Below are 113,822 nucleotides of genomic sequence, written 5' to 3'. Positions count from 1 at the left end.
GCCGTTGGAGCGCAGCCACCAGGCCGCCGCGCCGTCAGGCTGCTCGTCGTTGCTCGCCACGCCCACGTAGACGCCCTGCTTCACGGCATAGTCGGTGGGATGGGCCACGCGAGCCGCGTTGTTGGCGAAGTACTGTTTCGCCTCGGCCAGGCTCAGCAGGAAGACCTGGTCAGTCGTCTCTTCGGCCGCATGCACCGAAGGGTCCGCCGCCGTGGCCGCCGTATGGGACACGTTGTTCTTCGTATCGGCGAGTGTCGTGGCGGCGATGGCGCCCTTCTCATCGGCGCTGAAGGCCGCATTCAAAAACTCGCCGTTCAGCCACGTGCGAATCGAGCTCGTCGCCCATTCCACGTCCTTCTGGGGGCGCGGCGACTGCACCGACCACTGGTACGCTTCGGTCGAATCGTCATAGGGCACGGCATCCAGCACCGACTCGCTGATGAGCAGCGTCTTGCCGTTCTCCTCGGCAAGCGCAAGCCACGTGATGTCCTGACCCTGGTAGCTGCCGAAAGTGACCGTATCGAAGCTCTGCTCGTCGGCGGACTCGGCACCGGTATAGGCCAGTTGGGTGTTGTCGCCCTTGGAAGGGTCGCTCACCGGCGCGCTTTCCGTAGCGCACCCGGCGAGGCCAAGTGCGAGCGCTCCGGCGGCAAGCGCCAAGCCGGCCCGCTTGTATATTCCTCGCATGAGAACCTCCTTGTCTCATTTCTCGAAGGGCGGGGAGGCGCACGCGCACGCGGCCTCCCCGAAGCCCGCTAGTACAGCATGAACAGGGTCTCGCCCATGGCGTACATCATGATGCGCAAAGCCACGGCACACACCAAACCGGCGATGGCGACCACCGCGCCCCACACCTTCCACGCGCCCTGCTTCTTGCCCAAAAGCGCGCCGACGAGGGCGACCACCAGGGCGATGACCGCCACCACAAGGGCCGCCAGCGAGTCGCCGGTGAACAGGGACACGTTGGCCGGATTGGCTATAGCCACGTTCGGGTGCGTCGGGTCGAAGTAGTACTGGAAGGACTGGAAGGTGGCGCTCGAGGCCTCCATGGCGAACATGTAGGCCGCCGAGAGCACGGCATTCACAGCCGCGCCGATGACCGTAAGAAGGCCGATGCCCTCGATCTCGACGCCCTTCGCGGCACCGATGAAGGCCACGGTGGCCGGGCCCATGACGCAGGCCGCGCCCAGAAGCGACAGCAGCTGCAGCACCGTGTCCCAGGCGGGCAGCGACGGCATCATGTAGCTGTGGCCCATGGCCACGATGAGCACGAGCACCACCACGATGCCCACCACGGCCAGCCACTGGGGCACCGTATCATCCTCGGAGCGGCGCAGCATCAGGAAGAACAGCACCATGACCACCGCCAGAAGCACAATGGCGATGAGCTCCTGGGTGATGCCCGAGGTGATGTGCCCGAACCCGTTGAACAGGTTGAACGGGTGGGTCAGATGGAACACGACGGCGATGCCGCCCACCACGAGCACCACAGCCGAGCAGATGAGCGCCGGCAGCTGCACCGCACCGCCGCGCTTCTGCAGCGCGAGGATGCACTGGGTGCCGAAGATGCCCGCGGCCCAGGCCAGAAAGCTCGTGAAGATGACGAGCGGGATTTGAATTTCCATGGGCTACTCGACCCCCTGCCACTTGATGTTGCGCATGATGTAGAACATGCTCGGTCCGTTGCCCACGTCGGTGAGCTTGTACACCTGATCCTCGGTGAAGTCGTTCACGAAGTCGCCCAACCGCTCGCCGCGCGGGCCCTCGAAGGACTCGATACCCTGCTCGGCATCGCCGTACCAGCGGGCCATGCCGCAGCACTGGCTCACGCACTGGGGCAGCTCGCCCTGAGCCGTGCGCTGCTGGCACAGCGTGCACTTCTCCACGACGCCCTCCTCCTCGTTGAGGTAGCGCACGCCGTAGGGGCAGCTCATGACGCAGAACTGGCAGCCGATGCACTTCGACTTGTCAATCTGAATGGTGCCGTCGGGCAGCTTGTGCGACGCCTCGGTGGGACACACCGACACGCACTGGGGGTTCTCGCAGTGCTGGCACTGCACGTTCAAAAAGTAGGTTTCGACATCCGGGTACTGACCGGAGCCGCCCTCCTGGGGGGTGGGGCCCACGCGCAGGGTCTTGTTCCAGAAGTTGCCGATGGGCACGCCGTTGACCACTTTGCAGGACACGCTGCAGGCAAGGCATCCCACACACCGGTCGAGGTCGGTGCAAATAGCAAGCTGTGTCATTTCTCCCACTCCTTTCTCTTACGCGTCGAACTTGTCGGGGTGAATGCCCTCGGCGCCGATGGCCCACAGCTTCAGGCGCGGATCGGACGAGTCGTGGACGATCTCGGTGCCGTCGTTGCCGCAGGGCACGGGGTTGCCGAAGGGGCTGTTCTCGGGCGTGGCCTTGTACACCTTCACCGGATAGCCGCGCACCGTGGACGAGCCGTTGTACTTGTCCTGGGCCGTGCGGTCGACGATGCAGTTGATGCAGGACAGTTTGAAGCCCTTGTCGGCCTGGGCCAGCTCCGGGTACCACCACTGGTGCTCGCAGTTAATGGTGCCGGGCGCGATGCCGTAGTAGAGGTCCACGGTCTGGCGCACCTTGCCCCAGGGGCTCTCGATCCAGGCCCAATCGCCCTGCTCCAGACCGAGCTCGGCGGCCGTCTCAGGGTTGATCTCCATGCGGGGCACCGGCCACAGCTCGCGGCACCACGGCAGCTGGCGATGCTCGCTGTGGAAGTACACGGGGATGCGACGGCCGGTGATGCAGAGGATCGGGTACTCCTCGTAGGTTTCCGCGTCGCGCACCCGGGAGTGGATGCCCTCCACGTAGTAGGGCAGAGCCTCGGTGTGGAAGCCCGGCGTCACCTCGGGGCCGTCGGAGCCCTCAGGGAAGTGGGACTCGATGGTGGTGGCCCACAGCTCGTGCTTCATGGTCGGCGTGGGGAAGCCGGGAATGTTGATGTCCAGCTTCGTCGGCTGCTGATGCGGCGCCTTGCGGTAGGCCTGGCCGATCTCGTAGCGGCGGTAGGAGCCCCAGTCGTCCGGGAACACTTCCTTCATGTTCCAGGTGCCGTGCTCCTGGTAGGCGGCCACGAAGTCGTCCCAGGAGTCATAGGGAGCGCAGCCGCCGCCGTGCTCGGCATCGAGGGCGAGGCTCCTGCCAGCTACAACAGCCTGAACGATACGAACTACCTGGAGCAATTGGTGGAAGGCGATGCCGACATCTTGCTGGCCTATGCCGAACTGGACAAGCTCGATAATTTGGGACTTGCCTACATTCCGCTCATTCGTTCGCCCTTCGTTGCCATGGTCTCTATGGACAGCCCCCTGGCCTCTATGAAGTCGGTGACCATGGACGATCTGCGCAGCTACCGCTTCGTGAAATTCGCCGACGGCTATTCCTTGTCGGGCTGGACCAACATCGAACGCGTCTGCCAAGAGCACGGCTACACGCCCCGCACCCGGGCGGTACTCGGGCGCACCTACATGAACTACTGCGCTATTCCGCTGGGCGTGGAAGACGTCATGATCCTGCAGGCATCCATGCCCCAGCTGCGCTACCTGTCGGATTTCTCCCGCATGACGGTGCTCCCCGTAACCGACGACGATGCGGCCTTCCGGCTGTACGCCATCTACAAGAAGGACAACTACGAACGCGTGCGGCCGGCCCTGGACGCTTACACCCGCGCCCGCAAGATCATCCTCAACCATGGCAAAGGCGGCACCCTGGTCGACAGCGAGTAGCCGCGCGCAAGGGAAAGCTGCGCTCAATGGCCAAATTCCGAATGCCAGCTGCAAGTTCGAAGAGCTTGAAGCGACGTTTTGGTCAATTATCGGTCGTTAGCTGCAAACCGAAAAGGCGGCTTGCTTTGTACCAATATTCGTCGACGCACTGACCTGGGAATATTTTCCGAGCAGCCAGCCTGATTTCGTCGCTATAGCCTCCATGGTCAAAAACAGGTACCTAGCTGCCAGCTGGCAGCTACTTTTTGGCCATTTGGCGCCCCGCGGGAACAGCAAACACAAAAAAGGGGCGGCCCGAAGGTCGCCCCAATAGAAAACTCCCGAGTTCGTCCAAGGAAGTCAGTGATGCTTCGCAAGGACAGGCGAAACCAATTTACTCCTCGCCGTCTTCCATGGCCTGGTTGGAAGCCGCTTCGTCCTCGGCACTGGTGAAGCCGAAGCCGAGGGAGCTCAAGCCGCCCATGTTACCGAGCAGCGCGTCCAGCTCTTCAAGGTTGCGCTGGTAGGAGCGCGGAGGCAGCGCCTCGCCGAGCATCTCCTCGCCGTCGGTGTTGAACGTCGGGGGCTCGTCGCCGCCGATGAGGATGGTGTCGTCAGGCGAGAACACCATGTCCAAGAGCTGGCTCATGTCGTCGGAGGAAGCCGCCAGGTCGTCCTCGATGACGTGCATGAGGTCGCGGGCCGCCAAGCCCTCCTTCAGCTCCTCGATGGCCTTCACGCCGATGCCCTCGATGCGCAGCAGATCCTCCTCGGTATGACCCAGAAGGTCGGCCACGGTCTCGATGCCCGCCTCGGAGAACTTGTTCGCCCAACGCTGGGACACGCCCAGATCGTCGTAGATGTACAGGCGCGCGTCCTCGTCGGACAGGTTGTGGCCGCGATGACCCGAAAGGGCGCTGTAGTAGCCGCCGAACGAGCCCGAAGAATTGAAGCAGCCGTCGCTGTCGAGCGACCAATCCTGGGGCTGGGGCAGCAATTCCTCGATCTCGCGCAGCGCGTCCGGCGCGAAGTCGGGCAGCGCATCTCCCGTGACCTTCTCCACCGGGCGGCCCTTGTAGGTGAGACCCACGTCGCGGTAGCGACGCAGACCCGTGCCGGCGGGAATGGGCTTGCCGATGATGACGTTCTCCTTCAGGCTGGCCAAGTGATCGGTCTTGCCCTCGATGGCGGCGTCGGTGAGCACCTTGGTGGTCTCCTGGAACGACGCGGCGGACAGCCACGAATCCGTTGCCAGCGACGCCTTGGTGATGCCGAGCAGCAGCGGCTGGCCCACCGGCGGCTCCTTACCCTCGGCGATCAGCTCGTTGGCCACCTTCTCGAACTCGAAGCGGTTCACCTGACGGCCCGGCAGGAAGTCGGAGTCGCCGGCATCGAGCACGGCCACCTTGCGCAGCATCTGGCGCGCGATGACCTCGATGTGCTTGTCGTTGATATCCACGCCCTGGGACACGTACACGTCCTGGACCTGGCCCACGATGTAGCGCAGCGTCGTGTTCGGATCGGTGAGGCGCAACAGGTCGTGGGGGTTCACGGAGCCCTTGGTCAGCTGCTGGCCCACGCGCACCTCGCACCCGTCGAACACGCCCGGCAGAAGCTGGGCGCGGGCGCTCACCACGTACTCGCGGTAGTTGCCCTCCTGGTCGTGGATGGTGATGGTCTTCGACATCTTGTCGCCGGTGACCTGCATGGTGCCGGAGATTTCCGCGAGCACCGCCTGGCCCTTGGGCTTGCGGGCCTCGAACAGCTCCTGAACACGGGGCAGACCATGGGTGATGTCCTCGCCGGCAACACCGCCGGTGTGGAACGTACGCATCGTCAGCTGGGTGCCGGGCTCGCCGATGGACTGGGCGGCGATGATGCCCACCGCCGTGCCGATGTTCACCGGACGGGCCGTGGCCAGATCCCACCCGTAGCACTTCTGGCAGACGCCGTGCTCGGCATGGCAGGTCATGATCGTACGGATCGTGACCTCCTCGATGCCGGCCGCATCAAGCTCGCGCAGCTGGGCCATGGAATGCAGGTAGGTGCCGGCCTCGGCGAGGATCTCGCCGGTCTCGGGAGAGACGGCATCCTCCAGAAGGCAGCGACCGATGAGGTTCTCGTCCACCTCGTTCTTCTCGTTGCGCACACGGTAGGGCACGCCCTCGGTGGTGCCGCAGTCGATCTCGCGGATGATGACGTCCTGGGCCACGTCCACCAGACGGCGGGTCAGATAACCCGAGTCAGCGGTACGCAGCGCCGTGTCGGCCAGACCCTTGCGGGCGCCGTGGGTGGAAATGAAGTACTCCAGAACGGACAGGCCCTCGCGGAAGTTCGCCTTAATCGGACGGTCGATGATCTCGCCCTTCGGGTCGGACATCAGGCCGCGCATACCGGCGAGCTGGCGAATCTGCTTGATGTTGCCTCGGGCACCGGAGAAGGCCATCATGTAGATGGGGTTGAACTTGTCGAAGTTCTCCGCCATGGCCTCGCCGACTTCCTCGTTGGCATCGTTCCAGATGTCGACGACCTGCTTGTGGCGCTCCTCGTTGGACATGAGGCCCATCTCGTAGTCCTCGTCGATGGCGGCGACGCGCTCATCGGCCTGGGCGAGAATCGCCGGCTTGGACGGCGGGATGGTGGCGTCGTACACCGACACGGTAACACCGGCGCGGGTGGCGTAGTGGAAACCGGCGTCCTTCAGACCGTCGAGAATCGGCGGCACCTCGGACAGGTCGTAGGTGTTGGTGACGTCCTCGACCAGGCGGCTGATCTCCTTCTTGTTCATCTCGTAGTTCAGGAAGGGATAGTCCGGCGGCAGCACATCGTTGAAGATGATGCGGCCGACGCTCGTCTCGATGCGCTCGCCCTCCTTGTGATCCTCGAACACGCCGAAGGCGGTGGCCACCTTCGTGTTGTAGGGCAGACGCACCTGGATCTTGGCCTGCAGGTCCAGATCGGCGCGGGCGTCGTAGGCGTTCAGGGCATCATCGAAATCGATGAACATGCGACCCTCGCCGGGGAAGCCGTCGCGCATGGCCGTGAGGTAGTACAGGCCGATGATCATGTCCTGGGTCGGCACGGTCAGCGGATGGCCGTGGGCCGGGGACTTGATGTTGTTGGAGGACAGCATCAGCACGCGGGCCTCGGCCTGAGCCTCGGCGCCCAGCGGCACGTGCACAGCCATCTGGTCGCCGTCGAAGTCGGCGTTGAAGGCGGTGCAGACGAGCGGATGCAGCTTGATGGCCTTGCCCTCGACGAGCACCGGCTCGAAGGCCTGAATGCCCAGACGGTGCAGGGTTGGTGCGCGGTTCAGCAGCACCGGATGGTCGACGATGACCTCTTCCAGCACGTCCCACACGTAGCTGGCACCGCGATCGACGGCGCGCTTGGCGGCCTTGATGTTGGCGGCGTACTCAAGCTCGACCAGGCGCTTCATGACGAAGGGCTTGAACAGCTCCAGCGCCATCTGCTGAGGCAGGCCGCACTGGTGCAGCTTCAGCGACGGGCCGACGACGATAACGGAACGGCCGGAGTAGTCGACGCGCTTGCCGAGCAGGTTCTGGCGGAAGCGGCCCTGCTTGCCCTTCAGCATATCGGAGATGGACTTCAGCGGACGGTTGCCGGGGCCGGTCACGGGGCGACCGCGACGGCCGTTGTCGAACAGCGAGTCCACGGCCTCCTGCAGCATGCGCTTCTCGTTGTTGATGATGATCTCGGGGGCACCGAGGTCGAGCAGGCGCTTCAGGCGGTTGTTGCGGTTGATGACGCGACGGTACAGATCGTTCAGATCCGACGTGGCGAAGCGGCCGCCGTCGAGCTGCACCATGGGGCGCAGATCGGGCGGAATGACCGGGATGACGTCCAGGATCATGTCGGAAGGCTTGTTGTCCGACTTGAGGAACGCATCCACCACCTTCAGGCGCTTCACGGCCTTGGCGCGCTTCTGGCCCTTGCCCGTGGCGATGACCTCGCGCAGCTCTTCAGAGGTCGCCTCCAGATCCATGGCGTCCAGAAGGTCGCGCACCGACTCGGCGCCCATGCCGCCGGTGAAGTAGTCGCGGTAGCTCGCGCGCATCTCGCGGTAGAGGGCCTCGTCGCCGATGAGCTGCTTCGGCTCGATCTTCAGGAAGGCGTCGAACGCGTCCTGGCGCAGGGCCTTGCGCTCGTTGAACTCCTCGTAGATGTCGGCGATCTCCTCTTCCACCTCTTCGGGGGTGAGGCGCTCGTCGTCATCGAGATCGTCGACGAAGTCGTCCTCCTCCGGCACGTAGTCGGTGGACAGCTTGCGAGTGGCCTCGATGAGGCGGTCGCGCTCGGCGTCCAGCTCTTCCATGTCGGCGGCAAGCTCGTCGCGCAAGTCGTCGATGTCCTCCTCGCGGGCCTCCTTGTCCACCGAGGTGATGATGGAGCTGGCGAAGTACAGAACCTTCTCAAGCTCCTTCGGCGGAATGTCCAAAAGGTAGCCCAGACGCGACGGGGAGCCCTTGAAATACCAGATGTGGCTCACGGGCGCGGCCAGCTCGATGTGGCCCATGCGCTCGCGGCGCACCTTGGAGCGGGTGACCTCCACGCCGCAGCGCTCGCAGACGATGCCCTTGAAGCGAACGCGCTTGTACTTGCCGCAGGCGCACTCCCAGTCCTTGGTGGGACCGAAGATCTTCTCGCAGTACAGGCCGTCCTTCTCGGGCTTCAAGGTACGGTAGTTGATGGTCTCGGGCTTCTTCACCTCGCCGCGAGACCAGCTGCGCACGTCCTCGGCGGAAGCGAGCGAAATGCGCAGGGCGTCGAAGTTGTTGACGTCGAATTCCGTCATGGGGTTAGGCCTCCTCTCCGCCACCGATGAGGTCGGTGTTCAGGTCGGACTCAAGACCGCTCATCAGGTCGCCCAGCTCGGCAGCCAGGGCATCGATGGCGTTGGCCTCTTCGTCTTCGGTCTTCTTGGCATCAGCGGCGAGCGCGGCGTAAAGCGCCTGGTCGGCACTGTAGTCATCGATCTCGTCCTCGCTGATGGGTTGCATGTCGTGGCCCTCGAGCTCGACGTTCAAGCACAGGGACTTCATTTCCTTCACGAGCACCTTGAAGGACTCGGGCACCTCCGGCGCCGGGATGTTCTCGCCCTTCACGATGGCCTCGTAGCTCTTCACGCGGCCCGACGTGTCGTCGGACTTCACCGTGAGGATCTCCTGCAGCACGTTGGAGGCGCCGTAGGCGTACAGCGCCCACACCTCCATCTCGCCGAAGCGCTGGCCGCCGAACTGGGCCTTGCCGCCGAGGGGCTGTTGGGTGATGAGGCTGTAGGGGCCGGTCGAGCGGGCGTGAATCTTGTCGTCCACCATGTGACCGAGCTTCAGGATGTAGGTCTGGCCGACGGTGATGGGCTCGCGGAACTTCTCGCCGGTGCGGCCGTCGTACAGCCACGTCTTGCCGGTGCGCGTCAGCTGGGGCACCAGCTCGTCGCGGGCCATGTCGCCGTACTTCGCATGGTTCATGTTGATGAGGTTGCGGTTCGCCTTCTCGATGGCGTCCGAGACCTCTTCCTCGGTGGCGCCGTCGAACACGGGCGTGGCCACGTACATCGGGCCCTCCACGACCTCGTCGGTCTCCTCGGCGTCCGACCAGCCCCACTTGGCGGCCCAGCCGAGGTGGTTCTCGAGCAGCTGGCCGACGTTCATACGGGACGGAACGCCCAGGGGGTTCAGGATGACGTCGATCGGGGTGCCGTCGGCGAGGTAGGGCATGTCCTCGACCGGCAGCACGCGGGAGATAACGCCCTTGTTGCCGTGACGACCGGACAGCTTGTCGCCCTGCTGCACCTTGCGCTTCTGAGCGACGTAGATGCGCACGAGCTCGTTCACGCCGGGGGCCAGATCATCGCCGGCCTCACGGGAGGAGCGGTAGATGCCGATGACGCGGCCGCCGGAGCCGTGGGGCACCTTCAGCGACGTATCGCGCACCTCGCGGGCCTTCTCGCCGAAGATGGCGCGAAGCAAGCGCTCCTCGGCGGTGAGCTCGGTCTCGCCCTTCGGGGTGACCTTGCCCACCAGCACGTCTCCCGGGAACACCTCGGCGCCCACGCGGATGATGCCGTCGGCATCCAAATCGGAAATCATGTCCTCGGAGATGTTGGGGATCTCGCGGGTGATCTCCTCGGGGCCCAGCTTCGTATCGCGGGCGTCCACCTCGTACTCGGAGATGTGGATGGAGGTCAGCAAGTCCTCGGCCACGACGCGCTCGGACACGATGATAGCGTCCTCGTAGTTGTAGCCTTCCCACGGCATGTAGGCGATCATGAGGTTCTGGCCGAGCGCCAGCTCGCCGCCGTCGCAGGAGGGGCCGTCGGCCAGCACGTCGCCGGCCTGAACCTCGTCGCCCTTGCGGACGATGGGACGGTGGTTGATGCAACCGGACTGGTTGGAGCGCTGGAACTTCGGAATGAGGTACTCGTCGTACTCGCCATCGTCGTTCAGGATGATGATGGTCTGTCCGTCCACATAGTCGACCACTCCGGGGCGCTGGGCCACGAGAATCTCGCCGGAGTCCACCGCGATGCGGTGCTCGATGCCGGTGCCCACGAGCGGGGCGCTCGGACGCAGCAGCGGCACAGCCTGGCGCTGCATGTTCGAGCCCATGAGGGCGCGGTTGGCGTCGTCGTGCTCGAGGAACGGAATGAGCGAGGTAGCCACGGAGGTCATCTGGCGCGGCGACACGTCCATGTAGTTGACCGTCTCCGGCGGCACGTCCATGGCCTCGCCGAACACGCCGTTGGTGTCGGTGGTGCGGGCGAGCACGCGGGCGGACTTGTGGAAGACGCCGTCCTCGTCGGTGTAGCCGAACTCGCGGGTTTCCAGATCGAACAAGTCGTTGGCCTGGGCGATGGTGAAGTTCTCTTCCTCATCGGCGGTCAGGTAGTCGATCTCGTCGGTCACCTTGCCGTCGATCACGCGACGGTAGGGCGTCTCGATGAAGCCGTAGGGGTTGATGCGACCATAGGTGGCCAGAGAGCCGATAAGGCCGATGTTCGGGCCTTCAGGCGTCTCGATGGGGCACATGCGGCCGTAGTGGGAGGTGTGGACGTCGCGCACCTCGAAGCCGGCGCGCTCGCGGGACAGACCGCCCGGGCCCAGAGCCGACAGACGGCGCTTGTGCGTAATGCCGGCGGCGGGGTTGGACTGGTCCATGAACTGCGAGAGCTGGGAGCTTCCGAAGAACTCCTTGATGGCGGCCACGATGGGGCGGATGTTCACGAGCGACTGCGGCGTGATCTCGTCGGGCTCCTGCATGGACATGCGCTCGCGCACCACGCGCTCCATACGCGACAGGCCGATGCGGAACTGGTTCTGGATCAGCTCGCCCACGCTGCGGATGCGACGGTTGCCGAAGTGGTCGATGTCGTCGGTGACGAAGCCCTCATCGCCGTTGTGCAGACCGATGATGTAGCGCATCGTGCGGATGATGTCCTCATTGGTCAGCGTGGAGGAATCGTTCTCCTCGGGGGTGAAGCCGAGCTTCTTGTCCATCTTGTAGCGACCGACCTTGGCCAGGTCATAGCGCTGCGGGTTGAAGAACAGGCCGTCGAGCAGCGTGCGGGCGGAATCGATCGTCGGCGGCTCGCCGGGACGGAAGCGCTTGTACAGCTCGATGAGCGACTCTTCCTTGGTGGTGGCGGGGTCGCGGTCGAGCGTGCGCAGCACCATCTCGGAGGAGCCCAAAAGCTCGATGATCTCCTCGCGGGTCTCGGCCAGGCCGAGGGCGCGCACGAGCAGGGTGGCCGGCTGCTTGCGCTTGCGGTCGATGCGCACGGAGAGCAGGTCGCGCTTGTCGGTTTCGAACTCGAGCCACGCACCGCGGGAAGGGATGACCTTCGCGTTGTAGATGGTCTTGTCGGAGGTCTTGTCGCGCTCAGAGGCGAAGTACACGCCCGGGGAGCGCACGAGCTGGGAGACGACCACGCGCTCGGTGCCGTTGATGATGAAGGTGCCGCGCGGCGTCATGAGCGGGAAGTCGCCCATGAACACCTCCTGCTCCTTGATCTCGCCGGTCTCACGGTTGATGAAGCGGATCTCCACAAAGAGCGGCGCCTGGTAGGTGACGTCCTTCTCCTTGCATTCGTCCACCGTGTACTTGGGCTCGCCGAACTCGTGCTTACCGAATTCGACGCACATGTCGCCGGTGTTGTTCTCAATCGGGCACACATCGGCGAACGCCTGGGCCAAGCCCTCGTTCTTGAACCAGTCGAAGCTTTCCGTCTGGATAGCGATCAGGTTCGGGACGTCCATGACGTCGGGAATCTTCGCGAAGCTTCGGCGATCCCTGTAAAGGCTGGTGGGAGCGGATTTCTTATCCATTGCCACGAGGCTGTTCCTCCTTCACGTCCATCGCAAATCTGCAAAAAAGTTGCAATTCGCTAAAATACTACGGCGTGAAGCCCGAGTCAAGAAAAATTTTTACGAGCCATGGAAATTTTCTGGAAAATAGGGCTCGGAGCTGGGCGTTGTTGCGTTCCGTCCTCCGTAGGGGGCGACCTTGGTCGCCCCTCCTCAGGTGAGGGCGCCGCGCTTGAGGAGGGCAGACCAAGGTCTGCCCCTACGGATTGGAGCGCCACGCTCTCGCGCAACGAAAAGGGCGGACCGAAGTCCGCCCTTGTGGGATGGGGCAGAGCGTTTTCGCTCCGTCCCATTCTGCTATGAGAATGCCGTTAGTTTCCGGCGGCGCGGGCGGCCTCGTAGGCTTCCACGAGCTTCTTCGTCACGTCGGCCGGCGCCTGCTCGTAGCCTTCCAAGGTGAGCGTGTAGGAGCCGGAGCCGCGGGTCATGGAGCGCAGATCCTTGGTGTAGTTGATGACCTCGGCATAGGGCGCGCGCATCTTGATGACGGTCTCGCCGGCCGCGAAGCCCGCGTCGGTGCCCACAATGCGGCCGCGGCGCGTGGAGATGTCGCCCATGATGGTGCCGGCGTACTCCTCGCCCACGGTCACTTCCATAGTGGCCCAGGGCTCCAAGATGATGGGGCCGGCGTTCTCGCAGCAGGCGCGGAAGCCGATGCGCGCCGCGGTCTTGAAGGCCATCTCGTTGGAGTCGACGGAATGATACGAGCCGTCGAACACCGTGCACTTGATGTCCACCATGGGGTACCCCGCGAGGAAGCCCTCTTCCATGGCCTCGCGCACGCCCTTATCCACCACCGGGATGAGGCCGTTGGGAATGGCGCCGCCCTTGATCTCGTCCACGAACTCGTAGCCCTCGCCGGGGATGGGGGCCAACCTCAGCCAGCAGTCGCCGAACTGGCCGGCGCCGCCGGTCTGCTTCTTGTGACGGCCCTGGGCCTCGGCCTGCTTGGTAATGGTCTCGCGGTAGGGGATGCGCACGGGCACGAGCTTCGCCTCCACGCCGGACTGCTCCTTCAAGCGCCCGATCAGCATGTCTACCTGGGTCTCGCCCATGGCGTGGATGATGGTCTGATGCGTGTCCTCGTCGCGCGTGATGCGGATAGTGGGGTCAGCCTCGGCGGCGCGGGCTAGGAAGGTGCCGAGCTTGTCCTCCTCCTTCTTCGACACAGCCTCGATGGCCACGGGGTACAAGGGCTCGGGCAACGGCAAAGGCTCGATGGCGATGGTGCCCTCGCAGGAGAGCGTGTCGCCCGCACGCACGTCGGAAAGCTTCGGCACCACGACGATGTCGCCGGCCTTGGCGCTCTTCACGTCGACGGCCTCTTTGCCCATCATGACCTGGATCTTGCCGAGGCGCTCCTTCTTGCCGGTGCGCCCGCAGACGAGCTCCAGCCCCGGCTCCAGGTAGCCGGAGATGACCTTCAGGAAGGTGAGGCGTCCGACGAACGGGTCAGACACCGTCTTGAAGGCGAAGGCGCAGGGGGGCTTCGTCTCGTCGATGCGCACCGTCACGTCGTCGGCCATGCGGAAGCGACCGTGGCTCTTCGGGTGCGGGAAATAGGTGCAGATGTCCTCCATGAGGCCCTGAACGCCTTGCATAATAATGGTGGATCCCACGAACACCGGAATGATGAGCTCCTGAGCGATGGCTTTGTCCAGCAGCCCCTCCAGCTCCTCTTGGGTGAGCTGCTCCTCGCCCTCGAGGTACTTCATCATAAGCTCGTCGTCGGCCTCGGCCACCAGATCGCACAGCTTGTCGCGGGCGTTGCGCGCCTCCTCCTGGTACTTCGCCGGCAGGGTTTCCACCGCTTCCACGCGCTCGCCGCCGTCCTCGAAATAGCGGGCCTCCATGCGGATGATGTCGATGACACCCTGGAAGTCCTCGGCCTGGCCGATGGGGATGGTCACCGCGCCGAGGCGACCGCCGAAGCGGGCGTGCAGCAACGCCATGGCGGCGTCGAAGTTGGCGTTCTCGCGATCGATGTGGTTGATGTACACCGCGCGCGACAGGCGCATGTCCTCCGCCTCGCGCCACAGCTTCGTCGTCATAACCTGGGGGCCGTCGACGGCGTCCACCACGAACAGGGCCATTTCGGCCGCCTGCATGGTGGCCAGCGTATCACCGATGAAGTCGGGATGGCCGGAGGTGTCCAGCACGTTGATCTTGTAGTCCTTGTAGGGGATGGGGGCAATGGAGGTGGAGATGGTGAACTTGCGCTTGATCTCCTCGGGGTCGTAATCGAGGTACGACTTGCCGTCGTGGGTCGTGCCCATGCGCGGCGTCTTGCCGGAGACGAAGAGCATGGCCTCGGCCAGCGAGGTCTTGCCGGCGCCATCCTGTCCTACAAGGACGATGTTTCTGACGTGTTCGGGAGCCGGAGCTGCCATGAGCGACCACCTGCCTTCCTGATAGAGGGCGCCCGCACCCCTTGCGCGGGTCTAACCCGGGCGCGCCGCCCATCGGTCGCGCGCCTTCTCGCCAAACGCTACGCTGAATTCCCGTTGCCGCGAACACCCGCTGCCGGGGCCGCGCCAACTGACAGATCCACGACCCGCGAGCTCTTGGCGCATCGCCAGCGAGCGGTCTTTCAGCGCCGACGAACGGCGTCTTTTCCGTGGCATCCATATTAGCAGAGGGCACCGCGTCCGCTGAGTACAGCGAAAAATTCGCGAGACGAAGTTCGTGCGCTTTTTCTCAGGGGGAGCTTCTCAGGGTTTGATCCGCGAGTTGGTCCGCGAATTGGTTTGCAGGTTGATCCGCGAGCTGGCCCGCAAGCTGGACCGCAAGTTGGCCCGCGAGTTGGCCCGTGCACCCCCCAACCGCCCATGCGACGCCACCACGGTTGGCGCGAGGAACCAACCGAGACATTCTCGCGTCATTAATACGGTTCGGAGAGAGTAGCCTGTTCGAACGCGCGCAGGGCGCAGGAGCCACACGCGCCATCCCTCACCGCCGCATGGCTTCATTATCGATTGGAAAGTGACGGTCAATGTCGAAACTAATACTATGGGGCTCGAGTGCCCTCGATTTCTACCAGCACGGCGATTTCACCTCTCTCCTCACTCTGTGGCTTGATATCGCCCACCAGGAGGACATCACCCCCAACGCTGCCGCCGTTCAGTATCTGGAGGATAGGCTCCCCTGGCTGAGCAAGCCTTTTCGCATCATCGTTCCTTCACGCCAGCAAAAGCGCAATCTCAAAGATGTGCGCTGCCATGTCGCAGAGGCGTCAATTCAGCAAGATCGCTATTTTCGCATTGCGCAAGGACTCTTTGCTCCTTCCCCCGAGGTCGCCTTTCTCCAAAGCAACTGGAGTCACGACCTTGCCGAAGTGATCTTCAAAGGAAGCACCCTTTGCGGCGCCTACGGTCTAACGCCTCCTTTCGACACCGTCTTCAATCGCCCCGTTCTTACTTCATCTGAGCGCATCCAAGAAGCTCTTTTGGCCCACCGGGACATACGAGGCTGCGCCATGACGAGACGCGCCGCTCCTTGGATTCTCGATAACGCCGCCTCGCCGAGAGAGGCAGCCCTCGCTCTTCTCATGACGCTCCCCAACCATCTCGGCGGCTATCACTTCGCCCGACCGAGGCTGAATCATTCCATCGAACTCACCGGTGCCGCTCGCCCGCTTTCGCGAAAAGAGTACTATGTTGCAGATGTTTGCTGGCCCGCGCAAAGACTCATTCTCGAGTACGACAGCGACGAACGCCACCTTACGTCCGAGCAGCTGCAGGAAGACGCTGTTAAACGCATGACGCTGCAAGCCATGAACTACCGGATCATCACCGTGGGACGATTGCAGCTCAACTCAACCAGCGAAACAAGGAAAATCGCGCTCTCTGTTGCCCGCGCACTTGGCAAACCGATCCGATTCCGCATAGGCGACTTCGATGCAAAGCACAAGCATCTGCGAGAGGTCCTGGGACTCCCCTCCTGGCAATAACGCACCCTGACAACCGCAGCCCAAAGATGATTTTTGTCAGGCGTCCTTCCTTGTTCTGACATTTTTGCTGGTCTGGCTGCGGGTTGCCGAGGAAGGATTTGGAGGCACGAAGCTGTGACCTGGTGCTTCTCTTGCTGCGACTTTGTTTTTCATGGTTAACACCGCAGCCCGAGAGCCTAAAATGTCGCACGTTTCAGAACCGAACGACAAAAAGATGCCTCGGGCTGCGGATCGAGGATCAAAATGCCGTTGGCCCCAAACCCAAATGACAAAATGAGGCCCCAAGGTGCGGCCGCGACGCGCGAGGCCACGGCAAGAACCGCGGCCTCGCGAAACTGGGAGCAGCTGGGCTGCTCGACGCATGGGATATGGCTAGAGCTCGCTGATGATGCGGGCGGTGCGGGCGACGCATTCGGCCTTGGCGCGCTCGACGTCGATGGTGGGCCATTCACCGGCGCGGTAGATCACCTCGCCATCGCACATTGTGAGCACCACGTCGGCACCATCGCCGGCATAGACCACGTTGTACACCGGGTCGGGCGCGGGGCACCAGGAGGGGCCCGTGGTATCCAGCACGCACAGGTCGGCACGGGCACCTGCGGCCACAATGCCGCAATCCTCGCGGCCCTGGGAAAGCGCGCCGGTGCGCGTCGCCGCCGCCAGCGCCTGCTGGGGCGTGACCGCCGTCGGATCAAGCGTCGCGCCCTTGTAGATAAGCGCCTGCAAGTACATGTCGTGGAACAGGTTGTGGTTGTTGTTCGACGCCATGCCATCGGAGCCCAGGCACACGGGAATGCCGCGGCGCAGCATCTCGGGAATGGGCGCGAAACCGCTGCCAAGCTTCATGTTGGAAGCCGGGTTGTTGGCGACGAACACCCCGTGCTGCTGCAAGATATCCAGGTCGGCGTCATCGACCCATACGCAATGGGCCGCCGTCACCGGCACGTCGAACAACCCGAGGCTTTCGAAATACTGCACCGGCGAGAGGCCGCCGTGGCGCTCGCGGCATTCGCGCACTTCCTTCTCGGTCTCGGACAGGTGGATGTGCAGGCGCAGGTCGGTGCCACGCACGATGTCCAGAATGTCGCGGCAAACCGTCTCGGTGGACAGGTACTCCGAATGGATGTTATAGTCGATGCGAATGCGTCCGTCGCCGGCCCCGTGCCAGTCGCGCACAAGGGCCTCCATCTGGGCGCAGATGGGATATTCCGCATAGGGCTTCTCCTCGAAGGCAACGAGTCCCTCGCACATGTTGGCCTTCATGCCGGCCTCGAGCACCGCACGGGCACGCTCCTCGGTCGCGTAGTACATGTCCGAAAAACTGACCACGCCGAAGCGCGCCATCTCGGCGCAGGCGAGCACCGTGCCCCAATAGCAATCCTCGGCGGTCATTTTGGCCTCGAAGGGGAAGCACTTCTCCTCGAGCCAACGCTGCAGCGGCAAGTTCTCGGCGTAACCGCGCAGAAGCGTCATGGGAGCATGGGCATGGGCGTTGTAGAGCGCGGGCATGAGCAGACGTCCCGTGCCATCGTAGGTCTCGCCGAAGGTGGCAGCCACATCGGGCGCAGGAGGCACCGAGCCGATATAGGCGATTCGGCCGTCGCGCACCCCCACCCATTGGTGGTGCTTGATAGCGAAGTCGGCGTCGAGAAGATTGATATCGGCAAAGAGCATGGAAGGCCTTTCGAAGAGAGCAGAACGGGGTTCTAGGGAAGAAGCATAACGCATTTCGCGGACGGAAACGGTTTTCGCGGCGACCTCTTCCACAAATGGACATGGTACCTTTGGCTACTTCCGAATGCCGCCGGCAGAGAGCGAACCCTTCGTCGGCAAAGCTCGCTGCTGGCTGCGTGGCCGAGAGTGCGTCCTCGGGGGGGATTCCCTCTTGAAGCATCATTCGCTGCCACAAAAAGGACCCGTGCCTGAGCGCGGGTCCTTGGGAAACGCCTGGGTTGTCGAGAGCAGCTTACTGCTGGGTACCCTCGGCGCCCTCGGCGGCCTGATCGGCAGCGGCCTGGTCGGCGGCAGCGTCAGCGCCAGCCTGGTCGGCGGCCGTCTGGTCGGCAGCGGCCTCATCGACTGCCTGGTCGGCAGCGGCAGCGTCGCCGGCCTGATCGTCGGCAGCGGCATCAGCACCAGCCTCGCCGGCAGCGGCCTCGTCGGCGGCCGCATCGGCAGCGGCGGCGTCGGCAGCGGCCTGATCCTCGGCGGACATGGTCTCGTCGGAAGGCTGCTCAGTGCCCTCGGTGGCGGCAGCGTCGCCCTCGGCATTCTGGGCAGCAGCCTCCTCGTAGGGAGCAAGGTCGATGGCGTAGGGCAGGCCCTCGGGCATCGGGTTAACGGTGATCTCGGCGTTGTTGCGATACTCCTCGAACCAGGTGGAGAAGTTCTGGGAGGCGTTGCTCTGCTCCATGTAGGTCAGATACTCCTGGAACTCGGTCGGCAGCTGGTCAACCGACGTGATACCGCCCTCGGGAACCTCGTAGACATCGGTCACCTTGATGATGTGGTAGCCGTACTCGCTCTTGACGGGAGCGGCGACGATCTGATCCTTCTCGAGGCCGGCCAGAGCGTCCTGGTACTCAGTGACGAAGGTGCTCAGCGCGTCCCAGCCCACATCGCCGCCGTTAGCAGCGGAGCCAGTGTCGGTGGAGTACTGGGAAGCGGCATCCTCGAAGGAGATCTCGCCGGCGTTGATCTGATCAAGCAGCTCCTGGGCGCGGGCGGCCAGAGCGGCGTCGTCCTCGCCTTCCTCGGCGGTCAGCAGGATGTGGCTCGAGCGCTTAGCGCCGTTGAACTGCTCGCTCATGGCCTGGGCCTGGGCCAGGGTCGCATCCTCGCCCTCGCCTTCAGTATCCTGGGCGGCCACGGCCTCGGCGAGCTTCGTCTGAAGCAGATTCGGACGAATGACGTCCTCGATGTAGGACTCCTCGGTCATGCTGGACGCCTCGAGAGCCTCCTGGAAGGCCTCATCAGACTCGAACATGGCCTTGGTCTCCTCCATGGCGGAATCGATGTCGGCCTGCTCCACGGTCACGTTGTACTCTTTGGCGGCCTGGTCGTAGAGATCCTGGTTGACGTAGTAGTCGATGACCTCTTCGCGCACGGACTCGGGGGTGTAGCCGTTGGCGACCATCCACTCGCCCCACGCCTCATCGGACTCCAGCGAGCTGGAGGTGCGGAAGTTGGCGATGTAATCGGTGACCGTCTGCTCCATGATGTCCTGGCCGTTGACCGTCGCGGCCACCGCGCCGCCGCCGGCACCGTTGCCGCCGCAGCCCACCAGCCCGGCACCGAGAGCGACGCAGAGCGAAACCGCTCCCACGCTCTTCAGAGCAGAGCTCTTGAACGAGGCAAATTTCATGTGTCCTCAACCTTTCATGACATTGCGTCAGCCCTATTGCCGGCGCAGGCTCATCGAGCGCACTCCCGCTCCCTCCGCGGGACTCCCGCCCTTCCTTCATGAGCGCTAACTGAATGTTGCAACCCTAGCGTAACGTTCTTTACCGTTTCGTAAGGTCAGAGAGCTATTATTTCGATGCGCGCGCACCGTATAAAGCGAATTACTTAGTCCACACACGGTGTCAACAATAATCGCACATACCTGTAAAGTTCCTGAAAGGATTCCTTAAAACCTGAGGTGAAGGGTCATTTTCCAGGTGCCTGTCGAAACCGCAGCATCAACAAAAAAGCCCGCCTAACGGCGGGCTTGAAAGGTTGGTGGAGCATGGTGCCACGTGGCAGAACACCGCCACCCTTGTCGTAAAGCTGCGCCCCGGGCGGTCCGTCGTTATCTTCGAAGTGCATCACGATGTGCAGATCGTCGTCCAGCAGGACCACGCGCGCCACGAATACGTCGATGAGCGTCTTGTCATCGGGCGCCGCGGCGATCTGCTCCAACCAGAACAGCACGCGGTCCCGGTCGAGCGCCACTGCCTCGATCGCCTGGGCAATCCGCAGCTCCTCGGCCAGCGTCTCCTCCTGCTCTTGAAGCTGGGCGATGCGCTCCTTGGCCCCGGGCGGTATGATGCCCTGCTCGATGGCCTTGAGGATGTTGGCGTAGGCGGCCTTGATCTCCTTGATCTCTGCGGCGATCACGTCGGACTGGGGCGTGGGGTCCTCGGTCTCGCTGTACTCGCAAACCAGGTCGGCGATCTTCTCGCGCGTGGCCTCCCTCGACAGCGCCGCCCTCACGGCATCGGCCACGTTCTCCTCGATCACGTCCTTGCGGACCTGGCGGCCGCAGCCCTTCTTGTCCTTATAGTAGTAGTACACGGTCCCGCTCTTGCCCGTGCCGCTGGTGCCGGTCATGGGCGTATCGCACTTGCCGCAGTACAGCTTGCCGGTGAGCAGGAAGTCGGCGCCCAGCGCCTTCCTGCGCGGCCTCGTCTCGTCGCCCAGCATCTTCCAGATCATGCGCTGCTCCTCCATGGTCCACAGGGCGGGCATGCCGCCCTCGGTCTCGTGCCCGGCATAAGAGTACACCCCGGCGTTCTGCTTGCGCTTGAGCATCTTGGTCAGGACGTTGTGGGTGATCGGCTTCCCGCGCTTGGTCTTGTGCCCCTCCAACGCTCTCACAATCTCCGCCACGGTCTTGCCGTTGGAGAGCATGGACCTCGCGCGCCGCAGCACCGCGGCCTCCACCTCGTTCACCACGTAGTAGCCGTTCACTATGTCCCACCCGTAGAGCGGCTGGCCGTTCGCCATGCACCGCTCCGCGTTCTTCTGGATGCCGTCCACGATGCGCTCGCCCAGCTGCGCGCTCTCCCACTCGGCCAGCACCTCCTTGATGCCCAGCTGCAGGATGCCGTCCGACCCCTTGCCTATGTCCTCGCCCGAGTAGAGTATCTCGACCCCGTACTTCCTGAGCGTGATGCGCAGCAATGCCATCTCGTCGCGGTTGCGCATGATGCGCGGCACCTTGTAGATCACCACGAAATCGAACAGGCCGGCCTTGGCGTCGGCCACCATGCGCTGGAAGTCGGCGCGCGAGGTGGTCTTGCCGGTCTTGGCCTCGTCGGAGTACATGGCCACCATGTCGAGGTCGTTGATGGCGCAGTACGCGAGGTTGTTGTCCTCTTGAATCTCGATGCTCTCGCTGCGCTGGTTGTGCGAGGAGAAGCGGGCGTAGGACGCCACGCGCCTGCCGGGTCTCGGGTTGTCGCAGGGTACTAGCTGCACGGCTACCCCTTACGCGGACGCTGCGATCTGATGATCTTCCAGCCCCGCCGCTCCAACTCGCGCGCCCTCGGATGCGCGGATGCCCCTCACTGCCCCGGCGGCCGCGTCCTTCCCGGCATCTGAGAGGCGGGCGTAGTCATCGTTCATGACGGCCTGCCGTGGGTCGGCATAACTGTCAGCCTTAAAATCTCGGCCGGCAAGTTCGTCTAGGGTACACCCCAGAACATCAGCAAACTCCCAAGCAAGTTCCAAAGTAATGGGTCTGGCCCCTTGCTCATAGTTTGTATAGGTGTCCTTACTCATGCCGATATGTTCGGCGAAAGCCTTGGCGCTCTTGAAGCCCCGGTCTTTTCTAATTCGTTGAAGCTGCGTTTTCATGCGGGACCTCCTCTCGCAGCGAGATATTACCCGCACTGAACAAAATTAGCAATCTTTTTTACAAAATCTTGTTGACACTTTGCTCGTTCTGAGTAAGATAGCTAATTAGTTAGTTCGCTCCGAACTAAAAACGAAGGAAGGAACAGCGCAATGAAGATCGACCGCAACGCATTTGACGCCCGCCGCAGCAACTGGGTGAGCGGCAGCCACGACGGGTACACCTTCGAGGCCAAGGTGTTCGCCGAGCCTAGCATGTTCGGCATCCCCACTCCACGATTCGAGGACGGCGGCAACGTCTCCAAGCTGGTCATCCGCGACGCCGAGGGGCGCGAGGTTTACGCCTACGACCGCGGGCCGTGCTACGGCGAGACGGTCCCCCACTACGCCGACGTCGCCAACGAGATCGTGGCCGCCCTAGAGGCCGAGTTCTGCGAGGAGGCGTAAGCGATGAGGAACGAGAAGCTGTACCGCCAGGCTATCGAGATCGCCTCCTATGCTGAGGAGCGGTTCTTGGAAGCGAGGGAAGCCAATCAGTCATTCAACGACAACCCCGAACTCAAGGAAAAGCACAGGCAGATGGAGGTGCAGCCGGCCGCTGCGGAAGCCTGCGCCCAACAGTCCCTCATCGCCGAGCTGTTCGGCGTGTCCGAGGAGAAGGTGCACGAGGACCTGGCCCGCGCCATCCTCGCGCGAGAGACGCCGGAGGAGGTGGGAGCGTGAGCAACAACGCCCTGGGGGCCGTGTTCCTGATCTGCGTCACCGCGCTGATCGCGCTGGGCATGGCCTGCTGCACCTTCGCGCGCTAGGCGCGTCCGTCAGGCCACCCGCGGCGACGTTAACAACGCGGGGCTCTTTGAGAAACGAAGAAGAAGGGCGGCTATCGAAAAGGATGCTTTCGGTTGCCTCCTTCCTGAAAGTCCCTCCTCTACTCGGCTATTCGCTCTGGTCTTCCCCCTGCTCAGGTTCTGGCCAGTCGAATGGAGCGTCGTAGTAGAGGCCCGCGAACTCGGCCTCCTCGGCGGCTTCGCCGTCGTAATAGGTTGAATCGCTCATAGGGCGACCTCCTAACTGCCGCCCTTCTTCTTCGGTTCTCAACCTTCCGCATTCTACACCCGCACTGAGTTGGCAGATGCAATCCCCGCCACGGCATTGCATCCCCCAGATCACTGCGAGAACACAGGAAGGAGGAAAACATGGCATGCACCAAGGAGCAAGTCGGAGAGTGCATCCGCGCGGAGCGTGCACGACGCAAGTGGAGCCGCGATGACCTTGCGGAAGAAACCGGCATCCCGGCAACCACCATCGGCTCGTACGAGAACGCTAAGAGCGGCATCACCCTCGACAACGCCTGGGCATTGGCCGATGCGTTCAAGATGCCCATCGGCTCTCTCTTCGGCCGCGACGAGAGCAAGTACGAGAAAGCAAGCTAACCGACCAAGGAAGGAGCACCCACATGGAAGAGACCACCACGCACCGCGTCAAGGAGGCGGTGGCCGGCGCCGTCGAGAAGGCGGCGGAGGACCCCGGCGGCGCGTACGCCGTTGCCGAACTCGGCAAGGCGTACGCCGCCATCCTGGACGCCGAGGCGAGGCGCGACGCCTCAAGCATCGGCTCCAAGCTGCTCGAAGAGATCAACAACCTGTAGAGGAGGAAAACCATGAAGGAACTCAACATCCGCGAGGTCATCGGCCTCATCGCCGACTCGCTCGCCGAGGGCGACCGCGCCACCGTCGCGATCGAGCGCAAGGAGGGCGGAGAGGGCTGCGGCCTGAACGTGCTCAAGTCCCCCAGCTACGTGCTGGACGCCGTTCAGGACAACGGCTACTACGCCGCCCCCGACTTCGGTGGCACCGTCATCGCTGCGGAGGAGGTGCGCTAGATGGAGAACCGCGTGAAAGTGCGCGCCTGTTTCCAGGGCTGCAACATCAAGACCGGCAAGACCGTCATGCAGTTCGAACTTGACCCAGAGCACAAGGGCGCGCTCCCCCAGCTGGCCATGATGACCGGCACCTTCGTCACCTTGGAGATCGCCAGCGACCAGCTGGTCATCCCGGTGGACATGGGCAGCGGCGAGGTCCTGGACGGCCAGGACGAGGCCTTCGCCGACGAGTTCGAGGCCGAGGGGGCCGGCGAGGAGCCGAGCGCCTTCGAGCTTCCGCCCGCCGACTTCGAGTATGAGGACGTTGAAGATGAGGCGGCATGACACCGGAGCAGCGGGGCATGTGCCACACGGTCAAGCTGCTGATGCGCCAGTTCTACGGGGACCCGGGGAACGAGGCCAGGTTCCGGGAATGGAAGGAGGAGCGCGAGGCAATCAACCCCGCCACGGACTTGCCGCCCCGCGCCCCTTCAAGATGCCCCGCAAAAGAGCGGCGCACCGCAAATCTTACCGCATCGGCGACGTGATGCTGGGCGCGATCACGGTGATCTGCGCGGCGGCGGTCCTGTGGGGCTACGCCGTAGCCTACCAGGTGGGCTACTCCGCGGCCGAGCACTACTTCGAGGAGGTGCGCCATGGCTGAGGTCTGCGGGCAGCTGTACGACGGGGTGGCCCGCACCCCGCTCATGCGCGTCGAGGAGGCGTGCGCCTGGATTGCCGAGGACTACCCGAAGAAGTGGCTGCGCCTGGTGAACCTGTGCGAGCGGGCCATGGCCGACGGCTGGCCGCGCATCCGCCGGGGCGATCTGTTCGTGCTGGCCACGCAGCAGGGCATGCCCATCACGCTGTGCAGCGAGTTCAGAATGGACAACAACCTGTGGAGCGTGCTCAGCCGCTACCTGCTCATGTTCCGCCCCGAGCTTGCCGCCGCGATCTTCCCGAAGACCACCGAGGCGCTCGACGGCGGGGCCATCGACTTCGAGGGCGTCTGGCACGACACGGTGGCGCGCAACACGTTCTTCCCGTGCAAGTGCTGGCAGGACGCCGCGAGGCTCTACAGGGAGGCGGCATGAACATCGTGGCCGTGGACCCCGGCACCTCCAACACCGGCATCGTGTACATGAACGAGCGCCGCATCATCTGCGCCAAGACCCTGCACTACAAGAGCACGGTGAAGGCCGACCAGTACGCCCTGCGAGATCGCGCCGACAACATCGCGCGGCAGCTGAGCGCGTGGGTGGCCGACAAGCCCCACGAGGTCATCGTCATGGAGGGCTTCCTGGGCTACTCGGGCAAGGGCGGCGGCTACGTCTTCCAGACCCCGTACCTGTGCGGCTACCTCCACGCGGCCCTGCGCGGCGAGAAGATCGCCATACAGACCAGCAGGCAGGTGCTCAACCCGAAGTCCCGGGGCAACACGGCCGACCTTCGCACCCTCATGGAGCGCGGCGCGAACCCCTACCCCGGGTGCGAGCACTGCACCAACGACCACCTGCGGGCGGCCGCGTGCCACGGGGCGTACTACCTCGCGCACCATCTGAGGCCGGCCCATGCGTAAGGGCAGCAGGCGGAACGACTGGACGGTATCCGAGGAGCAGTTCCTCATAGCCAACGCAGGGAAGCTGCCGAAGCGGGAGATATGCCAGATGCTCCGCCGCTCGTCCGAGTCGGTGAGGCAGAAGGCCAAGGCGCTGAGGCGGCAGGGCGTGGACGTGTGCCTGCGCCACTACAGCCCCACCCTTGAGCCGTGCCCCCACTGCGGCAGGCTCTCGGGGACCATCGACCGCAGCGGCAAGTGCGAGCCGTGCCGCAGGCGCGACCAGCTGGCGACCATCCAGATGAGGATCGCCGACCTGCTGCCGCTGCTGCCGCCCGATGAGCGCGCCACCTACGAGCGGACCGAGGCGCTCCTCGAATCGAAGAGCGATCCCCTGCCCGAGCCGCCCGACACCGGCGGCATGAGCGGCTACCGGCGGGCATACGCCGAGGAGGCGCATGCAAGAGCCGTCGAGGCGTGCGTCTCCCGAAACCTTCGCCGCGAGGTGAAGGCCGCGCAGAAGCGCAAGGAGCGCATCGAGAAAAAAACAATTCAATGACACTTTTCCAGATAGGAGCAACAAAATGAAAGACAAGACAGCCAAGATGAAGCGGTGCTCCGCAGGCGAGCACATCCCCGCCGAGCGCGCCGAGGAGCTGGCCGAGGCGGCGCTCGGCTTCGCCTCGTCCGTCGAGTTCGCCAGCGGCATATCGTTCGCCTGCGCGTTCCTCGCGTGCGAGAAGGGCGACCCCCGCTTCGGCATGACCCCCGCCGAGTTCTACGACCACGGCCCCCTCTCGGAGGAGCCTCCGGCCGAGGTCGTGGGCAAAGCCTACGAGATCATCGAGGAGCTTGAGCGCATGGGCGTGGAGGTTGTGAGCGCCTACATCGTAGAGGGCGGCCGCTAATGGGCGCCGTGATCGAGACCGTCAGCATCGAGGACGTGTACCCCCTGGTCGATGAGTTCGGCAACGACCTGGCCACGCGCGACTGCTCCACCAAGGCGAACCAGGCCTACGTGGAGGAGCTTGCCCGCTCGATGCGCGCCAAGGGCATCCCCGACGAAATGGTGACGCTCGTGCGCGATGGCGGCATCTACCGCATCAAGGCCGGCAACAGCCGCGTCATGGCCATGCGCAAGCTCGGCACCAAGGCGTTCCCCGCCATCGTGGAGGACGAGAGCACCGAGCAGGCGGTTCTTGAGACTGTTGTGCGCACCAACACCAAGAAGAAGTACGAGGCGGTCGAGGAGAGCCGCTTCATCAGGCAGCTGTCCATGTTCGGCGATGACGAGTACGTGTCCGAGGTATCGGGCATGGAGGCCGAGAATGTTGCCAAGGTGCGCCGCGCGGTCAAGGTGGTGCAGGACGCAGCCGACGATATGAGCCTGCTGCGCCTCATCGCCATCGGCGAGAACGCCGATGACCCGGAGGCCGTGGAAGCCCTCACCAACTGCGCAGAGCGCGAGTACCTGACCATCGCCAAGCGATTCGAGGAGCGCAGGAAGAAGGGCCGGAAGGCGAGCGCCCTGGCCAGCGAGCTTGAGGCCATGGGCATTCCCATCGCGGAGAGCGCCGACGGGTACGACCTGGTGGCCAACGTCAACAAGGCGGCCATGGTGCCGGGAAACCTGCCTGACGGCTGCGTGGCCATGCGCCACCACATCCCCGGCTTCTTCATGATCTTGAAGCCCGCCGCCTCCGAGGGGCAGACCGCCGAGCCTGGGCAGGCAGAGCAGCGCGAGGAGCGCGACGGCGCCCGCGCCGAGGCCGAGGCCATGGCCGTCCTCTACGCCGAGGGCACCGCGAACCGCCGCGCCTGGCTCTCCGAGCAACTACAAGCCCAGAGCCTGCTGCCCGCGCTATCGCGCCTCGTGGAGAAGAGCGAGAGCCGCCACGCCCCGCTCGTCAAGGCGTTCCTCGAAGCCACGGGGGCCAGCCGCCTGAACGTCGGCCAAAGCGAGATCGTGCTGCTCTTCGAGAGCATGAACGACGCATCCGGGCGCGGCATCCTCGACGCCGCGGGGCGCCCGCGCACCAAGGCCTGCAGCAACTACACCGACCTGCTCGACGCCATGGAGGCCGACGGATACGAGCCGAGCGAGGACGAGCAGGGCATCTACCAGAAAGCCAAGGACCACCTGGAGGCAGTCAATGAGTAACGAAGTCATCGAAGCCACCGCCGAGGTCATCGAGCCGAGCAACGCGCTTGAGGTCACCTACACCCCCGCCGTGCTCGCCGACAACCTCGAAGCCCTCAACGCCTTCGTTGAGCAGCAGATCGCGCCCTACGTCGGCGCGAAGATCGACCCGAACGACTACGAGCAGGTCAAGATGGCGCGCAAGTGCATGGCCGACCTCAACAAGCTGAAAGACCCGATCGACAAGGAGCGCAAGCGCGTCAAGCGCGAGTACGAGGCCCCGCTCAAGGAGTTCGAGGGCAGGGTCAAGGCCATCACGGCCAAGATCGACGGCGCCCGCGCCGCCCTCAAGGCCCAGGTCGATGAGGCCGACGAGCGATTCAGGGAAATGCGCCGCGCCCTTCTCATCGAGGAGTATGAGGGATGCGCCGGCCCGATCGCCGACGTCATCCCCTTCGCGGCCATCCTTGAGGATGCGTGGCTCAACCGCTCAACGCCCGAGACCAAGGCCGTCAACGAGCTGTACGAGAAGGTAGAGAAGGCGCTCAAGGGCTACAAGACGCTGCAGACCAAGGAACTCGCCCACAAGGACGAGGTGGTCAAGCACTACGCCGGCACCCTCGACCTCATCGCCGCGCTTGAGCTTGAGGACAGGCTGAACGAGCGCGACCGCGAAATGGCCGAGTTCAAGGCGGCCCAGGAAGCTGCCCGCCTCGTCGCCGAGGAGCGCAAGGCCCCCGAGCCTGAGCCCGAACCCGAGCCGCAGGCGGCCCCGGCCGTCCCCGAGCGTTTCAGCTGGGCGCTGTCCATGGAGTTCGAGGGCACCAAGGAGTTCGCCACCTCCGTGGCCCATGCCCTCAAGGGCCTGGGGCTGACCGGCGCCTCCATCGTCTGCACCGGGGTGATCGGCCATGACTAGCGAACTCGCCACCCGCGAAGCCGAGACACTTGCCACCTCGTGCGGCTATGACATGATTCCCGTGGAGCAGATTAAGCGCCAGACCGATCAGGTGAAGGCTCTCATGGCCTCGTGCATGAGCGACGGGATGCACTACGGCAAGATTCCCGGATGCGGCGACAAACCCACGCTGCTCCAACCCGGTGCCCAGAAGCTGACCATGATGTTCGGGCTTGCCGACACCTACGAGATCAGCCGCGAAGACCTGCCGAACGGCCACCGCGAGTACACCGTGAAGTGCCTCCTTGTGTCCAAGAGCACGGGTCTGGTGCAAGGCTCAGGGGTCGGCCTATGCTCCACCATGGAGAAGAAGTACCGCTATCGCAACGTGTCGGACTTCGAGATCACAGATCAGCCCATCCCGCAAGATGCACGCGAGCGCAAACAGGAGTACCGCAAGCAGGGCTACGGGATGAAGAAGGTGGACGGCCAGTGGTGCTGGGTCAAGTACATGGACTCAACCCAGCAGGAGAACCCGGACATTGCAGACACCTACAACACGGTGCTCAAGATGGCCTGCAAGCGCGCCCTCGTGGCCGCCGTTCTCAACACTCTGGCGGTTTCGGACCTCTTCACTCAAGATGTTGAAGACCTCGGCAGCTATGCCATCGACTTCAACCGACCACCGCAGCCGCCACATCAGCCAGCCGAACCGCAGCCGCAGGTCGACCCGCGAAAGCCGCTGTGGGCGGAGGTGGCAGAGCTGAAAGCCCGCGCCCTCGCGCTGGGCACCAACGAGGAGGGCATCTCCTCGTGGCTCGCCGCCAACATCACGAACCCGGACGGAAGCCCCAAGCAGACCAGGTTCTACACGGCCGAGGAGATCGTCAAGCTGCGCGACTTCCTCGCCATGAACATCGCCAACCACGAGCAGCTGGCCAGCGCGGAGCCGGAATACGAAGAGGCCGAGTACGTGGAACCCGTGCTCGCCGACAACGACATCGCGTTCTAAGGGGGCCGGCGCATGGGAATGGTCATACACGATGACTTCTGGGCGGCCACTCAGGCCATGCCCGAGAAGCAGCGCGCCCCGTTCCTCTACGCACTTGCCGAGTACCGCTTCGAGAAGAAGGAGCCGAAGGGCAGCCCACCGTGGCTGCCCACCTTCATCGCTCTCAAGCAGCGCATCGACATGGGCGACGAGGCGAGCGAGCGCGGGCGCAAGATGGCGCAAGCCAGGTGGGGCAAGCAGAAAGCGCAGGCATCCGACCAGCAGGCTGCGCAGGCACAAGCCCAGCAAGATGCTCAAGCATATGCACAGGCAGATGCCTACGCATATGCACAGGCATCGAATTACCCGGATGCTGAGGTTGAGGATGAGTTAGGAGTAGGAGAACCCCCCTATATTCCCCCCATGCCGGGCAACGAGGAAGGCGCACCCTACTGGCTGCAATGCCTCGCCGCCTTCAACGACCTGATGGGCACCGCCTACACCACGATGCCCTCGAAGTGCCGGCACATGCTCGACCGGTCCGCCGCGGCCTTCACGGTCGGGCAGGTGCGCTCCATGGTCGAGTTCAAGCGCGAGGAGTGGGCGGGCACCAAGTACCGCAAGGGGCTGACCCCGAACACGCTGTTCAGCCCCGACCACTTCGAGCAGTACATGCACCAGGCGATAGCCGAGGAGAAGGAGGCGGGCGACTATGCGGCCTACGACCAGATCTAAGCGAACACCTCCCGAGCCCATCGCCTGCGAGCACTGCGGGGCGATGCGCCGGCCCCGCATCGTGCTGCGGGATGACGGCACGCCGTACGAGATCGCCGGCATCCCCGCGTTCTTCGGCTGGGAGGAGTGCCCCTGCCCGCGGGCCGAGGAGGAGCGGAGGGCGAGGGCCGAGGCCGAGGCGCGGGAGAGGGCCGAGGCGCGGGAGAGCGCCATGAGGCAGGCCGTGGAGGCGTCTGGCATACCGCCGCGCTACCGCGGGGCCGCCCACCCCTGGGCGCAGAAGATGGCCGACGATGCCGCGAACGGCCAGGGGTTCTACATCACGGGGCCAAACGGCACCGGCAAGACCACGCTGGCCATGGCGGCGGGGCTTCGGCTCATCGAGGCGGGGCGCAAGGTGTTCGCCGTGGCCACATACGACCTCATGGACGCCATGCGCTCGCGCAAGGCGGAGGAGCGCGAGGTGTTCGACCGGGCGGCATCCTGCCACGTGCTCATCCTGGACGATCTGGGCAAGGAGGCGAGCAACACGGCCTACGCCTGCGAGCGCCTGTTCGCCATCATCGACAAGCGGGACAAGGCCATGCTGCCCACGATCATCACGTCCAACTACCGGCTCAGCGAGATCGCGAAGAACATAACCGAGGGGGCGGTGGGCGTGGCCATAGCCTCGCGCCTGGCCGCCTCGTGCAAGCAAGTCGCCCTTGAGGGCGAGGATAGGAGGCTCACCAGTGGCCAAGATTGACGTTATCGAGTGCAGGGACATGCTGCCCGCGCTCTCGGACATTCCCGACGGCATGGTGGGCATGCTGCTCACCGACCCGCCCTATTCGAGCGGCGGCATGTTCCGGGGCGACCGGTCGGGCGCAACGTCCGAGAAGTACCAGACCAACGACGCGGCCAAGAAGCCGGAGTTCTACGGCGACAGCCGGGACGAGCGCAGCTTCGTGCTGTGGTCCGTGCTGTGGCTCTCTGAGTGCTACCGCGCCATGGAGGACGGCGCCAGCGCCGTCGTGTTCTCCGACTGGAGGCAGCTTGCGAACGTGTGCGACGCGGTGCAGGCGGCGGGCTTCGTGTTTCGCGGCATCATACCGTGGCGCAAGACCGCGGCGCGCCCCCAGCCCAACAGCTTCCGCAACGAGTGCGAGTACGCCGTATGGGCGACCAAGGGCGCAATCGACCGCACTCCCGTTGCCGGGGCCAAGTACCTGCCGGGAGCCTACAAGTTCGCCGCGCCCTCGGGCGACGCGCGCATCCACTCCACCCAGAAGCCCCTGGAACTCGTCAAGGCGCTCATGGAGATCGCGCCCGACGGGTGCATAGTGCTGGACCCGTTCATGGGTTCGGGCACCACCGCCGTGGCCGCCGTCGAGACGGGGCGCCACTTCATCGGGTACGAGCTATCGCCCGAGTACTGCGCCCTGGCCAACGAGCGCGTTTCGCGCGCGAAATCTGCGGGGGGGGGGTGGCTTGAATGGCTAAGGTCGATACTCTGCCGCATCACCTGCGCCCTCTGATGGGCAAGCCGTCCGTCACCATGGGCCGCTGCGCGGTCTGCGGGCGCGCCCGCCCGTTGGAGCAGCACCACATCGTGCGCCGGGGCGCCGGCAAGCTGTTCGACGGCACCGGCCGCGAGATCGAGAAGCCCACCGTCACGCTCTGCGGATTCGGGAACAACCTGAAAGACGCCGACGGCCGCGAGTTCTGCCACGGCCTGGCCCACGCCAACCGCCTGCACTTCCGCTGGGTGGAGGCCGACCCCATCGCCTGCGGGGGGCACTGGGAGGTCATCGTCCTGGACGAGCCGACCCCCTACCTCAAGGCGCTCGGCCTCGAAGGGTGGCGGCGGCTATGAGCATGGCCGACTACGAGCCGGCATCCGGGTGGAACCTCCCTCCCGGTTGCTTCGAGGGCGACACGCGGGCGCCGTGGAACCAGCCAGACCCATGGGAGGGGCGCGAATGCGCGGAGTGCCGCTTCTTCTGCGTGCTGCCGGACGAGCCGAGGAGGACCGTGTGCCTGTTCCTTGCCATGGAGGAAGGCGAGGCGGCGGTCTGCGAGGTCGGAGACGGAGATGCGGCGTGCGAATCGTTCGAGGAGTGAGAGCAGTGAACTACATCAGCCTTTTCAGCGGCATAGAGGCAGCATCCGTGGCCTGGGGTCCGCTCGGCTGGACCCCCGTGGCCTTCGCCGAGATCGAGCCGTTCTGCTGCGATCTGCTTGCTAAGCGATTCCCCGAAGTGCCGAACCTCGGCGACGTCTCGGGGGTCGATTGGACCGAATACGAAGGGAGTGTCGATGTTGTCATCGGAGGAAGCCCCTGCCAAGCGTTCAGCCTCGCAGGGCGAAGACTTGGCCTCATGGACGAGAGGGGCCAGCTCATGCTTGAGTTCGTCCGCTGTGTTAGAGAAGCTAAGCCCCGCTGGGTCATCTGGGAGAACGTGCCCGGAGTTCTGTCGCAGGACAGGGGGAGAGCCTTTGGCACCCTCCTCGGGGAGCTGGAAGACTGCGGGTATGCTCTCGCGTGGCGAGTGCTGGACGCTCAGTTCTTCGGAGTACCCCAGAGGCGGAGGCGTGTGTTTCTTATCGGACATCCTGTGCCGGGATGCGCCGCGGGAGTACTTTTTGAGCCCGACTGCATGCGAGGGGATAATCCGCCGAGCCGAGAGAAGAGGGCGCAGCTTGCCGCCGACGCTCAGAGGCGCGCTGGATGCGGTCATAGGGTCCTCCCCTTCGACACCACGCAGATGACAAGCCCGCAGAACGGCAGCAACCCCCAGTGGGGCGACCCCTGCCACCCGCTCTGCGCGCAGGGCCACACGCCGACCGTGTGCATAGGCTTCGGCGCAGGGCAGTCCGCAACGGCCGGGAGCATCGCCGCGCAGCCCGAGATCGCCCCCACGCTTAAGGCCGGCGAATCGGGCACCAACCAGGTTCCGAGCGTCTGCTACGCGATAGCGGGCAACATCATCGGGCGGAACCCCGAGAACGGCGGCCATCACCTGGGCGTTGAGGATGACGGGGCTATGTTCACCCTCACGACCGCAGACCGCCACGCCGTTGCCTTCTCATGGAGCCAAGATGCGGACTTTTCCGCCGTGGACGAGTGCACCCCTACGCTTCGAGCAGCCCATAGCGGCGAGCCTGCGGTGTGCATGGCAGATGACACCGCGAGGGCGGCCGTGGACGAAGACCTCGCCGGGACGCTCAAATGCGGCGGGATGCCGCCCACCGTCGCCATCGACTACATCGTGCGCCGCCTCATGCCGGTGGAGTGCGAGCGCCTGCAAGGCTTCCCCGACGGATGGACCGACCTGGGGGGCACCCCGGACGCACCGCGATACAAGGCCTGCGGCAACTCCATGGCCGTGCCGGTAATCAGACACATAGGCCGCCGCATCGAAGCGGTGGACTCGATCTTCTAGGAGGAAAGACATGCAAGAGACGATTCTGCCCGTGGGCATCCAAAGCGATATAGACGAGGCCTTCTGCTACCGGGAGGACAAAAGCTACCAAGACCGCGCCCACGAGTACCTGGAACGCTACGAGGTGAGCCGGGGCTACCGCGACACCGCGGTGCAGGCGGTTGTGACCGATCTGGCCCGCCGAGCTTTCCAGGCCGGAGCAGAGGGCCGTACGGAGACCGAGGCCGTTGATGACCTGGGCGAGATTCAGGCCGAACTGCTCGAAACCGCCGCAAAGTGCACGCGCGCGGCAATGGCCATCGGGGGGGGGTTCCTCAATGAATAGCCTCTACATCATCGGACCCGTCGCGGGAAAGCCCAACGACAACAAGGAGGCCTTCGTCTCTGCGCGCCGCGCACTCAAGGCCGACGGCTTCGCCTGCGCCATCCCCCACGACTACATAGACGGGGGCACAGACTGGAACACGGCCATGCGCATCAGCATCACCGCTATGCTCTCCATGGAGTACGGCCACAAGAGCAAGCCCTCCTTCGACGGCATCGCACTGCTCGACGGATGGGAGGAGAGCGAGGGCGCCAAGATCGAGAAGCAGCTGGCCGAAGCCCTCGGCATCCCCTGCCGCCCGTGGCGCGACTACCTCAGCCCCGCGAAGGGCGCGGCGGCGCTCGCAGCGGAAAGCGCCCTGCAGCCGATCTTCGCGCCGGCCTGCTAGAGGAGTGAGAGCCATGCCCATGGAGAGACACCGCTACCCGGACAACTGGGACGAGATAGCCACCCAGGTCAAGGAGGAGGCTGGCTGGAAATGCGAGGAGTGCGGGAAGCAATGCCGCAGGCTGGGAGAGCCGTTCGACACGCACCGCCGCACCCTCACCGTCGCCCACCTCAACCACACCCCGGAGGACTGCCGACGCGAGAACCTGCGGGCGCTGTGCGCGCCGTGCCACCTGCGCTACGACGCACCGCACCACGCCGAGACGCGCAGGCGCAGAGCCGAGGAGCGGAAGCGACACAAGGCAGAACATGAACGCGCAGCAGCGGGGGCTTCCTGACTCCTTCACCCCGACCATGCTGCACACTCCTCTCTGAGCCGCCCTTCCCCCCAGGGGCGGCTCCTCTCTTTATGCGACAGATTCGCGACAATCCCTGCCCAAGTAAGGAGGTGCCCCATGCCACTCAGCCAGATGAAGTGCGAACGCTGCGGCGGGATGATGCCCGTGCGCCGCAGGCGCGGCCGCTTGAGGAAGCGCAACCACGTGAAGACCATGTGGTGCCCGTGGTGCAAGCGCGTGACCCAGCACAGGGAACGCTTCTGATGCTCACCGCGCCCCAGGAGAAATACTGCCAGGCCCGCGCCCGCGGGCTGTCCCAGCGCCAGGCGTACCGCGAGGCATACCCGAAGTCCGCCAAGTGGAAGGACTCGGCCGTGGATTCGCAGGCCTGCCGCCTTGAGGCGCTGCCCAAGGTTTCCGCAAGGCTCGCAGAGCTTCAGGAAGCGGCCGCTAAGGAGGCCGTCGCGTCGCGTGCGGCCGTCATCGACCGCATGGCGGCCCTGAACGCGCACTCGGCCAAGATCGCCGTGGAGAAGGCGCGACAGGGCGTGATCGACAAGGACGCCGTGAAGGCCATGGTGGACACCAGCGCCAAGCTGCTCGACGTTCTGCCGGAGGAGCGCGACAATCCGGGCGGCGCCCTCCGCGTGTACGACTTCGGCAGGCTCATCGGACGCGCCTTCATCGACGTGCACCGCGACATAGCCGAGCACGGCCACGAGGAGTACTGGTTCGAGGGCGGGCGCGGCTCCCTCAAGACCTCGACCATCGGCATGGAGATCGTGGGCGGCGTGACCTCCGAGCCTGGGCGCAACGCCCTGTGCCTTCGCAACCGAACGAACAAGCTGCGCACATCCGTGTACGCAGAGATCAAGAAGGCGGCCCGAAGGATGGGCGTGGCCGACGAGTTCGCATGGGGCAAGTCGCCCCTGCAGGCCACTCACAGGCCAACGGGAAACGTGATCTACTTCTTCGGCGCCGACAACATCAACCCGGAGGACTCCCCGCTCAAGGGCCTCACGCCCGAGGAGGGCTATATCGCCTACGTGTGGTTCGAGGAGGCCAGCCAGTTCCCCGGCTACAACTACATCCGCAACGTGAAGCAGACGGTGCTGCGCGGCGGCGGCGACCTGCCCACCTGGACGTTCCTCAGCTACAACCCGCCCATCAGCGTCAACGCGTGGGTGAACCGCGAGAGCCGCGAGCCGCAGGACGGCAGGCTCGTGCACCGCTCCCACTGGACCGACGCGCCCAGGGAATGGCTGGGCGATGCCTTCGTGGCCGTTGCCGAGGCGCTGAGGAAGCGCAACCCGAAGGCGTACCGACACGAGTACGACGGCGAGGCCACGGGCACCGGCGCAAACGTCATCGACCCCGAGATCATCGAGGTGCGCGCCATCACAGAGGAGGAGCGCGACGCGCTGGACAACATCAGCCACGGCGTGGACGCCGGCTCGGTGCATCCGTGGGTCCACATGCGCGTCGCCTACGACGTGGACGAGGGCGTCCTTTGGCTCCTCGACGAGGACACCGCCACGGGGCACGACGCGCACGACACCCAGACCGCCCCGCTCCTGGCCGAGCGGCTTGAGGAGTTCGGCGAGGAGGATGCCGACCTGTGGTGCGACAGCGCGGCCAAGTCCATGATTCTCTACTACCAGAGCAACGGGCTGCACGCGCGCAAGGCGTACAAGCAGGGCGTGAACTCCCCCGCCGAGCGCATCCGCTGGTTCAACCGCCTTGCCAAGATCGTCATCGACCCAGAGACGTGCCCGATGGCCGCCGAGCAGTTCCCCGCCCTTGAGTACGTCATAACCCCCGCGGGCGACATTACCGAGACACTGCCCAAGGTGAACGACGACACGATCGACGCGGTGGGCTACGCCGCGTCGGCATGGATTAGGCAGGGGCTTTAATGGCAGAGGAACGCGGCACCTACGCTTACGCAATCGAATGGCTCAAGATGCTGGGGTACTCCCCGGATGTGCGCATGGCCGGCGCCATCGCAGCGTACTGGGGCTGGTACACCGCCGACAACGAGTGGTACCACTACCGTGCGCGGCGCGGCTTCAAGCTCTTCAAGAGCGACCGCGAGACGCTGCACCCCGCCGCCCTCGCGGCCGAGGCGTGGAGCGACCTGCTGATGAACGAGAAGCTTGAGATCACCGCGGAGGACGAGGGCCTGCAGGAAGTCCTGGCCGCCCACTTCTACGGCTTCGGCGTGAACCAGGCGGACTTCACCACCCGCGCCTTCGCCCTCGGCACCGGCGCGTGGGCGATCGGCGTGGACGATGTGAGCGATGACGGCATGATGCACCCCGACGCCCGCGTGAAGATCGAGGACTACGACGCCCAGCAGGTGCTCCCGCTCACCTGGTCGGCGGACAGCTGCACGCAGTGCGCCTTCGTGACGCGCGTGGAGCTCAACGGGCGGGATTACGACCAGTGCCAGGCCCACATCCTGCTCGATGGCACCTACCACATCCTCACCCAGCTGTTCGACGTGAAGAGCCACCGCATGGTGTTCCCGGAGGGCGTGACCTCCGACCTCGACACCAAAAGCCCCCATCAGACCTTCGCGTTGGTGAAGCCCGCCGTGCCAAACTCCCATTTCAGCTACTGCGCCATGGGCGCCAGCGTCTTCGAGAAGGGCATCAGCGCCATCAAGGCGACCGACGAGGCGCTCACCTCCCTGCTGGTGCACCTCCGCGTCGCACGCCCCAAGATGTTCGTGACGGACACGATGATCGAGAAGAAGACCACGAAGGGGGCCGACGGGAAGAAGGTAACGGAGTACGCCGCGTTCGGCGAGGCCGACGATATCACCTTCCGCACCCCTCCCGGCGAGGAGGGGACCGACCCGCTCAAGGTCGTGCAGCCCGAGATGCGCATCGGCGACAACGAGGCGGCCATAAACGCCGGCTTGAAGATGCTCTCCATCACCTGCGGCCTGGGCGACCAGTACTGGGCCTGGGACCACAAGGACGGCCTGAAAACGGCCACCGAGGTGGTCAGCGACTCCTCGATGCTGGCCAGGACGCTCAGGAAGCACCAGAACGCCCTGCGCGGCTCGATCGCGGAGCTGGTGCGCGGCGTGGCCGGCGTGTGCAAGCACCTCTGCGGCACCGCCGTGGACCCGACAGCCGCGATCTCCGTGGACTTCGATGATTCCATCATCACGGACACCCAGACCGACAAGAACATGGCCCTCACCGAGATCAGCATGCTCGGCATCCCGGCCCTCAAGCGGAAGTACCTGGTCGATTACTGCGGCTTCACCGAGGAAGATGCCGCGGCGGCGGTGCCCGATCAGGCCGTCGCGGTCGATTACGGTGCATGATGCTCTCCCCCGATCTGCTTGAGGCGGCGGGGGATTCGGTCGCCGCCGTATACAACGACATAGAGGCCAGGATGCTCACGCACCTGGTCTCCTCGCTCATAAGCATCGAGAACCTGGACCAGCAGACCGCCACCGAGCTCAACCTGCTCGCGCAGACCCACACGGCCCAGCTGCGCGGCTACCTGGAAGACGAGGCCGAACTCATCAGCGGCGAGGTGCGCGCCACGGCCGAGAGGCTCTTGCGCGCATCGGACGAGGACGATCTCAAGCGCGTGGGCGCGGGCAGCCCCATGTGGCCGCAGCAGGTGGGCGCCACCGTGGAGGGCGTGGCCAGAATCTTGGAGCGGGACAACCTGCAAATGGTGGAGGGGGCGAAGCAGGCCTTCCTCAGCGCCTCTATCGAGGCCGTCACCCGCGTGAACACCGGCACCATGACCACGGAGCGCGCCCTGCACGCGGCGGTCCGCAAGTTGGAGCGCGGGGGCATCCCGATCATCACGTACCAGAACCGAGAGACCGGCACCGTCACCGTGGAGAACAAGGTGGACGTGGCCGTGCGCAGGCACATCCGCACCCAGATCGCCCAGGACGGCGCGCGCATGACCTTGGAGCGCATCGAGCGCGACGGCATCGACCTGGTGGAGGTGTCCAGCCACGAGGACAGCCGGCCGAGCCATGCCGCATGGCAGGGGCAGGTGTACAGCCTGCGCGGCGAGATCGAGATCGACGGGCACCGCTACCGCGACTTCTACGAGGCGACGCGCTACGGGCAGGTGGACGGGCTTCTCGGCGCCAACTGCCACCACAGCTTCGGCCCGTACCGCCACGGCGCTCCCAGGGCATACGAGCAGAGCCCAGAGCACCCCAGCGGGCTGAGCGGCGCCGAGGTGTACGAACTAGAGCAGACCCAGCGGCACCTTGAGCGGCGCATACGCGAGGCGAAGCGCGAGGTGCGCGGCGCCCAGCAGGTGTACGAGAAGACGGGCGGCCTTGAGAGCCGCAGCGCGCTGCTCAAGGCGCAGGCCAAGCTGAAGACCAGCCAGAGCGCCATGCGCGACCTCATCAAGGAGGCTAACGCCAAGGCGAAGCCCGGAACCACGGTGCTCACGCGCAGGCCGAACCGCGAGTGGGCCGGCGACATGCCGAAGGGCGCGAGCCTCAAGGCATCCGGCAGGAAGCTGGACGATTTCCTCGGCGGCGCGGGCGCGTCCGGCACGCTCAAGGCCAACGGCATCAGCATGAGCGCGGCGCGCAAGGCCATGGCAGAGGCAGTGGCGAGGCGAGGGGGCACGGCCTCGGACTTCGCGGCCCTCACGGCGAAGGACCAGCAGGCGATCTTCAAGAGCGTGGTGAGCGCCCTGCGAAACCCCGCGAAGGTTGCGAACGCGAAGCACGCGGCCAAGACGGCCGTGAACCGATCTGCGCGCGTGTACGGCAGGCTGGAAGCCGAGCACGTGGACAAGATCGCGCAGCTTGTGGGCAAGGGAGCGACCGCGCCGGCCCGGGTGTATCTGCGCTACGAGGAGCAGCTTAGCCTGCTCGACCACGCCCACCGCGGCACCGCGCACTTCTCGCCCCGCGACGTGGGCGTGCGCATAAACGTGGCGAACACGTACGAAGACGCGCGGCAGCCGTCCATGAACACCTGGTTCCACGAGTTCGGCCACCACATCGACTACCTCAGCACGGGGGCGCAGGACTACACGGCCAAGCGGGCGGCTGGCACCGCCTACGGCGATATGTACGCATCCACGAAGTTCAAGGGCAACGCCTTCGGCAGGACGCTCAAGGCCGAGGCGACCGCCTACGTGGACGCGGTGCATGCCCGCATAAAGGCCGAGGCCGCCGCGCGCCTCGACGCGCTCGATCTGAGGTGGCTGCGCAATGACCGCATGCTGTCCGATGCGACCTTCCAGGCGCTCAGGCACAAGGCGCGGCTGTACCAGCGGGTCACGTCCCCCGGCTTCGATGCCGACGGTTGGGGCATGACGGCCGAGGAGGTTGCGGCGGCGAAGGGGTACAAGAAGGAGATCGTTGCCGCGGCCAAGAAGGACCCGCAGTACAAGGACGCCACCAAGAAGCAGCGCGCATACGATGAGGTGAGCCAGGAGATCAGGGGCATGACCGATGCCCAGAAGGCCGACCTGTCCGACATATTCGAGGGCGCCACGGGCGCGAGGGTCAAGGGCGGATGGGGCCACGGCAAGAGCTACTGGGACAAGGGCAACGGCGCCCTGGCGCGCGAGGCCTTCGCGGAGTTCTACAGCGCGCACATCAGCAACCCGGAGGGCCTTGCGGTGCTCAGGCGGTACCTCCCGAAGTCCGCGGCCATATTCGAGGATATAATCGACGCGATAGAGAAAGGCGCGCTATGAACGAAGAGCTAGACCGACTCATGGACGAATACGCCGAGCGGTTCGATGACCAGTTCCCTCGCATGATGATGATGAGCGAGCCGGACGATGCCATCATCGCGGCCATACGGCGATGCCTCGACACCGGGCAGCCGTTCGACCCCGGACTTCCAGAGCACGTGGATATATAGAGACACACCAGGCCCCGCCGAGCGCGGGGCTTTTTCATGCCCTGGCGACACCTTCGGGAAACTTCCAACCATCGCGAGAGACGGCGGCAACGGTCTCACTCGCCCGCCCGAGCGGCAATCGGGTACCGAAGCGCGCAGAGAAGCGCGGAAACCAAACCCCGGAGAAAGGTTGGAAGAATGACGGGAACGACACCAGCACCCACCCCCACCGCGCCGGAGCCTACACCGGCAACGACGCCTGCGGCCGAGCCTGCCACCGCGCCGCAGCCCGCCGCGCCTGCCGCAGAGCCTGCACCCGCGGCGGCGGCAGAACCCGCGCCGCAGGCCGCCGCGCCTGCCGGCAGCACGGTGAACGCCCACAAGTACCAGCGCGACCTCGCGAAGGTAGAGGCGGAGCGCGATGCCGCCAAGGCCGAGGCCGAGGGCTACAAGGGCCTCGCCGCCGAGTTCGAGGCCTGGAAGGCGGCCCAGGAAGCCGCCAAGGTCGAGGGCGCCCTCAAGGAGGCCGGGTGCCATGACGTTGTGGCCGCATCCGCGCGCCTCAAGGAGTTCGACGGCGACGTGGCCAAGCTGAAAGAGGCCGCGCCCTACCTGTTCACCTCTTCCGACAAGAGCAAGAGCACAGGGGGAAACCCGAAGGGCGCCCCCGACCCCGAGGACGAGCGCACCAAGAAGATGCGCGAAATGCTCGGGCTGACCAACGAATAGGAGCGTTTCAATGCCTAACCAGATCACCCTGCCCCAGGGCATCCAGACCATCCTCGACGAGGTGTACCGCCAAGCATCGGTCACCTCCGTGCTGACCAGCCCTCCCTCCCAGCTGCGCCCGACCCAGAACGTGCACGAGTTCTGCTACCCGCAGATGGAAGTGGGCGGCCTGGGCGACTACGACCGCGCCAGCGGCTACACCGCCAACAGCGGCGTGAACCTCGTGTGGAAGACCGTGGAGGCCGACTACGACCGAGGCACCAAGATCATGGTGGACGAGATGGACAGCCAGGAGACCTTCGACCTCGCCTTCGGGCAGGCCGCGAACATCCTGATGCGCGAGCACGTCGCGCCCGAGGGCGACGCCTTCACCTTCGCCAAGATCGCGGGGCTGGACAGCATCACCAACAACACCGACAGCATCGAGAACGGGGTGCAGTTCCTGGAGGCCATCCTCACCGCCACCACCGAGATGGACGAGGAAGAGGTACCCGAGGAGCAGCGTTACCTGTTCACCACCTCCACCCTGCTCAAGTCCGTCAAGGCGCTGGACACCACCAAGTCGCGCGAGGCGCTGGACGGCTTCGCCGGCATCGTCAAGGTCCCGCGCGGCCGCTTCAACACCGCCATCGACCTGCTGAGCGGCCGCGACGGCGACGAGATCGCCGGCGGCTGGAAGGCCTCGGAGCTGTCCAAGCCCATCAACTTCCTGATCGTCCACAAGCCATCGCTCATCAAGTTCGACCGCCACATCGCCGGCCCCACCGTCATCGGCCCGGACATGAACCCCGACGCCGACGCGAGCATCGTGAAGTACCGCAAGTACGGCTTGGTGGACGGCTACGAGAACAAGCGCGCAGGCATCTACCTGAGCCACAAGTAAGGAGGAAACGCATGAAGACCGTGGGACTGCTCTTTGAGGGCAAGGCCGTGCAGAAGAAGGCCGCGGCCGCCAAGCCCAAGCAGGCTAAGAAGCCCGCAGCGCCCAAGGGCGCGGAGGCCAAGGCCGGAACTGCCGATGCGGACAAGGGCGCCGACGAGGCCGCGGCCGACAACAAGGGCGCGGAGGCCAAGGCCGGAGAGGGGGTCAACTAGAAGATGCCGCTTCCTTCCGTCACATACGAGCTCTACAAGGGTCGGGGCGGAACGCTCGGGGAGGATGCCTTCGCGGCATCCCTCCGGGCTGCGGCATCTGCGGTCCGCGACGTGATCGGGTACAACGAGCCGCAGGACGAGGAGGACGAGGACGCCTATATCCGCGCGGTCTGCGCGGCCGTGGAGGTCGATCAGGCCTACGGGGCATCGGGGGGCATCGGAGAGGCCGTGGCCTCTGTCACGCTCGGCAAGTTCTCCGCCTCGATCGGCGGAGACGGCGCCTCGTCACTCTACGATGCGGACATGCGCCGCGTCGTGCACCGCGAGCTGGTCGGGTCCTCTCTTCTCTACCAGGGGCTTCGATGATTCCCCTGCCGCGCAGGATGCTGCGCCAAACCGCCACGGTGCGCGTCCCGAAGGACGGCCCGTATGGCGGCGAGTACGAGGAGGCCCAGACCATCGAGCGCGTCTGGTTCGACGCCTCGGCGACCATCAGGCAGACGGACTACCAGCTGCAGGCACCCGTGAGGGGCACCCTGTTCATCGACCCGAACACGAGCGCCGGGGCCTTCGCAATCCCCGCCGGCTCGCTTGTGAGCGTTGACGGGGAGGTTTCTGAGGCGACCGTCCACGAGTGCAGCCCGATCAAGGACGGCCGCGGGCGCGTCCACCATTGGGAGGTGGTGCTCAAATGACGGTCATCATCAGCACCCCGCAGCTGGATGCCCTTCTCGACCCGTCCGCCCAGCGGAAGCGCCAGGAAGAGTACGCCATGCGCGTGGCCTTCGTGATGCGGAAGTACGTGCCGCGCGACGAGAACACGCTCAGGGCGTCCGAGCCGCTGAACAGCCGCTACGGCGACGGCCTGCTCATCTGGTCCACGCCCTACGCGGCAACGCAGTACAGCGTCCCCATGCGCCACAGCACGGCGGGGACATGCGACCACTGGGACGAGGCGTGCGCCCGCAACGATATGCCCGCGCTCATCGAGTACGCCGAGTCCCTCTTCGGAGGTGCGTAGCCATGGACCTGCTGGACGTGATGCGCAAGCGCCTCAACGAGGCGGGCATCGACAACGTGTTCAGCGCCATGCCGGACGGCAGGCGCCACCCCGAATCGGTGACGCTCGCCTTCGGCATCCCCGACCGCAAGGTCGTCTTCTACGACGGCACCACCACCTCGCCCATGCGCGTCACGGTCATCGTGAAGCGCGTTAGCGAGTTCGCTGCCATGTGCGACGCTCAGAGGGCCGAGGCCGTGCTCAAAAGCTCGCCCCTCGACTCCGAGGATGGCAGCTATCAGCTTGACAGCGTCGAAACCACAGACCCGCAGCCCCTCCCGTGGGACGAATCGGGCCGCTTCGTCTGGGCGTTCGACGTGTACATCGACACGAGAAAGGACTTTTTCTAATGGCCAAGACCGTCGATATCGGGTTCGCGCTGAACTACCAGTACGCGAACCTTCTGAACACCACCCCGGAGGAGAGCGAGCCGACCTGGGCCTACATGGGGCCGGGCATCGAGGACATTTCCCCCGACCGCTCCGAGAAGACCGACGAGACCGAGGACTACTCCACGGGCGGCAACACCGTCACCACCGTGACGGGCGTGACCAAGACCACGAGCGTCACCGGCAAGCGCCTCATCGGCGACCCGCTGCAGGAATACGTGGCGAGCCTTGAGGAGAGCTTCGGCGACGAGCGCAAGACCCAGTACCGCATCGTGTCCCCCACGGGCGAGATCATCGAGGAGGACGTGACGCTCAAGGATATCAACATCACCGGGCCGAACGGCGCCGCGTCCGACAAGCAGGCCATCAGCTTCTCCATGGCGCGCAACGACACGCCGAAGCTGGTGCAGGCCGCCAAGGGCCACCACCTGCCCGCGGAGATCACCGTGGAGGACGTGGCCGTGGCCGTGGGCAAGACCGCGGCCGTCACCCCCGCGGTGCAGCCCGCCACCGCGAGCGACTGGTGCCTCTACGCGATCGAGGACACCGACATTGCGCGCGTGACCGCCGACGGCATCGTCACCGGCGTGAAGGCCGGCAAGACCCGCCTGGGCGTGCGCTGCGCGTCCAAGCCCTCCATCCGCGCCACCGTCGAGGTGGAGGTAACCGAGGCCTAAGCCCGAGGCGACACACATAGGAACATCGGCAATGAGGCCGGGGCGAATGCGCTGCGCCCCGGCTTTTCTTTTCCAACAGCGCAGGAAAAGAGGACAGAGATGGAACTCAAGATCAAGGCACCATTCGAACCGCTTGACCTCGTGATCGGCGACCAGGCACTGACGTGCCGCATCAACGTGACGCCGGACGGCCTGCTGAACATCGGCGAGGCGTGCAGCAAGGCGGAGCAGAAGATCAAGGCCCTCCAAAAGCTGTACGACGATGCCCAGCAGTCCAAGAACGCCGCCAAGATGAAGAAGGTGAACACCCAGATCGCCGCCGTGATCGAGCCGGCCATCAAGGCGGGCATCGGCGAGGACGGCTACGATGCCATTCTCGCGGCGTGCGGGGCAGGCGGCCCGGTCACCAAGGCCGACTGCAACATCGTCATGGTCAAGGTCTTCGGGGCCATTCACTCGACCGTAAACGAGCGAATGGAGGAATCTCTGAACGAGCAGGCAGCGCATTACCTCGCGGAGGTCGAAGATGCGCAGCCCGAGCCTGACCCGGAAGACTAAGCACAAGAATGGCCGACTGGTCAGCACCTACGAATGGAGCGGCCGGCAGGTTGGCGTTTTCGATTCCGCGCGAAACGGCATCCTGGTAATCGAACTGTTCCAAGATGAGGAGCTGCGACCCGACGAGAAGGCGCGGCTCCTCATCCGCATGCTGTTCCCCGACCCCGCCGAAGCCATCGCGATGGCCGGCGATCGGCTCGGGGAACTGCTCATCCACATCGTCTGGGAGGCCTTCGGCCTCGACATTTCAGAGGACCGGCGCCACGCCTCGGAGCACGAGGCCGCCGTCTTCGACTTCGCCCAGGACGCCTCGCGCATCCGCGCCTCGCTCTTGCAGTGCTTCGGCATCGACTGGGACGAGGCCTCCCGCGCCCTGTCCTACGCCGACATGTGCTCGCTGCTCGGAATGCTGCTGGAAGCGGACACCGAGACGCCGTTCCAGCAGGCCATCTACTACCGCACGGCCAAGCCGCCGAAGCGCACCAAGCACAACGCCGATCTATGCGACGCCTTCGAGGCGCGCCGCAAGCACTTCTCCCTTGAGAAGACAGAAGACGCGGCGCAGGCGGCCAACGATACCGCCGCCGGCATGTTCGCGGCCATGAAGCGCGCCGCCCAGAAGGGGGCGTAAGGCATGGCGGGCAACAACGTAACGATCGACGCGAAGCTGAACGAGAAGGGCGTAGTCTCAGGCGCCAAACAGATCAAGGTCAGCCTAGAGGAGATCAAGAAGGCCGACGGGTCGCTCAACTGGTCCGGCGTCAAGGAGGGCGAGAGCGCCGCCAAGAAGTCCGGCGACGGCTTCACGGTGCTCAAGGGCATCCTGGCCAACCTTGCCACCGCGGGCATCGCCGCGGCGGCGGGCGCGGTCAAAAACTTCTGCTCCGAGGTTGTGCAGATCGGCCAGACCTTCGAGACGTCCATGAGCAAGGTGAGCGCCCTCTCGGGCGCCACGGGCGACGAACTGGCCGCGCTTGAGGCCAAGGCCCGGGAGCTTGGCGCATCCACCACGTTCTCCGCCTCGCAGGCCGCCGACGCGCTCGGCTACATGGCCCTTGCGGGCTGGGACACCCAGCAGATGCTCGAAGGCGTCGGGTCCGTTCTCACGCTCGCCCAGGCCGGCGAGATGGACTTGGCCGCCGCGTCCGACCTCGTGACCGACTACCTCAGCGCCTTCAACATGGAGGCATCGGAGACGGCGCGCATGGTGGACGTGCTCGCCTTTGCCCAAGCCAACGCAAACACCACGGTGGACGGCCTGGGGCAGGCCTTCAAAAACTGCGCCGCCAACGCGAACGCCGCCGGCATGGACGTGGAGACCACATCGGCCGCCATTTCGATGATGGCCAACCAGGGCCTCAAGGGAAGCGAGGCCGGCACCGCGCTCAACGCCGTGCTGCGGGACATGACCGCGAAGATGGAGGACGGCGCCATCGCCATCGGCGACCAGTCCGTCGCGGTCATGGACGCGCAGGGGAACTACCGCGACTTCACCGAAATCCTGGCCGACGTTCAGGCCGCAACCGACGGCATGGGAGAGGCCGAGAAGGCCGCAGCCCTGCAGAGCACGTTCACAGCCGACAGCATAAAGGGGCTGAATCTCATGCTCAACGCCGGGGCCGACGAGATGGTCGGCTTCCGCGAGGAGCTCTACGGCTGCGCCGGCACCGCCGAGGAGACGGCCGCCATCATGACCGACAACCTCGGCGGCGACATAGCCGCCATGGGGTCGGCATTCGAGGAGCTGAGCCTCAAGGTCTACGACTACCTGCAGGAGCCACTGCGCAGCGCCGTGCAGTTCATCACCGGCACGGTGGTGCCCGGCCTTGAGTCGATGCTCCCCAAGATCGAGGAGGGCGCCGCATGGCTCGCCGAGTTCGGCAGCGCCGTGGCAGACAAGTTCCGGGAGCCGCTTGGGGGCGCCATTGACCTCGTGACCGGCACCGTCCTGCCAGCCTTGCAGGATTTCGGAGGCTTCCTGGCCGACGAGATCGGCGGGAACATGGAGACCGTAACCGGCATCATCGACGCGGCAATCCCGGTTCTCGCGGCTCTGGGCGGAGGCCTCATCGCCTATAAGACGTACTCCATGGCGGTGGCCACGGCCGAGAAGGCCCGAGCGGTGGCCACGACCGCCGTTGACACGGCCACCAAGCTGCTCAACGGCACCATGAGGCTCAACCCCATCGGCATCGTCATCACGCTCATCGGCGCGCTCGTCGCCGCCTTCGTGTACCTATGGAACACATCTGACGAGTTCCGCAGCTTCTGGATGGGCGTCTGGGAGTCCGTGAAGGCCGCCGTGCAGCCCGTAGCCGATTGGGTCATGGCAAACGTCATCACGCCCCTCGTGGCGCACTTCCAAGAGTTCCAGGGGCTCTTCTCGGCCCTGTGGGATGCCATCGTCGGCGCCGTCACGAGCGCGTGGGAGCAGATCGCCCCCATCGTCCAGGCGGGCATGGCCGTGGTGCAGGGCATCATTTCGGCGGTCACGCCGGTGGTGCAGGCGGTGTGGGAGGCGTGCTGGGGCGTGGTCTCGGCGGTTGCCACGACGATCTGGGCCAACATCAGCAACACGGTCGAGACGGTCATGGGCGTGATTCAGGGCATCATCCAGGTGGTGACCGGCATCATCAGCGGCGACTGGGACGCGGTGTGGAGCGGCGTGAAGCAGGTTTTCGAGAGCATCATCAACGGCATCCTGCAGGCGGGCGCCAACGTCTTCAGCGCTCTCACATCGATCATCAGCTCGGCGCTCACCGGCATCTACAACATCTGGGCGAGCATCTGGAACAGCGTGTTCAGCACCGTGAGCAGCATCTGGAGCTCCATCACCAGCACCGTGATGGGAGCGGTGCAGGGCATTTGGAGCAACATCACCGGCACCTTCGGCAACCTGGTGGGCACCGTCATGGGCATTTTCGACAGCGTGAAGAACGCCATCACCAACCCCATCGAGACGGCGAAGAACACGCTCAGGGGGATTATCGACACGATAAAGGGCTTCTTCTCGAACTTCCACATCCAGCTGCCCCACATCAACCTGCCGCACTTCGCCATATCCCCGAGCGGATGGCAGATCGGCGACCTGCTCAAAGGCTCCATCCCGTCGCTCTCGATCGAGTGGTACGCCAAGGGCGGCATCTTCAACAGCGCCCAGATCATCGGCATCGGCGAGGCCGGCCCCGAGGCCGTGGTGCCGCTTGCGGGCTCGCGCATGAAGCCGTTCTCCGAGGCCGTGGCCCACGATCTCGACGCCATGGGCGGCAGGGGCATCGACGAGGCGAGCTTGGCCAGGGCCATCGTCAAGGCCCTGGCGCAGGCGGGCGTCGGCAAGACCGTCATCATGCTGGACGGCAAGACGGTCGGCGAGGCTCTGGCGCCATACCTCGACCAGATCAACGGCAGCAGGTACAGCAACGCAAGGAGAGGACTGGCACTATGATGAACCCAGGCATCAGCGTGGAGGGCTACCATTCCCTCGATGACTTCGGGTGGCGCCTCATCGACCGCGAGGAGACGCCGCCGAAGCTGCGCCAGACGAAGGTGACCGTGCCATACGCGAACGGCTCGCTCGACTACACCGGCGTGTACGGCGAGGCGTTCTACGACGAGAAGGCGATCGCCTACACCTTCGCCAAGGACTTCAAGGGCGTCGAGGACATGATGGAGGGCGTGCGCGAGTTCGTCGCATGGCTCTCCGGCATCTACAACGCCGACATACGGGACAGCATGTTCGAGGAGTTCCACAACCACGGCAGCTGCGCGGATACCTCGTGGGAGCATGCCAAGAGCGGCGCGACGGCCAAGGTCACCGCCTCCTTCGACCTCTACCCCTTCATGGTCGCGGACGATGAGAGCACGGCCGCCCTTGAGGTCGGCACCAACTACGTCATAAACGAGGGGCACCCGGTGCGCCTCACGGCCGAGCCGCTGCGCGACTGGGCGACCATCACCGTGGGGGGCGAGACCGTCACGGTGCGCAGGAAGCAGGTCACGAGCCTCTGCCTTGAGAGCGGCCTGGTGGAGATCGAGGTGGACGGCGGCGGCGCCGTCATCACATGGTTCGAGGAGCGCATGTGATGCTGTACACCGTGACGATCTTCAACGACGGCGAGGCCGTGAACATCCACGACCGCTACGAGCGCATCGTATCGGCCCAGGTGTCAAAGGAGCGCAACGCGATCGACTGCCTCACCTTCACCATCTACCCGGACAACCCCGGCTACGAACTGCTGCGCAGCCTCAAGACCACCATCCAGGTGAGGAACGGCAAGACCGGCCGCCTCGACTTCGACGGCCGCATCGTGAAGGCGCCGGCGTCCATGGACGGCACCGGCGCCGTCTTCAAGTCGGTGCAGTGCGAGGGCGTGGAGGCCTACCTGTGCGATTCGACCCAGCCCTATCTCGCGGAGCGGCAGTGGTCCGGCGGGAGCGGGCGCACGGGCCTCCAAGAGTTCATCGACTACGTGCTGGCGCGCCACAACGAGCGCGTGGAGCCCCACAAGCGCGTGTACCGCGGCAAGGTGGACCTCGTGACCTACGCGACCACGGGAGGGGTGTACAAGGGCCTGCAGCGCGACAACACGCGCGACACGCTGTTCGGGAAGCTGGTCGATGTGTTCGGCGGCGAGATGATCGTGCGCCGCAACGAGGCCGACGGCCTGCTTTACCTCGATTACAGCGCGAAGCTGGGAGCCGACAGGGAAACGCCGATCGAGGTGGCCAGGAACATGGCCAGCGTGAGCATGGACGAGGACCCCACCCAGATCATCACGCGGCTGAGGCCCCTGGGCGCCAAGCTAGAGGACAGCGATGACCGCATCACCGTGGCCGGAGCCAACGGCGGGCGCGAGTACATCGACGATGCGGAGGCCATGGCCGAGTACGGAATCGTCGAGGGCACGCACACCTGGGACGATGTGACCCAGCCGGCCAACCTGCTCAGCTCCGCGCGCGCATGGCTCGCCGAGAACAACAGGTACCCCCACTCCGCGGCCGTGAGCGCCTACGACCTCTCGCTCATCGACCTCGCGCCCGACGAGTTCCGCCTCCTCGACTGGTACCACTGCCGCAACCCCCTGGTCGGCCTGGACGAGCCGCTTGAGATCATCAGGCAGACGATCGACATAAACGAGCCGCACAACTCAAGCATAGACCTCGGAGATTCGACCGCGAAGCAGTCATCCCAGGCGACAGCAGCCCTAGCATCCAAGGTGGCGACGCTTGAGAAGCTGCTCGGACTATAGAAAGGACCGGCATGCCCAGAAATGCGAGGATTCACGACGTGCGAATCGTGGACCGAAAAATCACCTACCCGCGAAACGACCGCTGGGTGCAGAACTGCGTGCGCGGCGACGTGCTGCGCGTGGCGTGGGACAGCGAATGGGACTACATGACCGACGTGGTGGCAATCTTCGTGAACGCCGCCGACGGCGAGCGCAGCAACCCCATCGAGATCACCGGCGGCCAGTGCGAGATCCCCGCCAACGTGCTGCTCACCGAGGGGCGCCTGTTCGTCACGATCATCGGCTACCTCGGCCTGGAACAGCGCATCATCACCCAGAAGATGGAGCGCCCCTTCCTCATCAGCGAGAGCGGCGACGTGTACGACACCCTCCTCCCCGAGGTGACCGAGGACGTGCTGCAGAAAGTGCTGAACGGCGCCCGCGAGATCGATGACGCCGTGGCCAACGCCCTGGTCATCAGCCGGGAGGCCCAGGCGATCATCGACGCCATACACGGCCAGGGCTTCGACATGGACGGCATCCTCGCCGCCATCGACCAGCTCGCCCACCGCGCGACCCGCGAGCGCGGCGACGTGTGGGCCGTTGCGGACGTTCTCTTCGCCTCCTTCGATATGGCGGGGTACGGGGAAGACGATGAGAACGGCACCGTGGCCATCTTCAAGATGGCAAGCATGAACGACGAGACCGAGACCCTAGAGATTGGAGAGCGATAATATGCCGCAGGTCACACACCTATCATTCGTGAACGATGACGGCGTGCGCGAGAAGCGCGAGATCGTTGACGCCGGGGGGCGCACCCTCATCGGCGAGCAGGAAAAGAAGATCGCCGCCCTTGAGGAAGTCGATGAGGGCTTCCGCGGCGGCCCCATCCTGCTGAACACCCAGCAGGCGAACGACACCTTCGAGGGCCGCGACCTCGAAGTGCTCTTCGAGGACGAGATCGCCAACGGATACGCGAACGTATGGGAGTACCTAGCCGACCGCGTTGACCTGGCGAGGGACACGGCCGTGGGCATGCGGGCGTACGCAGGCCTCCGCGTCGGCGATTACGCCAACGTGCAGGTCGAGGCCAACCCGTACCCGTACATGATCGGGGCGTTCGACTACGACAAGGGATGCTGCGACCCCGAGCAAGGCCCCAGCCTGCTCATGTGCACCCGCACGGCCTTCCCCGAGCGCGTGCAGTGGAACACCACCAACGACAACAACGGCACAGCGGCCGAGCCGTTCCCCTACCTGGCCAGCAACGTCTTCAGGTACCTGCGCGATACCCTGCTGCCGAAGTTCCCGGCGGAGGTCCGCGCGGTCATGAAGGAGCGCGTCTGCGTGCTTGAGCAGCGTTACAGCGCATCCGCCAAGCTGTCAGACTCGACCACGTGGGCGTGGAAGAACGTGGGGCGCCTGTGGCTGCCCGACGAGGGGGAGATATACGGGTGCGTCTACTGGGGCAGCCGGTACGGCAGCGGCCTCGTCGGACAGATTCCGGCCTTCCAGCTGCCGAGGGACCGCATATTCCGCACGCCCGACGGCACCAGGTCCCACGTGTGGCTCCGCTGCGTGTCGGGCCTCGGCTCGTCCACCGCGTGCAGCGTCTACTCGACCGGCAATGCCAACAACCCCTCGGCCTCGGCCACCGGGGTGGGCGTGGCGCCCTGCTTCCTCCTAGGCTAAGCATTAGCCGTACCGTATACTTCTCAGGAGCCGCCTCGCGCGGCTCCTGATCTTTATACCGCGAAGCGGTCGCTGCAATTTTCGATTTTTTGGAGGTTTTGCCATGGGCGTCTATGCGCGCAAGCGCGGGCTGTCTAGCCGCGAGTTCTTCTTCCGCGCGATGTGCATACGCGACGAGGTCGTGAGGGTCGTGCACAAGGAGCGGCTCGTGCCGAAGTCCTACCGATTCACCTTCGCGGTCCCCATGTGCGAGACCGCCCGCTCCATGATCGCCAACATCGAGCGGGCCGATGCCTTCTACCCGAACAGCAGCTGGGCCGTGATCGAGCGCAAGAAGTACCTGGCCCTGGCCATAGCGGACGCGAACACCCTGTACGATGACCTCGCCTGCCTGGTCGAGGTGCGCGGCGGCGCCAAGAAGAACCCGGACGGCTCCGAGGAGCCTGGGCGCTCGGGCATCGACCTCAACGAAATGAGGGAGCTGCTGACCCTGCTGGATGGCGAGATCGGCCTGCTACAGGCAGCCAAGAACGGCGTCAAGCTGATCGGCGGGGAGAGCGAGGAGGACAGGCTGAGAGCCGCCGAGGAGGAGGCGCAGAGGCTCAGAGACCTCATATTGATGCGAGGCGATGGGCGGGTATAATGGCCAGCGGTCGCGTGTCGCATATTCGTCCAACGTGTGGCTCCGCTGCGTGTCGGGCCTCGGCTCGTCCAACGCGTGCAACGTCAACTCGAACGGCAATGCCAACAACAACTCGGCCTCGAACACCGGGGTGGGCGTGGCGCCCTGATTCCCTTGCGGCCAGTCCTAGTAGCTCTGCGAACGCCGTGCCTAAGAGGAAGGGATGCGCGACCTTCGGGGGCAACCCCGTCAATAAGTACCCCGCGAAGGGTGGCGGACGCTGCTTGCATGGCGGCGCGTTGGACGTTCCGCGCCGTTTCATGCCACACCTTCACGCGGCTGGCAGAACGCTCCATTGGGAGCCGTGCGGGGTACACTCGTGAACTCGGAGGAGAGAAGAGCGGCGCGCCGGCAACGGCGCGAGGAGGAGCGCGCGGCCAAGAGGGCCGAGCGCGTCAAAGACTGCACCCTTGAGGATATAGCGGACCTCAACGCCCTGTACAACGCGGCGAAGCAGGCATCGCGCGGGGTGTCCTGGAAGGCGAGCGTCCAGCGGTACCGAACGCGCATACTCCGCGGCATCGTCAAGGCCAACCATGACCTCATGGAGGGCAACGAGGTCTGCCGCCCCGTTCACCGCTTCACGATATACGAGCGCGGCAAGGAGCGGCACATCGCCGCCGTCTGCTTTCCCGAGCGCGTCATCAAGAAGTCATACAACCAGAACGCGCTCGTGCCGGCGGTCACCCCCACGCTCGTCGCCGACAACTCCGCGAACGTCAGGGGGCGCGGCCAGGACTACGCCATCAAGAGAATCAAGAAGCAGTTGGCGAGGCACTACCGAAAGCACGGCGAGGGCGGCTACATCCTCCTCGTCGATCTGTCCAACTACTTCGGCAGAATCGACCACGCGCACGCGAAGGAGATACTCGGCGAGCTTGAGGATTCCCGGCTCAGGGAACTGGGCGCCCACTTCATAGACAAACAGGGCGAAGTCGGCCTCGGTCTCGGCGACGAGCCGAACCAGACCCACGCCGTCGCCTTCCTCAGCCCGATCGACCACTTCGTGGCGGAGTGCTGCGGAGTGGAGGCCTATGGGCGCTACATGGACGACCTCTACGTGCTCGATTCGTCGAAAGAGCGCCTGCAGGTCGTGCTCGGGTGCATCGAGGCGCTCTGCCTTGAGCGCGGCGCGATGCTCAACCCGCGCAAGACCCAGATCGTCAAGCTGTCCCGCGGCTTCAGATTCCTCAAAAAGCGGTTCACGTTCACGGAGACGGGCCGCATCATCGTGAGGCCGTCGCGCGAGAGCATCACACGCGAGCGCAGGAAGCTCAAGAAACAGGCGGAAATGGTCGCGCGCGGCACCATGACCATGGAGCAGGTGGAACAGTCCTACCAGTCATGGCGCGGCGGCCTTCTCAAGTTGGACGCGACCGAGACGGTGCAGCGGATGGACGCCCTGTACCGTGAATTGTTCGACCCGGCGAACACTTGCCGGGGGGGGGTCTCACTGAAATAGCCTGGAACCTGCCCCTGGCCGCATAAGGCGACACTCTCAATAAAGTGGGTCCACCCGATAAGACGAAAGGAGGACCCACGTGGAACGCGCCGAAATCGAGGGCGAGATCAACGGCTGCAAGAACATCCTGGACAACACGGACTACCAGATTCTCCGGGCCATCGAGGATATCTTCGCCGCCGACGGCGTTGCCGAGCTGCTCAGCGCCCTGGCCAACGCCGGCAAGCAGATCGCGCAGACCATCAAGCTGCGCAAGCAGTGCCGCGCCCGCATCAACGAACTCGAAGCCATGCCGGCAGACGATGACGAACCCATCGCGGAGGCCATCGAAGAGACACCCACCGAACAAGGAGAGGAATAACCCATGGAAGAGCTGGCCATCCAGTGGCAGCCCGTCGCCGTCGCCGCCGTGATGATGATTCTCGACATTCTCACGGGCTTCGCCGGGGCTGTGAAGTGCAAGACTATCGAATCGGGCAAGATGCGCGAGGGGCTCTGGCACAAAGCCGGGTTCTTCGGGCTCATCGCCCTGGCGTTCGTCTACGAAGTTGGCGCCCTGTGGCTCAACTTCGAGGTCGCGGAGGTGGGCATCGGCGTGAGCGTGCCGGACCTGCCGGCCGTCGGAGCCGTCTGCCTGTTCATCGTGGCCACGGAAGTCGTGAGCATCTGCGAGAACCTGTGCGCCCTGAACCCCGTCATCGCGCAGCTGCCCGTAATCAAGACCCTGAAACCGCACGACCCCGATGCTGCCGACCTGACCGTCGAGATCGAGGACGAGCATGCCACGGGCGCGCGGCTTTAGGCGCGCCCTTCTCTGCGAGCTGGCCGTCCTGGCCATGCTCGTCGGCATCGGCGCCGCCCTGGTGCTCGCATCGCAATGGCATCCGATGCCCGAGACCCCCGAGGCGCTGGCCATGAAGGAGCCGGCCCGCGACCGCGACCTCCTCACCCCTCAAGAGAAGGAATGGGCGCGCGAATCGGGGGTCGGCAGCTACTGGTACGACGGCACGCACTGGGTTGACGAGGGCCTGCCGTCTGAGTATTGGAGGTAAATATGGCAAAGCTATATATCATCTGCGGCCATGGCGCCGGTGACCCCGGCGCATGTGCCGGCGGCCAGACCGAGGAAGAGCGAGTTCGCGCCCTCGCCTCTGTCATCAAGCAGCGCGGCGGCTCAGATGTGGAAGTGCTCGACACCTCGCGCAACTGGTACGCCGACGGCGGCATCAACAGCCTCTCTCTACCGAAGGGCGCCATGCTGCTCGAATTGCACCGCGATTATGCTGCTGAGAGCGCCCGAGGCGCCCACGTCATCATCTACGGCGGGTTCGACGCCGATGAGTTCGACAAGGCCCTGGCCGCGAAGCTATCGGCAATTCTGCCAGGCCGCTCGCAGACCATCGTGAAGCGCACCGATCTGGCAAACCCGAAGCGCGCAGCGAACCGAGGCATCAACTACCGCATCGCCGAGGTGGGCTTCATTTCCAACGCCGAGGACCGCAGCATCTTCGATACGCGCATCACCGAGATCGCCGATGCCATCCTCGAAGCCGCCGGCATCGGGCCGAGCGACTCGGCATCAGCGCCTTCCACGCCGGCCCAGCAACCTGCTGCGAAGCCTTCCGCGCCCTCCGCTTCCAACTCGGGAGAGAAGACCGGCACGGGCTTCGGGGGAACCTACCGATGCACTGTCAGTTCCCTGAACGTGCGCGATGCCCCCACCCTGGGCGGCAACGTGGTGGCAAGCTACTCCAAGGGTCAGACCGTGATGCTCGATGACTGGTACAAGATCGCCGACGGGTGGGTCTGGGGACGCTACACGGGCGCCCAGTCCGGCAAGAAGCGATATGTGGCGGTAGGCAAGCCGACGGGCGGCCCTGCGGCGGATGACTACCTGCTCAAGGTGTAGGGCCGGAAACCTGGCCGGAAAAGGAGAAGACCCCCAGCTAGGGGGTCTTCTTGTATCTCGTGACTATGACGAGTGTTCGCCATGCCACATAATAGCCGAACCACGGGGTTCGACTAATACCACCATGGTGGAGCCTAGGGGGATCGAACCCCTGACCTCATGGCTGCCAGCCATGCGCTCTCCCAGCTGAGCTAAGGCCCCGAAAAAGTGCGAGGACTATATTAGCATAACGGCAGCGGTGCGCAAGAACTTTTTTCAGGAATTTTGGAAATTCCCGCTAGCGGTCCTCGCGCGGCGCTCGCGCCCCTCGCAGCGCCGGCTTTACTCGGCCTCGCAGGTGGCGACGATCTGGTCGATGATGCCGTCCAGGGCGCCTTCCACCTCGTAGGCCTCCACCTTGCCCTCGTCCACCAGGCGCGCGAAGGTCGGGTCCATCGGCAGCGTGGCCACGGCGGGGATGTCGTACTTCTCGGCCACGGCCGCGCCCTGGGGCTCGCCGAAGATGTGGTGCTCCTTGCCGCACTCGTCGCACTTGAAGTAGGCCATGTTCTCCACGAGGCCCACCACCGGCACCTCCAGCGACTTCGCCAGATTCACGGCTTTGCCGACGATCATGGCTACGAGCTCCTGGGGAGCCGACACGGTGACGATGCCATCCACGGGCAGCGACTGGAAAACCGTCAGGAACACGTCGGAAGTTCCCGGAGGCATGTCGACGAACATGTAGTCGACGTCGCCCCAGTTCACTTCCTGCCAGAACTGCTTGATGGCGCCGGTGACGACCGGGCCGCGCCAAGCCACGGGCATGTCGCCCTCGGGAAGCATGAGGTTCACGGACATGACCTCGATGCCGCTGGCGGACTTCGCCGGATTGATGCCGTCGGCATCGGCGGTCAGGCGGCTATCAACGCCGAAGGACTTCGGGATGGACGGGCCGGTGATATCGGCGTCCAGAATGGCCACCTTGTGGCCGCGCTTGTTCATCTCGGAGGCGAGTAGGCTGGTGACGAGGGACTTGCCCACGCCGCCCTTGCCGGACACGACGCCGATCACATGCTTGACGTTGGTGCGCTTGTTGGGCGCAAGGGTGCTGGGGCCAGCCTCGGCGGTGCGATCGCCGCAGCCGGAGACGCCGCAGCTGGAGCACTCGTGGGAACATTCTTCTGCCATGATTCCTTCTTTCTCTTCTCGAGTGGCCGCGCACTTCGCGACCAGGGTAGTTCGCAGGGCATCATAGCACAAACCCCGAGGCATCCTTTCGACACCTCGGGGTTCTTGAACGTCGTAAGAACAAAAGACAGACCGCTTCGGAAAACACGCACCGGCGCTTAGAAATCCTCGGGCATGTCCTTGCCGTCGCCGGATGCGTAGAAGGTGGCCTCGGCGAACAGATCCGTCACCGACCTGCCGTCGCAGAAGGGCAGCTCGAGGAACTCGGCGATCGTGGGGACGAGGGGGCTCGCGTCGACGTAGTGGCCCTTCTCGTTGAACTGGTTGGTGTCCTGGGCGCGCCAATAGCGGTCATTCACATCGGTGAGGTAATACAGCCCATCGGCCACTTCCATGTAGACGGCGTGGTTCGTGTGCAGATAAGTGGGCAGTTCGTCGATGGTGATCTCGAGGGCTTCAACGTCCTTCTTCCCCATTAAGGCTCCTTTGCTTCGGTGAGGGTGGAATTGGAACGGCCTTATGATAGCGCGATCGGCGGTCTGTGGGGGCATCTACGCGAATTAGTCATCGAAGAAGGCCGAGGCGACGCGGGTGGAAGCGGCGGCGTCCTTTGCGTAGAAATCGGCTCCGATCTGGTCGGCGAACTCCTGGGTGATGACCGCGCCGCCCACCATGACCGCGGTGCCGGGAAGCTGCTCGTGAATGAGTTGGATGGTGCGCTCCATGGCGCCGACCGTGGTGGTCATGAGCGCCGAGAGCCCGATGAGGCGCGCGCGGGTGTCGCGAGCGGCGGCCAGGACGGCCTCGGGGGCGACGTCGCGGCCGAGGTCGATGACGGTGAAGCCGTAATTTTCCAGGAGCATCTTCACGATGTTCTTGCCGATGTCATGGATGTCGCCCTGCACCGTGGCCACAATGATGGCGCGATCGCCCGCGGCGTTGGTGGTTCCGGGGGCGCTTGCGGCGGCCTGGGCGTGGTCGCGGATGAGATCGAAGCCGGCTTTGACGGCCTCGGCGGAGGCCATGAGCTGGGGCAGAAAGAACACGCCCTCATCGTACTTCTGGCCGACGACGTCGAGAACGGGCACGAAGATGTCGTTGATGACGGCCAGACCGTCGTGGGTCTCCAGCAGCTGTTCGGTGGCCGCCGCCACCGGCGTGCCGCGGCCCTCCAGCACGCATTCGGCTAGGTGGGAAACGACGTCGGCCGCGTCGGCGAAGGTTTCCGTTATCGGGATGGGACAGCCGGCAGGGACCCCCTCCGTAGGGGCGGGGCTTGCGCCGCCCTCCTCAAGTGGGGTCGCCTTGCTTGAGGAGGGGCGACCAAGGTCGCCCCCAACGGGGATGGAGCCGCCGACCACGCCCGCAGTCGAAATGCCGGCGGCGACCTCGTAGGGATCGGCCGTATTCGCGTAGGCCTCCAAGAACGCTCGGCAGCCGGCGTCTTGGCCGTTTAAGATGCGGAAGGTGGCCACGGTGTCGCGGTAGCGGGCGTTCAGGGGGTTCAAAATGGGCATGTCGAGGCCGGCCCCGAACGCAGCAGCAAGGAACGTGCTGTTCACGAGCGGCCGCGCTGGCAGACCAAAGCTGACATTCGACACGCCGAGCACCGTGCGCACGCCGAGGCGCTCCTTCACCAGGGCCACGGCACGCAGAATTTCGCGCACTTCGTCTTGGTTGGTGGCCGCGGCCATGACGAGGCAATCGATGGCCACGTCCTCGCGCGGAATGCCGTAGGACTCGGCGGTGGCCACGATGCGCTCGGCGATGGCCAGGCGCTCTTCGGCGGTGGGTGGGATACCGTTTTCGTCCAGAGTGAGGCCGACCACCGTGCAACCGTAGCGCGCCACCACGGGCAGCACGGCGGCGAGGTTGTCGGCCTTACCGTTCACGGAGTTCACCATGGGACGGCCCGCATAGCCGCGAGCCGCGGCCTCGATAGCGACCGGATCCGAGGAATCCAGTTGCAGCGGCAGGGGCACCGTGGCTTGCAGCGTACGCGTGACCTGCGATAAGAGCGTCGGCTCGTCGAGGCCAGGCACGCCCACGTTCACATCGAGGATGTCGGCGCCGGCGCGCTGCTGAGCGGCGGCCTCGGCCACGAGGTAGTCTACATCGCCCGCTTGCAGAGCGGCCTTCAGCTTCTTTTTCCCCGTCGGGTTGATGCGCTCGCCGATAACGGCGATGCGCGCCTCGCCCTCGGGCAGCGACGCCATCTGCTGCGCCGAGGTCACCGTGAAGGCAGGACAATAACGCAGGTTGGGGACGCTGGGCACCGAGAGGCCCTTCGGCTCGCTTTGCTCCCCCCAAGCAATACGGGAAGAAGCGGAGCCCGCGGAAACAGCTGCCACAGAGGAGGCCACAGGAGCGTGGGCTGGAACGGAGACGGATGCAACCGCGGGGAGCGGCCGCGCATCGATGAGCGCGCGCAGAGCAGCAATATGGTCGGGCGTCGTGCCGCAGCAGCCGCCGACAACGGTAGCGCCGGCATCTAGGATCGCCTCCATGGCCTGGGCAAATTCGTTAGGGCCCACGTCGAAGACGGTCTCGCCGTCCTGAATGCGGGGCAAGCCCGCGTTGGGCTGCGCCATGACGAGGGCGCGGTCGTGAGGCGCGAGCTCCCCCACGAGCGGTGCCAGCTCCGTCGGCCCCAGCGAGCAGTTGAGCCCCACGGCCGAGGCGCCGAGCGCCGACAGCGTCGTGGCGGCGATGGCCGGCGTCGTGCCGAGGAAGGTCCGGCCGTCCTCGCCGAAGGTCATGGTGGCGAACACCGGCAGCGTCGTGCTTTCCACCGCAGCGAGCACGGCAGCCTTGGCTTCCAGCAGGTCGGCCATGGTTTCCACGACGATGAGGTCGCAGCCCGCCGCCTCGGCGGCGCAGGCCTGTTCGGAGAAGATATCGAAGGCCTCGTCGAAGGTGAGGGTGCCCAGAGGCTCGAGCAGCGCGCCGGTCGGCCCGATGTCGCCGGCCACCAGCGGCGCTCCGGCCGCCCGCGCGTTGGCCGCAGCCGCCGCGTACACCTCGGCCACCGTGGCATCGGTGCTCGCGAGCTTCAGGCGGTTGGCGCTGAAGGTGTTGGTGGTGATGCAGTCGGCGCCAGCTTCCACGTACTGACGCTGGATGGCTACGATGGCCTCGGGGTGCGTGAGGTTCAGCAGATCCGGCACCGCGTGGACGGCATGGAGACCGGCCGCTTGGACGAGAGTGCCCATGCCGCCATCGAACAGCAGGTAGGCGCGGCCGGCCAGGGCCTCGGCCAGATGGGCATCGGTCACGGTGAGCTTACGCGGGGTTGCCATAGCAAGTCCTTCCTTGAGCGCGCAGGGCGCACGTATCGGCAACGGGGCAAGTGGAGCAGCGCGCTCCTTCCCGGACGAAACCTCGACCGGGGTACAGGCCGATGACGGCCGTGATGGATTTGGCGGGAACGAGAAGGTGGGCCGCCGTGGCGCAGATTCCCAGGGCGCGATCGGCGCCACTTGCGACGAGAAAAGCCGGCTGGCAGCTCAGCGGCAGGTCGCCATAGCCGGGGCTGAAGCGCGTAGTGGCGGCCAGACCTCGCGCCGCGGCCTCTTCCACGATATGCCCGTTCAGCACATTGGCCGCCTGTTCCACGAGCGACGATGCGCAGGCATCCGCGAGCAGGCCGTCCGTCGCGCTGAGGGCGCGCTCGCGACGCAGCAGCATCTCGCTTTGCGTCCCCAGCGTCACCGCCAGCAGCACCACGCGCGTGCAGCCTCCCACATGGCGAGCGATATCGCGGCCCGGCAACAGGGCGAGGGCTTCCGACGCGTCCATCTCGCGGTACACCCCGCGCGGGACGAGCTCCTTTTCGCACAAGCAAGCCGCGCGTTCCAGCCTTTCGCGCAGATCCCCCAGCTCCTGGCCGCGATGGCCCAGAAACGCCAGGGCCTCTTCCCTATCGACGCGCGTTTTCAGTTCCACGGCGTCACCATCCTCCAACAACGTCGGAGGCTCTTAGGCACAGCGCCTTCGGCACGGCTCTCGAGATGGCGTAAAAGACAACCACGGTGTTCACCGAAGTCCGGCAGCGGCGACCGCCTCGGCAGCGGCACAGGCGATATCCGGCTGGTTCATGGCGTACACGTGCAGGCCGTCGACGCCGTGGCGGCCGAGGTCGACCAGTTGGTTGCAGGCGTATTCGATGCCGGCTTGGCGCAGGGAGGCCGGGTCGTCCTCGTATTTCGCCAGCAGCTTGATGATGGGCGCCGGCAGCGAGCTGCCGCAGAGGAACACCATGCGCTGGATCTGCGACTTCCCCAGAAACGGCATGATGCCGCAGGAGATGGGCGCGGTAACGCCCGCCGATTCGGCCGCCTCACGGAAACGGTAGAAGTCATCGTTGTTGAAGAACAGCTGGGTGATGAAGAAGTCGGCGCCGGCATCCTGCTTCGCGCGCAGATGGCGGATGTTCTCGCGCGGGTCCAGGCAGTCGATGTGTCCCTCGGGGTAGGCCGCCGCGCCCACGCACAGCTCCGCCTCCTTCAGGCGCGGGATGAGCTCGCAGGCATAACGGAAGTCGGCCGGCTGCTGGCCATCCACAAGGTCGCCGCGCAGGGCGAGCACTGTTTTCACGTCGGCGGCGCGCAGGTCTTCCACAGCATCGTCCACCGAAGCACGGGTGGCGCTCACGCAGGTGAAGTGGGCGACGGCGGGTATGGCCGCCTCCTTCTGGACGAGCTCGGCGATGGCCGCCGTCTGACCGCCGCTGCCGTTGCCGCTGCCGCCAGCCGAGCAGGTCACCGAGATGAAGTCCGGCGACGCCGCGCGCAAACCTTCCACAACCTTTCGGGCCGCATCTAACGTGAGCTGGCCTTTCGGCGGGAACATCTCTGCCGAGAAGGGAATGCGCCCCGCGGCGCCTTCCTTATCGGCCACCCCACAGCACCGGGCGTCGGCCGAACGATTCTCGCGGCTCTCCTCGAATAGGCGGGCAACAGTTTCCATAAGCGACGGATCTCTTTCCTCGTGCGATTCCTCTGCGCGTCGGGCGCGTCACATCTTCCACGCGCTATTATAGGGAGGAACCGGCCTTCGCGCCCGCACCTATCGCTCGCTGGATAGGCAAAAGAGCGATGGAGGGCCATGGCATTTCTCGAAAGGAGCCCGGCTGTGCGCATCGGCATCATCTCGGACACCCACGGCTCGCTGGACCCGCGCGCCTATGCGGCCCTGGCGGATTGCGACCACATCATTCACGCCGGGGACATCGGCGGGCCGTCCGTTCTGCGCGAGCTGGAAACACTGGCGCCAGTCACGGCGGTGCTTGGCAACAACGACTTCGACGAGTACGGCAGCGCCGCGGGCCATTTCGCGCACCCGGTTTTGGAAGGCGTGCGCTTCCTCGTGGGCCACAAGCCGGGCGACGTGCGCGTGAGCTTCGCCGGATCGGCGGCCTTGGCACCGGGCGACCCCCTGCCCGACGTCATCATTCACGGCCGCACCCACGTGCCCGAGCTGAAAACGGGCCCCGACGCGCGGCCCGCGGGCCTCTACCTGTGCCCCGGCGCCGTGTACCGCCCTCGCAGCGATTTCGGCCGCACCATCGCAAAGATGGACGTGGAAGACGGCCACATTCGGCACACCTGGGTGGAGAACCTGGACGGGAAAGTGCTGATGGAGGCTTAGGCGATCTCACTCGCTCTCCTTGCGGGCAATCTGTCAAAATTTTTAACAGATTTTTCCGTAAACTGTAAAAAGTTTTGTCAGATTAGACGCCGAGGCCTACGGTGAGGTGGCTCATGTAGAAGGTGAAGCGCATGAGGAAGAGTGCGGCGAGCAGGGCGAAGGTGCTACAGAAACGACCCCCAAGAGCGCACCGTCTAGCAGCGCGCTGCTCGCACGCGACGGCGCCGCCTTCCGCGACTGTTTCTCGAAGCAGATGGCAGCGGTGCGCGAGTTCTACGGCCTTTCGGCCCGCGAGGCCGAGGTGGCCGAGCTCATCGCCCGGGGCAACACTGTGGCCCACATCGCTGAGTTGTTGTTCGTCTCCGAGAACACGGTGCGCACTCATTCCAAGCGCATCTACGTCAAGCTGGACACCCACAAGCGCCAAGAACTCATCGCCCTCGTGGAGCGCTTCGAGCCCGAGGGACGGTAAGAGCAGAGGCGATTCTGAACGCAGTGAGTGCAGAATCGCCAGGGGCTGCCAGCGTGCGTCCCCTTCTACCGTTCCAGCAGCTGCTCCATGGTGCAGCGGAGGGCGCGGGACAGGCGGTAGAGGGCTATGCCCTGGGCCTTGTTGATGTCCTTCTGTCGCTGCTCGTAGAGCTGGATGGATCGCAGCCCCACGCCGGACGCCTTCGCCAGCTGCGACTGGGAGAGGCCGGCTGCCTCCCGCAGCATGCGGAGGTTAGTGGCCCCCGCGCGCTCGGTGCGCATCTCGTCGAAAACGGCGACGAACTTGCCCTCGGGGGCCTCGTGCAGCGGCCAGTACATGGAGCGAATTTCGTCGTAGGTGGCCGTCGCGAAGATGGATCGGTACGAGCACCCCGTGACCATCTGGTAGTGCGCGAGCACCCACCCGACCCAGAAGTCCGGCGTGCGGTCGTAGCGGAGACTCGGCGCGGGCAGCTCCTCGCAGGGAAGCAGCGGCAGCATGGTGCGCAGCAGGTCGTAGGACGACTTCCCGGCCACGTACACCGGGTTCTGCTTCTCGAATTCCTCGGCGAGGCCCGATGCCAAAAACGCGTGGGCCACCTGGGAACCCGTGCACCCGGCGAGGTTCACGCCGATATCGAAGACGAACGCCAGCACCTCCTGCAGGTCGTGGGCATAGGGCGAGGACGGCAGCTCGATGACCGCATAATGGTACTCCCCCATCTCTCAGCCCTCCCTCATCAGGTCGAGCATGTACACGCCAGCGGGGTCGAAGGGCTCTTCGTGCAGGATGCGATCGAAATCGCGCCGGGCCCTCTCGTCCCGCCGCATGCGCCTCTCGTGCCACCGAGACGCTAGGGCCACTTCTGCCCCCGCAAACGTGAGGGCCCCGAAAGCGGCCTCGCTCACCGCGACCACCTGGCGGCCCAGGCCGCCGAGCTTCATGGCCCGTTCAAGCTGCCCAAGGCTGATGCGGTTTTCCAGAAAGGCCCGGGCGAACGAGAAGTAGGAGTCGTCGGCCCGGTAGCCGATGATCACATCCGCCTTGCCCAGCTCTGCCGGATAACGAGCCGCCACGTAGGACTTGGCGGCCTCCATGAGATTTGTTGCCACGTCGAACTGTCGGTTGGCAAAGAGCACGGCGAGCCATTCGATGGTGCCGTTAGGCTCGGCATCCAAATCGACGACATCGAGGCCGTCGAGAGCGAGGTCGTAGGCGTTCGCGAACCCGTCCCTCGCCTTCGGGCACGCCCATTCACAGGCCAGCTCAAGCGACTCGGTGCAGTAGAAGCCCAGGCCGTAGTCGTTATAGGGGTTGCCCACCCCGAACAACGGCCTTGGCACCCGGATAGGCGACCCATGGTAAAGGCGCATGGACTCGCTCATAACAACTCCTTCTCTATCACCAAAGTGATAGAGAAGGATATCGAAGAAGAGGGTTGTCGTCAACCTAGCGCACCTGGGCAGGCTTGCGGCCCGAGCGCGAGGGACGCCCTACTCCGCTACGCGCTTGCGGTCGGGGTTGAGGAGGGCGCCGGCCAGGGCGGCTACCGCTGACACGCCTCCGGCGATGCGCAGCCAGAGGGCCGTGGCCTGGCAGGCCATGTCGGCGCTCTTGCACACGCCGACGGACAGCGGCGTGTCGAAAGTCATGAGCACGATGGCGCACGACAACAGCACCAGCGCCACAGTCATGGGGCGCTTCGTCACGAGCGCCGCCACCGCCACCGCGGCCAGCACCAGCGCCAGCAGCACGGCGACCTTGGCCGTGTAGGCGCACCGCATGGGCACCATGTTCCCATTGGCTAGCTCGAGGGTTCCCGCGCAGACGGGTGCCCACAGAAGCACCGCCCCACACACCACGGCGGCGCACACCAGCGAGATGATCGGCACGATCAGCTTCACGTTCTTCATTCTGCTCCCTTTCAGACAATGACGGCGAGGCCCTTAGGCGCCGCCAATCCTTCCACGGTCGTGCGCAGCGCCAGCGTCTCCGCGTCAACGGCATGCACCTGACCACCAATGCTGTTTCCCACAAAGAGCGTCTCCCCGTCGGGCGAGAGCACCAGCGTGTCGATGCCCACGCCCAGTGAGAGCCGCCCCGTCTCCGTCCAATCGGCCGCGTCGAAGGCCACGAGCTCGCCGTCGTCCCGGGCGATAGCCCACGCCCGCCGCCCATCGGCGGCAAGCGCCACTCCGGCCACGGAGAGCCCCACGGGCACCTCGAGCACCCGCTTGCCCGTGGCGCGGTCGAGCACGTACAGCGCGCTCACCTGCTGCTCGCCCTCACCGCCCACGCCGGCCAAAATGAGCTGGCCGCCATCGGCCGACACAAGAATCTGCCGCGGACCCACCACGCCGTCGAAGGCATCGAGCTCCTCGCCCGTCGCAAGATCGATGCGAGCCACGTCGTAGGTGCCGTAGTTGGCCGCGTACAGCACGTCCCCCTCAGGCGCCAGGGCCAACGCCACCGTGCGGCGGCCGGCCCCCGGCTCAATGGTGCAGCAAGGCGGCGGGTCGGTACGGCCGCTGAACCCCGAGGAGCTCAGATCCATCGTACTCACAAGCGATTGCAGCGCCGCATCGATTGCATGGACGCCGTTGGCAAAGTAGTCGCCAGCATAGATAAGCCCCCGGGCCTCGTCGCGACACAGCCCGAGAATCTGATGTCCCACGGGAATGGGGGCCGCAGCGGCCGGATTTGCTACCGGGACCGCCGTCACCTCGCCAGTACCGCTGCATCCCACGAAAACGATACCCTGCATAACTAGAACCGAAGCCGGATTGCGGCCGACGGGAATGCGCCCAACTACTTCTCCCGCCCTCGCGTCGACAACTGCAAGAGCGTTCGTCGCGTACTCCGCAACGCACAGCATCCCGGGAGCAATCTCCCCCGAAAATGGCTCGCCGGCATTGATCGGCTCCTTTTGGGGAGTCGGCGACGAACTCTCACGCGGCCCTCCCTCTTCGGCTACATCTCTTGGCGACTCCTCAGTCAGAGCGGCACACCCTGGTGTGCCCAGCAGCCCCATGGCCCCAATACCCGCTAACATCACAAAGCTCCTGCGCGTGATCACAGCGTCACCTCCTCCCGAAGCTTTCCGCCTTCCAAAAGGTATACCTTGTCGGCCTGGGCAGCATAGGAGCGGTCATGGGTCACCAGAACCACCGACCGCCCCTCGGTGGCACAGAAGCCGCGCAGCAACTCGAAGACGCGCTCCGACCATTCCGCATCCAGGTCATTCGTCGGCTCGTCCGCCAGCAGCACATCGTGATGGGAGAGAAGCGCACGGCCGAGCACCAGTCGGCGCTTCTGACCAGCGGATAGCGCCGAGGGAAGATGCTCGGCCCGCTCGCTGAGGCCCAGCTTCTCCAGCATCTCGAAAATGCGGTCTCGCACCACCTTCTCGCCAGAGGCCCGCAATGCCAGCTCCAAATTCTCATAGGCCGTCAGCGCCTGGAACAAATAGGGCGTTTGAAAAACGAAGCCGATGCCCCGCCGATGAATGTCGTCGATCTGAGCGGCCGTCGCCTGCGTCAAGTCGATCTTCCGATACCGTACACTGCCAGCTTCGGGGCGCAACAGACCGCCCATCACGTTGAGCAGCGTCGATTTCCCTTTGCCAGAGACGCCCGTAACCGCAATCATCGTCGAGGGCGGCACAACCATGCTCAGGCCATCGAGGGGGCGCACCGGGGGACGGGATGAGAATTCCTTTACGACGTCGGAAAGCTCTAACAACGGTTCCATCACAACCCTCCTTTGGCAAGCGTTTCCTGGGGATCCTGGCGCATCAGGGCGATCATGGGCTGAACGAGCGCCACCAAGCTGAGGAGCACCGCGAACAGGAGGGCCGCGCAGACAACCCACCCGTAAGCAGAGGGAGCCAACAGGGCTCCCGGCAAATCAAACGAGGTATGGAGCTGCCCGATAATGGCCGACGACGCCAAGCACGCGCAGGCCGTCGCTGCCGCAGCCGCGGCCATCGTGACAACCCCCACCTCGACCACGAAGCTCAAAGCAACCTTAAGGCGGCCAACTCCCATCGTCCTCAGCAGGCCGAGCTCGCCCATACGACTCGACACGAGCGACGAGAACCGCCCCGCCAACGCCAGAGCCGCCAAAAGCACAATGGCCGCCAGAAACGCAAGGGTCATTGATTCCAACACGACCAGTTGGGATGTTACGCTGGCAATAAGATCGGAGGTGCATACCGCTGCAGCGCCCGGCACCTGTTCGATAATGGCAGCTGCCACAGCCGAGGGCTGCGCTCCCTCTTTCACCTTCACCATAACGCACGAGATAGCATCGAAGGGATCGACGTTAAGCCAGACGCTCTCAAGATACGGACTTTCGGCCGCAATGGTTCGCGCAGCATTCACATCCATGAAGATGGTCTCGTCGACGCTCGATCCCGTTGGCTCAAGGGTGCCCACACAGTGAAACACCGATCCGAGAATGGATGCTTGGCCGCCTTCGATGGGTGGCGCTGCGGCCCCCAAGATAATGCCGTCCGGCGGCAGCGCTCCCCCTTCAAGGGCCCCGCCGACCAGCCAGGGGCCCACGATGAAATCTGTCTCCATGTCAATACCCACCACGCGCGTCACCCCGATCACCGAGCAGCAGCTCTGGTTGACCGTTTGCGTGAAGAATTGGGGCGTTGCCTGTTCCACGCCGGCGGTTTCGGCAACGGTTCGCTCGACGTCGGCCGGCAAGTACACGTTGACCGGCTCGGCGCAAAAGAGCACTTCCGAGGCGTTGCCCGAGGCCCCTGCGGGAAGGACCATGATGTCGGCCCCGAGTCGCTCCCGCGAGAGCCTCAGTCCATTTTCGAGCGATGCCACAACAGCCAGCGAGGTGGCCAGGACAAAAACGGCGATGAAGGCAATGAGGGCGGTCATGAGGGATCCGCCCAAGCGCCGGATGATGTTCTTCCAAGCTAGGGAAAACATTGCTCGTCCTCCTTCCAAAAGGGGGCGGCACGAAGCGGAGGGGAGGGAGCGCTTCGTGCCGTTCTTGCGCCCTCGCGGACAAGGGCGCCCTCAGGAAAATTACGCCGTATGGTTCTCGACCACGATGTCGTCAGGCTCTTCGGCCAAGGCCGCATCCACCGTGATGACGAAGTTGGGCTTGGTACCGGAGCTCTCGTCGGACACGATGTCGGCCGCGTGCGCGCCCTGCAGAGACTCCATGTCATCGAGGGCCAGATTTGCACCGGGGCAGGCGGCCACGCACGCAGGCAGCTCACCGCGCTGGCGCCGATCATAGCAGCCGTCGCACTTGAACGTGGTGCTCGACGCCTCGTCGTAGCTGGGCGCACCGTAGGGGCAGGCCGAGATGCAGGTCTTGCAGCCGATGCACACGGAGTGATCTTGAATCACCGTACCGTCTTCCAGCTTGCTGTAGGCCCCTACCGGGCAGTTCGCCATACAGGCAGGCTCTTCGCAATGGTTACAGGCCATAGAGAGGTAAGCAAAAGCTCGCGGATCATCCTGACGAATTGCCGTCACATGCCGCAGCAGCACACCCTTATCCAACTGCTTCTCGCTCTTGCAGGCGATGGAGCAGGTCTTGCAGCCGTAGCAGTTCTTATTGTTCATCCAAAATCCGATAGCCATGGTCTTACGCCTCCTTCTTCACGTCAACGAGAGTCTGATTGCAGCAGTGGGTACCACCGAGAGTCCTCCACTTATCGTTGGTCACATAACTGGACGAGCCGCCCTGCTGCTCCCACCAGCCGTTCTGCAGCCCTACTACCCCAGGCTTGATAAGGTCGTTGACGAGAGCAACGCCGTGATGCTCGCCACGATCGTTGAACACAACCACCGCATCGCCATCCTGGATACCTCGTGTCTCGGCATCAGCGACATTCATAAGAACCACGGGCTTTTGATCGCATACCTCGTCCATCCATTCGAGATTGTTGAAGGTGGAATGCACACTGCGATAAGTCTTCTGCTGAACGCTGAAGAGCGGATACTTGCGAGCCAGTTCATTGTCGTTGCGAGCGTCCTCTTCAGCACGCGCGTAGGAGGCAATGGGGTCGAAGCCCTCCTCCTTCCAGGAGCGTACCCAGAACTCGGCTTTTTCGGAAGGTGTAAGGAATTTGCCGTCTTTATAGGGAATGTAGTCGGGACCCACCACGTCGATGGCCTTTTTCTCCTTCAGCTCCTCATAGGTGATGCCCGCCGGCTCAATGACGTTGCTGATGAGCGTCTCCATGGGCACATCGAAGGCATCGCCGAAGTCGTAACGGCGAGCGAGCTCAGTGAATATCTCCAAATCGCTCTTGGCCTCGCCGGGCGCATCCACCGCCTTCTCCATCAGCTGAATCCAATGGGAGCGGTTCTGGGCCAGCACGCCGTCCACCTCGAAGATGCCTGCGCAGGGCAGAACCAAATCGGAGTAGAGGGCGGTAGAGGTCAGGTACTCATCGACGGTAATGACGAAGGGGATCTTTTCTAGAGCCTTGCGCACCATGTTGGTATTGGGCCACTGGGTCATGGGGCTGCCGGTCATGGACCAGAACACGTTCACCTTGCAGGGGTCTTCGTTCAGAATGGACTCACCAAACTTAAAGCACGGGATGGTGGGCATCTTCTCGAGTAAGTTGGGAACCTCGATCGGCGCACCGGTCTTCACTTCGCACACACCACCCGCATCCGAATAGCCCTCACCCTCATGGCCGATCTGTCCGCAGAACGCTGCCAAGTAGGCACCAACGGCCACGGCGTAGGTACCATTCTCGGTACGCATGAATCCGCCCATGTTGTGAACGATCATGGCATGCTCGGCGGTCGCGTACTCGCGAGCGATACGCTGGATGTCGGCCGCAGGCACTCCGCACTCGGCCTCGGCAGCCTCAACTGTCCAGGGAGCGGCGTTGGCATAGATGAGCTCGAACTCAGTGTTGTACTGCTCGGCCTGGGGCGTTCCCTCCAAAGTGAGGGCAGCCGTGATGTTTGCGGCATCATGGCGCACCACATTGCCCGTGGCGGTATCGAGCACCACAAAGGAGGCCGGATCCTCAGGATCTTCCATCACTGGCTCTCCCGTGGCCTTGTCCACCAGACACGGGGCGCAGGTGTGAGCCAGCAGGAACTCCTCATCATAGAGCTTCTCGTCCACGATGGTCTTCAGCATCGCAAGCCCCAAGGCTGCATCGGTGCCGGGCCAGGGAGCGATCCAGTCGGTAGCCTTAGCGGCCGACTCGGTATAGATAGGATCGATCACCACGAGCTTGCCACCGTTTTCCACCACTTTCTCGAAACGCTGGAAGTAGCCCTGCTTGGTGATGGCGGGATTGTTGCCCCAAATAATGCAATAGGTGCTGTTCTCAATCTGGTTACGGCAGTCCAGAAAGCGCTTGCCGTAAATGTACACAACAGACTCGTACACGCCGGCACAGCAAAGCTTGCCTACCGTCGTAGTGGCGCCGCCGAGATGCGCAAAGAAGGCATTCGCCACCGGGCCGTGCATGGCCCCGAAGTTGCCCGAGCCAGTTGCGTAGCAAATCGACTGGTTGCCATCGGTGGCAATGGCCTCATCGAGCTTCTGCTGGATAAGGTCGAAGGCCTCATCCCAAGTGATCTCCTTGAACTTACCCGAACCCTTATCGCCGTCGCGCAAAAGCGGCACCGTCAGTCGATTGGGATCGTTGCACATAAAGCCACGAGCGATGCCGCGAGCGCAGGCGGCGCAGTCGTTCAACTCGGAAGACTCCACCTTCACAAGCTTGCCGTCCACCACATAGCCCTTGAGGTTGTGATGCTGGCACTCCGGCGGGCACGTAGAGTAGAAGATCTCCGCATTTGCATAGGGATCCTCCCCCGTGACGGGCAGGTCCTCGTCCTTGGCCGGCGCCTCGTCGGTGGCCGCAGGGGCGCATCCGGCCAGGCCCACAGCAGCCGTAGCCGCGGCAGCGCCCACGAAGGCGCGACGGGTGAGCTTGGCGTCAATGGCGCGTTCGCTGTTCTTCGTCATAGAACTCTCCTCCCTCAGATGGGATTTTCTCGCGAGCTGCGGCGAAAAGACGTTTGAACCCCCGCTCTCGGCGGATCTCCTACCGCCTTGCTGTCGCATCGGGCGGCCCTCCTCGGCCGAAACCCTCGCACTCGCTTGCTATTATTCTGCCGTTGACTCAACGTCACTTCAATGGCGGCCAGCGGAACTTTTCATTAAGACTTCGGGGCAAATATTAAAAAAGAATTACCTTCCCCACCGAAGTCTCCTGCATGCAGCTCCATCGGGCATAATATGAAGATTGACGAGGAGGGGACACCATGTCGACCGATCACCCGGGGCGCCCGTTCCGCTATGGCATACGTTTCAAGATCGCCGTTTCCATCGGCGTCATTATGGTTGCGCTCATGGCCGTCGACATCCTGTGGAACCTGTCGCTGCAGAACGCCCAAGCCGAGAACGAGGCTCGCGAGAAGGCCGAGGTACTTGCCTCCGAGATGCGCGCAGCATGGGATTTCGTCGATATGAATCAGGACGTCATCAACCGTGCCGAGGACGGCACCTTCCGTACGAAGCACCTCGTGTGCGTGGTGGCGGCGAAGTCTATCTCCATGCTGTTTACCACGGAGACCGACTACTCCATCCGCTTCACCAACGACACCCCTCGTCAGGCCGCCAACGCGCCGGACGAGTTCGAGCAGGAGGCTCTGGCCGCCTTCAACGCCGACCCGGAACGCAAGGCGTTCTGGCGCGTGGTAGACGCCGGCGACGGCACGCGGGTGTTTCGCTATACCGAGCCTTTGTACGTGACCGAATCGTGCCTGGAATGTCACGGCGACCCCGTCGGCGAGCTGGATCAGTACGGCTACCCCAAGGAAGGCATGCAGGTGGGACAGGTGGGCGGCGCCATGTCCATCACCGAGCCCATGGACATTTACGCCGCCGGCATCCAGGACAGCATGATGCAGCAGGCGATCATGGTGTTGTTCATGATGGTAGCGGCCTTCATCGGGCTGTACTTCGTGACAAGCCGGCTGGTGCTGCGGCCCATCGACGAGCTGCGAAGCGCGGCGGGCGCCGTGGGCAAGGGCGACTTCAACTACACCCTCACGGTGCCCGACCCCGGCGAGCGGCCCCGCGACGAGCTGGCGGAGCTCACCGGCGAGTTCGACCGCATGGCCCGCGACCTTGAGGCGCTTTATGCCGATCTGGAGGGCCAGGTGCGTTCCAAGACCGACGACCTCATGGTGCTCAACGACATGCTGAACTACCAGAAGCGCGAGCTGAAGGTAGCACTCGATCGGCTGGGTGATGAGGTGGCCTACAAGAACGAGTTCTTCGCCATCGTCAGCCACGAGCTGCGCACGCCGCTCACCAGCATTTTGGCCTACGCGCGCATCCTGAACGCGGACGACAGCCTAGCGCCCAAGACCCGCGAGGCCGTGGGCGAAATCGAATCGAATGCCACCCTTTTGCTGAACATGGTGAACAACATCCTCGTCATTTCCAAGCACGCTGCTAAAAAGGACGAGCTTTTGCCCGAACCCGTGGATTTCGTCGATTTGGCCCAGTTCGTGCGCAAGGCGCTGGTCCCTATCGCGGAAGGCAAGGATGTGAGACTCTCCTGCTCGGTGGCGCCGGACGTGCCCTTGAGCATGGCCGATTGGGAGAAGCTGCGCCGCATTTTGGAGAACCTGGTGAACAATGCTATCAAGTACACCCATCGAGGCGGGTTCGTGCGCCTGACGATTGGGTTCGAAAGCGGCGAAGAGGCGAACCACGGCCACGGCAACCATCCCGGCACGCACGTCCCGGATGACGAAGACGCGGCCCCTGCCGGCTGGATCGTCATGCGCGTTGCCGACGACGGCATGGGCATCGCACCCGAGGAGCTGGACCAGATCTTCGAGCTGTACAAGCAGGCCGGGCAGTCGGCCAACCGCCGCTACCGGGGCACGGGGCTAGGGCTTGCCGTAGTGCGCGACCTCACCGAGCTGCATGGCGGCACCGTGGCCGTGGAAAGCCGGGTGAAGGAGGGCAGCACGTTCACCGTGCGCATTCCCTATGCGCCCGTCATTGAGGAAGAGGACGAGGAATCGTAAAACCGCAGGGCGGCCCGCAGCGCCGAAGGCCGAGCCGCTGACAACCGCGAAGGAGGACGACGATGGCGAAGATTCTGCTCGTGGACGATGAACCGCGCATTGCCCGGGTGGTGCGCGACATGGTGGAAGGCGCCGAGTGGCAATTCGCTTACGCCGACAACGGCGCCGATGCGCTGGACGCCGTCGCTCGCGATGCGCCCGACCTCATCATCATGGACGTCATGATGCCGAAGATGGATGGATTCACCGCCTGCCGCGAGCTGCGGACCCGAGGCGTCACCGTGCCGGTCATCTTCCTGTCGGCCAAAGGCGACATCGTGGACAAGGGCGTCGGATTCGCGGCCGGTGGCGACGACTACATGGTGAAGCCCTTCGACCCCCGCGAGCTGATGATGCACATCGAGGCGCATCTGCGCCGCGCCGCCATGCGCCCGAGCAGCGCTGTGCCTTCCTCCGGCACCATCACCGTGGGATGTCTTTCCTTAGATATGGCCCAGCACCGCGCCACCTTGGCCGGCGAACACGTGTCGCTGACCCCGAAGGAGTTCAAGATCCTGGCGACGCTGGCTGCAAGCCCCGGCACGGTGCTTTCCCGCGAACAGCTGGTGGAGGCAGCCTGGGGACCGGAATTCGTCGGCGAGACCAGTTCCATCACCGTGTTCATCAAGAAGCTGCGGGCCAAGATAGAGGACGACCCCACCGAGCCCCGCATCATAGAAACCGTCTGGGGCATCGGCTACCGCCTCGATCCCGAGGCCTGCGGGTAAGCTAGCGAGCGAACCTGCAGGCAAACATTCTCGCTCGCGCACCTTTGACCCCGAAATGATATTTCTGATTTAAAAGTGCCATTTCGGGGCTTCTTTCTGTGCCCAAGCCGATTGCACCCCAGCGCCTTTCAGCCGCATTCGCCAGATGGCCAAAAAAGACGCGCTAACTGCGGTTTTCAGCCCTCTTTCCCCGACTTTCACCATCTACGCATTCGCGCGTCCTTTTCAATAATGTTCTGACCAGGTAAAACTATGATCAAGAGAAACCGCACTTTCGAAACCGCAAGCCGCTGACGCAGCCAGCGCAGATTTTTTGACCAAAAAATGCTCTAGAGACACTTTCGCATGCAGTTCGCGAGTCGTTTTTGGCCACAAGCGTCCTACTTTCCCGCGCCGCCGTGGTTGATGGTGGTGGCGAGGGGGTGGCGCTTCAGAAGAAGCATCATCACGAGGCACGCAAGCATGAGCGGCACGAACCAGAGGAACAGCGGCAGCAGGGCGTCGGAGTAACCGACAGCAATGACCGACTGGGCTGACCCGGGCAGCGCATCCACGATTTGCGGCGTCAGTGTGGCGAGCGACAGATTGTCCACATGGGTGAGCTTGCCGGCCACGTCGGCCGTAAGGCGCATGGTGAACAGCGCGCCCACGAGCGCCGTGCCCACCGAAGCGCCGATCTGCCGGAAGAAGTTGTTCGCCGCCGTGGCGGTGCCCACCATGGCGTGGGGAAATTCGTTTTGCACCACGAGCACGAGCAGCTGCATGCCGAGCCCCATGCCGAAGCCGAGTACGAACAGATACAGCACTGGCACCCACAGCGCCTCGTGCACCCGCATGCGCGACAGCAAGAATAGGCCCACCGTGCTCACGACGCACATGGCCACGAGCATCCCCTTGTAGCGCCCCGTCTTCGACGCCACCCAGCCGGTGGCTGTGGAAGTGATAAGGATGCCCACGCTGGTAGCCGTGCACACGAGACCGGCCACCTCCGGCGACAGATCGTCCAGGATTTGGAAGTAGGTGGGCAGGTAGTTGAGCGCTCCCATGAAGCTGATGTTCAGGAGAAGCCCCGTTACCGAGCACAGCACGAAGTTGCGGTTGCGGAAGAGCCCCATGGGGATGATGGGCTCGGCGGCGCGGCGCTCCAACAGCACGAAGACCACAGCGGCAGCCACAGCCAGAGCGACAAGGCCCATAAACGGCAGACTGCCCCAGGGAATAAGCGTGCCGCCCCAGGCCATGGCCAGCACGAGCGAGGTCACGGCCACGGTCATGGCCATCATGCCGGGCCAATCGAGAGGGTGCTTTCCGAGGGCACGGGCGTCGCGGGGCAACGTGAGTCCGAGTACCACCACGGCAAGCAGGGCCACGGGCACCGTGAACCAGAAGATCCAGCGCCAGCCCGTCACCTGGACGAACCAGCCGCCCATAAGCGGGCCCAGCACATTCGACACGGCGAACACGGCGCCGATGACGCCCATGTAGGTGCCGAGCTTGCGCGGCGGCACCACGTCGGAGAGCGTCGCCTGGGATAAGATGATGAGGCCGCCGCCCCCAAGGCCAGAGACGAGGCGGCCGCTGATGAGCATCTCCATGTTCATGGCCAGGCCGCACACCACCTTGCCCGCGGCGTACAGCGTGAGCGCCGCCATGAGGAGACGCTTGCGGCCGATAAGGTCGCCCAGCTTGCCGTAGATGGGCATGACCAGCGTCGATGAAAGGATGTAGGCGGTGGAGACCCACTGCATGATCTCCACGCCGTTCAAGTCGCCCACGATGGTGGGCAGCGCCGTGGAGGCGATGGTCTCGGAGAGCGAGCTGATGAACATGGCGAGCAGAAGCCCGAAGAACACGAGCGCCAGCGCCCGGCCGTGCAGGGCGTGATCGGTATGGGGCGTGGAAGCGCCTGCGGGTTTTGCGGGCGCCGATGAGGTAGGAGCTATTGCGGGCGACGCAGCTGCAGCGGCCGAAGCCGCCTCCGTCTTCGAAGTCGTATCTGCTGCGCTCACCGCCATAGGTCGCCTCTTTCCAATCAGGGGATTCTCCCTATTTTAGAAAGACGGCCGCCGCAAGCGCCGCGCAACAACCCCGCCTGCGCCGAACTGTCACGGCGCCGTTGAAGACTTGCGCGAGAATGCGTTTGCGAACGCTACAACGCCAGCTCGTACATGGCCACCTGGATGTCGCCGAGGGCCGGGTAGTGCACGGTCCACTCGCCCTTGTCCTCGAAACCGCACGACTCGTAGAGGCCGCGGCCGCGTACGTTGTGGGGGAAGGTGTCGAGGCGTAGAGCCACCAGGCCCTGGGCTCGGGCGATGTCAGCGGCACCATTCACGAGCTGGCGACCGAAGCCCCGGCCGTGGAAGGCCGGCAACGTGGCCACCACATGCAGGACGCCTACCTGTTCGGGCGCAGCATCCACGGCCCAGGGAACGGCGTTGTAACCGGGGGCGCCTTCATGATTCACCACCATGGCCGAGGCAATGATGGGCTCGGACTCACCGCCTTCGGAGACCACTTCAACCTCTTCTGCGGGCAGCAGCCCCACGATCAGCTGGGCCGCCTCCAACGACTCACGCAAGAACGCCGGCGAGGGATGCACGCCATGCTGCCACTGCACGTCGAAATCGGTGCCCTGCATCTCGTCGATCATCGTCGTGTAGAACGCAAGCACCGCATCGAACTCATCGGGCCGCGCCACGCGCGCTTCCAACATCGCCGCTCCCTTCTTCATCGGATTCGAGTGAAGACAGTATAGCGCTGCGATGCCACCTACAGTCCGAGCAACGGGCAGTACAGCGACTCGTCGGTTTCGGAGAAGACGTTGAACACCACGGTCATGGGCACATCGGGATGCTCGTTAAGCCAGCGGCGCACCGTAGCGACGGCGATGGAGGCCGCCTCTTCCTGCGGGAACCCGAACACGCCCGTGGAGATGCAGCAGAAAGCGATGCTGGAAAGCCCCGCCTTGGCCGTCGCGTCCAGGCACGCGCGATAGCACTCGGCCAGCTGACGGCGGTGCGTATCGGTGGGACGTCCGTTGGCGATGGGCCCCACCGTGTGGATAACGTAGCGCGCGGGCAGGTTGTAGCCGTCGGTCACCTTGGCCTGGGCCGTTGGCTCCGAGTGCCCCTGCGCTGCCATGAGGTTCGCACAAGCCGCACGCAATTGCACACCGGCGAAAGTGTGGATAACGTTATCGATGCAGTAGTGCAGCGGCGCCCAGCAGCCGGTCATGCCGGAGTTGGCGGCGTTCACGATGGCGTCTGCGGCCAAAGTGGTGATGTCGCCGCGCCACAAGCGTAGGCGCGGGTCGGTTGGCGACGGGGTCGTGTCGGCCAAGGTCGCCACACCCGCCTCAGCGATGAGCCCCTGCAGCAGTTCGTCCTGGGCCGCGAGGAACTCGCCGGGCGCGGGCCACGGAGGCCGCACGTTTACAAGTGATCGGAACGCAAGCCACAGCGCCTCGGCCGAAGCGCTTGCCAGGCCGCCCTGAGCCGCATCGGCCGCCGCGGGCGGCAGAGCGCACCCATGCGCCTTGCCCTCTTCGACGAGGTATTCCACCAAATATTGCAACAGTTTGCGATCCATAGATTCGCCTCCCTCACAGCACCTATAGCGCGAAGCGGTCGCGGGCGCGCTTGGGGGCGGTGGCGCGTGCGGCCTCAGCGCGGTCGTGCTGCCAGTTCATGAGGAACAGCACACAGTCGGTGCGGTTGCTGGCGCGCAGGCGCTCGATCTGGCGATCGAACAGCTCGACATCGTTCAAGAACCCGGCATCGGCCAGAGCGCGCACCATGGCGATGTCCCCCTCACGCGCCACATACTGCACGGCCTCCGCCGCACGCTCACGCAGCGCTTCCACAATGCGATCGCGCATCTCGGGCGCCAAGCGGAAAGGCGCCGCCACGCGGTGGAGCAGGGCTCCCAGATGATCAGGCAAGCCGCGCCCCACCAGCAATTGGTCATCGTAGCGGGCGAAGTCGAAGGGGATGCCATCCTCGACGTCTTCCAAAAAGCAACTTATGAGCTGGTCGGACGTGATATGCACCACCGCATCGGCCGCAGCCAAGCGCACGATGGCGTATTCGAAGCTGCCCTCGCCGATGCTGGTGACGCTCGCGGGGATGAGCACGGGGCCGACCAGCGTGCGCGAGCAGAAGCAGTGGGCACCGATGGTGCGTAAGCCTTCGGGAAGCATGAGCTTACGCGTGCCCTTGCAGGCGTTGTCATCGCGCACCTCACGCACCGTATCGGGGATGACCAACGTCGCTGGCGCCGTGATGAGCGCGCGCTCGGCAATGAGCGTCAGCGGTGCGCCTTCCACCTCGCGCGGCAAAGCCAGGCGATCGGTGGCAGAAACCGGCGCCACCATGGCGCTCGCTGCGTTCGCCGCGGCCTCGCGAGCCGACACCGCCGTCGCGCCTCTCATGCGGGCATGGGCCGCCGACGAGAACTGGCGCGAGGGGGAATCGGGGGCCGGAGGACCCGCCACCAGATGAGCCTCACGCGAACCGTTTTCCGCAGCGACGCTGGGCTCCTTCGCAACACCGTCCTCCCGCGCGAAGCCATCCTTTTCTGCGGGGTCATTTCCTTCTGCAAACCCGTACCAGCACTGGTTTTTTTCCACGGCCTGAAAATCAGTGACACGACCTCCGCAGCGCGCGACAATGCGTGCAAGCGCCGCTGGATCGCTGGCCCGCCAAAGCGTCTCGGGGTTCATCGAGCCGTCCACGCGCTCCAGCGAGTCGGGCACATCGATGACGCGCGGCGGCGGGCATCCTTTCGCGAAGGCGGCGGCGCTCATGACGCGCACGCCATCAGGGACCACAAAATGCTCGGCATAAGGTGCCGAGGCGAAGATGAGGCGGAAGGGGGCCATCGTCTCGCTCGAGAAAAGGCGCGCATCGCCAGCGCCCAACCTCTCGCTGTGCCCACCGCCCAGACGCTCGAGCAGACAATCCTCCTTTATCGCATAGCATTTGTTGACAGGGCTCACCAGGTAGCGACGCGCCTCGAGCCGAGGGTTGGGCAGAGCCATGTCCAGCGGGGATGGGTCGTACGTGCGCACGCCCGCGCCCAGGTACACCACTTCGGCACTTACGGCATTGAACGCCTGGGAGCCCACCACTTCCACGGTGTCAGGCACCACTAGCAAGCGAACCCGGGCGCCACTCGTAAAGCGTCGGGAAAAAGCCTCTGAGGCGATGCGCACTACGGGCACATCGTCGATAAACGACGGCACCACAACGATCAAGCCGTCGGCCCGAAGACCGTGCTCGGCAAGCTTTCCCAGGTGCACGGCGGAAACCGCGTAGCCCTCGCCATCGCGTCGCACCGTTATGGGAACGTTGGTGGCAAAGTACGTCTCTTCACTTTGTGATGTTTCACGGTCGGATAGCAATGTTTCACGAGCTGTTAGAAGTGTTTCACGGTTTTGCGATGTTTCACGCTTTTGGGTTTCGCGCGCATTTTCGCAAGACGGATCCTTCGCTTCCTCTTTCGGCTGCCAGCGCGGCGTTTGCCCCAAGGTCCACAGCTCGTGGGGCGACAGCTTGCGCGCTGGCGCTGCCGCCGCTGCTGCGCCAGTGCCAGCAGCCGCCTCTCCGATGGCCTGTCCGACTGCGCTTGCTGTTGGCCCCTCCCCCTCTTCCCCGCGCACAGCACTGCCGATAATGCCCATGCGCTCCTCATCAGTTATACCCATGCCGAGCGCACCTACGATGAGCAGGTCGCCATCGGTGCCATCAAGCTCCTCGGTTTCATCGAGGGCCGCATCGTGCACCCAGGGCTTGTAGGGAGCCAGCTGAGGGCGCCAGTTCTCCCCCTCGATGGGGTGCCCCGGCTCCTCAATCGTCACGTCGGCCAGAGTTAAATGAATCGGATTTTCTTGCACCCGCGCAATGAGATCGTCAAGAGAAGAAGTTGCGTCGCGAAAGACCAGAGCAGTGGCGTCCATAGTTTTGTGCACCTTCCCAATTTCGATGCCCAAGGGCTGTTTACCCCGCGTAATCCCCATGCTACACTACAGCGCAAAGAGGCACAATGACAAAAGAATCGCCATTTTTGGTCACAAAATCGAGTTCTGGGTTTCCTTGAGAGGGAATTACGGACAGCGAAACCCACAACAGTATTGGATCTTATCCAAATATATCGAATATCAATAAGTGAGTGAGTCTTTCCGGCAGGAGAAAAACCCAGAACTCGACTTTGTGACCAAAAATGTCGAAATGTTTGTCACTCGAACCGCGAAAGGAGGGGCCGTGCGCAAAAACGAGGTGGAGGCGCTGGCCCTCGATGCTCTCGACCTGGTGCGCAACGGGCTTTTGGTAAACCTGCGCTTCATGAACGCAGCCTTTGCCCGACTCGCGCCCCTGCCCATCCCCGACGCTACGCTCGCCACCGATGGCGCGCATCTGCGGTTCGATCCCGTCACCTGGGCGCGCACTTACGCCGCCGACCCAGCCGAAGCTTCTCGCGCCTACCTGCACACGGTGCTTCACAACGTGTTTCTGCACCTTTACCCCGGAGCTGGCATCGATCCACTTCTATGGGACATCGCCTGCGACATGGTGGTGGAATCGGTGATCGACCAGCTCGACCTTCCCGCCACGCGCACGGCCCAAGCGGCAGCCTCGCGTCCCGAGCTGGAGCGCATGGCCGAAGAGGCCGGCCTCATGACTGCCGAGCGCGTCTACGCTGCCCTGCGCGATCGACGCGCCGCCGGCGCAACCGACGACGAGCTCGCCCGCCTCGGCGCTCGCTTCCACGTGGACGACCATCGCCCCTGGCATGCCATCATCATTGCCGAAGGAGAAGAAGCGTCGGGCAAGACGGGCGAGGCAACCGAAGGCGAGGGCCGCACGAGCGCTCCCGCCGCCAAGGCCGATACTTCCGGCACCGACATGGACATCCCCGATGAGGCCGCCGACGTTCCCTATTCCCACAAGGCGCACCGAGCGATGGACGCCGCCGACATCACCCAAAAGGACGCGCCCGAGAACGCCGCCCGCGCCATTGGCGAGCGCTTCGCCGACACCGTCCAGCTCGACCGCTCCCGCGAGCAGTGGGAAAACGCCGCCCTGGAAATGGGCATCCAGCTGGATGCCTACGCGAAGCTGTGGGGCATCGAAGGTTCGAACCTTGCCATGAACCTGCGCAAGGTGACCCGCGAGAAGCACGACTACCGGGCCTTTCTGCGCAAGTTCGCCCGCATGGGCGAGCAGATCCGCGTGAACGACGACGAGTTCGATTACGTGTTCTACACCTACGGGCTCGAGCTGTACGGCAACCTGCCCCTCGTGGAACCAGTGGAATTTGCCGAGGAGAAGCGCATCCGCGACTTCGTCATCGCCATCGACACCTCGGCCTCCACGAAAGACGGCCTGGTGCGCAAGTTCATCGAGCGCACCTATTCTATCCTGGCTGACGAGACGAGCTTCTTCTCCCGCATGAACGTCCTCATTGTGCAGTGCGACGCCGCCATCACCGACGTGGCTCGCATCACCTGCCTACGCGATTTGGAAGACTATCTGGATAATCCCACGATCAAGGGCCTGGGGGGCACCGATTTCCGTCCCGTGTTCGCTTACGTGGACGAGGCGCTCGCGTCCGGCGAGCTGAACGACCTGGGCGGACTCATCTACTTCACCGACGGCCAGGGCACCTATCCCGCGCGCCGCCCCGCCTACGAAACCGCCTTTGTGTTCCTCGATTCCGACGATGCCGCAGCCTCGGCGCCCGTGCCCCCCTGGGCCATGAAAGTTATCCTGGATGAAACCTTCGTGCTAGAAGAGGAGCCGCTATGACGGCCCTCTCCCCCGCTATTTTCCGAGCCGCACCCTTCCGTTCCCCGACCCGCGCACCCGCAAAGGAGCCCCTATGAACATCCGCGAAGCGAAACAGCAGATCAAAAACGCTATGGTGGCCTATTTCACCAAAGACGAGTTCGGCAACTATCTTCTGCCGCCCGAGCGCCAGCGTCCGGTGTTCCTGCTGGGCGCGCCGGGCATCGGCAAGACGGCCATCATGGAGCAGATCGCCCAAGAACTGGAAGTGGGATTCGTGTCCTACTCCATGACCCACCATACCCGCCAAAGCGCGCTGGGCCTGCCGTTCATCGCGACGAAAACCTATGACGGCGTGGAATACCAGGTGTCCGAATACACCATGAGCGAGATCATCGCCTCGGTCTATGAGGCGATGGAGGCCACGGGGCGCCGCGAGGGCATTCTGTTCCTCGACGAGATCAACTGCGTATCGGAGACGCTCACGCCGGCCATGCTGCAATTTCTGCAATACAAGATCTTCGGCCGCCATGCCGTGCCCGACGGCTGGATCGTCGTGACGGCCGGCAACCCGCCCGAGTACAACCGCACGGCTCACGACTTCGACATCGCCACGTGGGATCGCCTGAAGCGCATCGAGGTTGAGCCCGACTACGACGTGTGGCGCGAGTTCGCTGTGTCGGCCGAGGTGCATCCGGCGGTCATCACCTACCTGGACATCGAGCGCTCCCACTTCTACGCCGTGGAAGCCACCCCCGACGGCGCGTCGTTCGTGACGGCCCGCGGCTGGGACGATCTGTCGGCAATGATCAAGCTCTACGAGGCCCAGGGGCTCACCGTTGATGAGCTGCTCGTGGAGCAGTATGTGCAAAACGGCGAGATCGCAAAGCGGTTCGCCATGTATTACGACCTGTTCACGAAGTACCGCAGCGACTATCAGATCGATCGTATCTTAAACGGCAGCGCCGATGCCGGCCTGGCCGAGCGGGCCGCGGCGGCGCCCTTCGACGAGCGCGTGGCCGTCATGGGGCTTATCGTGGACGCCACGGTGAGCTGCTTGCGCGAGGCGGTTATGGAAGAGAAAGCAGCCGCGTTCGGTCATAGCGTGTTGGCCGATTTGAAGGAACGCCTGGCCGCCGAAGGCGTGGCCGAAGACGCCGATGCGAGCGCGCTCATCCGCGCCACGACCACCGAGCTGGCACGCACCCGCGACACCGAGCGGGCCGCGAGCCTGCTTTCCGACGAGCGCTACCGCTCCTTCGAGCGAACCATCAGTCTTCTTGACGAGGTGCTGCGCACGGGAGCCGATACGCCCGAGGGCGCCACGTTCAACCTGCTGCGCGAGCGCTTCAACGAGCGACTCGACGAGCTGGATGCGGCCATCGATACGGCGGCAGACGCCTTGGACAACGTGTTCAAGTTCGTGGAAGAGGCCTTCGGCGAGGGCCAGGAGATGCTCATGCTGGTGACCGACTTGTCCGTGAGCCGCGCCGGCATGGCCTTCATCAACGACCACGGGTGCGACCGCTACTTCGCCCACAACCAGAGTCTCCAGTTCTACGAGCGCGGTCACGACCTGGCCGCCCGCATCGACCGCATCACACTGGAAGAGGAGTAGCCCCCAGCGCGACCGCAGCGCCTTGCCCCGGCAAAGGACCCAAGCCACAGCAAGAGCAAGGCCGCGATCCCGGAAGGACCACGGCCTTGCCGCAGGCGACGCGTCGCCTATGGGAGAAAGCCCCGGGGCGCCCGATCACCCGGCGAGCGCCGCCATCGCGCTACGAGCACAGCACCGGCAGCGCCGCCATCTCGCTACAGGTACAGCACCGGTAGAGCCGCCAGAATGACCAGCAGACGCAGCATGAAACCACCCACAAGGACACCGCCCTCGCCGATGACGCTCACTACCATAGAGGTGGTGGAGGTCTCCACCTTTCGCGTGACAAACACCGGGTAGCCCTCGATGGCAAACGGCGCCACCAGGCCAAGCAGCACCAGACCGCCCCAGAACATTGGCGCGTACTGGCCCGACACGAGCGAGGCAACCGATGCGGCGCCCTCGGGACTGCCCGAGCTCACGATGATGAGCATGGTTGCAAGCACCACCATCTCGATAGCCGACAGAATCACGTGGCTCTTCTTGATGAGCCACATCTGCTCGAAGCGCTCACGATCGGTGATAAGGCCCACCAAGCTCGTAGCCGCCAGACCCGCCGACAGAGCCGACACCACGAACAGCACCGGCAAAATGGCGTTGTTCCACAGCGGGTAGGCGCTCACGACCCCCAGCAGAAAGCCGGTGTAGGCCGCCACGCAGAACGCGGATACGATACCTGTCCAGGTGAGCCACTTCGGCACCGGGCGACGCAGCACCTCAAGCAGCGCCGCGGCAATGGACACCGGCATGAACACGCAGATGAAGTACACGCCCAGCGTCATCACCGAGCCCGGGTTCATAATAAGATAGAAGAACCGCAGCGGGTTGTGCAGCCCGGCCTCGGCGTCCAACATGAGCATGAGCAGACCGATGCCCAGAAAGATGGGCGAGATAATGCGGCCCGCGACGCGCATCTTCACGCTGTCGGGATACTTCGCCTCCACAAAGGCTGAAGTGAGGAAGGCGCCGGCCGATGCGCCCGCCAAAAACAGGTACCAAGCGATCATAGATCCCCAAACCATTGATCATCACCTCACGTAGTAGATTTTCGCGGTGGTCAGGTCGCCCGCCAGCGGCTGGGCATTGGTGCGAGCGATTTCCTGGCAGATCTCGCTCTGCGGATCGTCCAGGTCGCCAAACAGGCGAGCGCCGGAGATGCAGGTGCCCACGCAACGCGGCGGGTTGCCCGGCTCGCCCTCGTACCAGCAGAAGCGGCATTTCTCGATAACGCCGGTCTTCTTAATCTGGATGCGGGCGCCGTAGGGGCAGGCGGCCATGCAGTACTTGCAGCCGATGCACCGTTCCTCGTCTACCAGCACCACGCCCGAGTCGGTCGTATAGGTGGCATGGGTGGGACACACCGCCTCGCAGGGAGCGTCCTCGCAGTGCATGCACTGCACTGGCACCACTTCCGCATACACGTTGGGGTAGACCCCCTGCTCCATCTCGTCGAATTTGATGAACGCCTCATCGGACTCGAGCCCGTTCACCATCTGACAGGCCACGCGGCAGGCGTAGCAGCCAACGCACTTCTTCGTGTTGATGAGCATTCCGTAACGGGCCATCAGCCTTCCACCTTCCTAACCTTCACCGCTACCTCCTGGCTCATGGTGGAGCCTACGCCGGGTTCCAAATGCAGCGGAACGAAATCCATCATGTTGAGGCCAAAGCCCTGGGCCCGAGTGAGATAGGGCGATGTGCCGCCGTAATGGGTGGGCAGAAACAGCACACCGGGCTTCAAGCGCTCGGTCACCTTCACAGCTACCTGGCCTGAGCACTCGCTGGAGGAAAGCTCCACCGTATCGCCGTCGACAATGCCCAGATCCGCGGCATCGGAGGCAGCCATCCAGAGCCGCTCGAGCTGATATTCCCGGGAGATGGCATTCAGCGCCTCCAGGTTCAGCGTCATGGTGTGGGAGTGGATACCCTGCTTGCCGCCGATGAGGGAGAACTCGCCCTCGGCCGGCTCCACCAGACGCGGCACGTAACCGATAACCGGGTTCAAGCCCGCTTCCGCCACCTTCGCCGAGGCGAACTGGAACTTTTCCGTCGGAGTCTTGAACGTCGGCGTGCCGAACGCGAAGCCGGGGTCAGCCAATTCCACGATACCGGCCTCGCGCACCTCCTCGATCGAGGTGCCCACGCTGGCCAGCTGCGCCTCGGCCAGCTCCTCCACGGTGAAGTCGAAGTACTCGCCCACGCCGCACGCCTCGGCCAGCCCGGCGAAGATCTCGTCGCAGGGGCGCGTCTCGGGATGGATGCGCTCGATGACGGGGGTGCGCAGTGCCACATAGTGCTTCTTGCCGCCGATGAACTCGGGCAGCTCCAGGCGCTCCAGCACCGTGCACTCGGGCAGCACGTAGTCCGACGCCAAAGCAGTCTCGCTCATTTGCACGTCGATAGTCACCACGAGCTTCGCCTGGGAAAGCGCCTCGCGCCACTTCGCCGGCTGGGCGTACCCCTGCACAGCGTTGGAGTTGTAGAAGAACACGCCCTGGATGGCGCCATCGGCGCAGCCGTTCAGCACAGCCAGGTTGGTGCCGGTGCCCGAGAGCGCCAACGGGTACTCGGCGTCGCCCAAACGCTTGGCGGCCGGCTTGGGCACCTCGGGGAACTTCACCGGATCCACGTCGCCCGCCTTGGGCGAAGAGGTGATGAGCGCTCCACCCTTCTGCCCCCAGCAGCCAAGAAGCGCATTCACGGCGCACACCGCGCGAGCCGTCTCGAAGGAGTTTTGATAGGCGCAGCCGAACGCTGCCCGCCAGGAAGGCTCGATAGCGCAGGCCGGTGCGGCGGCGGCCAGCGACTCGGCGATTTCCACGATGGTATCGGCCGGCACATCGCAGACGCCCTCGGCCCATTCCGGCGTGTACTCGGTCACTTGAGCAGCGAACTCCGGGAAGCCCACGGCGGACTGCTCAACGAACGCGTGATCGTACAGGTCGCGCGTCACCAGCACGTTCGCGATGCCGAGCAGGAACGCGATATCAGCGCCGGGCCTGATAGGCACCCAGTCGGTAGCAAAGACGCCGGTGTTGTTCAGGCGCGGATCCACGATGACCACCCGCGCCCCGCCCTCGGCCGCTCCGGCCAAGCTCTTCACCGAGGAGGGACGGATGCCATCGCCATAGCTGCGGCCGATGAACACCACCATTTTGGTGTTGGGGAAGTCCACCGAGAAGTTCTGGGCTCCCGTGGCTTCCTGAATACCGCTCTCTTTCGACAGATTGCAGGCAGCGGCATGGGTGTACACGTTGGGTGAGCCGAGCGCGTTCATGAAGCGCTTGCTGTAGTACTTGCCCGAGGGGCGCGGATCTTGGATGATGGCCAGCGCCTCGGGGCCGGCCTCGGCGATGATCTCCTGCACCTTCGCGCCAATTTCGGACAGAGCGTCATCCCAGCTGATAGGGACGAAGCTGCCGTCGGCGGCGCGCTTCATAGGCTGAGTCAGCCGGCCGTCGGAATAGGCCCACTGAGCCGCGCCGTGACCGCGACCGCAGAGCGTTCCCTTGGAATAGGGGTGCTCCTTCATGCCCTCGACGGTCCACAACCGCCCGTCGAGAGCGGTGGCGATCAGGCCGCACTTGCTGGAGCAGCCGTTGCACAGCGATGCGCCCTGAATCTTGGCCGCGCCCGTGGCGGCGGCCTCGGCCTGCTCGGCCCGCCACGCGGCCACCGAGCAAGTGCCCACAGCAGCCAGCGCAGCGGTGGCGGCGGTACCCTTCAGGAAGGTTCGCCTGGTGGGATTGCAGTGCATTAAAGCCTCCTTCTCTTGCATATCTGCTTTCTCCTTGTCTGGGGAAGTCCTCGGTTTTTACCGAAGGGACACGGATAGGTCTCGGACGGCCGCCGCGAGAGCTACCGCCAGCTCGCGCCCATGGGCCAGAGCGCGAGCCAGCTCGTCGGTACGAGCCGAGGGGGGCGCCGACGAGAGCGCGGCCGCATGGGCGAGCAGGGTTTGCTCGTAAGCGTCCAGCCAGTCGAAATGCTCGGACAACAGCGCAAGAGCAGCCTCATGGTTTCCCGCATCGACGCACAGGGCCACCACCTCGGTCATGAGCGTCACATGGTCGGGCATGGCGCAAAACTCCATCGGCACCTCAAGTTCGAGAGCGCGATAAAGGGCCCGCATGTGCTGGGCGCTGTCACCGAGGAGCAGATGCCGGGCCGCACCAAACTCAGCCGAGACCCCTCTGCGGCGCTCCCGTCCATCGGCCCAAGGCTTATAAAGCGATTCGACGGGCACCGCCGCCGCGGGAGCGCCCAAGGTGAGCACCTCGTTCTCGAGTCGGCAGCGCACGGCGCCCACCGGCGTCGCGGGCGCTATCGCTAAATCGGCCGCTGTCGCACGGGCCGCCTCGTACGCCGCTTCATAGTCATCGCCCCATCGCGAGAACAGAGCCCCAATGGTGCTCAGGTAGGCTGCCTTGGCGCAGACGTTCACCCGTGCGGCATCGCGCACGACCTCTCTCTCCGATGTTTGCGCGGTCGCACGCGCAGCCCCGCCTCTTGTCTCTTGCATTTCGCACCTCCTTCCGTTGGCGCTCCATGCTAGAATCGTCGGCTATGCGCCATATCATCAGTTTCTGATGATTTACCGAGACGCAAGTCAGTCATAATAGAGGACGCGACAGGGAAACGCCCAGTTCACACTGGCAATGGAGAAGGAGGAGCAGGGCCGTGACAGCAGTCCGCGATGCACCATCGGCCGCTATCGAGCCGCTTCACCGCTTTCTGCACCTGTGCTATCTCGGCCTCGCGTTTTTCTGGGCCTGCAGCATGCTCACCTTCCGCAGCTCCATCCTGCTCACCGGCGCGGCGGACACGCCCCAGTACAATACGTTGATCGTCGTCGTATCGTTTTTGGCAAACATGACCGTGCTCTTAGGCGTGTCGGCCCTTGTAGAGCGGGCGCCGGAAAATCTGGCGAAACTCTCGCCGTGGCCCTTCTGCGGATGCATCCTTGTCGGCATCGCGGCTATCGGCGGCGCCGGCATATGGTTTGCCGGCCCAGCGCTTTCCGCATCGCTCGTGATCGGCTCGACGCTATGCGGCGTCGGCTTCGGCTACCTATGGGGGAGCTGGGCGGACGTGCTCGGACGCGTGCATCCCTCGCGCACGGCCCTGTATGCCCCGGCGTCGTTCTTGCTCACCACCATCATCTTTCTCGCCGTCGACTCCCTCGTGGCCCTCACTCCCTTTCCGCCCCTTGCGCTCATGGCTCCCCTGCCAATAGCCTCGGTTCTCTGCCTGAAGCGCTGCCGTACCGAGAGCAGCCAGCCGTCGGTTCTCCTCGCGCCCCACCGAACCGAGTCTCAGCGCTACCTGGCGGCTCTCACCACCCTCGTGCCGCTCATCATCGCCGCCCTCGTTTTCTCCTGCCTGTTCGGCTTTATGTGGGAGACCGCCGTGCTCAGCGTGAACTCCGCGAGCACGGCCCATGAACTGCCCCTCGTGCTGAATTTCGTCGTTGCAGTGCTTCTTTTGGCCTTCACGGTTGCCTTGCAGCGGCGAGTAAACCTGTCGCTAGTCTACCAACTGCTTATCCCCATCGCCATCGTGCTGTTCGCGGCGCTGCCGTTTTTCTGGAATGTTCACCCCGTAGTGCTGAACGCAATCATGAGCGCCGTACATGGAGTCTTCGACGTGGTCATCTGGTACCTGGTAGCCACAGCTGCCTACGATTACGCCGTATCGGGCTTCGTTATAGGGGGCCTGGTGAGGGCGCTGTCCATTCTCGCACGGCTCGTGGGCATCGGCATCGGGTATCTGATCATGCTCCTCCCCGAAGTGGCTGGCTGCGCTGTAGTAGGCGTGTGCATCGGAGCGGTGTACCTGCTCGTCATCCTGCTATGGTTTCTCTGGCACAACGCCAAACGCTCGGTTTCGGACGAGGAGGCAGAAGGGAGAATGGCGATTGGCGAGGCGACCGGCGACGGCAACGCGAATCCGCATTCGAGCGTCTCAGATCCATCGTCGGTCTTAGCTGCCCCAACAGCCGTCAAGGCAACCGACAAAGCAGCTGCCGACCCTGCCAGCACCTCTCCCGTTGTGGAGTCCATCAGCACTTCTGCGACCGGCGAGATCGATGGGGCCGAAGCTATTAACAGCGAAGAGGTCGTCTTCGCGCTCCTCGCCGACGACTACGGCCTCACCCGTCGCGAGGCCGAGGTGCTCCCCTACCTCGCCCGCGGCCGCTCCGCAAAGGTCATCGCCGAAGCGCTCTTCGTCTCGGAATCCACCATCCGCACCCACACCCGCCGCATTTTGGAGAAGACCTGCCTGCATTCCAAGCAGGAACTCATCGATCTCGTTGAGAAGTATTAGAAGCCGGCGGTGGTGCGCGCCGCTTGGTGCACCAGTCGACGCGCACCACCAAGCCGTCTAAAGCCTTGGCGCGACACCACGCGCAACCAGAACCTGCGGCTCTACGAGCGCGGTCATGACCCGGCCGCCCGCATCGGGCGCATCACACTGGAAGAAGAGCGTCTAAAAGCACCATCGATCCGAAATGTGCAAAATGAGCCATTTCTCGTAGCTATTGGCGGCAAATGCGAAAAGTTTTCCCTGTTCACGCTAAACGGTTCAAGCCCTCCCGGCACAAAATCCTACGAGAAGTACCCTGTTTTGTGCATTCGAGGCTTCCCCATAATCCGCGGGGACTACTCCCGTTGGTGTATCTGCGTGGGCCGGTCGTGATTGGGGGTTGCCGAGGTCATTGGGACGTGCTGGGGCGTGATAGTGTGCACTCCAGCACATGACCGACCCCCTTTCAGAAGGAGATCACCAATGACCAACCTGAACACCACCCCGAACCCCTTCGGCAAGCATTCGTTCCGCGACAACGCCGTCGACTCCGCCGCGAGCCAGACCTACGAGTTCGACATCGACGGCTCCGTGGCCGCCAGCGTCGAGAACACCGCCACCGCCAAGCCGAAGTTCGGCCGCCGCTCCTTCCTCACCGGATTCGCCGGCGCCGCACTCGCCTGCATGCTCGCGTTCGGCGTGCAGGGCGCCATCATCGACCCCGCCACCGCCGAGGCCACGGGCACCCCTTCCGCTACCCAGACTGTCATCAACACCAACGATGACGCGACCCTGGCTGAGGCCGTGGCCGCCAAGTGCCTGCCGTCCGTGGTATACGTGGAGACCTACGCCGATGCGGGCGACCAGCTCCAGGGCTTGGGTACCGGCTCGGGCGTCGTGATGACCGAGGACGGCTACCTCATCACCAACAACCACGTGGTCGACGGCGGCAGCGCCTACAAGGTGACCATCGCCGGCAACACCTACGACGCCGAGCTGGTGGGCACCGACCCCTCCTCCGACGTGGCGGTGTTGAAGGCCAAGGACGCCAGCGGCCTCACCCCCATGGAGATCGGCGATTCGGACAACCTGACCGTCGGCGAGTGGGTCATGACCCTGGGCGCCCCCTTCGGGCTCGAGCAGTCGGTGGCCACGGGCATCGTGTCCGCCACGAGCCGCTCGCAGATCATGGACGCGAGCGAGTCGATGCAGTCCGGCGGCAGCGGCGAGACCACTATCTACCCGAACATGATCCAGACCGATGCGGCCATCAACCCGGGCAACTCCGGCGGCGCGCTTGTGGACGACGAGGGCAAGCTCATCGGCATCAACACGCTGATCACCTCGTATTCCGGCAACTACTCCGGCGTCGGGTTCGCCATTCCGGTGAACTACGCGGTGAACCTCGCCCAGCAGATCATCGCCGGCGAGACCCCGACCCACGCCCAGCTCGGCGTGAGCCTGTCCACGGTGAACGACCAGGCGGCTGCCAGCTACGGCCTAGCCGCTGAGTCCGGCGCCTACGTGGCCGCCGTCTCCCAGGGCTCCGGCGCCGAGGCGGCCGGCCTCCAGGAGGGCGACATCATCACGGCCCTGGACGGCGAGTCTGTGGAAGGCGCTTCCGACCTCATGCTGGCCGTGCGCGGCAAGAACCCTGGCGACACCGTGAAGCTCACCGTGAACCGCAACGGCCAGGAGCAGGAGATTTCCGTGACCCTGGGCGACGATGCCGCCAGCCAGAAGGCCGCTGCCGAGCAGAAGGCTCAGCAGGAGCAGCAGATGCCCGAGCAGGGTCAGGACTTTGGCCGGGGCTACGGCGACGGTAACGACTACGGTTACGGCTGGGGCTACGGTGACGGCTACGGCCAGGACGGCGGCAACGAGTACGGCTACGGCGATGGCTACGGCAACGGCCTGAACCTGGACGATCTGTTCGGCCAGCGCTAAGTCGTCACAGCGGCCTGCGCGTCAAGCATACCGGCAGTAGGGACTCACGATTCCCTTGCAGCAGGGGCGACCATCAGGTCGCCCCTTTTCTGTTGAAAGCTCTGTGATTGAATGCTCTCTACTCAGCGCTGAGCACTTCCAGATTGCCGCTTATGATGTCGAAGGAGAGCTCGCAGGAGTGCGACGGATCTCCAGAGGAATCGGCGAAGTCGTTCGTGAAGTTCCCAGAGGTTTTATCCACCTGCGCCGTCAGCGCGGTATCGGCCGGAAGCTCCAAAACGATGTGTCCGGAGGCAAGCGATCCAGAGATGGTCTCCGGGGCCGACAAGCACGGGCCGAAGCGAAACTCCCCTGAAGCCTGATCGACGCTCAGCGTCTTTGCGACGGAGCCTTCGTAAGCGACATTGCCACTTGCAAGATTCAACTCAAGATCGGTTACCGACATCTGGCTCACTGTGACGGAGCCCGAAGCAACATCAAGTTCCATTCTTTCGCACAACGTAGCGCCGGCGCCATCGACATGGTACTCCCCCGAAGCCGTCTCAAGGACGAAGCGCTCAAGAGACGCCGCCGCGCACACCGCTGTGCAGCGTCGCATCCGCCACCTCGCTCGCGGCATCACCCGCATAGCCGGCCATCTCGCCGACCGCATCTCCCGCATATCCGGCGATCTCGCCCATGGCGTTCCAGCCTACACAGCCCATCAAGCCACCGGGCGCAAGCAGCGAGCCCAGCGGAGCAACGACCACGCCACGACCGCAGCCGCCGAAGAACCCACACACCCCCAGGCAAAGCAGCACGATGAGCGCGATCTTCACATAGGTGCTCCGTTCCAGTTTCATTGGGCGCCTCCTTCTGAGGAGGAATCACTTTTCGCCGCGACGTTCTGGCGTTCGGCCAACCACGTCTGATAAGCCGGATCAGCCTCCAAGGTGTTCACCACCCAATAGTAGAAGGGAATGGTGAGGAAGATCACCCAGCCGGGATGCCACCAGCCGAAGCAGAAGCCAGCAAGTAGGAAGATGACCGCGCACAGAAGCGGGTAGGGAAACGACTGCAGCGGATCTTTCGGTTGGGGCGTCGGTGGCGGCGCAATGGGCACCGAGGATGCCGGCGGAATGGAACCCGGTGGGCAGGAGCCAGGAGGGTAGGCACCCGGGCTCTGCGGCGATGCCGGCGAACCGTGCGAAGACGCGCCAGGGCCATAGCCCGCACTCGGTTGCCGATGGCCCGGCGCTCCGTATGTGGAAGGCGAGAACCCGTGCGGCGCCCCTCGGCCGGAAGCACCGGCCTGTCCAGGGGACGGAGCAGGCGGCGGGAAGCCTCCCGACGTCGCAGCGGGCGCGCTCACTTCCACGACCACTTTCGGCACGTCGGGCGCCTCAGCTGCCGTCGCAGCCGCCGCCTCGGCCCGCGCCGCCGCTGCCAAAGCCGCCTCCGCCGCAGCAGCGGCCTCGGTCTCAACGGATTCAGCACGTTCCTGGGATTCGAAGCGCATGTCCTCTTCCACCTCGGGGCTCACGCGCAGAAGCTCATCCAGGGTCACCTCGTACAAGTCGGCCAAGGCAATAAGGTTTCCCATATCGGGCGCCGACTCGGCGCGCTCCCACTTGGAAACGGCCTGGCGCGACAGCCCCAGCTGCTCGGCCAGCCCCTCTTGGGAGAACCCGCGCTCACGGCGCAATTCGGCAAGGCGTTGGGCGATTTCGACGTTCATCACGGTTCCCTTTCGCGTCTTGTTCGTCACATCTCGCCTTTCACCCTATGGTTTCAACCCCGGTTGCACCAGCACCTTATGTGGTCAATTTACCAGAAACGAGCGAAAAATCCCCGACAACCATTGGTTGCCCCACCCACGAACAGGTAATTTGCGCCTTTTCCAGACAGCCAACCCGAACCATCCGTGCCGCCTATGCGACGCAAGCCATCAATCCCGTCAGTCACAGCGGATACTCGAGCAGATCCTCGATGCGGCAACCCAGCGTCTGAGCGAGCCGATAGAGCGATGAGCCCTGGCCGTGATTGATGTTCTTGCAGCGCTGCTCATACTGCTGAATCGCCCTCAGCGACACGCCCGACTTCTCCGCCAGCGCCACCTGGGAAAGACCCCTTTGCTCGCGCCACGATTTCAAAGGAGCACCCCGCCGGGCCACGCGCTCCTCGATCACTTCAACGAACTTCTGCTCTGCTGCTTCGTGGAGCGGCCAATACAGCGTGCGGATTTCCTCCATAGTCGTTACGCGACCTATGGTTCGGAACGGGCGGCCCGTCTCCCACTGCCAGTAGGCCAGAACCCAACCGCACCAATAGTCGGGCCCTTCCCCGTCGGACGCCATATCGGCCAGAGGCACGCCGATATCCAGCCCGGCCCGATAGCACACGTCAAGCACCAGCTCGATGCCTGACGAACCACTCACATAGCGCGGGGCGCCGGCGCCAAACGCATCGGCAACCCCTGTCGCTACGAACATTTCAAAGAACTGGTCGAGCCCCAAGTTGACACGGTTGGCCGCGCAATCGAATGCCTCGCCCAGCGCCTCCATGGCATCGAACAGATAATCTTCGCTATAGGCCTGCAAGATCGGTCACCTCTTCTCGCAAAAGGTCGCGCAAGAAAATACCGTCGATGCCCTGCCGGGCAGCCTCCTCGCGATAGAGCGCCCGCGCCTTCTCGTCGCGCTCCTTCCGCTTAGGGTAGTAAACGGCGCTGGGCGCCACTGTGGCTTCGACGAACTCGATGGCCTTGAATGCCTCCGGGCTCTTGAGTACGATCTGCTGGCCCAAATCACCGAGATGCAAAGCCCGCGTCAACTGCTCCAAAGAAATATCGTTTCGCAAAAAGGCGCGGGCGAAGGTGAAGTAACTGTCATCAGCACGGTGCCCCACGATAACGTCGAACGACTCCGCATCCAGCAGGTAGTGGGCACGAAGAAACTCGCTACCCGCTTGAGCCACCGGGGTGCGCAGATCGATCTTGCGATGCTCCAGCAACAGCGCCAGCCAATGAAGCGTCGAGTATTCCGGAGAGGAAAGTTCAAGAACCTTAAGGCCGCGGCCATCGAAGCGATACTCGTTAGCGTAGCCGTCGTAGCCTTCTTCGGAGCAGGCCCACTCGCGCGCCAATTCGATATGCTCGGTGCAATAAAACCCGCGGCCGTAGTCGTTATATGGCCTACCACCACCGTAGAAAGGATGCGCCACTATTTGAGGCGATCCATGAAATAGGGTCATAAGTTCCATGGTTTACCTATCTCTCCAGAGATACTTCCAGAAGTATAGCATAGATATCTCTCCAGAGATATCTAAGATACGCCACGGAATCTTGCTTGGCTTACTGCAAGCCCTAGGCGACATCGCCCTTGGCATCGTTGCCTTTGCGGGCGTTCCACCATTTGGAGAGTTGAACGATGATGACTTCCACGAGCGGAATCGTGAGGAAGACGACCCAGGCGGGGCCGTGCCAGTGGACGTCGACGAAGACCATCCAGAGAAACCAGGCGGTAGCCCCTATGGGATACAGCGCGCACAGCATGGGAGCGATGCGGCGAGATGCGACTGCCGCGCCCACAATGTAATAGGTCGGAATGAGGAACAGCAAAAAGAGCGTCGGCCCCCAAATGCCGCTGAGCATCCCGAAGGCGAGGTAGCCCACAATCACCAAGGCCCAGAAGGGGAACTTCAGCCACTTCTTAGCCCTGTCTGCATCGAAGTCACCGGGTGATACCCCGAAGGGATTGTCACGCGTGAAGATATGCTCTGCCGCCTCAGGATCCGTCGTGTTGACGCGCACGCCGTCCCAACCGACGTGCACCTCTTCGCCGTGGCGGTCGACCACGTGCACGCCCTCGGCCCAGGACACGTGCACATGGTCCTTGCCGTCGTCCACGTGAATGCCACCGGGCCCGAAGTGCACCTTGCCGCGGCCCTCCTTTTCGAAGTCAACGCCCTCGGCTGTCTCGGCATCACATGCATCGCCAACGCCACCGCCCTCTGGCGAAGCCGTCTCTTCCGAAGCTTCCGCGACGACAACCCTGCTCGCGCCACGCACTTCCGCGCGGTCGGCGGCCTCAAAGGCCACGTCATCTTCGATGGATTCGTCCACGTACAGAAGCTCGTCCAGCGACACCCCGTAGAGCTTCGCCAGGGCAATGAGGTTGTCGGTGTCAGGCGACGACTCTGAGCGCTCCCATTTGGAAGCAGCCTGGCGCGACACGCCCAACTTCTCCGCGAGGGCCTCCTGCGACAGCCCTGCAAGCTTTCGGCGCGCGGCCAAGCGCTCGGCGATTTCGACATTCATGGTGTGCTGCCTTTCTTCTGCGATTGCCTCTCAAAAACGCCTTGGAGCCTACCGAAAACCTCTTTGCCACGGAACCAATTCGCGTTGTCATTTTCCGCAATTATTGGTTGCGGAAGCGCTGAACTAGGAAAATACCCCAGCGGTCACCACGCGCACGGCAGCATTCGCGCTCGTTAGCGGCCGTCCCGCAGTGCCTTCAGGCGCGCCAGGGTGTCAGCGGGGATGCGCTCGGCGACGGTGTTCTTGCGCGCCACCTTCGGGGTGTCATCCAAACGCGCATCTTCGTAGTACTCGCCCATCTCGTGGGAGAAGCCGTCGGCGCTCATGCGATCGACGCCGCCGCCGAACACCGTGTCTTGAATGGCCGCGTCGCTCGTGACCACCACGGTCTCCACCCCGCGCTTGCCCGCGTCGTAGGCCAGCTTCTCGATCACCTTGTCGGCCGACTGCCCCGCCGGGGAGAAGATCACCTGCACGCCGCCGATCTTCGTGCGCGAGCCTTCCGAAAGCTCGTTATCGGCGGCGTCGAAGACGATGATGGCGCCCATGTCGCGCCCGGCGTAGTTCGCCACGTCGTTGATGAGCCGGTCGCGGGCGGCGTTGAAGAAGTCGTCGGTGTAGTCCTCGTCGGCCCGCGGCTGCCACCGGTACCGGCTGCCCGACCGCAGCACGTTGTACCCGTCAACGATGAGAAGCCTCTTGCGTTGCTTGGCCATGATGCGATCTGCGGCCTATTCCCAGTTCTGGCGCAGCCACTCGTACATGCAGGCGGTGGAGGCCTGGGCCACGTTCAGCGAGGAAATCTCTCCCACCTGGGGCAGCTTCACGCCGAAATCGCAGTTCTCCAGCACAAGGCGCGACACGCCTTCACCCTCGTTGCCCATCACGAGCGCGATCTTGCCCTTGAGGTTCGACTGCCAAATGAGATCGGAAGCGTGCTCGGTGGCGGCGGCCACCCAGAAGCCCTCGTCCTTCAGACGCTCGATGGTGCTCACGAGGTTCGCCACCTGGGTGACGGGAATGTGAGAAATAGCCCCGGCCGAGCTTTTGTAGGTGGCGGCGGTCACGCGGGCGGCGCGCTTGTTGGGAATGACAATGCCGGAAGCGCCCACGCACTCGGCCGAACGGGCGATGGCCCCCAAGTTGCCGGCATCGGTGATGTGGTCGAGCACCACAATGAGCGCGCGGCCGTCGTGTTCCTCAGCCGACTGCTTCGCCGCGTCCAGGATCGTCGTCACGTTCACGTAGTTGAACGGAGCCGCCTCGGCCATGACGCCCTGGTGGCTACCGCGCTCGGAAACCTCGTCGAGCTTCTTCTTCGATACCTTCTTAATAGGCACGTCCAGGTTCTTCGCCTTGCGCTGGATGTCGCGCACCAAGCTGTCGCCCTGGCTCAGGTTGTCGGCCATGAGGATGTACTTCAGCGGCACGTGGGTACGCAGCGCCTCAATGACAGGACGCTTGCCTTCAATGAAATCAGCCATGGAATCGCTTTCGTCGTGGTAGTTCAATGGTAATCGAGAAGTTTACCACGGGGCTGCGGCTCCACCAGCATCCGCACGCCCAATCACGCCAAAACAACGCTGGGCCACCGCCCAAGCGGCAGCCCAGCCCGTGAATACTTTTGAATTCTTCGCTCGTCAGTTACTCAAGTAAATTTTACTAAAATCCACTTGAGTAAAATTCATCCGCGCAATCCTCTACTCCGTCTTCGCGTCGCGGGCGGCGATTTCGGCGGCCTTCTTGGCGAACTCGGCGCGCTGCTCGGGGGTCATCATGGCCATCTGCGCTTCCAGCACGTCGTGCTTCAGCGCTGTGGCGAAATCAGCAGAGTCTTTCTTGGCGCCCTCGGTCGCCTTCTTGACCGCATCGGCAGCCATCTCAGCTTGCGAGCGCGCCATGGACACGGCAGCCTCGGTCTGCTCGTGAGCCAACTCCGCGGCCGTCTTGGCCTGATCGTTCAGGTGGCTCGCGGCCGCCTGAGCCTCACGGGCCGCCTCGCCGACCGCGGTCTGGGCCTGCTGGCCCACGCGCTCGGCGGTGGCCTGAGCCTGTTTCAGCACCTCGGAGTTGATGGCCTTGCCCTGCTCCACGGTGATCTCGCCCTTGGCGATAAGCTGCTCCACCAGCTCCTGGGTCTTCTCGGCGCCGAGCGCCATGGCGCCCACACCAGCCAGGAACACGTCCTTCAATCCATCGGCAATCGTCGTCATTTCGAGGCCTCCCTTATCTCGACGGTGATTTCGCACCCTCTACTATACGAGCGCCCCCGCCCCACGTATGCCAACGGGGCAGCACCGTTACCGCCCCGTCAAAGGTTGATTGATTTGGTTAGGGAATCTGCCGCGAATGATTGCTCGCAGCCGTGCGCCCTGCGCGCGCCTGCGCGCCCGTGCGCTCGCATTCGCTCGTTCGCGGGTGCTATCCCAGGATCAGCTTCAAGACCACGTAGGCCACCACGAACCCCGACACGGCGCTTACCCCCATTTTCAGGCCGGCTGAAGCTACCGGGTGCTTGCGTCCGAAGGCCTCGTTGTCGCGCACCGGCTCCTCGCCGCGGGAGTACGCCACAATGTCGCGATAGGTGACCAGGTCGTACTTCTTCTTCATCGACTCCACCATGCCGAGCAGAATACATCCTAAAACCCACAGCGCAAGAAACAGCACAATTCCCAGCACCTCGCTCTCGGTGCACTTCGGCATGAGCGAGGAGGGGGCCGTAGGCACCGCGAACCCCACCGCCACGCACACCAGCCCGACGCCCACAAGCGCCCAAGCTGCCACCGTCAGGCGGCTCATTGTCTTCCAGTCGTTCTCAATCGCCTTTTCCATCGTTGCCACGTCTCCTTTCACGAGCTCATCGATGGACGTGCCGAAGATCTCGCTTAAGAGCAGAAGGCTCTGCACATCGGGATAGGTGCGGTCGGTCTCCCAGTTGGAAATGGTCTGCCGCGATACGAAAATGCGCTCCGCCACGTCCTCCTGGGACAGCCCCAGTCGGTTCCGGTGCTCCTTGAGATGCTCCTTGAGTTCCACAACACGTCCTTTCGCGATCAGAGTGACATGACACGCCGCAGCGTACCACCAAAACCCTTTGGCACAACCCCGCAGCCAATGAAAACCCCTGCCAAAAGTCTTTGACAAGGGTTCTGAACAGGGATTTTCTCTAGATAAATAGCGATCGTAGAAGCATTTAGTGCATTGAGCGCGGCTCGCGTCCATTCGGCGCGAATGCGAGAAAGACCCCGAAACGCGAGAGGCGATCCGGGGTCTTCGTCGATTGAGGAGTCTATTGCCCTACCCGAAAATGGCGGCGAAGGCGCCGGTACCGGCACCGTGCAGGACGTTGTCGCGCATGGCGCGGCGGGCAAAGCCCATCATCTCGGCCAAAGCGTCCAGCGCTACTTCCTTCTTCTCACCCGTGCGACGCAGCTTCATCTCCACCTTGCCCTCTTTCAGGCCGCGCTTGCCCACGACAATCTGCACGGGCCAGCCGATGAGGTCGGCGTCGTTGAACTTCACGCCGGCGCGCTCGTCACGGTCGTCGATGACCACCTCGAAGCCGAGCTCGGCCAGATCCTTCGCGATTTTCTCGGCCATGGGCTGCACCTCGGCATCACCCACCGTGAGCGGCACCACGCAAATATGGGCCGGCGCCACCGACAGCGGCCACATGATGCCGTGCTCGTCGTTGTGCTGCTCGACGATGGCGGCCAGCGTGCGCGAGATGCCCACGCCGTAGCAGCCCATGATGAAGGGCTTCTCCTCGCCGTCTTCGTCCATGAACGTGGCGCCCATGGCGCGGGAGTACTTGTCGCCGAGCTGGAAGATCTGGGCAACCTCGATGCCACGGGCGCCTTCCAACGGAAGTCCGCACGTAGGGCAGCAGTCGCCGGGCTTCACCGTGGCCAGATCGGCCCACTCGTCCACCTGGAAATCCTCGCCCAGACGCGCGCCCACGTAGTGGTAGCCGTCCTCGTTAGCGCCCACCACCCATTGCGGAATGGCCTGCAAGCTGGTAGCGGCGATGACGCGGGCGCCCTCAGGCAGCCCCACCGGGCCCATGGAGCCCTTGCACAGACCGAAGGAGATCATCTCCTCGTCGGTCAATAGCGTGAAACCAGGCACGAGGCCCTCGATCTTCAGCTCGTTCAGCTCGTGATCGCCGGGAATGAACAGGCACACGAGGTTGCCCTCGGCGTCCTTGCCCGAGAGCGCCTTCACCGTGGAGGACTCGGGGATGTTCAGAAACGCGGCAAGCTCGGCGATAGTGTGCACGTCGGGCGTGGCGATCTTCTCCATGGCGTCCACTTCGTACAGCGTGGGGCGGGCCAGGCACGCGCCGGCCTCGGCATCGGCCGCATAGCCGCACGAGCAGTACACCAGGTCGGCCTCGCCCGATTCGGCCAGCGCCATGAACTCGGTGGTCACCTTGCCGCCGATCTGGCCGCCATCGGCCTCCACCTCGCGGTAGTCCAGACCGCAGCGCTCGCAAATGGCGCCGTAGGCCTTCCCCATGGCGTCGTAGGTCTCCTGCAGCGACTCCTGGGTGGCGTTGAAGCTGTAGGCGTCCTTCATGACGAACTCGCGAGAGCGCAACAGGCCGAAGCGCGGGCGAATCTCATCGCGGTACTTCGTCTGAATCTGGTAGAGGTTCTGGGGCAGCTCCTTGTAGGAACGCAGCTCGTTGCGCACGAGCGCCACGATGATCTCCTCATGGGTGGGACCGAGGCACATCTCGCGATCGTGACGGTCGGTAAGGCGCATGAGCTCGGGGCCGTAGTCGTTCAAGCGCCCGCTTTCCTCCCACAGCTCCGCCGGCTGCAGCACCGGCATGAGAATTTCCTGGGCACCGGAAGCGTCCATTTCCTCGCGCACGATGTTCTCGATCTTCTTCAGCACGCGGAAGCCCAAAGGAAGGAACGTGTACAGGCCCGATGCCGCCTTGCGCAGCATGCCCGCGCGCAGAAGCAGGCGCGCGCTGTCGATATCGGCGTCCGACGGATCTTCCTTCAGGGTGGGGGCGTACAGGTTGCTCATACGCAGAATCTGGGTCATAGGTTCTCCAACTCCTCCATAAGGGCAGAAACAATTTCCGACTCTTGCACTTTGCGAACGATTTTACCATGGGAGAAAACAACCCCCGCGCCCGCTCCGCAAGCCACCCCGATATCGGCATCGGCGGCTTCGCCCGGGCCGTTCACCACGCACCCCATGACTGCCACCTTCACCGGCTTGTCCACCGCAGCGAGGCGCTCTTCCACTTCTTGCGCGAGCCCAATGAGGTTCACCTGGCAGCGCCCGCAGGTGGGACAGCTGATAAGCTCGGGGGTGCGACGGCGCAAGTCCAGGGCGCCGAGCAACGTCCAGCAGGCCCGCACTTCCACCACGGGGTCGTCCGTGAGCGAGATGCGCATGGTGTCGCCGATGCCCTCTTCCAAAAGGACGCCCAGGCCGCATGCGCTTTTGATGATGCCTTGGAAGGCGGTTCCCGCCTCGGTGACGCCGATGTGCAGCGGCACCTCGGGCAGCTCGGCGGCCAACAGGCGATAGGTGTCGATGGTGGTCTGCACGTCGTGGGCCTTGGCTGACACCACAAGGTCGTGGAAGTCGCACTCGTCTTCGAAGAAGCGCGCGTATTCGGTAGCGGAGGCAGCCAGTTTCTCGGGCAGCGTCAGGTCGTCGCGGGCCGCCAGCGCGTCGTCGAGCGAGCCGGCGTTCACGCCGATGCGGATGGGGATGCCCGCCGCCGACGCCGCAGCGATCACCTCACGGGTGGCCTCCAGGCCGCCGATGTTGCCAGGGTTGATGCGCAGCTTGGCCGCGCCGCGGGCCGCCGCCTCGATGGCGATGCGGGCGTCGAAATGGATGTCGGCCACCACGGGCAAGGGTGACGCGGCGCACACGGCTTCGAAGGCGTCCAGGCAGTCCCGACGTGGAATGGCCATGCGCACGATCTCGCAGCCGGCCTCGGCCAGCGCCTGAATCTGCGCGAGGTTGGCGGCCACATCGTCGGCCGGGGCATTCAACATCGACTGCACCGCCACCGGCGCGCCTCCGCCCACCGGCACGTCCCCCACCATCACGCGCCGCGTGCGGTCATGGGGCTTCAGTTCCTTGGTCACGGACCACTTCCTTTCCAACCGCTATCTTTCACCAATTATAAGTCCAGAATCCGCCCAAGGAAGTCAGCGAGGGTCCGACAGGTTTAAAACCCCTAGCCCCAGTTGCCAAAGACGAACCGCTGGATGTCCTGGTTCAGCATGATGACGAAGAAGCCGAGGAACAGGGCCATACCAGCAAGCGACATATAGTTCATGGCCTTCTGAGACACTGTCTTGCGGGTGCCCTTCTGGAAGATTTCCACCACGAAGCGGCCGCCATCCAGCGGCGGGATGGGCAGCAGGTTCATGATGCCCAGCGAGACCGAGATCATGGCCATGAACTCCAACGCCTCCACGAGGCCCGCCTGGAAGTAGTCCTTCGACATGACGGCGATGCCGACGATGGAGGTGGAATCGGACACCGTCTGAGCCGCCGTGGCCGGGTTGAACAGGCCCGCCACCGCCTGAATCACCATGCCGATGTACATGAAGCCGGCCTGCAGCGCCTGCAGCACCGATGCGTGAATGGTCGTGATCTCGCCCGTTTCAGGATGCTGCACCTGAAAGCCGATGATCGAGAACACGATAATGAACACGAGCATGGCGAACAGCAGGTTCATGAAAATGCCCGCCAAAAGGATGACCGAGCGCTTCCAGAAGGGCAGCGAGCGGTACTGCTGGCGGTACTCGGACTCGTAAAGCGCATGGGGATCGGCCACTTCGCGAGCTTGGCCCAGCTCGTAGGAGGCGGGCGCCGGCAGCCCCGCCGCGGCCGCCTTCTTCAGAGCGCGCTTGGTGGGCGCGACGCGCGGGGCGCGGTAGGTGTTGTACTGATCGGCCTTGGCGGGACCGATGACGCTGCCCCATTCCACCAGCTCTTCCAGGGCGTTGTACGCCTCATCGTCGCTGATGCCGCAGTCGCGGGCCACGTCTTCCATGTTGGCGGTGCCGCGCCGGTAAAGCGACGCGAGCACCTCCTGCAGGTGCGGCTGCAAAGGGCCAGCCTCCATGCCGCACACCTTCGCATAGCCGCCGAGGGGCACGGCCGTGACGCCATAGCGGGTCTCGCCCTTCGTGAAGCCAATGGAAGGGCCGGGCAGGCCCAGCATGAACTCGGTAACGCGCACGCCGAAGGCCCGAGCGGCCAGGTAGTGGCCGCCCTCGTGGATGAACACGAGGAAGCCGATGCTGATAACGGCGCAGACGATCATGATGAGGATGTCCACAGATGTCTCCTTATATATGAGAGATTTCCTACCTCACGGGGCAGGAACGGGTGTCGCTGGTCATTATAGAAAGCGGGCACCCTTTGTCTTTCCCTTGGAGAGCCGTCTCGGAAAATAACTACAAGCTGGCTACGATCCCTCCATGGTTTCGGAGGGACGTGCGCCGAATCTGTCGGCTCGCCCACCGCCTTGACTGCCGTCTCGGCGAGCGCGAAGCACGCGCCTTTGCTGCCGCCGCTTGAGAATCGAGCACCTCGAAGTCCCGCCCTTTTCCCGCTGAGGACCCATCGAAGTCCCTTTTGCCTCCTCGCGCCGACCGCTTTTCCGTCGCATAAAAATACGACTCCCGCACGGTCGGGGGAGGGAATGAACTGGGACATTCCCGCGTCATTTCTACGGTTCGGCTCTCGTAAGGTTATCGGCGTCAGGCATCGGGCGCCGTACGCCAAACCTTCCAGCCCGCATTCCTTCGAGACACGGACGTCACGATTGCGCCCCACGCCTGACTCTCTTTCGTCAATCGAGCAGCGCGGACACGTGGCCGCGCAGAGAGGAGTCACCGTGGATTCACTCGATCCCGTCCCCGCGCGCCCGCCCCTCCAAGGAGGCCGTGCCCTTTTCAACATGGTTCTTGCCTTCCTACTGCTCGTGGGCCTCATCCCCGCGATGTGTGCCCCCGCGACCTCGGCAGTCGCCACGGAAACCGAGGGGGTGCCCGTCATGTTCCACTTTAAAGACTCTGCGGGCGAGACCATCGACTTCGCCAGCATCACCGCGCCGTACGACCTGCAAGAAGGGCACATTGTCGCCACGGTCGATGAGGGTGGAGCGCTTGGTCTCGACGAGGCGCTCAGTTTCGCCGTGTACGAGCACTACGCCACCTTCGGCGACCGCCAGCGCGACATTACCGATGAGTGCTCTCTTGATGCCGCAGCGGGCACCGCGAGCATCCCCGAGTCCTATGCGGACACTCTGGAAACCCTCGGCATCGTCTTCGAGCTGTCGCCCGCACATCCCGCCTATGAGCGCTTTGTGCTCGCCGACCTCGATACGAGCCCGCAGGAGCTCACCGTCGGGGAAGGGACGACGGTCATCGCCTCGGACATCCCCGACATCCTCGCCGAGGCCAGCGGCATCGCCCCCTTCGCAGCAGCCTTCCCCGGCCAGGCCGAGAAGCACTACGCGCTCAACCCCTATATGCGCCTCGAAACCTTCGATGTCGACATGCCCCGCAAACAGGAGGCCTATGGGTTCCCCAGCGATCTGGTAGGCTCCTATGGGTTCGGTGCTTTCTTCGGCACCTCTCAGCACTGGGTGAACGGAGTTTCCCAGGGAACGAACTTCAACGACTACGTGCTGAACACTGCATCGAGCAGCTTCGACGCCGTCGTGGACGCGTTCCTTTACGAGACGATCGCCGCCCGCAACGGCGCCGACGCGCCCTTCGCCACCTCGCGCACCGGCAGCGACTACCGCGCTCGCTTCCTCACCACGGGCAACGACTACAAGGACACCAACTACAGCGGGGGAAGCGCACCCACCAACCGCGCCATGGCCCAAGCCACCTGCGGTACTGCCGGCGTTTCCAACGGCTACGGCGCCGTGGCAAGCAACCCCAACGGCGACAACTACATCACCTACAAGGGCACCTACACCGGCTCGCAATCCGCGTACAACGGGTGGTACAAGTTCTACTACAAAATCGATGCCCGATCTGCCGCCACCAACAAGGAGTTCCAGGACGTTGTCGGCTACCTGCTCGTGGAGCCCATCAACACCGGGCGCGCCCAGGTCGTGAAAACCTCCGCCAACTCCGCTATCTCCAACGCCAACGGGAATTACTCGCTCGCCAACGCGGTGTTCGGCGCCTTCTCCACCCGTGCGAGCGCCGAAGCAGCGGCCGATCAGGCCGCCAAGGGCGCCTGGGGAAGCTGGCAGGCGGCCCGCACCTGGGCCCAGGCCAATGCTTCGTTTACCCTCGTCACCGGGGCGGACGGCAGAAGCACGGTCGTCGAGGACATCGAGGGCGGCGACTATTACTTCTGCGAACTGTTCGCCCCACCCGGGTTCCGCCTGAACAGCGCCGTCCAGAAGGCGACCGTGGAGGCAACCAGCGACGAGAGCGTCGTGTGCCAAGTCTCCTTTGCCGATGAACCCATGCGCGGCTCCATCGACTTGCTCAAGCAGTCGGGCTATCCCGAGGTCACGCTGGGGCACCCCGGCTATACCTTGGCGGGCGCCGTCTATGGCGTGTACGCGGACTCGGCCTGCACAAAGCTCGTCCGCGAAATCCGTACGAGTCTGAACGGCGATGCCGATGGCTACGGGCGCATCGACGAGATGCCCATCGGCTCCTATTGGGTGCGCGAGACCAAGCGCCCTCTGGAGGGCTATGCCCTGGATAGCCGAACCTATGCCGTGACCGTCGCCGATCGTTCCGTCACCCGCGTGAATACCACTGCCGTCAGCGACAAGGCAAAGCTGAATCCCCTCTCTCTTCTTATCCAGAAGAAGGATGCTCAAAGCGGTCAGAGCCATGCGCAGGGTGCCGCCACCCTCGGCGATGCCCACTTCCGCATCGATTATTATGCGGCCAAGAACGCTTCCCTGGACGCCCTTAAGACCCTCGAGCCGCAAGCAAGCTGGGTCGTGCGCACCAACGACGAGGGCGCCTTCCTACTCGACCAGGCAGAGAGCAGTTTCACGCACACCTTGGCCGACGGAACGACCGAGGAGCTTCCCTACAAGGTGGCAGGCGATGCGTTCTACAAGCTCTCCAACGGCCGCATCGCGCTTCCCATCGGCACCTATGCCATCCAGGAAGTGAAAGCGCCGCGCGGCTACCTCCTCGACGAGACCGTGCATGTGCGCCATGTCACCGATGCCGACACCGATGGCGAGATTATCGAGACCTTCGATGCGGAGCAGAATGGCGATCTCGTTACCGACCGCGTTGCCCGCACCGATCTGCGCTTCATGAAGCGCGCCGACGGCGCCGCGAAGCTGGCCGGCATCCCCTTCAAGCTCACCTCGAAGACGACCGGCGAATGGCACATCCTCGTCACGGACAAGAACGGCCTCGCTTCCACAGAATCTACCCCGGGCCATCCCCACGACGCGAACACGAACGCCAACGACGCGCAGTTCACCGCTCCTGACGGCAGCTTCCAGATGCCGCTTACGTTGGACACCGAGGCCCTTGATGCCACAGCGGGGATCTGGTTCGGGCTCAATGCCGAAGGGGCGTCCGTCGCTGCGGACAACGGACTGGGCGCACTGCCCTTTGACACGTACGAGCTGGAAGAGATTCGATGCTCGGCCAACGCAATCTTCGAGATGATCCGCGATGAAATCGTGGTTGACGAGAGCGATGAGGGGCTCGTCATCGACTTGGGCACCCTCAACAACACGGGCACCGGCAAGCCCACGATCCGCACGAGTGCCTACGACGGTCTGTCCGACGATCTGTACGACACGCAGATCAGCGCCGATACCAAGGCCGTCGTCATCGATCGAGTCACTTATTCTGGCCTAGAGCCCGGAGAGCCCTATCTGCTTCGGGGAACCCTCATGGACAAAGCCACCGGAGAGCCGTTCCTCGTGAATGAGGAAGAAGTCGCCGCCGAGCTTGAATTCACTCCCGAGGATTACAACGGGTACGCAAACGTGACCTTCGCCTTCGACGCCTCGGCGATCACCGAGGACACCAACCTCGTCGTCTTCGAGACGCTTCTGCAAGATGGCGTCGAAGTAGCCTCGCACCGCGATCTCGCCGACCGCAAGCAGACCATCGCCGTGAGCCCTATCGCCATCGGCACAACGGCCGTCGACGCCGCCACCGGCACCCACGAAGGCGTGCCGGCAGAAGAGGTCACCATCATCGACACCGTCAGCTACCAGGGACTGACCCCCGGCGAGGAGTACGAGCTATCCGCCGTGCTCATGGACAAAGAGGAAAACGCCCCGTGGCTCGTGGAGGATAAAGTGGTCATGGTAAGCCACCGGTTCATTCCCGAGGAATCCTCGGGCACGGTGGATGTCGAGATCACTGTTCCCGGCACCAGCTTGGATGGCGTGAGTCTCGTGGTCTTCGAATCGCTGCTGCACGACGACATCGAGGTGGCCCTCCACGCCGACATCGAGGACGAGGGGCAGACCGTCTTCTACGCCTATCCCGACCTGCCGCTGCTGCCGACCGGCGGCGACGAGCCGGAGGAGCCCGCAGAGCCCGAAGCCGACGAGCCCGAGCCGACGCGCGTCGCCCAAACCTCGCGCCTCGCTCAAACGGGAGACGAGAGCCTCACGGTGATTTGCCTGGTCGCCCTGCTCGCCGTAGCCGGCGCCGGCGCTGCCTTCGTCGCCTACCGCAAGCGCCGCTGAGAACGCTTCCGGGGCGGCGCCGCTAACTCCGCCGCCCCCGGGCCCACTCGCTTGCGAAGGCGCGGGCCCATGCGTCGACGGCCTTCAGCTGCTCGAGGCTCTCCACGACTTGGACGCCTGCCCCTTCGTGGGCGTCCATGGTCGCTTCGACGCAGCGGGCGATATCGAGGTAGCCGATCTGCTCGGCGAGAAATGCCGCCACCGCCACTTCGTTGGCGGCATTCATGACGGCGGGCAGCGTGCCCCCCACCTCACCTGCATGACGAGCCAGAGAAAGACAGCGGAACGTATCCACATCGGGCGCCGCAAATTCCAGCGAGCCCAACGTCCGAAAATCGAGCGGTCTCACGGGAGCCTCCCACCGCTCGGGATAGGAGAGAGCAAATTGAATGGGAATACGCATATCGGTCGTGCCCAAATGAGCCAGAACCGACCCATCGGTAAACTCCACCATCGAATGGATGGCACTCTGGGGCTGCACTACCACCTCGATCTGATCGTAGGGCATCGCGAACAAGTGGTGCGCCTCGATGACTTCGAGCCCCTTGTTCATCAACGTCGAGGAATCGATGGAGATCTTCGCCCCCATGTTCCAGGTGGGATGGGCCAGTGCCTGAGCTGGCGTGACCGCCTCCAGGTCGGCGATCGTCTTGCCTCGGAACGGGCCGCCCGAAGCCGTCACCCACAGCTGCGAGACCTCGCGCGGATTCTCTCCGAGCAGACATTGGTAGATGGCTCCATGCTCCGAATCGATGGGCATGAGCGCGCCTGCCGGCCCTGTCGCCGGAGCTACGCCGGAGGCCCGACGATCCGCATCCACCGCTGCTGCCAGCGGCATAATGAGGTCGCCACCCACCACAAGCGACTCCTTGTTGGCCAAAGCGAGCACCTTGCCCGCCTTCAGCGTCGTATAGCTCGCCTCCAAGCCAGCTGCCCCTACCAGGGCGTTCACGACGACATCCACCTCGGGCAGTTGGGTGAGAGCCACGACGGCTTCGGAGCCCACGCCGAAGCTCGCCTCCGCGTCCTCCTGGCCCTCGGGAACGGCCAGCGACCGCACGAGGGCCCGCGCCTCATCGCAACGGGGATCGTTCGCCAAAGCGGCATTCCCCACCGCCAGATGGCGCACGCCGAATTCCCGGGCTTGAGCGAGCAGAACATCCAAGGAGCTGTTCACCGCAAGACCGACGATCTCCAGCTTATCGCCGTGCTGACGCACGACATCGAGGGTCTGGGTACCGATGGATCCCGTAGAGCCGAGTACCGCAATGCGCCGTTTGGCCATGAGAACCCCTTTCACTATGACAGGACACGCAAAGAGCGAACCGGGACGGATCGCCTAGAAAAGAGCATAGGGAATGCAACCGCCGGCTATCAGAAGGATAGCTGCCGTGATGGAGGTGAGGAACAGCGAGTCGCTCCGATCGAGCAGGCCGCCGTGGCCGGGCATGATGGTGCCGGAGTCCTTGAACCCGGAATTCCGCTTGATGCGGCTCTCCGCCAAATCGCCCAGCACTCCCATGCAGCCGGAAATGATGCCGAAGACAATAGCCTGAGGAATGGCCATGGTGATGCCGGGCACCAGCGTCATGAGGCACCAAAATATCACCGACCCCACCAGACCTGCGATGAACCCTTCCCAGCTCTTCTTCGGACTCGTGCGCGGTGCCAGCTTGTGCCTCCCGATTTTGCTTCCCACCAAATAGGCGAAGGCATCGTTGGCCCACACCGACAAGAACAGCAGAAGCACGCAGGCGCCGCCCCACGGCGCCGGCAGCGACACACGGATAATCACCAGTCCGCACAGCAGAAGGCCCGTGTAGGCAGCACCGAAGAAGCTCACCCCCACATCGGGGATGCGGGCCCGCAGCCAGAACACGTACCACACCAAGAGGGCCAGCAGAAGAGCCAAGCTCACCAGCATCGCGCCCACCAGACCGGCAATGTACACACTTAGGGGATAGAGCACGGCCGCAATAATGCCGAGCATCTCGTTGGGCAGCTTCGCATCGGAGCGCAGCATGTAGAAGAACTCGCCGGCGCAGATGCCAGCGACAACCATCAGCATGAGCACCATGGGGATGTTGCCGGCCAGCACGCAGATGACCGTCGCCGCCGTGTAAATTACCCCGGTACGGAAACGCACTTGAAGATCGGAGGGATTGCGCAGCTTGTCCGGCGTCTTGTTCAGCGCCTTCTGCTTCAGGCGATCGCGCTTCTCCTGGCGCGTCTCGCGCTTCTCCTCGCGGGCGGCGCGCTCCTCATCGGAGAGGTCGTAGTGCCAGGGAGGGCCTTCGGGGGCCGATTCCGCATCGCAGACGACGGGAGGCAAGTCGCGTTCCTCATCGGGCTGCAGCCGGTCGAGCAAATGAGTGCGCTCCTCCGAGGGCGCACTCACCTCGTCAGGGGACGCACTCATCCCGTCAGAAGCCGCCGCCCCACGCGCAGCTGACACGCTTCCGCGCTCTTCCGAACGCACACGACGGCCATGGTCGCCTCGGCGCAATCGCTCGCGCGCCGCTCGGGCTCGATCCTTCTTCTCTTCGTCGGAAATCCCCCCGCGCATTTAGGCCACGCCCCCGAAACGGCGGTTCCGCCCCTGATACTCGAGCAGGCACTCCAGGAAGGTGTAGCGGTTGAAGTCGGGCCATAGCACATCGGTGACCACGAATTCGGAATAGGCGATCTGCCACAGCAGGAAGTTCGAGATGCGCATCTCGCCCGAAGTGCGAATGACCAGATCGGGGTCGGGCATCCCGAACGTGTACAGCCCCCGCTCGAACATCTCCTCGGTGGGCTCTATCACTTCCCCGGTCTCTTCGCCCAAAAGCACCGCCTCGCGCATGCAGCCCCGGCAAGCGCGCAGTATTTCCTGACGGCCACCGTAGTTCACGGCCACCACCAGCGTCATACCGTCGTTGTCGCGCGTCTTCTCCCAGGCCTCATCGAAGGCCTCACGCGTCTCTGCGGGAAGCGCCGAGAGATCGCCAATCGTCCGCACGCGCACGCCCTCTTCATGAAGGCCGTCCACTTCGGCGAGCATGGTCTTGGCGAACAGATCCATCAGCCCCACGACCTCATCTTCGGGCCGCTTCCAGTTCTCCGTGGAAAACGAGTAGATGGTCAGATAGCGCACCCCAAGATCCGACGCGCAGCGAATGGCCTCTCGCACCGCCTCGATGCCGGCCTTATGGCCCTTCAGGCGATTCAGCGCGCGCTTCTTGGCCCAGCGCCCGTTGCCATCCATGATGATGGCCACCGACTCGGGAATCCTCTCCGGATCAAGCGCCCGAGGATCAACCCCCTCGGGCGGATCCGGAAATATGTAATCTAAATCCTTATTCATCCCTACCCACCGGTCGTTCGTGAAGCCAGTGAACCCCCTAGATCTCCATGACCTCGGCTTCCTTCTTCTTCAGAACCTCATCGACCTCGGCAACGAACCGATCAGTCATCTTCTGGATCTCGGCCTCGGCCCGCTTCGATTCGTCTTCGGGAAGGTTGTCGTTCTTCACGGCCTTCTCGATCGCGGTGTTCGCGTCGCGGCGCGCATTGCGCACGGCCACGCGCGCTTCCTCGGCGTAGGTCTTGCACTGCTTCACCAGATCGCGGCGGCGCTCCTCGGTCAGGCTCGGGAACGGCAGGCGAATGACCGAGCCGTCGTTGTTCGGGGTCACGCCCAAATCGCTCTCGAGGATGGCGTGCTCGATGGCACGCAGCATGCCCTTGTCCCAAGGTTCGATGACCAGCAGATGGGCCTCGGGCGTCTTCACGCCAGCCATCTGGTTCACCGGCGTGGGCACGCCGTAGTAGTCCACCTTGATGCGGTCGAGCACCATGGCGTTGGCGCGGCCCGTGCGCACGCCCATGAAGTTCTCCTTCAGCGCCGTGATGGCCTTTTCCATGCGCTCTTCCGCGCTCATCAGAATCTCGTCGATATCTGCCATGAGGGTTTCCTCCCTAATCACTCAGGGGCTCCTCCCCCTGAAATCCTTCTAGAATCCGCCACGAGCCTCGCGACCCGCGGCATACGCTCGTCCTCGCTGTCGCGCCGACAAGCGGCTCCGGCGCGGCCTGCGCCCCAGGTGCCTACTCGACCACCGTGCCCACCGGCTCGCCCTGCAGAGCGGCCTTGATGTTGCCCGGCTTGGTGAGATCGAAGACGATCATGGGCACGTCGTTGTCCATGCAAAGCGAGGTGGCCGTGGCATCCATGACATGCAGCCCCTGGCTCAGCACCTCCATATAGCTGATATGGTCGAACCGGTGCGCGTCGGGATTCTTCATCGGGTCGGCATCGTAGACGCCGTCGACCTTCGTGGCCTTCATGACGCAATCGACGTCCAGCTCGCAGGCGCGCAGGGCCGCCGTCGTATCGGTCGTGAAATAGGGATTGCCCGTGCCGGCCGCCAAAATGACGACGCGCCCCTTCTCCAAATGGCGGATCGCGCGGCGGCGAATGTAGGGCTCGGACACTTCCTGCATATTGATGGCGCTCTGCACACGGGAGAAGATGCCGTGGCGCTCGAAGGCGTCCTGCAGAGCGAGCGCATTCATCACCGTGGCCAGCATGCCGATGTAATCGGCCTGGGAGCGATCCATGCCCTCGGCCGATCCGGCCAAACCGCGGAAGATGTTGCCCCCGCCGACAACCACAGCCAGCTGCACGCCATCGTGAACGATCTCGGCGATCTCCTCGGCAAGGTCATCGACCACTCGCGGGTCAATGCCGTACCCCTGATCGCCGGCGAGCGCCTCGCCAGATAGCTTGAGCAGCACGCGATCGTACTTGTATTCGTTCGCCATCGAGTACATCCCTTCGTCGGCAGGATCTTGTAAACGGATACATATTACCCGAAGTCCCTCGCCAACGCAGCGTCAGCCTTCCAAGATCAAAGAATTAGCTCAGTGCTGAGGCGCGAGCATAGGGGCTTACCCGAACCCTCTCCCGCTGAACCGCAAACCGTCGTGCAGACCACTGCGGGCAGAAACGCATATCGCGCAGACGCCAGGCAGCCACTCTTCCCGTGCGCCCATTCTTCAGAAATTGCCGAGTTATGTCATATATGACCTATGACTGATTCGTCATCAACGTACTCTTGGCCCCATGAACGACGAACAGGAAAAGGTGCAAGCCCGCATTCACTCGCTTGGTCAGCAGATCAGGGCGCATCGCATTGCCCAGAACCTTTCCCAGCAAAGGCTTGCCCTCATGGTGCACACCGACCAAGCCGTCATCGCCCGCATCGAGGCCGGCAAGCACAACACGGGCATCGCCAAATATATCGAAATCGCCGATGCCCTCGATGTTCCCTTGGGCGCCCTCATCAACTTCTAAGGCGAAGAACTTCCTCTCGCCCCCCATCAATCGAGCGAGCGAGCGAGCGAAAGGCTCGTGCAAGCTCTTAAGCATCTTTCCCGTGTCTTTTTAAAGGAAAGATGACGAAAGACGCCTCGGCGACACCCGCCGGCTCGGTCAGTCCTGCTCCTCGCGAGCGGGCGGCTCGTACACGAGTAAATCGCCCGGTTGGCAGTGCAGCTCGCGACACAAATCCTCCAGCAGCGAGATCCGAATACCTTTTGAGCGATTGCAGCGCAAGTGGGAGAGGTTCACCGCCGAACGCCCCACCTTCTCCGACAGCTCGTTGACGCTGATGTCGCGGTCGGCCATGACCACCTTCAACTTCGACACAATAGGCATAGCATGCTCCCATCCGCCCAGAAAGCCGCTTTTTGCGTGATCCTGCAGGCGCCCACACGGCCGCCTCTTCTCCGCTGCGGTACGGTAACCTCATAATGTATTTAATATACTAGCACGTTTTCAATAATTTTAAGGTGATAGTTTCATACCAGGCCGATAGCATTCGCAGCGGAGGGCAACTCTCCGCGACGCTTTTCCCGTTGTCTACTCGCTCACTTTCAGCCCGAACTCCGCGAGCATTTCATCGCGATAGGCAGCATCCTCGGAAACCCGCCTGGCATCGTCGAGGCGCCCCGCGTCCAGAAGGAGGCCGACGAGGGTTCCCAGCCTGTCCATGCCCTGCTCGATGCCCTGCTCGATGCCCCTGGCCTCTGCCCGGCGGCAGCGCATCTCGGTATCCTGCTCGTAGGTCAGCACCTTGGTCACCCACTCCCGGTCACGGTTGTACTCCTCCACGAGGGAGTCTATCTCGCGGGACAGCGCGCCGTCGGGCCGCCCCGTCGCCACGTAGTGTAGCAAATCGCGCAGGTCGGGGTCGGCGATGTTAGCGCTACCGTAATAATCGCCGATTGGGCCCCCGCTTCCCGCCAATCGCGCCACCGCACAGGCGCCGATCGCGCTACCGGACTTTGGCCGGCGGCGCCCCCGGCGCCGCAAGGTGTAGGCTCC

The 113,822-nt window shown here is 64.1% G+C and carries 112 protein-coding genes, 1 tRNA gene and 1 pseudogene (1 of these 114 running past the window's edge); 61 read left to right on the top strand and 53 right to left on the bottom strand.

Annotated features, from left to right (window positions below; all coding sequences use genetic code 11):
- From NE591_RS07590 to NE591_RS07575, 4 genes are all read right to left on the bottom strand, one after another.
- Positions 1 to 687: the 5' portion of a DUF6273 domain-containing protein gene (locus NE591_RS07590; protein WP_256156543.1), read on the bottom strand. It extends 180 nt beyond the left edge of the window; only the first 687 of its 867 coding nucleotides appear in the window; the start codon lies at positions 685 to 687; its stop codon lies off the left edge, out of view.
- A 68-nt stretch (positions 688 to 755) separates the two neighbouring features.
- Positions 756 to 1,625 carry a DUF4064 domain-containing protein gene (locus NE591_RS07585; RefSeq protein WP_256156542.1) on the bottom strand — a complete coding sequence of 290 codons (870 nt, stop codon included), beginning with the start codon at positions 1,623 to 1,625 and terminating at the stop codon, positions 756 to 758.
- 3 nt (positions 1,626 to 1,628) lie between these two features.
- Positions 1,629 to 2,246, bottom strand: a complete 618-nt coding sequence (locus tag NE591_RS07580; RefSeq protein WP_227069760.1) for a 4Fe-4S dicluster domain-containing protein — start codon at positions 2,244 to 2,246, stop codon at positions 1,629 to 1,631.
- Between the two features lie 18 nt (positions 2,247 to 2,264).
- Positions 2,265 to 3,101: a molybdopterin dinucleotide binding domain-containing protein gene (locus NE591_RS07575; protein ID WP_227069761.1), complete on the bottom strand. Its 837-nt coding sequence runs from the start codon at positions 3,099 to 3,101 to the stop codon at positions 2,265 to 2,267.
- Between the two features lie 39 nt (positions 3,102 to 3,140).
- Here NE591_RS07575 and NE591_RS07570 point away from each other — a divergent pair, with 39 nt between their 5' ends.
- Positions 3,141 to 3,752, top strand: a complete 612-nt coding sequence (locus NE591_RS07570; protein WP_181815481.1) for a LysR family transcriptional regulator substrate-binding protein — start codon at positions 3,141 to 3,143, stop codon at positions 3,750 to 3,752.
- A 373-nt stretch (positions 3,753 to 4,125) separates the two neighbouring features.
- Here NE591_RS07570 and NE591_RS07565 read toward each other — a convergent pair whose 3' ends face one another.
- From NE591_RS07565 to NE591_RS07555, 3 genes are all read right to left on the bottom strand, one after another.
- Complete coding sequence (locus NE591_RS07565; protein WP_256156541.1) at positions 4,126 to 8,547, bottom strand: DNA-directed RNA polymerase subunit beta'; 4,422 nt, start codon at positions 8,545 to 8,547, stop codon at positions 4,126 to 4,128.
- A gap of 4 nt (positions 8,548 to 8,551) precedes the next feature.
- Positions 8,552 to 12,010, bottom strand: coding sequence for a DNA-directed RNA polymerase subunit beta (locus tag NE591_RS07560; protein ID WP_371130577.1), 3,459 nt, complete (start codon positions 12,008 to 12,010; stop codon positions 8,552 to 8,554).
- A 419-nt stretch (positions 12,011 to 12,429) separates the two neighbouring features.
- Complete coding sequence (locus NE591_RS07555) at positions 12,430 to 14,508, bottom strand: translation factor GTPase family protein (protein ID WP_256156540.1); 2,079 nt, start codon at positions 14,506 to 14,508, stop codon at positions 12,430 to 12,432.
- A 602-nt stretch (positions 14,509 to 15,110) separates the two neighbouring features.
- On the opposite strand from NE591_RS07555, the gene NE591_RS07550 reads away from it, so the two are divergent.
- Positions 15,111 to 16,067 (top strand): hypothetical protein, encoded by a 957-nt coding sequence (locus NE591_RS07550; RefSeq protein ID WP_173111624.1) that lies wholly within the window; start codon positions 15,111 to 15,113, stop codon positions 16,065 to 16,067.
- A 372-nt stretch (positions 16,068 to 16,439) separates the two neighbouring features.
- Here the strand turns inward: NE591_RS07550 and NE591_RS07545 are convergent, their stop codons facing one another.
- The 4 genes from NE591_RS07545 to NE591_RS07530 form a co-directional block, all read right to left on the bottom strand.
- On the bottom strand, positions 16,440 to 17,741 hold the full coding sequence (locus NE591_RS07545) for an amidohydrolase (protein WP_114538746.1): 1,302 nt from the start codon (positions 17,739 to 17,741) through the stop codon (positions 16,440 to 16,442).
- A 292-nt stretch (positions 17,742 to 18,033) separates the two neighbouring features.
- The gene (locus tag NE591_RS07540) at positions 18,034 to 19,431 is read right to left on the bottom strand and encodes a peptidylprolyl isomerase (RefSeq protein WP_173111621.1); all 1,398 of its coding nucleotides are present in this window, start codon (positions 19,429 to 19,431) and stop codon (positions 18,034 to 18,036) included.
- A gap of 284 nt (positions 19,432 to 19,715) precedes the next feature.
- The gene (locus tag NE591_RS16255) at positions 19,716 to 21,248 is read right to left on the bottom strand and encodes a recombinase family protein (protein WP_256156539.1); all 1,533 of its coding nucleotides are present in this window, start codon (positions 21,246 to 21,248) and stop codon (positions 19,716 to 19,718) included.
- A gap of 9 nt (positions 21,249 to 21,257) precedes the next feature.
- Positions 21,258 to 21,626, bottom strand: coding sequence for a helix-turn-helix domain-containing protein (locus tag NE591_RS07530; RefSeq protein ID WP_160345598.1), 369 nt, complete (start codon positions 21,624 to 21,626; stop codon positions 21,258 to 21,260).
- A gap of 150 nt (positions 21,627 to 21,776) precedes the next feature.
- On the opposite strand from NE591_RS07530, the gene NE591_RS07525 reads away from it, so the two are divergent.
- The 49 genes from NE591_RS07525 to NE591_RS07285 all read left to right on the top strand — a co-directional run bounded on the left by NE591_RS07525 (position 21,777) and on the right by NE591_RS07285 (position 55,626).
- Positions 21,777 to 22,070: a hypothetical protein gene (locus tag NE591_RS07525; RefSeq protein WP_016309545.1), complete on the top strand. Its 294-nt coding sequence runs from the start codon at positions 21,777 to 21,779 to the stop codon at positions 22,068 to 22,070.
- A 3-nt stretch (positions 22,071 to 22,073) separates the two neighbouring features.
- A complete protein-coding gene (locus tag NE591_RS07520; RefSeq protein ID WP_227069765.1) occupies positions 22,074 to 22,346 on the top strand; it encodes a hypothetical protein in 273 nt (90 codons plus the stop codon).
- Positions 22,347 to 22,819: 473 nt separating this feature from the next.
- On the top strand, positions 22,820 to 23,056 hold the full coding sequence (locus tag NE591_RS07515) for a helix-turn-helix domain-containing protein (protein ID WP_016309547.1): 237 nt from the start codon (positions 22,820 to 22,822) through the stop codon (positions 23,054 to 23,056).
- Positions 23,057 to 23,079: 23 nt separating this feature from the next.
- Positions 23,080 to 23,271 carry a hypothetical protein gene (locus NE591_RS07510; protein ID WP_160345594.1) on the top strand — a complete coding sequence of 64 codons (192 nt, stop codon included), beginning with the start codon at positions 23,080 to 23,082 and terminating at the stop codon, positions 23,269 to 23,271.
- Between the two features lie 12 nt (positions 23,272 to 23,283).
- Positions 23,284 to 23,505 (top strand): hypothetical protein, encoded by a 222-nt coding sequence (locus NE591_RS07505; RefSeq protein ID WP_160345592.1) that lies wholly within the window; start codon positions 23,284 to 23,286, stop codon positions 23,503 to 23,505.
- Complete coding sequence (locus tag NE591_RS07500; RefSeq protein ID WP_160345590.1) at positions 23,506 to 23,829, top strand: hypothetical protein; 324 nt, start codon at positions 23,506 to 23,508, stop codon at positions 23,827 to 23,829.
- Between the two features lie 88 nt (positions 23,830 to 23,917).
- On the top strand, positions 23,918 to 24,148 hold the full coding sequence (locus NE591_RS07495) for a hypothetical protein (protein ID WP_161128304.1): 231 nt from the start codon (positions 23,918 to 23,920) through the stop codon (positions 24,146 to 24,148).
- Positions 24,141 to 24,578, top strand: coding sequence for a hypothetical protein (locus NE591_RS07490; RefSeq protein WP_161128303.1), 438 nt, complete (start codon positions 24,141 to 24,143; stop codon positions 24,576 to 24,578). Before NE591_RS07495 ends, NE591_RS07490 begins: the two co-directional genes overlap by 8 nt.
- The gene (locus tag NE591_RS07485) at positions 24,575 to 25,063 is read left to right on the top strand and encodes a hypothetical protein (protein ID WP_161128302.1); all 489 of its coding nucleotides are present in this window, start codon (positions 24,575 to 24,577) and stop codon (positions 25,061 to 25,063) included. The genes NE591_RS07490 and NE591_RS07485 overlap by 4 nt, the downstream gene beginning before the upstream one ends.
- Entirely contained in the window at positions 25,056 to 25,601 is a 546-nt protein-coding gene (locus NE591_RS07480) for a hypothetical protein (RefSeq protein ID WP_161128301.1), read from the top strand. Before NE591_RS07485 ends, NE591_RS07480 begins: the two co-directional genes overlap by 8 nt.
- A 25-nt stretch (positions 25,602 to 25,626) precedes the next feature.
- Entirely contained in the window at positions 25,627 to 25,950 is a 324-nt protein-coding gene (locus NE591_RS07475) for a hypothetical protein (protein WP_227069766.1), read from the top strand.
- Positions 25,950 to 27,203 (top strand): ParB/RepB/Spo0J family partition protein, encoded by a 1,254-nt coding sequence (locus NE591_RS07470; protein ID WP_256156538.1) that lies wholly within the window; start codon positions 25,950 to 25,952, stop codon positions 27,201 to 27,203. Before NE591_RS07475 ends, NE591_RS07470 begins: the two co-directional genes overlap by 1 nt.
- On the top strand, positions 27,196 to 28,101 hold the full coding sequence (locus NE591_RS07465) for a DUF1351 domain-containing protein (RefSeq protein ID WP_227069768.1): 906 nt from the start codon (positions 27,196 to 27,198) through the stop codon (positions 28,099 to 28,101). Before NE591_RS07470 ends, NE591_RS07465 begins: the two co-directional genes overlap by 8 nt.
- Positions 28,094 to 29,092 carry a hypothetical protein gene (locus tag NE591_RS07460; protein WP_227069769.1) on the top strand — a complete coding sequence of 333 codons (999 nt, stop codon included), beginning with the start codon at positions 28,094 to 28,096 and terminating at the stop codon, positions 29,090 to 29,092. The genes NE591_RS07465 and NE591_RS07460 overlap by 8 nt, the downstream gene beginning before the upstream one ends.
- A 12-nt stretch (positions 29,093 to 29,104) precedes the next feature.
- Positions 29,105 to 29,806 carry a conserved phage C-terminal domain-containing protein gene (locus tag NE591_RS07455; protein ID WP_227069770.1) on the top strand — a complete coding sequence of 234 codons (702 nt, stop codon included), beginning with the start codon at positions 29,105 to 29,107 and terminating at the stop codon, positions 29,804 to 29,806.
- On the top strand, positions 29,784 to 30,551 hold the full coding sequence (locus NE591_RS07450; RefSeq protein ID WP_227069771.1) for an ATP-binding protein: 768 nt from the start codon (positions 29,784 to 29,786) through the stop codon (positions 30,549 to 30,551). Before NE591_RS07455 ends, NE591_RS07450 begins: the two co-directional genes overlap by 23 nt.
- Entirely contained in the window at positions 30,538 to 31,323 is a 786-nt protein-coding gene (locus NE591_RS07445; protein WP_256156537.1) for a site-specific DNA-methyltransferase, read from the top strand. The genes NE591_RS07450 and NE591_RS07445 overlap by 14 nt, the downstream gene beginning before the upstream one ends.
- On the top strand, positions 31,281 to 31,661 hold the full coding sequence (locus NE591_RS07440; RefSeq protein ID WP_227069773.1) for a hypothetical protein: 381 nt from the start codon (positions 31,281 to 31,283) through the stop codon (positions 31,659 to 31,661). The genes NE591_RS07445 and NE591_RS07440 overlap by 43 nt, the downstream gene beginning before the upstream one ends.
- Positions 31,658 to 31,909 (top strand): hypothetical protein, encoded by a 252-nt coding sequence (locus NE591_RS07435; RefSeq protein ID WP_227069775.1) that lies wholly within the window; start codon positions 31,658 to 31,660, stop codon positions 31,907 to 31,909. The genes NE591_RS07440 and NE591_RS07435 overlap by 4 nt, the downstream gene beginning before the upstream one ends.
- A gap of 5 nt (positions 31,910 to 31,914) precedes the next feature.
- Positions 31,915 to 33,231, top strand: a complete 1,317-nt coding sequence (gene dcm, locus NE591_RS07430) for a DNA cytosine methyltransferase (RefSeq protein ID WP_227069946.1) — start codon at positions 31,915 to 31,917, stop codon at positions 33,229 to 33,231.
- 10 nt (positions 33,232 to 33,241) lie between these two features.
- On the top strand, positions 33,242 to 33,556 hold the full coding sequence (locus NE591_RS07425) for a hypothetical protein (RefSeq protein ID WP_227069777.1): 315 nt from the start codon (positions 33,242 to 33,244) through the stop codon (positions 33,554 to 33,556).
- Entirely contained in the window at positions 33,549 to 33,944 is a 396-nt protein-coding gene (locus NE591_RS07420; protein WP_227069780.1) for a DUF4406 domain-containing protein, read from the top strand. The genes NE591_RS07425 and NE591_RS07420 overlap by 8 nt, the downstream gene beginning before the upstream one ends.
- Positions 33,945 to 33,957: 13 nt before the next feature.
- Entirely contained in the window at positions 33,958 to 34,281 is a 324-nt protein-coding gene (locus tag NE591_RS07415) for a hypothetical protein (protein ID WP_227069782.1), read from the top strand.
- Between the two features lie 117 nt (positions 34,282 to 34,398).
- Complete coding sequence (locus NE591_RS07410) at positions 34,399 to 34,545, top strand: hypothetical protein (RefSeq protein WP_227069783.1); 147 nt, start codon at positions 34,399 to 34,401, stop codon at positions 34,543 to 34,545.
- Positions 34,545 to 36,197, top strand: a complete 1,653-nt coding sequence (locus tag NE591_RS07405; protein ID WP_227069785.1) for a PBSX family phage terminase large subunit — start codon at positions 34,545 to 34,547, stop codon at positions 36,195 to 36,197. The genes NE591_RS07410 and NE591_RS07405 overlap by 1 nt, the downstream gene beginning before the upstream one ends.
- Positions 36,197 to 37,621, top strand: coding sequence for a phage portal protein (locus tag NE591_RS07400; RefSeq protein ID WP_227069786.1), 1,425 nt, complete (start codon positions 36,197 to 36,199; stop codon positions 37,619 to 37,621). Before NE591_RS07405 ends, NE591_RS07400 begins: the two co-directional genes overlap by 1 nt.
- On the top strand, positions 37,618 to 39,996 hold the full coding sequence (locus NE591_RS07395) for a phage minor capsid protein (RefSeq protein WP_256156536.1): 2,379 nt from the start codon (positions 37,618 to 37,620) through the stop codon (positions 39,994 to 39,996). The genes NE591_RS07400 and NE591_RS07395 overlap by 4 nt, the downstream gene beginning before the upstream one ends.
- A complete protein-coding gene (locus NE591_RS07390; RefSeq protein WP_161128287.1) occupies positions 39,993 to 40,166 on the top strand; it encodes a hypothetical protein in 174 nt (57 codons plus the stop codon). The genes NE591_RS07395 and NE591_RS07390 overlap by 4 nt, the downstream gene beginning before the upstream one ends.
- A gap of 177 nt (positions 40,167 to 40,343) precedes the next feature.
- A complete protein-coding gene (locus NE591_RS07385; protein ID WP_227069789.1) occupies positions 40,344 to 40,874 on the top strand; it encodes a hypothetical protein in 531 nt (176 codons plus the stop codon).
- A gap of 10 nt (positions 40,875 to 40,884) precedes the next feature.
- Positions 40,885 to 41,757 carry a hypothetical protein gene (locus tag NE591_RS07380; RefSeq protein ID WP_227069790.1) on the top strand — a complete coding sequence of 291 codons (873 nt, stop codon included), beginning with the start codon at positions 40,885 to 40,887 and terminating at the stop codon, positions 41,755 to 41,757.
- 11 nt (positions 41,758 to 41,768) lie between these two features.
- A complete protein-coding gene (locus NE591_RS07375) occupies positions 41,769 to 41,969 on the top strand; it encodes a hypothetical protein (protein WP_227069791.1) in 201 nt (66 codons plus the stop codon).
- 3 nt (positions 41,970 to 41,972) lie between these two features.
- Entirely contained in the window at positions 41,973 to 42,335 is a 363-nt protein-coding gene (locus NE591_RS07370) for a hypothetical protein (protein WP_227069794.1), read from the top strand.
- Entirely contained in the window at positions 42,332 to 42,664 is a 333-nt protein-coding gene (locus NE591_RS07365) for a putative minor capsid protein (protein ID WP_161128283.1), read from the top strand. The genes NE591_RS07370 and NE591_RS07365 overlap by 4 nt, the downstream gene beginning before the upstream one ends.
- Positions 42,661 to 42,990, top strand: coding sequence for a minor capsid protein (locus NE591_RS07360; protein ID WP_227069796.1), 330 nt, complete (start codon positions 42,661 to 42,663; stop codon positions 42,988 to 42,990). Before NE591_RS07365 ends, NE591_RS07360 begins: the two co-directional genes overlap by 4 nt.
- Before the next feature lie 2 nt (positions 42,991 to 42,992).
- A complete protein-coding gene (locus NE591_RS07355; RefSeq protein WP_227069798.1) occupies positions 42,993 to 43,379 on the top strand; it encodes a minor capsid protein in 387 nt (128 codons plus the stop codon).
- Positions 43,379 to 44,095 carry a phage tail tube protein gene (locus tag NE591_RS07350; RefSeq protein WP_161128280.1) on the top strand — a complete coding sequence of 239 codons (717 nt, stop codon included), beginning with the start codon at positions 43,379 to 43,381 and terminating at the stop codon, positions 44,093 to 44,095. Before NE591_RS07355 ends, NE591_RS07350 begins: the two co-directional genes overlap by 1 nt.
- A gap of 99 nt (positions 44,096 to 44,194) precedes the next feature.
- A complete protein-coding gene (locus NE591_RS07345) occupies positions 44,195 to 44,653 on the top strand; it encodes a hypothetical protein (protein ID WP_227069800.1) in 459 nt (152 codons plus the stop codon).
- Positions 44,622 to 45,284 (top strand): Gp15 family bacteriophage protein, encoded by a 663-nt coding sequence (locus NE591_RS07340; RefSeq protein ID WP_227069803.1) that lies wholly within the window; start codon positions 44,622 to 44,624, stop codon positions 45,282 to 45,284. The genes NE591_RS07345 and NE591_RS07340 overlap by 32 nt, the downstream gene beginning before the upstream one ends.
- Positions 45,285 to 45,287: 3 nt before the next feature.
- Complete coding sequence (locus NE591_RS07335) at positions 45,288 to 48,098, top strand: phage tail tape measure protein (RefSeq protein ID WP_256156535.1); 2,811 nt, start codon at positions 45,288 to 45,290, stop codon at positions 48,096 to 48,098.
- Complete coding sequence (locus NE591_RS07330; RefSeq protein ID WP_227069807.1) at positions 48,095 to 48,736, top strand: hypothetical protein; 642 nt, start codon at positions 48,095 to 48,097, stop codon at positions 48,734 to 48,736. Before NE591_RS07335 ends, NE591_RS07330 begins: the two co-directional genes overlap by 4 nt.
- Positions 48,736 to 49,902 (top strand): phage tail spike protein, encoded by a 1,167-nt coding sequence (locus NE591_RS07325; protein WP_227069948.1) that lies wholly within the window; start codon positions 48,736 to 48,738, stop codon positions 49,900 to 49,902. Before NE591_RS07330 ends, NE591_RS07325 begins: the two co-directional genes overlap by 1 nt.
- Before the next feature lie 47 nt (positions 49,903 to 49,949).
- Positions 49,950 to 50,615 (top strand): hypothetical protein, encoded by a 666-nt coding sequence (locus tag NE591_RS07320; protein WP_256156534.1) that lies wholly within the window; start codon positions 49,950 to 49,952, stop codon positions 50,613 to 50,615.
- A 1-nt stretch (position 50,616) separates the two neighbouring features.
- Positions 50,617 to 51,573: a hypothetical protein gene (locus NE591_RS07315; protein WP_256156533.1), complete on the top strand. Its 957-nt coding sequence runs from the start codon at positions 50,617 to 50,619 to the stop codon at positions 51,571 to 51,573.
- Positions 51,574 to 51,676: 103 nt separating this feature from the next.
- Positions 51,677 to 52,216, top strand: coding sequence for a hypothetical protein (locus NE591_RS07310; RefSeq protein ID WP_202427915.1), 540 nt, complete (start codon positions 51,677 to 51,679; stop codon positions 52,214 to 52,216).
- Between the two features lie 358 nt (positions 52,217 to 52,574).
- Positions 52,575 to 53,717, top strand: coding sequence for an RNA-directed DNA polymerase (locus NE591_RS07305; protein WP_227069812.1), 1,143 nt, complete (start codon positions 52,575 to 52,577; stop codon positions 53,715 to 53,717).
- A 79-nt stretch (positions 53,718 to 53,796) separates the two neighbouring features.
- Entirely contained in the window at positions 53,797 to 54,078 is a 282-nt protein-coding gene (locus NE591_RS07300) for a hypothetical protein (protein ID WP_227069815.1), read from the top strand.
- Between the two features lie 3 nt (positions 54,079 to 54,081).
- Complete coding sequence (locus tag NE591_RS07295; protein ID WP_161128270.1) at positions 54,082 to 54,519, top strand: phage holin family protein; 438 nt, start codon at positions 54,082 to 54,084, stop codon at positions 54,517 to 54,519.
- On the top strand, positions 54,497 to 54,769 hold the full coding sequence (locus NE591_RS07290; protein WP_227069816.1) for a hypothetical protein: 273 nt from the start codon (positions 54,497 to 54,499) through the stop codon (positions 54,767 to 54,769). The genes NE591_RS07295 and NE591_RS07290 overlap by 23 nt, the downstream gene beginning before the upstream one ends.
- A gap of 2 nt (positions 54,770 to 54,771) precedes the next feature.
- A complete protein-coding gene (locus NE591_RS07285) occupies positions 54,772 to 55,626 on the top strand; it encodes an N-acetylmuramoyl-L-alanine amidase (RefSeq protein WP_227069819.1) in 855 nt (284 codons plus the stop codon).
- Between the two features lie 125 nt (positions 55,627 to 55,751).
- Here the strand turns inward: NE591_RS07285 and NE591_RS07280 are convergent.
- From NE591_RS07280 to NE591_RS07255, 6 genes are all read right to left on the bottom strand, one after another.
- Positions 55,752 to 55,827 (bottom strand) — tRNA-Ala (locus NE591_RS07280).
- A gap of 120 nt (positions 55,828 to 55,947) precedes the next feature.
- Complete coding sequence (locus NE591_RS07275) at positions 55,948 to 56,796, bottom strand: Mrp/NBP35 family ATP-binding protein (protein WP_022738609.1); 849 nt, start codon at positions 56,794 to 56,796, stop codon at positions 55,948 to 55,950.
- Between the two features lie 158 nt (positions 56,797 to 56,954).
- A complete protein-coding gene (locus NE591_RS07270; protein ID WP_157012075.1) occupies positions 56,955 to 57,272 on the bottom strand; it encodes a CDP-alcohol phosphatidyltransferase in 318 nt (105 codons plus the stop codon).
- 84 nt (positions 57,273 to 57,356) lie between these two features.
- Positions 57,357 to 60,095, bottom strand: a complete 2,739-nt coding sequence (locus NE591_RS07265) for a homocysteine S-methyltransferase family protein (RefSeq protein WP_197745980.1) — start codon at positions 60,093 to 60,095, stop codon at positions 57,357 to 57,359.
- A complete protein-coding gene (locus NE591_RS07260) occupies positions 60,079 to 60,741 on the bottom strand; it encodes a vitamin B12 dependent methionine synthase (protein ID WP_173111618.1) in 663 nt (220 codons plus the stop codon). Before NE591_RS07260 ends, NE591_RS07265 begins: the two co-directional genes overlap by 17 nt.
- 90 nt (positions 60,742 to 60,831) lie before the next feature.
- Complete coding sequence (locus NE591_RS07255; RefSeq protein ID WP_173111615.1) at positions 60,832 to 61,764, bottom strand: methylenetetrahydrofolate reductase; 933 nt, start codon at positions 61,762 to 61,764, stop codon at positions 60,832 to 60,834.
- 138 nt (positions 61,765 to 61,902) lie between these two features.
- Between NE591_RS07255 and NE591_RS07250 the strand changes: the two genes are divergently transcribed.
- Positions 61,903 to 62,445, top strand: coding sequence for a metallophosphoesterase family protein (locus NE591_RS07250; protein ID WP_256156532.1), 543 nt, complete (start codon positions 61,903 to 61,905; stop codon positions 62,443 to 62,445).
- Positions 62,446 to 62,551: 106 nt separating this feature from the next.
- Positions 62,552 to 62,917, top strand: a complete 366-nt coding sequence (locus NE591_RS16250; protein ID WP_368076297.1) for a response regulator transcription factor — start codon at positions 62,552 to 62,554, stop codon at positions 62,915 to 62,917.
- Between the two features lie 65 nt (positions 62,918 to 62,982).
- On the opposite strand, the gene NE591_RS07240 is transcribed toward NE591_RS16250, so the two are convergent.
- From NE591_RS07240 to NE591_RS07205, 8 genes are all read right to left on the bottom strand, one after another.
- Positions 62,983 to 63,639, bottom strand: a complete 657-nt coding sequence (locus NE591_RS07240) for a helix-turn-helix domain-containing protein (RefSeq protein ID WP_173111609.1) — start codon at positions 63,637 to 63,639, stop codon at positions 62,983 to 62,985.
- A gap of 3 nt (positions 63,640 to 63,642) precedes the next feature.
- The gene (locus NE591_RS07235) at positions 63,643 to 64,302 is read right to left on the bottom strand and encodes a DUF3990 domain-containing protein (protein ID WP_256156531.1); all 660 of its coding nucleotides are present in this window, start codon (positions 64,300 to 64,302) and stop codon (positions 63,643 to 63,645) included.
- A 108-nt stretch (positions 64,303 to 64,410) separates the two neighbouring features.
- Entirely contained in the window at positions 64,411 to 64,830 is a 420-nt protein-coding gene (locus tag NE591_RS07230) for a DUF4418 family protein (protein WP_173111603.1), read from the bottom strand.
- Between the two features lie 11 nt (positions 64,831 to 64,841).
- A complete protein-coding gene (locus NE591_RS07225) occupies positions 64,842 to 65,792 on the bottom strand; it encodes a YncE family protein (protein ID WP_256156530.1) in 951 nt (316 codons plus the stop codon).
- Between the two features lie 197 nt (positions 65,793 to 65,989).
- Positions 65,990 to 66,667, bottom strand: coding sequence for an ABC transporter ATP-binding protein (locus NE591_RS07220; RefSeq protein WP_114548205.1), 678 nt, complete (start codon positions 66,665 to 66,667; stop codon positions 65,990 to 65,992).
- Positions 66,667 to 67,869, bottom strand: coding sequence for an FtsX-like permease family protein (locus tag NE591_RS07215; RefSeq protein WP_173111597.1), 1,203 nt, complete (start codon positions 67,867 to 67,869; stop codon positions 66,667 to 66,669). The genes NE591_RS07220 and NE591_RS07215 overlap by 1 nt, the downstream gene beginning before the upstream one ends.
- Before the next feature lie 99 nt (positions 67,870 to 67,968).
- Positions 67,969 to 68,535, bottom strand: a complete 567-nt coding sequence (locus tag NE591_RS07210; protein ID WP_256156529.1) for a 4Fe-4S dicluster domain-containing protein — start codon at positions 68,533 to 68,535, stop codon at positions 67,969 to 67,971.
- A gap of 4 nt (positions 68,536 to 68,539) precedes the next feature.
- Complete coding sequence (locus NE591_RS07205; protein WP_173111591.1) at positions 68,540 to 70,900, bottom strand: molybdopterin-dependent oxidoreductase; 2,361 nt, start codon at positions 70,898 to 70,900, stop codon at positions 68,540 to 68,542.
- Positions 70,901 to 71,199: 299 nt separating this feature from the next.
- On the opposite strand from NE591_RS07205, the gene NE591_RS07200 reads away from it, so the two are divergent.
- Together NE591_RS07200 and NE591_RS07195 are read left to right on the top strand one after the other, a co-directional pair.
- Complete coding sequence (locus NE591_RS07200; RefSeq protein ID WP_114548209.1) at positions 71,200 to 72,981, top strand: DUF3365 domain-containing protein; 1,782 nt, start codon at positions 71,200 to 71,202, stop codon at positions 72,979 to 72,981.
- Between the two features lie 62 nt (positions 72,982 to 73,043).
- A complete protein-coding gene (locus NE591_RS07195; protein ID WP_173111588.1) occupies positions 73,044 to 73,748 on the top strand; it encodes a response regulator transcription factor in 705 nt (234 codons plus the stop codon).
- Positions 73,749 to 74,128: 380 nt separating this feature from the next.
- Here the strand turns inward: NE591_RS07195 and NE591_RS07190 are convergent, their stop codons facing one another.
- From NE591_RS07190 to NE591_RS07175, 4 genes are all read right to left on the bottom strand, one after another.
- Positions 74,129 to 75,763, bottom strand: a complete 1,635-nt coding sequence (locus NE591_RS07190; RefSeq protein ID WP_173111585.1) for an MDR family MFS transporter — start codon at positions 75,761 to 75,763, stop codon at positions 74,129 to 74,131.
- 134 nt (positions 75,764 to 75,897) lie between these two features.
- The gene (locus tag NE591_RS07185) at positions 75,898 to 76,464 is read right to left on the bottom strand and encodes an N-acetyltransferase (RefSeq protein WP_173111582.1); all 567 of its coding nucleotides are present in this window, start codon (positions 76,462 to 76,464) and stop codon (positions 75,898 to 75,900) included.
- A 56-nt stretch (positions 76,465 to 76,520) separates the two neighbouring features.
- A complete protein-coding gene (locus tag NE591_RS07180) occupies positions 76,521 to 77,339 on the bottom strand; it encodes a protein-ADP-ribose hydrolase (RefSeq protein ID WP_173111579.1) in 819 nt (272 codons plus the stop codon).
- A gap of 22 nt (positions 77,340 to 77,361) precedes the next feature.
- The gene (locus NE591_RS07175; RefSeq protein WP_173111575.1) at positions 77,362 to 79,707 is read right to left on the bottom strand and encodes a hypothetical protein; all 2,346 of its coding nucleotides are present in this window, start codon (positions 79,705 to 79,707) and stop codon (positions 77,362 to 77,364) included.
- Positions 79,708 to 80,011: 304 nt separating this feature from the next.
- Between NE591_RS07175 and NE591_RS07170 the strand changes: the two genes are divergently transcribed.
- Positions 80,012 to 81,556 (top strand): VWA-like domain-containing protein, encoded by a 1,545-nt coding sequence (locus NE591_RS07170; protein WP_256156528.1) that lies wholly within the window; start codon positions 80,012 to 80,014, stop codon positions 81,554 to 81,556.
- A gap of 73 nt (positions 81,557 to 81,629) precedes the next feature.
- The gene (locus NE591_RS07165; RefSeq protein ID WP_256156527.1) at positions 81,630 to 83,153 is read left to right on the top strand and encodes an ATP-binding protein; all 1,524 of its coding nucleotides are present in this window, start codon (positions 81,630 to 81,632) and stop codon (positions 83,151 to 83,153) included.
- 194 nt (positions 83,154 to 83,347) lie between these two features.
- Here the strand turns inward: NE591_RS07165 and nrfD are convergent, their stop codons facing one another.
- From nrfD to NE591_RS07145, 4 genes are read right to left on the bottom strand one after another with little or no spacing between them, the layout of a single operon-like run.
- Entirely contained in the window at positions 83,348 to 84,214 is an 867-nt protein-coding gene (gene nrfD / locus NE591_RS07160; protein WP_022738490.1) for an NrfD/PsrC family molybdoenzyme membrane anchor subunit, read from the bottom strand.
- A 6-nt stretch (positions 84,215 to 84,220) separates the two neighbouring features.
- Positions 84,221 to 84,757, bottom strand: coding sequence for a 4Fe-4S dicluster domain-containing protein (locus NE591_RS07155; RefSeq protein WP_022738487.1), 537 nt, complete (start codon positions 84,755 to 84,757; stop codon positions 84,221 to 84,223).
- Positions 84,757 to 86,949: a molybdopterin-dependent oxidoreductase gene (locus tag NE591_RS07150; protein WP_256156556.1), complete on the bottom strand. Its 2,193-nt coding sequence runs from the start codon at positions 86,947 to 86,949 to the stop codon at positions 84,757 to 84,759. The genes NE591_RS07155 and NE591_RS07150 overlap by 1 nt, the downstream gene beginning before the upstream one ends.
- Before the next feature lie 57 nt (positions 86,950 to 87,006).
- Complete coding sequence (locus NE591_RS07145; protein ID WP_173111563.1) at positions 87,007 to 87,714, bottom strand: molecular chaperone TorD family protein; 708 nt, start codon at positions 87,712 to 87,714, stop codon at positions 87,007 to 87,009.
- Positions 87,715 to 87,872: 158 nt separating this feature from the next.
- On the opposite strand from NE591_RS07145, the gene NE591_RS07140 reads away from it, so the two are divergent.
- Together NE591_RS07140 and NE591_RS07135 are read left to right on the top strand one after the other, a co-directional pair.
- Complete coding sequence (locus tag NE591_RS07140; RefSeq protein WP_256156526.1) at positions 87,873 to 89,519, top strand: helix-turn-helix transcriptional regulator; 1,647 nt, start codon at positions 87,873 to 87,875, stop codon at positions 89,517 to 89,519.
- 462 nt (positions 89,520 to 89,981) lie between these two features.
- On the top strand, positions 89,982 to 91,445 hold the full coding sequence (locus NE591_RS07135; protein WP_305145183.1) for a S1C family serine protease: 1,464 nt from the start codon (positions 89,982 to 89,984) through the stop codon (positions 91,443 to 91,445).
- A 118-nt stretch (positions 91,446 to 91,563) separates the two neighbouring features.
- Here NE591_RS07135 and NE591_RS07130 read toward each other — a convergent pair whose 3' ends face one another.
- The 13 genes from NE591_RS07130 to NE591_RS07070 form a co-directional block, all read right to left on the bottom strand.
- Positions 91,564 to 92,043 (bottom strand): DUF4097 family beta strand repeat-containing protein, encoded by a 480-nt coding sequence (locus NE591_RS07130; protein ID WP_256156525.1) that lies wholly within the window; start codon positions 92,041 to 92,043, stop codon positions 91,564 to 91,566.
- Positions 92,003 to 92,287, bottom strand: a complete 285-nt coding sequence (locus NE591_RS07125; protein WP_173111533.1) for a hypothetical protein — start codon at positions 92,285 to 92,287, stop codon at positions 92,003 to 92,005. The genes NE591_RS07130 and NE591_RS07125 overlap by 41 nt, the downstream gene beginning before the upstream one ends.
- Positions 92,284 to 93,192, bottom strand: coding sequence for a helix-turn-helix domain-containing protein (locus tag NE591_RS07120; RefSeq protein WP_256156524.1), 909 nt, complete (start codon positions 93,190 to 93,192; stop codon positions 92,284 to 92,286). Before NE591_RS07120 ends, NE591_RS07125 begins: the two co-directional genes overlap by 4 nt.
- Before the next feature lie 193 nt (positions 93,193 to 93,385).
- Positions 93,386 to 94,024, bottom strand: a complete 639-nt coding sequence (locus NE591_RS07115; RefSeq protein ID WP_256156523.1) for a helix-turn-helix domain-containing protein — start codon at positions 94,022 to 94,024, stop codon at positions 93,386 to 93,388.
- Entirely contained in the window at positions 94,011 to 94,685 is a 675-nt protein-coding gene (locus tag NE591_RS07110; RefSeq protein WP_041714291.1) for a DUF3990 domain-containing protein, read from the bottom strand. The genes NE591_RS07115 and NE591_RS07110 overlap by 14 nt, the downstream gene beginning before the upstream one ends.
- Before the next feature lie 103 nt (positions 94,686 to 94,788).
- Positions 94,789 to 95,742, bottom strand: coding sequence for a helix-turn-helix domain-containing protein (locus NE591_RS07105; RefSeq protein ID WP_256156522.1), 954 nt, complete (start codon positions 95,740 to 95,742; stop codon positions 94,789 to 94,791).
- 173 nt (positions 95,743 to 95,915) lie between these two features.
- Entirely contained in the window at positions 95,916 to 96,458 is a 543-nt protein-coding gene (locus NE591_RS07100; protein WP_256156521.1) for an NYN domain-containing protein, read from the bottom strand.
- A 15-nt stretch (positions 96,459 to 96,473) separates the two neighbouring features.
- Positions 96,474 to 97,226, bottom strand: coding sequence for a 23S rRNA (guanosine(2251)-2'-O)-methyltransferase RlmB (gene rlmB, locus NE591_RS07095; RefSeq protein ID WP_256156520.1), 753 nt, complete (start codon positions 97,224 to 97,226; stop codon positions 96,474 to 96,476).
- Between the two features lie 216 nt (positions 97,227 to 97,442).
- Entirely contained in the window at positions 97,443 to 97,955 is a 513-nt protein-coding gene (locus NE591_RS07090; protein WP_256156519.1) for a phasin family protein, read from the bottom strand.
- A gap of 208 nt (positions 97,956 to 98,163) precedes the next feature.
- A complete protein-coding gene (locus NE591_RS07085; protein WP_022738440.1) occupies positions 98,164 to 98,778 on the bottom strand; it encodes a helix-turn-helix transcriptional regulator in 615 nt (204 codons plus the stop codon).
- Positions 98,779 to 99,039: 261 nt separating this feature from the next.
- The gene (locus NE591_RS07080) at positions 99,040 to 100,800 is read right to left on the bottom strand and encodes a proline--tRNA ligase (RefSeq protein ID WP_305145182.1); all 1,761 of its coding nucleotides are present in this window, start codon (positions 100,798 to 100,800) and stop codon (positions 99,040 to 99,042) included.
- Positions 100,797 to 101,867 carry a flavodoxin-dependent (E)-4-hydroxy-3-methylbut-2-enyl-diphosphate synthase gene (ispG, locus tag NE591_RS07075; RefSeq protein WP_256156518.1) on the bottom strand — a complete coding sequence of 357 codons (1,071 nt, stop codon included), beginning with the start codon at positions 101,865 to 101,867 and terminating at the stop codon, positions 100,797 to 100,799. The genes NE591_RS07080 and ispG overlap by 4 nt, the downstream gene beginning before the upstream one ends.
- 92 nt (positions 101,868 to 101,959) lie before the next feature.
- Positions 101,960 to 103,072: a site-2 protease family protein gene (locus NE591_RS07070; protein WP_256156517.1), complete on the bottom strand. Its 1,113-nt coding sequence runs from the start codon at positions 103,070 to 103,072 to the stop codon at positions 101,960 to 101,962.
- Between the two features lie 561 nt (positions 103,073 to 103,633).
- On the opposite strand from NE591_RS07070, the gene NE591_RS07065 reads away from it, so the two are divergent.
- Positions 103,634 to 107,452, top strand: a complete 3,819-nt coding sequence (locus tag NE591_RS07065) for a VaFE repeat-containing surface-anchored protein (protein WP_256156516.1) — start codon at positions 103,634 to 103,636, stop codon at positions 107,450 to 107,452.
- A gap of 22 nt (positions 107,453 to 107,474) precedes the next feature.
- On the opposite strand, the gene dxr is transcribed toward NE591_RS07065, so the two are convergent.
- From dxr to pyrH, 5 genes are all read right to left on the bottom strand, one after another.
- A complete protein-coding gene (gene dxr, locus NE591_RS07060) occupies positions 107,475 to 108,737 on the bottom strand; it encodes a 1-deoxy-D-xylulose-5-phosphate reductoisomerase (RefSeq protein ID WP_256156515.1) in 1,263 nt (420 codons plus the stop codon).
- A gap of 54 nt (positions 108,738 to 108,791) precedes the next feature.
- Positions 108,792 to 109,871 carry a phosphatidate cytidylyltransferase gene (locus NE591_RS07055; protein ID WP_114548228.1) on the bottom strand — a complete coding sequence of 360 codons (1,080 nt, stop codon included), beginning with the start codon at positions 109,869 to 109,871 and terminating at the stop codon, positions 108,792 to 108,794.
- Between the two features lie 147 nt (positions 109,872 to 110,018).
- A complete protein-coding gene (locus NE591_RS07050) occupies positions 110,019 to 110,798 on the bottom strand; it encodes an isoprenyl transferase (RefSeq protein ID WP_022738414.1) in 780 nt (259 codons plus the stop codon).
- 37 nt (positions 110,799 to 110,835) lie between these two features.
- The gene (frr, locus tag NE591_RS07045) at positions 110,836 to 111,399 is read right to left on the bottom strand and encodes a ribosome recycling factor (protein ID WP_114538648.1); all 564 of its coding nucleotides are present in this window, start codon (positions 111,397 to 111,399) and stop codon (positions 110,836 to 110,838) included.
- Between the two features lie 142 nt (positions 111,400 to 111,541).
- Entirely contained in the window at positions 111,542 to 112,258 is a 717-nt protein-coding gene (gene pyrH, locus NE591_RS07040; protein WP_114538647.1) for a UMP kinase, read from the bottom strand.
- A 301-nt stretch (positions 112,259 to 112,559) separates the two neighbouring features.
- On the opposite strand from pyrH, the gene NE591_RS07035 reads away from it, so the two are divergent.
- Positions 112,560 to 112,790 carry a helix-turn-helix domain-containing protein gene (locus NE591_RS07035; protein WP_114548229.1) on the top strand — a complete coding sequence of 77 codons (231 nt, stop codon included), beginning with the start codon at positions 112,560 to 112,562 and terminating at the stop codon, positions 112,788 to 112,790.
- 138 nt (positions 112,791 to 112,928) lie between these two features.
- On the opposite strand, the gene NE591_RS07030 is transcribed toward NE591_RS07035, so the two are convergent.
- Positions 112,929 to 113,153 (bottom strand): helix-turn-helix transcriptional regulator, encoded by a 225-nt coding sequence (locus tag NE591_RS07030; protein ID WP_114548230.1) that lies wholly within the window; start codon positions 113,151 to 113,153, stop codon positions 112,929 to 112,931.
- A 204-nt stretch (positions 113,154 to 113,357) separates the two neighbouring features.
- Positions 113,358 to 113,822 (bottom strand): annotated as a pseudogene (locus NE591_RS07025) (hypothetical protein); the annotation flags it as partial.

The organism is Adlercreutzia sp. DFI.6.23 (assembly GCF_024462535.1).
In the GTDB taxonomy this organism is placed as follows: domain Bacteria; phylum Actinomycetota; class Coriobacteriia; order Coriobacteriales; family Eggerthellaceae; genus Adlercreutzia; species Adlercreutzia rubneri.
This window is presented reverse-complemented; position numbering and strand designations above follow the sequence as displayed.

Excerpts from the sequence above, each read along its gene's own strand:
- NE591_RS07250 (WP_256156532.1), top strand. The coding sequence starts at position 61,903 with ATGGCATTTCTCGAAAGGAGCCCGGCTGTGCGCATCGGCATCATCTCG.
- NE591_RS07030 (WP_114548230.1), bottom strand. The coding sequence starts at position 113,153 with ATGCCTATTGTGTCGAAGTTGAAGGTGGTCATGGCCGACCGCGACATC.
- NE591_RS07555 (WP_256156540.1), bottom strand. The coding sequence starts at position 14,508 with ATGGCAGCTCCGGCTCCCGAACACGTCAGAAACATCGTCCTTGTAGGA.
- NE591_RS07580 (WP_227069760.1), bottom strand. The coding sequence starts at position 2,246 with ATGACACAGCTTGCTATTTGCACCGACCTCGACCGGTGTGTGGGATGC.
- NE591_RS07585 (WP_256156542.1), bottom strand. The coding sequence starts at position 1,625 with ATGGAAATTCAAATCCCGCTCGTCATCTTCACGAGCTTTCTGGCCTGG.
- NE591_RS07465 (WP_227069768.1), top strand. The coding sequence starts at position 27,196 with ATGAGTAACGAAGTCATCGAAGCCACCGCCGAGGTCATCGAGCCGAGC.
- NE591_RS07220 (WP_114548205.1), bottom strand. The coding sequence starts at position 66,667 with ATGGAACCGTTGTTAGAGCTTTCCGACGTCGTAAAGGAATTCTCATCC.
- NE591_RS07035 (WP_114548229.1), top strand. The coding sequence starts at position 112,560 with ATGAACGACGAACAGGAAAAGGTGCAAGCCCGCATTCACTCGCTTGGT.
- NE591_RS07425 (WP_227069777.1), top strand. The coding sequence starts at position 33,242 with ATGCAAGAGACGATTCTGCCCGTGGGCATCCAAAGCGATATAGACGAG.
- NE591_RS07400 (WP_227069786.1), top strand. The coding sequence starts at position 36,197 with ATGGCAGAGGAACGCGGCACCTACGCTTACGCAATCGAATGGCTCAAG.
- NE591_RS07225 (WP_256156530.1), bottom strand. The coding sequence starts at position 65,792 with ATGCTGTGCGTTGCGGAGTACGCGACGAACGCTCTTGCAGTTGTCGAC.
- NE591_RS07405 (WP_227069785.1), top strand. The coding sequence starts at position 34,545 with ATGCTCACCGCGCCCCAGGAGAAATACTGCCAGGCCCGCGCCCGCGGG.
- NE591_RS07050 (WP_022738414.1), bottom strand. The coding sequence starts at position 110,798 with ATGAATAAGGATTTAGATTACATATTTCCGGATCCGCCCGAGGGGGTT.
- NE591_RS07550 (WP_173111624.1), top strand. The coding sequence starts at position 15,111 with ATGTCGAAACTAATACTATGGGGCTCGAGTGCCCTCGATTTCTACCAG.
- NE591_RS07410 (WP_227069783.1), top strand. The coding sequence starts at position 34,399 with ATGCCACTCAGCCAGATGAAGTGCGAACGCTGCGGCGGGATGATGCCC.
- pyrH (WP_114538647.1), bottom strand. The coding sequence starts at position 112,258 with ATGGCGAACGAATACAAGTACGATCGCGTGCTGCTCAAGCTATCTGGC.
- NE591_RS07380 (WP_227069790.1), top strand. The coding sequence starts at position 40,885 with ATGCCTAACCAGATCACCCTGCCCCAGGGCATCCAGACCATCCTCGAC.
- NE591_RS07105 (WP_256156522.1), bottom strand. The coding sequence starts at position 95,742 with ATGAATGTCGAAATCGCCGAGCGCTTGGCCGCGCGCCGAAAGCTTGCA.
- NE591_RS07455 (WP_227069770.1), top strand. The coding sequence starts at position 29,105 with ATGGGAATGGTCATACACGATGACTTCTGGGCGGCCACTCAGGCCATG.
- NE591_RS07130 (WP_256156525.1), bottom strand. The coding sequence starts at position 92,043 with ATGCGACGCTGCACAGCGGTGTGCGCGGCGGCGTCTCTTGAGCGCTTC.
- NE591_RS07520 (WP_227069765.1), top strand. The coding sequence starts at position 22,074 with ATGAGGAACGAGAAGCTGTACCGCCAGGCTATCGAGATCGCCTCCTAT.
- NE591_RS07565 (WP_256156541.1), bottom strand. The coding sequence starts at position 8,547 with ATGACGGAATTCGACGTCAACAACTTCGACGCCCTGCGCATTTCGCTC.
- NE591_RS07450 (WP_227069771.1), top strand. The coding sequence starts at position 29,784 with ATGCGGCCTACGACCAGATCTAAGCGAACACCTCCCGAGCCCATCGCC.
- NE591_RS07270 (WP_157012075.1), bottom strand. The coding sequence starts at position 57,272 with ATGGGGAAGAAGGACGTTGAAGCCCTCGAGATCACCATCGACGAACTG.
- NE591_RS07240 (WP_173111609.1), bottom strand. The coding sequence starts at position 63,639 with ATGGGGGAGTACCATTATGCGGTCATCGAGCTGCCGTCCTCGCCCTAT.
- NE591_RS07275 (WP_022738609.1), bottom strand. The coding sequence starts at position 56,796 with ATGGCAGAAGAATGTTCCCACGAGTGCTCCAGCTGCGGCGTCTCCGGC.
- NE591_RS07205 (WP_173111591.1), bottom strand. The coding sequence starts at position 70,900 with ATGACGAAGAACAGCGAACGCGCCATTGACGCCAAGCTCACCCGTCGC.
- NE591_RS07515 (WP_016309547.1), top strand. The coding sequence starts at position 22,820 with ATGGCATGCACCAAGGAGCAAGTCGGAGAGTGCATCCGCGCGGAGCGT.
- NE591_RS07090 (WP_256156519.1), bottom strand. The coding sequence starts at position 97,955 with ATGACGACGATTGCCGATGGATTGAAGGACGTGTTCCTGGCTGGTGTG.
- NE591_RS07135 (WP_305145183.1), top strand. The coding sequence starts at position 89,982 with ATGACCAACCTGAACACCACCCCGAACCCCTTCGGCAAGCATTCGTTC.
- NE591_RS07420 (WP_227069780.1), top strand. The coding sequence starts at position 33,549 with ATGAATAGCCTCTACATCATCGGACCCGTCGCGGGAAAGCCCAACGAC.
- NE591_RS07355 (WP_227069798.1), top strand. The coding sequence starts at position 42,993 with ATGGACCTGCTGGACGTGATGCGCAAGCGCCTCAACGAGGCGGGCATC.
- NE591_RS07350 (WP_161128280.1), top strand. The coding sequence starts at position 43,379 with ATGGCCAAGACCGTCGATATCGGGTTCGCGCTGAACTACCAGTACGCG.
- NE591_RS07545 (WP_114538746.1), bottom strand. The coding sequence starts at position 17,741 with ATGCTCTTTGCCGATATCAATCTTCTCGACGCCGACTTCGCTATCAAG.
- NE591_RS07185 (WP_173111582.1), bottom strand. The coding sequence starts at position 76,464 with ATGTTGGAAGCGCGCGTGGCGCGGCCCGATGAGTTCGATGCGGTGCTT.
- NE591_RS07230 (WP_173111603.1), bottom strand. The coding sequence starts at position 64,830 with ATGAAGAACGTGAAGCTGATCGTGCCGATCATCTCGCTGGTGTGCGCC.
- NE591_RS07340 (WP_227069803.1), top strand. The coding sequence starts at position 44,622 with ATGCGCAGCCCGAGCCTGACCCGGAAGACTAAGCACAAGAATGGCCGA.
- NE591_RS07365 (WP_161128283.1), top strand. The coding sequence starts at position 42,332 with ATGATTCCCCTGCCGCGCAGGATGCTGCGCCAAACCGCCACGGTGCGC.
- NE591_RS07330 (WP_227069807.1), top strand. The coding sequence starts at position 48,095 with ATGATGAACCCAGGCATCAGCGTGGAGGGCTACCATTCCCTCGATGAC.
- NE591_RS07540 (WP_173111621.1), bottom strand. The coding sequence starts at position 19,431 with ATGAAATTTGCCTCGTTCAAGAGCTCTGCTCTGAAGAGCGTGGGAGCG.
- NE591_RS07295 (WP_161128270.1), top strand. The coding sequence starts at position 54,082 with ATGGAAGAGCTGGCCATCCAGTGGCAGCCCGTCGCCGTCGCCGCCGTG.
- NE591_RS07100 (WP_256156521.1), bottom strand. The coding sequence starts at position 96,458 with ATGGCCAAGCAACGCAAGAGGCTTCTCATCGTTGACGGGTACAACGTG.
- NE591_RS07125 (WP_173111533.1), bottom strand. The coding sequence starts at position 92,287 with ATGAAACTGGAACGGAGCACCTATGTGAAGATCGCGCTCATCGTGCTG.
- NE591_RS07150 (WP_256156556.1), bottom strand. The coding sequence starts at position 86,949 with ATGCACTGCAATCCCACCAGGCGAACCTTCCTGAAGGGTACCGCCGCC.
- NE591_RS07360 (WP_227069796.1), top strand. The coding sequence starts at position 42,661 with ATGACGGTCATCATCAGCACCCCGCAGCTGGATGCCCTTCTCGACCCG.
- NE591_RS07195 (WP_173111588.1), top strand. The coding sequence starts at position 73,044 with ATGGCGAAGATTCTGCTCGTGGACGATGAACCGCGCATTGCCCGGGTG.
- NE591_RS07180 (WP_173111579.1), bottom strand. The coding sequence starts at position 77,339 with ATGGATCGCAAACTGTTGCAATATTTGGTGGAATACCTCGTCGAAGAG.
- NE591_RS07375 (WP_227069791.1), top strand. The coding sequence starts at position 41,769 with ATGAAGACCGTGGGACTGCTCTTTGAGGGCAAGGCCGTGCAGAAGAAG.
- NE591_RS07080 (WP_305145182.1), bottom strand. The coding sequence starts at position 100,800 with ATGACCCAGATTCTGCGTATGAGCAACCTGTACGCCCCCACCCTGAAG.
- NE591_RS07145 (WP_173111563.1), bottom strand. The coding sequence starts at position 87,714 with ATGCAAGAGACAAGAGGCGGGGCTGCGCGTGCGACCGCGCAAACATCG.
- NE591_RS07310 (WP_202427915.1), top strand. The coding sequence starts at position 51,677 with ATGGGCGTCTATGCGCGCAAGCGCGGGCTGTCTAGCCGCGAGTTCTTC.
- NE591_RS07265 (WP_197745980.1), bottom strand. The coding sequence starts at position 60,095 with ATGGCAACCCCGCGTAAGCTCACCGTGACCGATGCCCATCTGGCCGAG.
- NE591_RS07110 (WP_041714291.1), bottom strand. The coding sequence starts at position 94,685 with ATGGAACTTATGACCCTATTTCATGGATCGCCTCAAATAGTGGCGCAT.
- NE591_RS07495 (WP_161128304.1), top strand. The coding sequence starts at position 23,918 with ATGGAAGGAGGAGCGCGAGGCAATCAACCCCGCCACGGACTTGCCGCC.
- NE591_RS07395 (WP_256156536.1), top strand. The coding sequence starts at position 37,618 with ATGATGCTCTCCCCCGATCTGCTTGAGGCGGCGGGGGATTCGGTCGCC.
- NE591_RS07325 (WP_227069948.1), top strand. The coding sequence starts at position 48,736 with ATGCTGTACACCGTGACGATCTTCAACGACGGCGAGGCCGTGAACATC.
- rlmB (WP_256156520.1), bottom strand. The coding sequence starts at position 97,226 with ATGGCTGATTTCATTGAAGGCAAGCGTCCTGTCATTGAGGCGCTGCGT.
- NE591_RS07215 (WP_173111597.1), bottom strand. The coding sequence starts at position 67,869 with ATGTTTTCCCTAGCTTGGAAGAACATCATCCGGCGCTTGGGCGGATCC.
- NE591_RS07415 (WP_227069782.1), top strand. The coding sequence starts at position 33,958 with ATGCCCATGGAGAGACACCGCTACCCGGACAACTGGGACGAGATAGCC.
- NE591_RS07285 (WP_227069819.1), top strand. The coding sequence starts at position 54,772 with ATGGCAAAGCTATATATCATCTGCGGCCATGGCGCCGGTGACCCCGGC.
- NE591_RS07470 (WP_256156538.1), top strand. The coding sequence starts at position 25,950 with ATGGGCGCCGTGATCGAGACCGTCAGCATCGAGGACGTGTACCCCCTG.
- NE591_RS07435 (WP_227069775.1), top strand. The coding sequence starts at position 31,658 with ATGAGCATGGCCGACTACGAGCCGGCATCCGGGTGGAACCTCCCTCCC.
- frr (WP_114538648.1), bottom strand. The coding sequence starts at position 111,399 with ATGGCAGATATCGACGAGATTCTGATGAGCGCGGAAGAGCGCATGGAA.
- NE591_RS07390 (WP_161128287.1), top strand. The coding sequence starts at position 39,993 with ATGAACGAAGAGCTAGACCGACTCATGGACGAATACGCCGAGCGGTTC.
- NE591_RS07235 (WP_256156531.1), bottom strand. The coding sequence starts at position 64,302 with ATGAGCGAGTCCATGCGCCTTTACCATGGGTCGCCTATCCGGGTGCCA.
- NE591_RS07475 (WP_227069766.1), top strand. The coding sequence starts at position 25,627 with ATGAAAGACAAGACAGCCAAGATGAAGCGGTGCTCCGCAGGCGAGCAC.
- NE591_RS07530 (WP_160345598.1), bottom strand. The coding sequence starts at position 21,626 with ATGAAAACGCAGCTTCAACGAATTAGAAAAGACCGGGGCTTCAAGAGC.
- NE591_RS07525 (WP_016309545.1), top strand. The coding sequence starts at position 21,777 with ATGAAGATCGACCGCAACGCATTTGACGCCCGCCGCAGCAACTGGGTG.
- NE591_RS07315 (WP_256156533.1), top strand. The coding sequence starts at position 50,617 with ATGCCGCAGGTCACACACCTATCATTCGTGAACGATGACGGCGTGCGC.
- dxr (WP_256156515.1), bottom strand. The coding sequence starts at position 108,737 with ATGGCCAAACGGCGCATTGCGGTACTCGGCTCTACGGGATCCATCGGT.
- NE591_RS07155 (WP_022738487.1), bottom strand. The coding sequence starts at position 84,757 with ATGGCCCGTTACGGAATGCTCATCAACACGAAGAAGTGCGTTGGCTGC.
- NE591_RS07190 (WP_173111585.1), bottom strand. The coding sequence starts at position 75,763 with ATGGCGGTGAGCGCAGCAGATACGACTTCGAAGACGGAGGCGGCTTCG.
- NE591_RS07055 (WP_114548228.1), bottom strand. The coding sequence starts at position 109,871 with ATGAGTGCGTCCCCTGACGAGGTGAGTGCGCCCTCGGAGGAGCGCACT.
- nrfD (WP_022738490.1), bottom strand. The coding sequence starts at position 84,214 with ATGGTTTGGGGATCTATGATCGCTTGGTACCTGTTTTTGGCGGGCGCA.
- NE591_RS07290 (WP_227069816.1), top strand. The coding sequence starts at position 54,497 with ATGCCACGGGCGCGCGGCTTTAGGCGCGCCCTTCTCTGCGAGCTGGCC.
- NE591_RS07460 (WP_227069769.1), top strand. The coding sequence starts at position 28,094 with ATGACTAGCGAACTCGCCACCCGCGAAGCCGAGACACTTGCCACCTCG.
- NE591_RS07165 (WP_256156527.1), top strand. The coding sequence starts at position 81,630 with ATGAACATCCGCGAAGCGAAACAGCAGATCAAAAACGCTATGGTGGCC.
- NE591_RS07485 (WP_161128302.1), top strand. The coding sequence starts at position 24,575 with ATGAACATCGTGGCCGTGGACCCCGGCACCTCCAACACCGGCATCGTG.
- NE591_RS07335 (WP_256156535.1), top strand. The coding sequence starts at position 45,288 with ATGGCGGGCAACAACGTAACGATCGACGCGAAGCTGAACGAGAAGGGC.
- NE591_RS07345 (WP_227069800.1), top strand. The coding sequence starts at position 44,195 with ATGGAACTCAAGATCAAGGCACCATTCGAACCGCTTGACCTCGTGATC.
- NE591_RS07560 (WP_371130577.1), bottom strand. The coding sequence starts at position 12,010 with ATGGACGTCCCGAACCTGATCGCTATCCAGACGGAAAGCTTCGACTGG.
- NE591_RS07510 (WP_160345594.1), top strand. The coding sequence starts at position 23,080 with ATGGAAGAGACCACCACGCACCGCGTCAAGGAGGCGGTGGCCGGCGCC.
- NE591_RS07500 (WP_160345590.1), top strand. The coding sequence starts at position 23,506 with ATGGAGAACCGCGTGAAAGTGCGCGCCTGTTTCCAGGGCTGCAACATC.
- NE591_RS07385 (WP_227069789.1), top strand. The coding sequence starts at position 40,344 with ATGACGGGAACGACACCAGCACCCACCCCCACCGCGCCGGAGCCTACA.
- NE591_RS07370 (WP_227069794.1), top strand. The coding sequence starts at position 41,973 with ATGCCGCTTCCTTCCGTCACATACGAGCTCTACAAGGGTCGGGGCGGA.
- NE591_RS07255 (WP_173111615.1), bottom strand. The coding sequence starts at position 61,764 with ATGGAAACTGTTGCCCGCCTATTCGAGGAGAGCCGCGAGAATCGTTCG.
- NE591_RS07200 (WP_114548209.1), top strand. The coding sequence starts at position 71,200 with ATGTCGACCGATCACCCGGGGCGCCCGTTCCGCTATGGCATACGTTTC.
- NE591_RS07210 (WP_256156529.1), bottom strand. The coding sequence starts at position 68,535 with ATGGCTATCGGATTTTGGATGAACAATAAGAACTGCTACGGCTGCAAG.
- NE591_RS07440 (WP_227069773.1), top strand. The coding sequence starts at position 31,281 with ATGGCTAAGGTCGATACTCTGCCGCATCACCTGCGCCCTCTGATGGGC.
- NE591_RS07480 (WP_161128301.1), top strand. The coding sequence starts at position 25,056 with ATGCGTAAGGGCAGCAGGCGGAACGACTGGACGGTATCCGAGGAGCAG.
- NE591_RS07490 (WP_161128303.1), top strand. The coding sequence starts at position 24,141 with ATGGCTGAGGTCTGCGGGCAGCTGTACGACGGGGTGGCCCGCACCCCG.
- NE591_RS07175 (WP_173111575.1), bottom strand. The coding sequence starts at position 79,707 with ATGGACGCCACTGCTCTGGTCTTTCGCGACGCAACTTCTTCTCTTGAC.
- NE591_RS07505 (WP_160345592.1), top strand. The coding sequence starts at position 23,284 with ATGAAGGAACTCAACATCCGCGAGGTCATCGGCCTCATCGCCGACTCG.